The 115343-nt window shown below is 57.1% G+C and carries 99 protein-coding genes, 3 tRNA genes, 1 pseudogene and 1 riboswitch (2 of these 104 cut by a window edge); of the genes and pseudogenes, 37 read left to right on the forward strand and 66 right to left on the reverse strand.

Features of this window, described 5'->3' with window-relative positions:
- The 3 genes and pseudogenes from DUD43_RS11475 to rnr form a co-directional block, all read right to left on the reverse strand.
- A protein-coding gene (locus DUD43_RS11475; RefSeq protein ID WP_153231617.1) for a cystathionine gamma-synthase family protein crosses the window boundary here: on the reverse strand, positions 1-1010 show its 5' portion. Its footprint begins 226 nt before the window's first position; 1010 of the gene's 1236 nt are visible here — the first part of the coding sequence; it begins with the start codon at positions 1008-1010; the stop codon falls past the left edge of the window.
- 158 nt (positions 1011-1168) lie between these two features.
- Positions 1169-1915, reverse strand: a complete 747-nt coding sequence (gene rlmB / locus DUD43_RS11480) for a 23S rRNA (guanosine(2251)-2'-O)-methyltransferase RlmB (RefSeq protein WP_153230392.1) — start codon at positions 1913-1915, stop codon at positions 1169-1171.
- 303 nt (positions 1916-2218) lie between these two features.
- Positions 2219-4363: pseudogene (gene rnr / locus DUD43_RS11485) on the reverse strand (ribonuclease R); the annotation flags it as partial.
- A 207-nt stretch (positions 4364-4570) separates the two neighbouring features.
- On the opposite strand from rnr, the gene DUD43_RS11490 reads away from it, so the two are divergent.
- Positions 4571-4655 (forward strand) — tRNA-Leu (locus tag DUD43_RS11490).
- 352 nt (positions 4656-5007) lie between these two features.
- Here the strand turns inward: DUD43_RS11490 and DUD43_RS11495 are convergent.
- From DUD43_RS11495 to DUD43_RS11505, 3 genes are all read right to left on the reverse strand, one after another.
- Positions 5008-5262: a heavy-metal-associated domain-containing protein gene (locus tag DUD43_RS11495; protein ID WP_031231948.1), complete on the reverse strand. Its 255-nt coding sequence runs from the start codon at positions 5260-5262 to the stop codon at positions 5008-5010.
- Positions 5263-5438: 176 nt separating this feature from the next.
- Positions 5439-6716 carry an MFS transporter gene (locus tag DUD43_RS11500; protein ID WP_153230394.1) on the reverse strand — a complete coding sequence of 426 codons (1278 nt, stop codon included), beginning with the start codon at positions 6714-6716 and terminating at the stop codon, positions 5439-5441.
- Between the two features lie 63 nt (positions 6717-6779).
- Positions 6780-8162 (reverse strand): M20 family metallopeptidase, encoded by a 1383-nt coding sequence (locus tag DUD43_RS11505; RefSeq protein ID WP_153230395.1) that lies wholly within the window; start codon positions 8160-8162, stop codon positions 6780-6782.
- Positions 8163-8266: 104 nt separating this feature from the next.
- Between DUD43_RS11505 and DUD43_RS11510 the strand changes: the two genes are divergently transcribed.
- Positions 8267-9202: a LysR family transcriptional regulator gene (locus tag DUD43_RS11510; protein WP_228125777.1), complete on the forward strand. Its 936-nt coding sequence runs from the start codon at positions 8267-8269 to the stop codon at positions 9200-9202.
- A 122-nt stretch (positions 9203-9324) separates the two neighbouring features.
- Here the strand turns inward: DUD43_RS11510 and DUD43_RS11515 are convergent.
- Positions 9325-9409 (reverse strand) — tRNA-Leu (locus DUD43_RS11515).
- A 153-nt stretch (positions 9410-9562) separates the two neighbouring features.
- Positions 9563-9656: riboswitch (SAM-I-IV-variant riboswitch) on the forward strand.
- Positions 9657-9773: 117 nt separating this feature from the next.
- Here DUD43_RS11515 and DUD43_RS11520 point away from each other — a divergent pair.
- Positions 9774-10118 carry a hypothetical protein gene (locus tag DUD43_RS11520; RefSeq protein WP_153230396.1) on the forward strand — a complete coding sequence of 115 codons (345 nt, stop codon included), beginning with the start codon at positions 9774-9776 and terminating at the stop codon, positions 10116-10118.
- Here DUD43_RS11520 and DUD43_RS11525 read toward each other — a convergent pair.
- Positions 10115-10915 (reverse strand): siderophore-interacting protein, encoded by an 801-nt coding sequence (locus DUD43_RS11525; protein ID WP_153230397.1) that lies wholly within the window; start codon positions 10913-10915, stop codon positions 10115-10117. The two genes, DUD43_RS11520 and DUD43_RS11525, sit on opposite strands and share 4 nt — an antisense overlap.
- A gap of 2 nt (positions 10916-10917) precedes the next feature.
- Positions 10918-11490 (reverse strand): PadR family transcriptional regulator, encoded by a 573-nt coding sequence (locus DUD43_RS11530; RefSeq protein WP_153230398.1) that lies wholly within the window; start codon positions 11488-11490, stop codon positions 10918-10920.
- Positions 11491-11651: 161 nt separating this feature from the next.
- Here DUD43_RS11530 and DUD43_RS11535 point away from each other — a divergent pair.
- Positions 11652-11736: transfer RNA gene (locus DUD43_RS11535), tRNA-Leu, on the forward strand.
- 370 nt (positions 11737-12106) lie between these two features.
- Here the strand turns inward: DUD43_RS11535 and DUD43_RS11540 are convergent.
- The 3 genes from DUD43_RS11540 to DUD43_RS11550 all read right to left on the reverse strand — a co-directional run bounded on the left by DUD43_RS11540 (position 12107) and on the right by DUD43_RS11550 (position 16050).
- Positions 12107-13180 (reverse strand): NAD(P)/FAD-dependent oxidoreductase, encoded by a 1074-nt coding sequence (locus tag DUD43_RS11540; protein WP_153230399.1) that lies wholly within the window; start codon positions 13178-13180, stop codon positions 12107-12109.
- Positions 13181-13190: 10 nt separating this feature from the next.
- The gene (goxA, locus tag DUD43_RS11545; protein ID WP_153230400.1) at positions 13191-15170 is read right to left on the reverse strand and encodes a CTQ-dependent glycine oxidase GoxA; all 1980 of its coding nucleotides are present in this window, start codon (positions 15168-15170) and stop codon (positions 13191-13193) included.
- Between the two features lie 199 nt (positions 15171-15369).
- A complete protein-coding gene (locus tag DUD43_RS11550; protein ID WP_409049733.1) occupies positions 15370-16050 on the reverse strand; it encodes a prepilin peptidase in 681 nt (226 codons plus the stop codon).
- A 223-nt stretch (positions 16051-16273) separates the two neighbouring features.
- Here DUD43_RS11550 and DUD43_RS11555 point away from each other — a divergent pair, with 223 nt between their 5' ends.
- On the forward strand, positions 16274-18301 hold the full coding sequence (locus DUD43_RS11555) for a DUF4139 domain-containing protein (protein WP_153230401.1): 2028 nt from the start codon (positions 16274-16276) through the stop codon (positions 18299-18301).
- A 9-nt stretch (positions 18302-18310) separates the two neighbouring features.
- On the opposite strand, the gene DUD43_RS11560 is transcribed toward DUD43_RS11555, so the two are convergent.
- Complete coding sequence (locus DUD43_RS11560; RefSeq protein WP_109088396.1) at positions 18311-19186, reverse strand: LysR substrate-binding domain-containing protein; 876 nt, start codon at positions 19184-19186, stop codon at positions 18311-18313.
- A gap of 139 nt (positions 19187-19325) precedes the next feature.
- On the opposite strand from DUD43_RS11560, the gene DUD43_RS11565 reads away from it, so the two are divergent.
- The 5 genes from DUD43_RS11565 to DUD43_RS11585 are packed head-to-tail and all read left to right on the forward strand — an operon-like array spanning position 19326 to position 25263.
- A complete protein-coding gene (locus tag DUD43_RS11565; RefSeq protein ID WP_035272334.1) occupies positions 19326-20402 on the forward strand; it encodes a putative 2-aminoethylphosphonate ABC transporter ATP-binding protein in 1077 nt (358 codons plus the stop codon).
- Positions 20389-22200 (forward strand): putative 2-aminoethylphosphonate ABC transporter permease subunit, encoded by a 1812-nt coding sequence (locus DUD43_RS11570; protein WP_153230402.1) that lies wholly within the window; start codon positions 20389-20391, stop codon positions 22198-22200. The genes DUD43_RS11565 and DUD43_RS11570 overlap by 14 nt, the downstream gene beginning before the upstream one ends.
- A gap of 7 nt (positions 22201-22207) precedes the next feature.
- Positions 22208-23074, forward strand: a complete 867-nt coding sequence (phnX, locus tag DUD43_RS11575) for a phosphonoacetaldehyde hydrolase (RefSeq protein ID WP_153230403.1) — start codon at positions 22208-22210, stop codon at positions 23072-23074.
- A 39-nt stretch (positions 23075-23113) separates the two neighbouring features.
- Positions 23114-24133, forward strand: coding sequence for a putative 2-aminoethylphosphonate ABC transporter substrate-binding protein (locus tag DUD43_RS11580; RefSeq protein WP_153230404.1), 1020 nt, complete (start codon positions 23114-23116; stop codon positions 24131-24133).
- Positions 24133-25263 carry a TIGR03364 family FAD-dependent oxidoreductase gene (locus DUD43_RS11585; RefSeq protein WP_153230405.1) on the forward strand — a complete coding sequence of 377 codons (1131 nt, stop codon included), beginning with the start codon at positions 24133-24135 and terminating at the stop codon, positions 25261-25263. Before DUD43_RS11580 ends, DUD43_RS11585 begins: the two co-directional genes overlap by 1 nt.
- Positions 25264-25351: 88 nt before the next feature.
- Here DUD43_RS11585 and DUD43_RS11590 read toward each other — a convergent pair whose 3' ends face one another.
- Complete coding sequence (locus tag DUD43_RS11590; RefSeq protein ID WP_153230406.1) at positions 25352-26260, reverse strand: DMT family transporter; 909 nt, start codon at positions 26258-26260, stop codon at positions 25352-25354.
- A 27-nt stretch (positions 26261-26287) separates the two neighbouring features.
- Positions 26288-26857 carry a TetR/AcrR family transcriptional regulator gene (locus DUD43_RS11595; RefSeq protein WP_153230407.1) on the reverse strand — a complete coding sequence of 190 codons (570 nt, stop codon included), beginning with the start codon at positions 26855-26857 and terminating at the stop codon, positions 26288-26290.
- Between the two features lie 193 nt (positions 26858-27050).
- On the opposite strand from DUD43_RS11595, the gene DUD43_RS11600 reads away from it, so the two are divergent.
- Complete coding sequence (locus DUD43_RS11600; protein WP_153230408.1) at positions 27051-27656, forward strand: helix-turn-helix domain-containing protein; 606 nt, start codon at positions 27051-27053, stop codon at positions 27654-27656.
- Positions 27653-28195 (forward strand): GNAT family N-acetyltransferase, encoded by a 543-nt coding sequence (locus DUD43_RS11605; RefSeq protein ID WP_153230409.1) that lies wholly within the window; start codon positions 27653-27655, stop codon positions 28193-28195. The genes DUD43_RS11600 and DUD43_RS11605 overlap by 4 nt, the downstream gene beginning before the upstream one ends.
- A gap of 59 nt (positions 28196-28254) precedes the next feature.
- On the opposite strand, the gene DUD43_RS11610 is transcribed toward DUD43_RS11605, so the two are convergent.
- Entirely contained in the window at positions 28255-28497 is a 243-nt protein-coding gene (locus tag DUD43_RS11610) for a hypothetical protein (protein WP_228125778.1), read from the reverse strand.
- A gap of 146 nt (positions 28498-28643) precedes the next feature.
- On the opposite strand from DUD43_RS11610, the gene DUD43_RS11615 reads away from it, so the two are divergent.
- The 3 genes from DUD43_RS11615 to DUD43_RS11625 all read left to right on the forward strand — a co-directional run bounded on the left by DUD43_RS11615 (position 28644) and on the right by DUD43_RS11625 (position 30344).
- A complete protein-coding gene (locus tag DUD43_RS11615) occupies positions 28644-29306 on the forward strand; it encodes a dienelactone hydrolase family protein (RefSeq protein ID WP_153230410.1) in 663 nt (220 codons plus the stop codon).
- Positions 29307-29312: 6 nt separating this feature from the next.
- A complete protein-coding gene (locus tag DUD43_RS11620) occupies positions 29313-29537 on the forward strand; it encodes a DUF3820 family protein (RefSeq protein WP_094197028.1) in 225 nt (74 codons plus the stop codon).
- A 99-nt stretch (positions 29538-29636) separates the two neighbouring features.
- A complete protein-coding gene (locus DUD43_RS11625; RefSeq protein ID WP_153230411.1) occupies positions 29637-30344 on the forward strand; it encodes a glutathione binding-like protein in 708 nt (235 codons plus the stop codon).
- A 346-nt stretch (positions 30345-30690) separates the two neighbouring features.
- On the opposite strand, the gene DUD43_RS11630 is transcribed toward DUD43_RS11625, so the two are convergent.
- Positions 30691-31557 (reverse strand): pirin family protein, encoded by an 867-nt coding sequence (locus tag DUD43_RS11630; RefSeq protein ID WP_153230412.1) that lies wholly within the window; start codon positions 31555-31557, stop codon positions 30691-30693.
- Between the two features lie 79 nt (positions 31558-31636).
- On the opposite strand from DUD43_RS11630, the gene alkB reads away from it, so the two are divergent.
- Positions 31637-32284 carry a DNA oxidative demethylase AlkB gene (alkB, locus tag DUD43_RS11635; protein WP_153230413.1) on the forward strand — a complete coding sequence of 216 codons (648 nt, stop codon included), beginning with the start codon at positions 31637-31639 and terminating at the stop codon, positions 32282-32284.
- A gap of 11 nt (positions 32285-32295) precedes the next feature.
- Here alkB and DUD43_RS11640 read toward each other — a convergent pair whose 3' ends face one another.
- A complete protein-coding gene (locus DUD43_RS11640; protein WP_026483468.1) occupies positions 32296-33084 on the reverse strand; it encodes a deaminated glutathione amidase in 789 nt (262 codons plus the stop codon).
- Between the two features lie 1190 nt (positions 33085-34274).
- On the opposite strand from DUD43_RS11640, the gene DUD43_RS11645 reads away from it, so the two are divergent.
- Positions 34275-35447, forward strand: coding sequence for an MFS transporter (locus tag DUD43_RS11645; protein WP_153230414.1), 1173 nt, complete (start codon positions 34275-34277; stop codon positions 35445-35447).
- Between the two features lie 186 nt (positions 35448-35633).
- Here DUD43_RS11645 and DUD43_RS11650 read toward each other — a convergent pair whose 3' ends face one another.
- Positions 35634-36854 carry an MFS transporter gene (locus tag DUD43_RS11650; protein ID WP_153230415.1) on the reverse strand — a complete coding sequence of 407 codons (1221 nt, stop codon included), beginning with the start codon at positions 36852-36854 and terminating at the stop codon, positions 35634-35636.
- 96 nt (positions 36855-36950) lie between these two features.
- Here DUD43_RS11650 and DUD43_RS11655 point away from each other — a divergent pair, with 96 nt between their 5' ends.
- The 3 genes from DUD43_RS11655 to DUD43_RS11665 all read left to right on the forward strand — a co-directional run bounded on the left by DUD43_RS11655 (position 36951) and on the right by DUD43_RS11665 (position 39255).
- Positions 36951-37715, forward strand: coding sequence for an AraC family transcriptional regulator (locus DUD43_RS11655; protein ID WP_153230416.1), 765 nt, complete (start codon positions 36951-36953; stop codon positions 37713-37715).
- 28 nt (positions 37716-37743) lie between these two features.
- Positions 37744-38946, forward strand: coding sequence for a benzoate/H(+) symporter BenE family transporter (locus DUD43_RS11660; RefSeq protein ID WP_153230417.1), 1203 nt, complete (start codon positions 37744-37746; stop codon positions 38944-38946).
- A 120-nt stretch (positions 38947-39066) separates the two neighbouring features.
- A complete protein-coding gene (locus DUD43_RS11665) occupies positions 39067-39255 on the forward strand; it encodes a DUF3008 family protein (RefSeq protein ID WP_153230418.1) in 189 nt (62 codons plus the stop codon).
- Here DUD43_RS11665 and DUD43_RS11670 read toward each other — a convergent pair whose 3' ends face one another.
- Both DUD43_RS11670 and DUD43_RS11675 read right to left on the reverse strand, forming a co-directional pair.
- Positions 39256-40014: a LamB/YcsF family protein gene (locus DUD43_RS11670; protein WP_153230419.1), complete on the reverse strand. Its 759-nt coding sequence runs from the start codon at positions 40012-40014 to the stop codon at positions 39256-39258.
- On the reverse strand, positions 40011-40952 hold the full coding sequence (locus tag DUD43_RS11675; protein ID WP_153230420.1) for a LysR family transcriptional regulator: 942 nt from the start codon (positions 40950-40952) through the stop codon (positions 40011-40013). The genes DUD43_RS11670 and DUD43_RS11675 overlap by 4 nt, the downstream gene beginning before the upstream one ends.
- A 143-nt stretch (positions 40953-41095) precedes the next feature.
- On the opposite strand from DUD43_RS11675, the gene xdhA reads away from it, so the two are divergent.
- From xdhA to DUD43_RS11710, 7 genes are all read left to right on the forward strand, one after another.
- Positions 41096-42589, forward strand: coding sequence for a xanthine dehydrogenase small subunit (xdhA, locus tag DUD43_RS11680; protein ID WP_153230421.1), 1494 nt, complete (start codon positions 41096-41098; stop codon positions 42587-42589).
- A complete protein-coding gene (gene xdhB / locus DUD43_RS11685; RefSeq protein WP_153230422.1) occupies positions 42589-44916 on the forward strand; it encodes a xanthine dehydrogenase molybdopterin binding subunit in 2328 nt (775 codons plus the stop codon). The genes xdhA and xdhB overlap by 1 nt, the downstream gene beginning before the upstream one ends.
- A complete protein-coding gene (gene xdhC / locus DUD43_RS11690) occupies positions 44913-45881 on the forward strand; it encodes a xanthine dehydrogenase accessory protein XdhC (RefSeq protein ID WP_153230423.1) in 969 nt (322 codons plus the stop codon). The genes xdhB and xdhC overlap by 4 nt, the downstream gene beginning before the upstream one ends.
- Before the next feature lie 24 nt (positions 45882-45905).
- Entirely contained in the window at positions 45906-47231 is a 1326-nt protein-coding gene (gene guaD, locus DUD43_RS11695; protein ID WP_153230424.1) for a guanine deaminase, read from the forward strand.
- Positions 47232-47423: 192 nt separating this feature from the next.
- Positions 47424-48725 (forward strand): methyltransferase family protein, encoded by a 1302-nt coding sequence (locus DUD43_RS11700; RefSeq protein WP_153230425.1) that lies wholly within the window; start codon positions 47424-47426, stop codon positions 48723-48725.
- 59 nt (positions 48726-48784) lie between these two features.
- Positions 48785-49459, forward strand: a complete 675-nt coding sequence (locus DUD43_RS11705; RefSeq protein WP_153230426.1) for a response regulator transcription factor — start codon at positions 48785-48787, stop codon at positions 49457-49459.
- Positions 49460-49462: 3 nt separating this feature from the next.
- Positions 49463-50767, forward strand: a complete 1305-nt coding sequence (locus tag DUD43_RS11710; RefSeq protein WP_153230427.1) for a sensor histidine kinase — start codon at positions 49463-49465, stop codon at positions 50765-50767.
- Between the two features lie 223 nt (positions 50768-50990).
- Here DUD43_RS11710 and rpoD read toward each other — a convergent pair whose 3' ends face one another.
- The 19 genes from rpoD to ndk form a co-directional block, all read right to left on the reverse strand.
- Entirely contained in the window at positions 50991-53213 is a 2223-nt protein-coding gene (gene rpoD / locus DUD43_RS11715; RefSeq protein ID WP_153230428.1) for an RNA polymerase sigma factor RpoD, read from the reverse strand.
- A 259-nt stretch (positions 53214-53472) separates the two neighbouring features.
- The gene (dnaG, locus tag DUD43_RS11720) at positions 53473-55479 is read right to left on the reverse strand and encodes a DNA primase (protein ID WP_153230429.1); all 2007 of its coding nucleotides are present in this window, start codon (positions 55477-55479) and stop codon (positions 53473-53475) included.
- A complete protein-coding gene (gene rpsU, locus DUD43_RS11725) occupies positions 55476-55688 on the reverse strand; it encodes a 30S ribosomal protein S21 (RefSeq protein ID WP_003799344.1) in 213 nt (70 codons plus the stop codon). The genes dnaG and rpsU overlap by 4 nt, the downstream gene beginning before the upstream one ends.
- 122 nt (positions 55689-55810) lie before the next feature.
- Complete coding sequence (locus DUD43_RS11730; protein WP_021446480.1) at positions 55811-56356, reverse strand: phosphoribosyltransferase; 546 nt, start codon at positions 56354-56356, stop codon at positions 55811-55813.
- Between the two features lie 154 nt (positions 56357-56510).
- Positions 56511-57806: an adenylosuccinate synthase gene (locus DUD43_RS11735; protein WP_009455867.1), complete on the reverse strand. Its 1296-nt coding sequence runs from the start codon at positions 57804-57806 to the stop codon at positions 56511-56513.
- A gap of 74 nt (positions 57807-57880) precedes the next feature.
- A complete protein-coding gene (locus tag DUD43_RS11740; RefSeq protein WP_153230430.1) occupies positions 57881-59038 on the reverse strand; it encodes an ATP phosphoribosyltransferase regulatory subunit in 1158 nt (385 codons plus the stop codon).
- Positions 59039-59208: 170 nt separating this feature from the next.
- The gene (gene hflC, locus DUD43_RS11745; protein ID WP_021446479.1) at positions 59209-60096 is read right to left on the reverse strand and encodes a protease modulator HflC; all 888 of its coding nucleotides are present in this window, start codon (positions 60094-60096) and stop codon (positions 59209-59211) included.
- 9 nt (positions 60097-60105) lie between these two features.
- The gene (gene hflK, locus DUD43_RS11750; protein WP_045930084.1) at positions 60106-61422 is read right to left on the reverse strand and encodes an FtsH protease activity modulator HflK; all 1317 of its coding nucleotides are present in this window, start codon (positions 61420-61422) and stop codon (positions 60106-60108) included.
- Complete coding sequence (hflX, locus tag DUD43_RS11755; RefSeq protein ID WP_153230431.1) at positions 61406-62494, reverse strand: GTPase HflX; 1089 nt, start codon at positions 62492-62494, stop codon at positions 61406-61408. Before hflX ends, hflK begins: the two co-directional genes overlap by 17 nt.
- A 78-nt stretch (positions 62495-62572) precedes the next feature.
- Positions 62573-62809, reverse strand: a complete 237-nt coding sequence (gene hfq, locus DUD43_RS11760; protein WP_003799329.1) for an RNA chaperone Hfq — start codon at positions 62807-62809, stop codon at positions 62573-62575.
- A 116-nt stretch (positions 62810-62925) separates the two neighbouring features.
- Positions 62926-64008 (reverse strand): histidinol-phosphate transaminase, encoded by a 1083-nt coding sequence (hisC, locus tag DUD43_RS11765; protein ID WP_153230432.1) that lies wholly within the window; start codon positions 64006-64008, stop codon positions 62926-62928.
- A complete protein-coding gene (gene der / locus DUD43_RS11770) occupies positions 64008-65366 on the reverse strand; it encodes a ribosome biogenesis GTPase Der (protein WP_153230433.1) in 1359 nt (452 codons plus the stop codon). Before der ends, hisC begins: the two co-directional genes overlap by 1 nt.
- Positions 65363-66541 carry an outer membrane protein assembly factor BamB gene (gene bamB, locus DUD43_RS11775; RefSeq protein ID WP_153230434.1) on the reverse strand — a complete coding sequence of 393 codons (1179 nt, stop codon included), beginning with the start codon at positions 66539-66541 and terminating at the stop codon, positions 65363-65365. The genes der and bamB overlap by 4 nt, the downstream gene beginning before the upstream one ends.
- Positions 66542-66544: 3 nt before the next feature.
- Positions 66545-67180: a YfgM family protein gene (locus DUD43_RS11780; RefSeq protein WP_153230435.1), complete on the reverse strand. Its 636-nt coding sequence runs from the start codon at positions 67178-67180 to the stop codon at positions 66545-66547.
- 2 nt (positions 67181-67182) lie between these two features.
- Positions 67183-68466, reverse strand: a complete 1284-nt coding sequence (hisS, locus tag DUD43_RS11785; protein WP_153230436.1) for a histidine--tRNA ligase — start codon at positions 68464-68466, stop codon at positions 67183-67185.
- Between the two features lie 42 nt (positions 68467-68508).
- The gene (gene ispG / locus DUD43_RS11790) at positions 68509-69795 is read right to left on the reverse strand and encodes a flavodoxin-dependent (E)-4-hydroxy-3-methylbut-2-enyl-diphosphate synthase (protein ID WP_153230437.1); all 1287 of its coding nucleotides are present in this window, start codon (positions 69793-69795) and stop codon (positions 68509-68511) included.
- A complete protein-coding gene (locus DUD43_RS11795; RefSeq protein ID WP_153230438.1) occupies positions 69792-70286 on the reverse strand; it encodes a helix-turn-helix domain-containing protein in 495 nt (164 codons plus the stop codon). Before DUD43_RS11795 ends, ispG begins: the two co-directional genes overlap by 4 nt.
- Positions 70283-71431: a 23S rRNA (adenine(2503)-C(2))-methyltransferase RlmN gene (rlmN, locus tag DUD43_RS11800; protein ID WP_153230439.1), complete on the reverse strand. Its 1149-nt coding sequence runs from the start codon at positions 71429-71431 to the stop codon at positions 70283-70285. The genes DUD43_RS11795 and rlmN overlap by 4 nt, the downstream gene beginning before the upstream one ends.
- Before the next feature lie 148 nt (positions 71432-71579).
- On the reverse strand, positions 71580-72005 hold the full coding sequence (ndk, locus tag DUD43_RS11805; protein ID WP_009455885.1) for a nucleoside-diphosphate kinase: 426 nt from the start codon (positions 72003-72005) through the stop codon (positions 71580-71582).
- Between the two features lie 253 nt (positions 72006-72258).
- Between ndk and DUD43_RS11810 the strand changes: the two genes are divergently transcribed.
- The gene (locus tag DUD43_RS11810) at positions 72259-75111 is read left to right on the forward strand and encodes a valine--tRNA ligase (RefSeq protein ID WP_153230440.1); all 2853 of its coding nucleotides are present in this window, start codon (positions 72259-72261) and stop codon (positions 75109-75111) included.
- A gap of 258 nt (positions 75112-75369) precedes the next feature.
- Here the strand turns inward: DUD43_RS11810 and DUD43_RS11815 are convergent, their stop codons facing one another.
- The gene (locus tag DUD43_RS11815) at positions 75370-76242 is read right to left on the reverse strand and encodes a LysR family transcriptional regulator (protein WP_153230441.1); all 873 of its coding nucleotides are present in this window, start codon (positions 76240-76242) and stop codon (positions 75370-75372) included.
- Positions 76243-76318: 76 nt separating this feature from the next.
- On the opposite strand from DUD43_RS11815, the gene DUD43_RS11820 reads away from it, so the two are divergent.
- A complete protein-coding gene (locus tag DUD43_RS11820; RefSeq protein ID WP_228125780.1) occupies positions 76319-77287 on the forward strand; it encodes a DMT family transporter in 969 nt (322 codons plus the stop codon).
- Between the two features lie 73 nt (positions 77288-77360).
- Here DUD43_RS11820 and trmD read toward each other — a convergent pair whose 3' ends face one another.
- From trmD to DUD43_RS11855, 7 genes are all read right to left on the reverse strand, one after another.
- Positions 77361-78119 (reverse strand): tRNA (guanosine(37)-N1)-methyltransferase TrmD, encoded by a 759-nt coding sequence (gene trmD, locus DUD43_RS11825; protein WP_153230442.1) that lies wholly within the window; start codon positions 78117-78119, stop codon positions 77361-77363.
- Positions 78120-78207: 88 nt separating this feature from the next.
- A complete protein-coding gene (rimM, locus tag DUD43_RS11830; RefSeq protein ID WP_153230443.1) occupies positions 78208-78807 on the reverse strand; it encodes a ribosome maturation factor RimM in 600 nt (199 codons plus the stop codon).
- A 32-nt stretch (positions 78808-78839) separates the two neighbouring features.
- Positions 78840-79100, reverse strand: coding sequence for a 30S ribosomal protein S16 (gene rpsP / locus DUD43_RS11835; protein ID WP_009455906.1), 261 nt, complete (start codon positions 79098-79100; stop codon positions 78840-78842).
- 136 nt (positions 79101-79236) lie between these two features.
- Positions 79237-79491, reverse strand: coding sequence for a sulfurtransferase TusA family protein (locus DUD43_RS11840; protein WP_153230444.1), 255 nt, complete (start codon positions 79489-79491; stop codon positions 79237-79239).
- Entirely contained in the window at positions 79491-82118 is a 2628-nt protein-coding gene (gene alaS / locus DUD43_RS11845) for an alanine--tRNA ligase (RefSeq protein ID WP_153230445.1), read from the reverse strand. Before alaS ends, DUD43_RS11840 begins: the two co-directional genes overlap by 1 nt.
- Before the next feature lie 284 nt (positions 82119-82402).
- Complete coding sequence (puuE, locus tag DUD43_RS11850) at positions 82403-83335, reverse strand: allantoinase PuuE (RefSeq protein WP_153230446.1); 933 nt, start codon at positions 83333-83335, stop codon at positions 82403-82405.
- Between the two features lie 11 nt (positions 83336-83346).
- Entirely contained in the window at positions 83347-84024 is a 678-nt protein-coding gene (locus tag DUD43_RS11855; protein WP_228125781.1) for a GntR family transcriptional regulator, read from the reverse strand.
- A gap of 283 nt (positions 84025-84307) precedes the next feature.
- Between DUD43_RS11855 and uraH the strand changes: the two genes are divergently transcribed.
- Both uraH and DUD43_RS11865 read left to right on the forward strand, forming a co-directional pair.
- Positions 84308-84661, forward strand: a complete 354-nt coding sequence (uraH, locus tag DUD43_RS11860) for a hydroxyisourate hydrolase (protein WP_153230448.1) — start codon at positions 84308-84310, stop codon at positions 84659-84661.
- A gap of 58 nt (positions 84662-84719) precedes the next feature.
- Positions 84720-85952 carry a urate hydroxylase PuuD gene (locus tag DUD43_RS11865; protein WP_153230449.1) on the forward strand — a complete coding sequence of 411 codons (1233 nt, stop codon included), beginning with the start codon at positions 84720-84722 and terminating at the stop codon, positions 85950-85952.
- 135 nt (positions 85953-86087) lie between these two features.
- Here the strand turns inward: DUD43_RS11865 and DUD43_RS11870 are convergent, their stop codons facing one another.
- From DUD43_RS11870 to DUD43_RS11910, 9 genes are all read right to left on the reverse strand, one after another.
- Positions 86088-86453: a hypothetical protein gene (locus DUD43_RS11870; protein WP_153230450.1), complete on the reverse strand. Its 366-nt coding sequence runs from the start codon at positions 86451-86453 to the stop codon at positions 86088-86090.
- A gap of 25 nt (positions 86454-86478) precedes the next feature.
- Positions 86479-87570 carry a hypothetical protein gene (locus DUD43_RS11875; protein ID WP_153230451.1) on the reverse strand — a complete coding sequence of 364 codons (1092 nt, stop codon included), beginning with the start codon at positions 87568-87570 and terminating at the stop codon, positions 86479-86481.
- Between the two features lie 473 nt (positions 87571-88043).
- Positions 88044-88640, reverse strand: coding sequence for a hypothetical protein (locus tag DUD43_RS11880; RefSeq protein ID WP_153230452.1), 597 nt, complete (start codon positions 88638-88640; stop codon positions 88044-88046).
- On the reverse strand, positions 88637-89641 hold the full coding sequence (locus DUD43_RS11885) for a TcpQ domain-containing protein (RefSeq protein ID WP_153230453.1): 1005 nt from the start codon (positions 89639-89641) through the stop codon (positions 88637-88639). The genes DUD43_RS11880 and DUD43_RS11885 overlap by 4 nt, the downstream gene beginning before the upstream one ends.
- A 103-nt stretch (positions 89642-89744) precedes the next feature.
- Entirely contained in the window at positions 89745-91034 is a 1290-nt protein-coding gene (locus DUD43_RS11890) for an extracellular solute-binding protein (RefSeq protein ID WP_228125782.1), read from the reverse strand.
- 31 nt (positions 91035-91065) lie between these two features.
- Positions 91066-92319 (reverse strand): D-amino acid dehydrogenase, encoded by a 1254-nt coding sequence (locus DUD43_RS11895; RefSeq protein ID WP_153230455.1) that lies wholly within the window; start codon positions 92317-92319, stop codon positions 91066-91068.
- Between the two features lie 37 nt (positions 92320-92356).
- Entirely contained in the window at positions 92357-93391 is a 1035-nt protein-coding gene (locus DUD43_RS11900) for a CDP-6-deoxy-delta-3,4-glucoseen reductase (RefSeq protein WP_009455928.1), read from the reverse strand.
- Between the two features lie 61 nt (positions 93392-93452).
- On the reverse strand, positions 93453-95762 hold the full coding sequence (gene parC / locus DUD43_RS11905) for a DNA topoisomerase IV subunit A (RefSeq protein WP_153230456.1): 2310 nt from the start codon (positions 95760-95762) through the stop codon (positions 93453-93455).
- 20 nt (positions 95763-95782) lie between these two features.
- Complete coding sequence (locus tag DUD43_RS11910; RefSeq protein WP_416202949.1) at positions 95783-97750, reverse strand: DNA topoisomerase IV subunit B; 1968 nt, start codon at positions 97748-97750, stop codon at positions 95783-95785.
- A 228-nt stretch (positions 97751-97978) separates the two neighbouring features.
- Here DUD43_RS11910 and trxA point away from each other — a divergent pair, with 228 nt between their 5' ends.
- The 3 genes from trxA to gdhA all read left to right on the forward strand — a co-directional run bounded on the left by trxA (position 97979) and on the right by gdhA (position 101113).
- Positions 97979-98305 (forward strand): thioredoxin TrxA, encoded by a 327-nt coding sequence (trxA, locus tag DUD43_RS11915; RefSeq protein WP_153230458.1) that lies wholly within the window; start codon positions 97979-97981, stop codon positions 98303-98305.
- Positions 98306-98374: 69 nt separating this feature from the next.
- Positions 98375-99631 carry a transcription termination factor Rho gene (rho, locus tag DUD43_RS11920; protein WP_009455931.1) on the forward strand — a complete coding sequence of 419 codons (1257 nt, stop codon included), beginning with the start codon at positions 98375-98377 and terminating at the stop codon, positions 99629-99631.
- A gap of 141 nt (positions 99632-99772) precedes the next feature.
- Positions 99773-101113 carry an NADP-specific glutamate dehydrogenase gene (gene gdhA, locus DUD43_RS11925; protein WP_153230459.1) on the forward strand — a complete coding sequence of 447 codons (1341 nt, stop codon included), beginning with the start codon at positions 99773-99775 and terminating at the stop codon, positions 101111-101113.
- A gap of 212 nt (positions 101114-101325) precedes the next feature.
- Here the strand turns inward: gdhA and DUD43_RS11930 are convergent, their stop codons facing one another.
- From DUD43_RS11930 to DUD43_RS11960, 7 genes are all read right to left on the reverse strand, one after another.
- Positions 101326-101946, reverse strand: coding sequence for a flavin reductase family protein (locus DUD43_RS11930; RefSeq protein WP_194273385.1), 621 nt, complete (start codon positions 101944-101946; stop codon positions 101326-101328).
- Positions 101947-101953: 7 nt separating this feature from the next.
- Positions 101954-102547: an aromatic-ring-hydroxylating dioxygenase subunit beta gene (locus DUD43_RS11935; RefSeq protein ID WP_194273386.1), complete on the reverse strand. Its 594-nt coding sequence runs from the start codon at positions 102545-102547 to the stop codon at positions 101954-101956.
- A 5-nt stretch (positions 102548-102552) separates the two neighbouring features.
- Positions 102553-103866: an aromatic ring-hydroxylating dioxygenase subunit alpha gene (locus tag DUD43_RS11940; protein ID WP_153230462.1), complete on the reverse strand. Its 1314-nt coding sequence runs from the start codon at positions 103864-103866 to the stop codon at positions 102553-102555.
- A gap of 32 nt (positions 103867-103898) precedes the next feature.
- Positions 103899-105785 carry an ABC transporter ATP-binding protein gene (locus tag DUD43_RS11945; protein WP_153230463.1) on the reverse strand — a complete coding sequence of 629 codons (1887 nt, stop codon included), beginning with the start codon at positions 105783-105785 and terminating at the stop codon, positions 103899-103901.
- The gene (locus DUD43_RS11950; RefSeq protein WP_153230464.1) at positions 105785-106669 is read right to left on the reverse strand and encodes an ABC transporter permease; all 885 of its coding nucleotides are present in this window, start codon (positions 106667-106669) and stop codon (positions 105785-105787) included. The genes DUD43_RS11945 and DUD43_RS11950 overlap by 1 nt, the downstream gene beginning before the upstream one ends.
- Positions 106666-107679, reverse strand: a complete 1014-nt coding sequence (locus DUD43_RS11955; protein WP_153230465.1) for an ABC transporter permease — start codon at positions 107677-107679, stop codon at positions 106666-106668. The genes DUD43_RS11950 and DUD43_RS11955 overlap by 4 nt, the downstream gene beginning before the upstream one ends.
- Positions 107680-107761: 82 nt before the next feature.
- A complete protein-coding gene (locus tag DUD43_RS11960) occupies positions 107762-109282 on the reverse strand; it encodes an ABC transporter substrate-binding protein (RefSeq protein ID WP_228125968.1) in 1521 nt (506 codons plus the stop codon).
- A 238-nt stretch (positions 109283-109520) separates the two neighbouring features.
- Between DUD43_RS11960 and DUD43_RS11965 the strand changes: the two genes are divergently transcribed.
- Positions 109521-109955 carry a 4-vinyl reductase gene (locus DUD43_RS11965; protein ID WP_228125783.1) on the forward strand — a complete coding sequence of 145 codons (435 nt, stop codon included), beginning with the start codon at positions 109521-109523 and terminating at the stop codon, positions 109953-109955.
- Positions 109948-110628 (forward strand): GntR family transcriptional regulator, encoded by a 681-nt coding sequence (locus DUD43_RS11970; RefSeq protein WP_153230468.1) that lies wholly within the window; start codon positions 109948-109950, stop codon positions 110626-110628. Before DUD43_RS11965 ends, DUD43_RS11970 begins: the two co-directional genes overlap by 8 nt.
- A gap of 32 nt (positions 110629-110660) precedes the next feature.
- Here DUD43_RS11970 and bla read toward each other — a convergent pair whose 3' ends face one another.
- Both bla and DUD43_RS11980 read right to left on the reverse strand, forming a co-directional pair.
- Positions 110661-111536 (reverse strand): class A beta-lactamase, encoded by an 876-nt coding sequence (gene bla, locus DUD43_RS11975; RefSeq protein WP_153230469.1) that lies wholly within the window; start codon positions 111534-111536, stop codon positions 110661-110663.
- 96 nt (positions 111537-111632) lie between these two features.
- Positions 111633-115238: a YhdP family protein gene (locus DUD43_RS11980; RefSeq protein WP_153230470.1), complete on the reverse strand. Its 3606-nt coding sequence runs from the start codon at positions 115236-115238 to the stop codon at positions 111633-111635.
- Between the two features lie 102 nt (positions 115239-115340).
- Between DUD43_RS11980 and glnE the strand changes: the two genes are divergently transcribed.
- A protein-coding gene (gene glnE, locus DUD43_RS11985) for a bifunctional [glutamate--ammonia ligase]-adenylyl-L-tyrosine phosphorylase/[glutamate--ammonia-ligase] adenylyltransferase (protein WP_153230471.1) crosses the window boundary here: on the forward strand, positions 115341-115343 show its start. The gene runs 2754 nt beyond the window's last position; only the first 3 of its 2757 coding nucleotides appear in the window; its start codon is at positions 115341-115343; its stop codon lies off the right edge, out of view.

Consider the following 115343-nt stretch of genomic DNA (forward strand, 5'->3'; position numbering starts at 1 on the left):
ATGCCCTCTTCCAGCACCACGCTCATCAGGCCACCGAAGCGATTGCCGAACAACTGAGCCGTACGCTCGTGCTGCGGGTGATCCTCAAGACCGGGATACTGCACGTGCTTGACCTTGGGGTGCGCCTTCAAATGGCGTGCCAAAGCCAGCGCGTTGGAACAGATGCGCTCCATACGCAAAGGCAAGGTTTCCGAACCTACAGCCAGACGGTGAGCCACGTCGGACGACAAGGTGCCGCCCATATCGCGCAAGCCCTTTTTACGGATCTGCACCAGGCCCCAGTTCTGCGTATTGCCGTTGCGGTATACCTCGGCAATATTGGGGTACGTAGTCCAGTCAAACAGGCCGGTATCCGTCACCATGCCGCCCAGGGCGTTACCGTGACCACCAATGTGTTTGGACAAGGAGTTGACCACCAGAGAAGCCTTGAATTCACGGCCGGGCGACAGGTAGGGCGAGGACAAGGTGGCATCAACCACATACAGCAAACCTTCGTCCTGACACCATTGCCCCACGCCTTGCAGGTCGGCCACTTGCGTGCCCGGATTAGCGATGGTTTCAACAAAGACCATACGGGTATTGGGCTGACGTGCTGCTTGCACCTGAGCCAGATCGGTTGCATCCACCAGCGTGGTTTGCACGCCCAGATCACGCAAGGTACCCAAGAGGCTATTGGTGTTGCCGAACAGGTATTTGCTGGCAATCAGATGATCGCCCTGGCGCAGCAAGGTAAACAGGGTGGCGCTCAAAGCGGCCATGCCGGTTGCAAAGCTGACGCTGCCTACCCCTTTTTCCATGCGTGTGATCTTGGCTTCCAGCGCCGCCGTGGTGGGCGTGCCCTGACGGGAATAGGTAAAGCCGGACTTGCCCTGAAAGACCGCAGCCAGCTCACGCGCATCCTGAAAACCGAACTCGGTCGATGGGTGCAATGGCTGATGGATAGCGCCATGTTGCGTGCCCAAGCGACGGTCAGAGTGCAAGGTAGAGGTAATAAAGCCGTTTTCTTCCATGATCGCTTCAAAGCCCATAATGCGTGTACACACCGTCAGCGCCGATTGGGTTTTGCCCGGCTGACGGCCAATTACCTATTATCTGGTGAAGCGGCGGATGAAACCCGCCGTTTTTTATACAAATAAGTAATTAAGTCAGTAACAAGACTTAAAAGAAATTAAGGCTGGCTACGTTGGCGCAGGGTTTCGTACAGGCAAACCGCGCTGGCCACACTGACGTTCAGGCTTTCTACTGCACCCATCATGGGGATGGAAACCAGCTCGTCGCAGGTTTCGCGGGTCAGACGGCGCATGCCCTCGCCCTCGGCACCCATTACCCAGGCCATGGGGCGGCGGGCATCCACCTGGTGGAAAGTGTGGGTGGCCTGATCGCTGGTGCCGACCAGCCAGACATCACGCTCGCGCAGCATGCGCATGGTGCGGGCCAAGTTCGTCACCGTAATGTAAGGCGTCGATTCAGCACCGCCGCAAGCCACACGCGAGACGGTGGCATTCAGGCCCACTGCACGGTCGCGAGGCGCAATCACGGCATGAGCACCCGCAGCATTGGCGCTACGCAAGCAGGCACCCAGATTGTGGGGGTCTGTCACCCCGTCCAGAATCAAGAGGAAAGGCACCTGACCGGCCTCTTCCAGATCATCCAGCAATTCGTTGACATCGACAGCCAGCTCTTGTTCCAGAGCCAATGCCACGACGCCCTGGTGACGAGTGCCTTTGGCCAGGCCATCCAGACGCTCGACCGGTACGGCCATGACTTTCAAGCCAGCCTGTTCTACCTGTTCGATAAAGGCCAGCATCCGTTTATCGCGCCGGGTCTGATCCACATAGACCTCGCGCACCGAAGCGGCGCTAAAACGAACTCGGGCAATAACGGCATGGAAACCGGCCAAAACCTGCTGAGGCATAACAATCCTTGGGGGAAATAAGAGCAAATAAAGAAAGCCGGGCAAAAAGCCCGGCTTGGCATTGTACGCCTATCGGCGTCGCCCTCTAGGGCTGCGCGTGGATTTCGCGGACTTGGCCGCCTTCTCCGTACTGCGTTTTTCATCCCGCTCGGCCTGCTTTTGCGAAGCACGTCGTTGGGATGCCGTGGTGCCCTTCAAGGCCAGCGGTTTGGTAGACGCTGCTTTCTTGATAGGACGCTCGGACGGATCAGGCCCTTCTGCCGCTGCCTTCACCGCTTTGTAGCCCACGCCCTTGACCAGACGGAACTCGATACGACGCGCTTCCAGATCAACACGAGCGACCTGCACTTGCACCGCATCGGTCAGGCGATAACGCAGACCGGTGCGCTCGCCACGCAGCTCGTTAGACGTTTCGTTGTACTGGAAGTAATCCGCACCCAGCTCGGAGACGTGAACCAGACCTTCCACATACAAGGTATCCAGCGTCACGAACAAGCCGAAGCTGGTCACGCCGCTGATCTTGCCGGAGTATTCCTCGCCCACGTGCTCTTTAACAAACCAGCACTTGAGCCAGGCTTCCACGTCCTTGGAGGCTTCATCAGCACGACGCTCGCGCGCCGACAACAAGGCACCCAGTTTTTCCCAACGTGCAAAGTCGCGCTTGCTGGCGGGCAAGGCGGCATCGCCCGGATCTTCATCGATAGCCGGAATGTAGCGCTCGCCCTTCAAAATGCCCTTGATAACGCGGTGCACCAGCAAGTCCGGGTAACGGCGAATCGGGGAAGTGAAGTGAGCGTACTGCGAATAGGCCAAGCCAAAGTGACCCGTTTTTTCCGGGCTGTAAATGGCTTGCTGCATGGAACGCAAGCACATGGTCTGGATGACGGCGAAGTCGGAACGGCCACGGGCTGCGGCCACGACTTTGGCGTAATCAGCAGAAGTAGGCTCGTCGCCCCCTTCCAGTGTCAGACCCAAGCTACGCAAATATTCACGCAAGGCTTCCAGCTTGGGCGGCGTTGGGCCTTCGTGCACACGGTACAAACCGTTGCGACGGCTGCGAGCAATAAAGTCGGCAGCACATGTATTGGCGGCCAACATGCATTCTTCGATCAGCTTGTGGGCGTCGTTACGGATCAAGGGTTCAATACGCTCGATACGACCCAGGGGGTTGCACACAATCTTGGTTTCAACCGTATCGAAATCAATCGCGCCACGCGCGGTACGGCGCTCGGCCAGCAGGCGGTACAAGGAGTACAGGTTCTGCACAGGCTCCAGCACATGCTGGATCTGGGTGGCGGCCGGGCCAGTAGGCTGCTGCAAGGCGCTCCAGATATCGGAATACGTGGTGCGCGCGTGTGAATGGATTACCGCATCATAAAACTGATAGGCCGATACGGTGCCGGACTTGGGACCATCCGCCAAGACGACCATATCGCAAACCATGACCAGACGGTCTACCGACGGGTTCAGGGAACAGATCCCGTTAGACAGGCTTTCTGGCAACATGGGGATCACGCGGCGCGGGAAATACACACTGGTGCCACGCTCCAGAGCGTCTTCATCCAGGGCGTCACCGGAGCGCACGTAATGGCTGACGTCGGCAATCGCAACCAGCAAACGCCATGCCCAGCGCGAGCGTTTGCCCGTGCCGATATCAACGCGTTCGCAATACACCGCATCATCAAAGTCTCGTGCATCTTCACCGTCAATGGTGATGAACGGCACATCGCGCAAATCAACGCGGCCTTTGTATTCCGAGGGCTTGACCTTGGCGGGAATACGAGCGGCCTGCTTGAGCGCCTTCTCGGAGAAATCGACCGGCACTTCAAACTTGCGCACGGCAATTTCGATTTCCATGCCGGGATCGTCAATTTCCCCCAGCACTTCAATCACACGGCCCAAAGGCTGGCGATGACGCTCGGGTTGCTGAGTGATCTCTACCGTCACGACCTGGCCGGGCTCGGCCTCGCCCTGGTCCCCGTTTGGAATCAGGATGTCGTGCTTGATACGTTGATCTTCGGGCACGACGATAAACGTGCCACGCTCGCGCAGGAAACGGCCCACCAGCTTGCTGGTATGGCGCGCGGTAACTTCCACAATCGAGGCATCTGGCTTGCCGCGGTATTCACCGACGATGCGCACCATAACGTGGTCGCCGTGCAACACTTTGGCCATTTCTCGTGGCGACAAGAACAGATCAGACTGCCCGTCGTCGCGCTGCAAGAAACCGAAGCCGTCGCGATGGCCCAACACTTTGCCCGCGATAAAACCAGTTTGGCTGTTTTTGCGAATTTTGCCTTCGGGGGAAATCAGCAGCTGACCATCGCGCTCCATTGCGCGCACACGCCGCTCGAAACCCACCGTAATTTCTTTGCCCAGGCCCAGCTTTTTCGCCAGAGCCTGCATGGTCAGGCCGTCTGCATCTTCGCGCAGCCCCGCCAGGATCACTTCCCGCGTCGGGGTATCCGGGTCGAAGTCAGGCGGCAACTCATAACGGCCCGTTGATTGAATACGGTCCTCAGTACTGTCTTGATGTTTTTTATTCAAAAGGACACTTCCATTATTAATAAAGTATGCCTATAATCCTTTTTCTTTGCTGCTCACGCAGTAAAGAGGTTGGAAGCTTTTGGCACAGCCATAAGCATACAACGATATGCCCAGGTGGCGGAATTGGTAGACGCGCATGGTTCAGGTCCATGTGCCTTCGGGTGTGGAGGTTCGAGTCCTCTTCTGGGCACCAAAATTCCGAAAGGCCGATCATTTTTCAATGATCGGCCTTTTTTATTTTGTTGCTCCACAAATTTATTATCCTTCAGCGTCAATACGATTAAGTCTGACTGTGACAGAAAACGAGCAGCAATACGACGCCCTTCTTTTTTGAACACAGCCATTTCCACATAAAGAATCATCACCGCATGATCGGCTGCTTTCTTTACAGGCCTGTGAATGCGCCTTGAAACAGACGCCTGTGAAGCCAAGGCGACACGTTCAACGCACAACACCCGCGCCTGAACCCCTCCCCTGTTTTGTACAACCATAAAAAAACCGACTGTGTTTCGACAATCGGTTTTCAGTTTCTGAATGTAGTGGGTTTAACCGCCGCAGCCACCGCAACATGCACCGTCTTCACCATGCGCCGGTTTGGCGATTTGATAGCCGGCCCGCTCAACAGCAGCATGCAGATCTTCCAGCGAGACCTGGGTTTCATCAAAACGAACCGACGCTTTTGCGTTTTCGAACGAGGCATCTGCCGCTTGCACGCCTTCGATAGCCGCCAAGGCAATGGCCACTTTATCGGCACATTCAGGGTGTCGCAGACCCGCCAGTTTCAGCATTCCAACTTGCATTTTCTATCCCTTTAACTATGAGGTGAGGCAGTTGATGAAATCGCCACCGCCCATAAAGATATATATTAAATACATCTTATAAATACGGCAAGTGACGGGAAGCCACCATAGAAAAAAACCCGGCCTGCCCGCGCATGCGCAAACAAACCAGGCCGAAGGGAGATTGTGCTTTTTTCTTATTTCATGCCCAGCTTGCGACTGACTGCCAGCAAGGCCACGATGCTCAAGGCTGCCGCCATGATCAGGTAATAACTAGGTGCCACGGGCGAGCCGGTCCAGGAGATCAATCCTGTGGCAATCACCGGGGCAAAGCCGCCGAATACCGTCACGCCAATGTTGTAGCTCAGGGACATGCCGGTTACGCGGGTACGCACCGGGAATACATCAGCCATCAGGCCCGCCAAGGGGGCGAAGTAAATGGACTTGAGCAGCGCCATCAAGCCCACCACCAGAATCAAGGCCGTCTGTGTTGCTACGGTGTTCAGCCAGATGAAGGACGGGAAAATCACAATGGCATACACAATCGCCGCAAACAGCATGATCTTGATGCGGCTGATCTTGCCGGCCACATACCCCACCAGCGGCGTGGCAAAGGTCAGGATCAAGCCAGCTGTCAGTGTCGCCAGAAAACCGGCGGACTGCGGAATGTGCAAGGTGGTCGCGGCATAAGACGGCATGTACTTGATGATGAAGTTCGAGGCCGTAGACACAATCAGCGTCCCCATGGCGATCAGCAACAAGGTTTTCTGCGACGTCAGCACCTCGCGCAAAGGCTGGCTGCCCGGCTCGCTTTCCTTGAAGTCCGGCGACTCGTCCACTGTCTTGCGGATGTAGTAACCCACTGGCCCCAACAGCAAGCCGAAAATAAATGGGGTACGCCAGCCCCAATCCAGCATTTGCTGCTCGTTAAGATTGGAGGTCAGCACGTAACCAAACAAGGACGCCAGCACCACACCAAAACCCTGGCTGGCAAACTGCAAGCTGGCCACAAAAGTACGGGTGCTTTTAGGAGCGTGCTCCATCATGAAGGCCGTGGAGCTACCGAACTCGCCCCCGGCCGAGAAGCCTTGAATCAGACGCGCAATCAAGATCCCGATAGGCGCTATGACGCCGGCCGTGGCATAGCTGGGCATGCAGGCAATCATCAGGGTGCCGATCAGCATCAGGATGATGGACAGCGACAAGGCTTTTTTACGGCCATGCGTATCCGCATAAGAACCAATGACCGCCGCCCCGATAGGTCGGATCAAGAATGAAATGCCAAAGGTGGCAAAGGCCAGCACCAGCGAGACAGTGGGGTCCGTGGTCGGAAAGAACACATGGCTGATTGTCAGCGCAAAGTAGGCGTAAACGGAAAGGTCGAACCATTCCAACGTGTTGCCTACCAATGATGCCGCAACCGGCTTCCAGAAAGAGCGCGGCGTGGAGCCTGTCGCTGCCTGTGTATGTTCCATCGTGTGTATCCTCCTTTTTCCTGTTGTTTTGTGGGCAGCGCGCTGCCGCTTTTTTACGTGTTTTTACGTGTTTCTGGCCATCTCGCCCAGTTCCCAGAAAATGCTGGTCATGATGTCCAGACCTTCCTGAATGACGGGAGCCAGCATGTGTTCATTCGGAGCATGCTGAGAGCAGCCGGGATAGGAATGCGGCACCCAAATGGTGGGCAGACCCAGCACGTCCGCAAAAATATCGTTGGGGACAGTGCCGGCCAGATTCGGAATCAGGGCGATCTTTTGGGAGCTCACCTTGCTGATCGCATCTTTGACCACAGCAATCCAGGGGTTCCCCAGATCCAGGCGCGTGGCGGGTGTAATACGGTCCACATGAATACGTACCTGCTCAAACCCGTGCGCATCCAGATACTGACGCAAGGCAGTTTCCAGCCGCTCCCATTGGGTTCCCAGCACAAAGCGCAGATTGCAGAAGGCCTTGGCCCGTGGAGGGATGGCATTCACCGGCTTTTGAGGGTTACCTGAATCCAGTGCCAGCACTTCCAGCGTGTTCCAGCCAAACAAGCGCTCGCCATAACTCAAATCAGGTTCGCCCCAGTTTTCATTCAGAGCCAGCCCCAAGGTGCGTTGACTAATTTCAAGATCAGCGATGGCGGCGCGCACATCCTCCGGGATGCCCCCAGGCGTCAGGTCGCGACACAGCAGCTTGCCCTTGCCATCGACCAGACAAGCCAAGGCATTGGCCAGCACAATGGCCGGGTTCTCCATTACCCCGCCCCAATTGCCCGAGTGCAGGCCGCTTTCTCGGGATACCACTTCCAAAGAAAACAAGGCGGTGCCACGCGAGCCTAAAAACAAGGTGGGCTGAGCGGCATTCAAGCGGGGGCCATCCGAGGCCAGAAATACATCTGCCGACAGCAGATCCGCTTGCTCTTCGCAGAACTCGCGCAGGCCCACAGAGCCACGTTCTTCACCCGTTTCGAAAATGGCTTTCAGGTTGAAACCCAAGCGCCCTTCACGTGCCTGAATCACCTGCTCCAGCGCCACCAGATTGATGCTGTGCTGCCCCTTGTTATCCGCTGTTCCGCGGCCGTACCAGCGATCCCCTTCAATCTGCAAAGACCAGGGAGACAGGCCATCACGCCATTGCAGATCATGCCCCGGCACAACATCGCCATGCCCGTAAGTCAGGACCGTGGGCGAGTCATCCGACTCGTGACGATGAGCCACCAGAATCGGGCCCGCTCCTTTGGGGTTGGCCATGATGCGAACCGAGAAACCCAGCTTGATCAGGCTGGGGCTTAATTCCTGCTCCAGATACTGAAGCAGTTGATCGGCCTTTTCTGCTGTCTGGCTGTCGCTCTCAATGGCTACACGTCGGCGCAGCTCCGCTTCAAAGCGCCCGTCGGCCAGATAGGCGCGCACATTGGCTAATGCTTCACTTTTTCCCATTCGGTTGTCGTTCTGTCATTGATATAGAAAGTGGGACTATAAAATCTGGCTTTCCTTCTGTATATTTCTATCTTTCGAAGCTAATCAGCTAATTTTTAGAACTCTTGAAACAAGCTTTCATCAGCCCCGGCAACACCAAGGTGGACATGGACTACAAATATTTTCTGGCCGTTATGGAGACAGGCTCCCTGGCTGCCGCCAGCGCACGGCTGCACATCGCCCCCAGTGCCATCAGCCGGCAAATTGCCCTGATGGAAGAAGCGGTAGGAGTCAGCTTATTTGAACGCAGACGACGCGGCATGGTGCTGACCGCCGCCGGGCAAGCCCTGGCCGACCATGCCTTGCGGGTGCGTCTGGAAGAAGAAGCTATCTTGCAAAGCCTGCGCACCAAGGACTATGCGCAAGCCCATATGATCCGAGTGGCTGCTACGGAAGGTTTGTCGCGCTACTTTCTACCCGGTGTGATGGCGGATTTTTCGGCTCGTAGGCCGCAGGCCCAGTTTGTATTGAGGGTAGGCTCACCCACGGACTGCCTGGATCAAGTGAAAAATGGCGATGTGGATATTGCGGTGGTTTTCAGCACCGCACCCGTGCCGGATGTGGAGGTGAACCATAGCTGTCGCTCCCCTCTTTTTGCCATCATGCAGCCTGAACACCCATTGGCAAACGCTGACAGCCTATCGTTGAAGGAATTGCAGGCCTATCCCATCGTGATGCCGGGCCAAGAGTCGACTCAAAAGCAGCTTTTCAACCATGTGTGTCAGATGGAAAAGCTGCGCTTTCATGAGGTCTTTACCTGCAATTACTCGGGGGCGCTGCATGAGTATGTGCGCCAGACAGAAGCGATTGCCTTGGGCGCACTCATCAGCCATCGGAGCAGTCGGGACAATGGTCTGCAAGCTGTGCCGGTACACGACCCACGCCTGGAACGGGATATACAGGTGCTGAGCATGGCAAAGCGTGTGTTGCCTGAAAGCGTGCAGGAGTTCATGCAGATGCTGGTGCAGGAGCTGCAAGAAAGCCAGGCCGAACAAGCCTGAGCAGGCGTAGATAGCCATCAACAAAAAAGGCCGATCATTTTTCAATGACCGGCCTTTCAGCATTCCGAACGCACAAAACAAAAAGCCGAACATCTTTCGATGCTCGGCTTTTTGAGGAATTTTGGTGCCCAGAAGAGGACTCGAACCTCCACACCCGAAGGCACATGGACCTGAACCATGCGCGTCTACCAATTCCGCCACCTGGGCTCTGACTGCTGGATTTGTTTTTCAACTCGTCTCTGCAAGACAGAAGAGAACTATAGCATGATTTTGAAATAGTGCAAACTATTTCTGCTTTTTTTCATACCTGACAGAAATAAGGGCGGCCCTTGCACTTCATAAGAATCGCTTTTATGCTTATTGCTATATCAAGAGTTGGGGCAACCCATGCCAACCTGTGTACCCGCACAAGGTGGATTCAAGATATGGCCATCTGGCAATCAATGGGATCATCAAGATACGAACCCGCTGCCAGCGGGTTTTTTTATGTCTGACTGGCGTCAGGCAAAGGGTCTTTTAATCCAACTTGCTCACCCGGAACTCCCTTCCAAGAGCTAAACAGGAGTGTTTCATGTCTGTACCGTTTTGCTATCACCTGACTCTAGAACAGCACAGCTACCGCATTGTTCTGCGCCCCGGTTGTTCCCGGCTGGCCGTCGTATGCGAATTGCATGCTGATACGGTCGGAGATTACGAACCGCGCTGGCTGGGTTCCAGTTGTCGCGGTGGCTATTGGGCCCGCTTCCAGCACGATATTGACAGCACTTTGTTGCTGAACATGGATGCCATTGCCCGCCTGATTGACGAACACCGTCTGGCTCATCCCAATACGGTGCTGGATACGGATTTGCAGCCTGTTCTGAAAGTAGGCGGACGCTTGCGCGCCCAGCCCTACCCTCAGCAAAAAGCTGCTTAATCCAGGCCTGGGGCGTCGTCGCCCTGATCGCCTTGACGCCAGTAGCTGCTGGCCCGAATCGCGCTTTTATCCAGGCCGCGTTCTTGCACCCAGTATTCGCGCAAGCTTTGCGCGATGGAATATTCTGCTGCGACCCACACATAGCCGGTGCCGCTCAACTCGGGTGCGGCACGCAGGGAATCCAGAATGCCATCCAGACCGGCCAGCGAAGGAACCCAGTTCACGGTGACGTGATCCGGCGCTTCCATCGTACCCACCGTCAGCAAATTGCGCGCCAACACATACACCTGTACCTTCACGCTGGACGGCAGTTCATGCACACGGCGTGCCATGGCGGGCACAGCGGTTTCGTCACCAATCAGGATTTGCCAATCCAGATCCTTGCTGACCAGGAAGGAGCCGCGCGGACCGGCCACGCCCAGCTTGTCGCCTTCTTTGGCTTGCATGGCCCATTGGCATGCTGGGCCTTCACCGTGGACCACAAAATCAATATCCATCTCTTTTTCCTGCTCGCGGAACTCGCGAGGGGTGTAGTCGCGGATGGGTGGCTTTTCCTGACCGGCAGCAAAGACCATGCCGCGCTCGCCCATTTGAGGCAGGCGCAATTCTTTGGTGCTGGGGTCCGGGAAAATCAGTTTGACGTGATCATCAAAGCCGGGGGTGTAAAAGCCTTCCAGATCCGAGCCTGCCAAGGTGATACGCACCATATCAGGGCCCAGTTCGCGCCGCTTTTTAACGGTCAGCAAACGCAACTTCAGGGTATGGGCAACTTTTTGCGTTAATTGTTCAGACTGCATTCTTAAGACTCCTTGGGCAAGTTCCGAATTTCAGCGATGGCCTTCTCCAGAATGGCCACCACTTCAGCCTGTCGTTCCAGACTGGCTGTGGATTGTTCAAACATGGCCTGCTTCAGGCTGTGGCGTACCTGGACAAATTCCGGCAACCAGCCTGTTTGTTCCTGCGCGGCCTTCAAGTCCTCGTCGCTATTGTGTTCGGCCAGCATCTGCCGTATCCACACCAGCTTGCGCCCGCGGTAGGTCAGGGATTGCAGCAGGTAATCGCACTTTTCCTTTTGCTCCTCCAGATACTTCTGACCTTCCTTGGTCAGGCTGTACATCTTGCGACGGCCTTCTTCTTCGATCAGTACCCAACCTTGCGTGGCGCAATACGCCAGGGCCGGATAGACCGCGCCCGCGCTGGGTACATAACTGTTCTGGCTGATCTGCGCGAAACGGCGGATCAGTTGATAACCGTGAGTACTGCCCTCTTTGAGCAGAACCATCAGCATGAGCTGCATGGCGCGAGCCGAGTACTTTCGGCCTTGGCCCATGTCCAGCAACATACGCTCGACATCCATTGTGTTGAATTTCATGTTCACACTCTTATGCTATATCACACGACACATTCTAATGATAATGAGAATGCCAATCAACTAGAAATTCCAATTAAATTTATCCAGCGAAAAACGCTTGCTTTCCCAGGGGAACTCACTCTATAATTGAATGCTTGAGACGGGCAGCAGCCTTGATCAAAGCCCAGGTGGCGGAATTGGTAGACGCGCATGGTTCAGGTCCATGTGCCTTCGGGTGTGGAGGTTCGAGTCCTCTTCTGGGCACCAAAATTCCTCAAAAAGCCGATCATTGAAAAATGATCGGCTTTTTGTTTTGTTCGCCGGAAAAATAAAGAGCTTGAACGCCTTGTTTGGGGACGAGAAAATCAGGCATGCAGATCCAACCGGGGTCGTGTTGGTACGGCCTAGTCCTCTGTATGACCGAACCTCTCTTCCAGAGGCCGGACATTCCGAAAGATCAAACCTCTTTAGGTCTTTAGGGTTAAGGCCAGAAGTACTCGGAACACATCTCTGACTTGCCGAAGCAAAATCCGCCAAAAAAAACAAAAAAAAGCCGAAACAGCATGAACCCTATTTCGGCTTTTTTATCTCTGGCAGTTTTATCGCAAGCAGCTTGCTTGCCCCGCCCTCCTCATCATCACTCCAATGCGCGATGACGACGCTGCCAGAAAGGCTGCGCCGCGTAGCGTTGCTCCATGCCATACAGGGCATGTTGCGAATTCAGGTGACGTACCAAACCCAGCAAATAGTCTTTCTCGTAAGCGCGTGCTGGTTCCGGATTACCTTTAGTCAGAGCCACGGCAGCTTGTGCTGACTGTGATCCGCTCCACAAGGCGGTTGCCAAACCATTGGCAGCCAAGGGGTCCATGGCCGCGCCTGCATCACCGGCACGCAAGATACGGCCTTCGATGAAGTAAGACACCATGCAACTGGCAGCAGCGCTGACTTTAGGAGTGTGATCCGCCATCTGGCTATCCAGACCCAGACTCTCCATACGCACTCGTGCTGCATCGGCACAGCCCAGCAATCCAGCCCATACCGAACCATCCCGACTTAGACCCTCTGGCAAAAGGTCCGAGTCCGAGAACAAGGCCACCATCAAGCGATGGCCGGGCATGGGAGACAAGTACCACCAACCCAGTTCTACGGCTTCCACCAGGGAAGCAGCCAATGGCTCAGCCCCTTCAGGCAAATCAAAAACATGCCAGGCTGCGACCAATCTATCCAGACGATGGCGCTCGGCAGCCGCACCGGCGGACAAGGCGGCACGACCCGTACAGTCGATCAAGGCAGCAGCTTCCAGGCTAGTACCGTCTGCCAGCTTGGCAATGACACCTTCAGGTTGATGCTCCAGGCCCAGGACACGTGTCTGGCGAATACTGACTTTCTCTTCTTTTTGCACGCGCTCGAACAGCGCCTGCTCCAGGCGAGCCTTGTCCAGCAAGTAGCCCTGCCCGTCTTCATCCTGCACGGTGCGCAGCCCTGCACCGCCCCATACCGAGAACCGCCCTTGTGAACGCAAGGCCACCGTCTCATCCAGACAGCTTGCCCAGCCCAGACTGGTCAACACCACGGCCCCACGTTCGGACAAGGTCTCGCCAAACGAAGGCTGGGGCTCCTGAGGAGCCACCAGCATTACTTCCTGACCTTGCATACTCAGGCGACGCGCCGCCGCTAAACCCGCCACACCGGCGCCAACAACAATCATCATGCCTTCATCCTCAGGTTCCCGTGTGCTTTTTCAACGGAATAATGTCCATGGAACCGCGTTGCACTTCCACATACAGCTCGGGCGGAACTCCTGCCAGCCCGACTGGCCCCGGACGTTTTACCACGACTCCCATACGAGTCCAAAGCTCGATCATGCGACGCAGGCCATCGGTGTAACCCGCTTCCACGTGCAAGCCGATCCCCGCAGCACCCCGCGCCCACGGTACACGGCTGTGGTAGAAGCGCAGACGCTCTTCCAGGCTCAACTTCGGGTCCATCAATTGCTTGTAGAAAGCCTCAGGCAACACATCGACCGGCAAGAGAGCGGGCCACCAGATAGGCGTGGGGAAACTGTCGGCTGTCTGTACGGCCTGGCAACTGAAGGCGTCCCCTTGCCACGGCACGCCCATCCAGCGCGTCAAATCCCCCGGTGCCTGCGGGCCGATAGGCGCGCCCTTTTCATCCGGATCGCTGATGTTGGGATTACCTGCAAACACATTGACCGGATTCAGTTGATAGCCCATGTCCTGCGCCAGATTCTTGCGTGGCGACAAGGCCAGGCGGAACGGCAAGCGGGTTTTATCCTTGCCCTGGAACAGTTCAGGATGACGAATCGGCCAGGTAATTTCCACGCCGGGATGGAAGGCTCCGCCCGAGCAGGCATCCAGAGCGGCACGGGTCAAGGCTTCAGGTTGCAGCTCCAGCGGGATTTTATCCAGCGAGGTATAGGCATCCATCTTTGCGTCGTGGAAATCGTTGTCGAACTTGCCTTGTGCCCACAGACTCAGAATGTTGTATTGCGTCTTGGTCAGTGTCAGCCAGGAATGAGGGCTGTCGGGATAGTTCACACCATCGCCCAACATCAAGGGCAAGGCATTGGCGCGGATATCTTCACCACCGGGCCGCCGGAAAGCCTCAAACACACGCTGTCGTTGCGCGCGAGCCTGCTCGCCCGGCTCGGCCAAGGCCGCCAAGGTGTCCGGGTCCGACAAGTCGCCCACTTTCTGCCAGGCCGTGCCCAGGAAGGTGGCGCTGGCGACCCATTGCATCTGACCACTGCGACGCAAGATAGGCAGCACATCGCGCCGAAAAGAAACCTTGTCGCCGGGTTCGGATAGTTGGCCCAGGGAAATCATGGCTTCACGCGCCGCATCGTAGAGCGTGACAATGGGCTCCATTTGCGGGGCAAACTTGGGGCCGCAAGATACGACCCAGGCCGGTTCGCACTCCAGGGTTTTGCCATCGATCTGCACCGTGGCTTTCACCCAGCCGTCGCACCAGTCGTCATGCCAGCCGTCGTTATTGGTAAAGTCCCGCACCGGGTTTTGTTCAATCGCTGTGCGCGATACACCGTCAGCGGGGAACACCAGCAAACGCCCTGCTTCATCTGTACGCAAATGTCCCAAAGGCACATCCAGGCTTTGCCAGAAACGGCCTTGCATGCGGTAGGTCGTATCAGCTCCATCGGCATTAATGGACTTGCCTTCAATAGTGACCGGACCAGGATCAATCACCAGCATGTCACGGCGCTGCTCACCAGCAATAAAGGGATTGCGTTGGGCACCGGGGACTCCGGGGGCGGCATCACCCCGATCCATGGCATTCACGAAACCGTACCAGGCAGCTTTGGTATTGGCGACGTGCACCGTCCACTTGGGATTGGAACTGGCACCCAGCTCGCTCACGACCCGACCTTGCTCATCGTATCCATATAAACGAAAGCGTTGCGCCTGCTTCTTGATGCGCCCCTGGGCATCTTTGAAACCATGTTCAGGCTCGTCCATCAGGCCAGGAACCTCAGGGGCAGGAAACCATTCACTGGAATTGCCAACCCGTGCAAAACCAATGGCCGGAAAAATGGCCACCCGGACAATTTTGGACCCTTTGGGCGCCAGCTCCTGAGCCTGCAAAGGCGAGATGGCAGATTTAAACCAGATCGGTGAGCTCAGGCTGGCCGCAGCGGCGCTGAACAAGAAATCGCGACGTTTCATAATGGTCCCCTTTGATCATCGCTATAGAGTCGACGTATCGGTGCGCGTAAACGTGATGGCAAGAAACAGAATCAAGAAGGGCCGGAGGCGTCTGGACAGACTGTTCCTGAACCGGCTGCTCTGCTTCCCGCCACTATGACAGCAGAGGAAAAGTCGCAGTAATTTTTCTTTATAATTGTTGAAAATCTGAGACATATTTTTACAAAATGCGAGGCAGGGAAAACAGCATGACCCAGCCTCCCAGGACCAGATAAGGGCCAAAGTGAATGGCCTGCCCAGCTTCCAGACGCCCACCAAGCCGCAGAATCAGAGCGGCCAGCAAGCCCAATACCGAGGCTGCCAAAAGAATCCCCGGCAAGGCAGGCGCTCCCAGCCAGGCGCCTAAAGCAGCCAGTAATTTGAAATCTCCATAGCCCATGCCTGCACGCCCGGTCAGCAACAGGAACACATGATTCAACAGCCACAGCAGGCCGTAACCCAGTGCCGCGCCAATCACGGCCAAAGGCAAGCTGCTAAAGGTGTGATCCAGGTTGACCAGCAAACCCAGCCACAGCAATGGCAAAGTAAGACGATCCGGCAGATAGCCGGTTTCTGCATCAATCCAGGCCAGCAGAGCCGTACCGGCGATGAACACGCAAGCTGCCACCGCCGCAGGCGTCAGCTGCCAGCGCCAACCGGCCCAGAGCATCAGAGCCAGGGCCAGCCCCTGACAGACCCAGCCCCATTGACGATGGGCACGGGGTGAACGCCCGTCCAGCTCAGGCTCGAGCTCTATGGGCAGGTTCCAGGACAAGTGTCGGGCTGGCCAGAAAAAACAGGCTGCCAAGACCAGAGCAATTCCCATTCCCGCCCAGGCATTGCCCCACAACGTCCACATCATATTGATCCTTCACCGGGTTAATAAACGCGCGCCCCACAGGCCACACTGCCCAAATCCTAGCAGAGCCGTGCGTGCTTTTGATGACGTAAGCATTTTTTGCTCCAGGAGGAGAAAGTCGGACGGTGGCATTTTTTTGTTACCCGAATGACAGACAGAGCCCCACAAGGCTAGGCATAATGCGCTTCACCCCTTTGTTTCGCTTACGGATGAATAAGGAAGCGCTATGAACCACTTTGTGCCCCACGCTGCGCGTACTCCTCGCCTGCGCTCTTTGACCGGCGCCCTGCTCCTGGTCTGGATGGGCTCGGCAGCCAGCACCGTCTGGGCCCAGCAGATCGAGTCCATTACCTTATCCAGTGCCGGTATGGCCGAGATCGAGCGACAAATCCCCATTTCCGACACAGGCACCGCCCAGTTGCGTGTGCCTCTGACCCAGGTCGATGACATTCTGAAAACCCTGATGGCCGTCGATGGCAAGAACCGCATCGACTCCCTGACCCTGTCGGGTCTGGCCCCGCTGAAGGAAAGCTTTGACAGCCTGCCCTTCTCGGCCAAAGACCTGCGCTCGCCCGCCACCCTGGCACAAGCCCTGCGCGGTCAGCAAGTCAGTGCCAGCTCGCAAGGTCGTCTGGTGCGTGGTGCCGTCCTGGGGGTGCAAGCGACTGCGGCCACCAACGAGCGTCCCGCCCAGGCCATCTTGAGCGTGCTGACAGAGCAAGGCCAGATCCAGACGCTGGAACTGGGCCCGGATACCAGCCTGGAAGTGCTGGACAAGACTTTGCAGCAGCAATTGCAGCAGGCCACCGAAGTGCTGGCGGGTCAGAGCAATCAGCAATCGCGTGATATTCAGCTGGTCCTGAACAAGACCGACGCCAAGACAGCCCGCCTGTCGTACCTGATTCCTGCGCCGGTCTGGAAAAGCTCCTATCGCCTGATGATGCAGGACGGCAAAGCCCGCCTGCAAGCCTGGGCTATTTTTGAGAACACCAGCGGTGAAGACTGGAAAGATGTGAAAGTCACACTCAGTTCGGGTTCGCCCGTGATGCTGCGCCAGCGTCTGCTGGAGCGTTACTGGAACGAGCGCCCGGAACTGCCGGTTGCGGTGGGTAGCTCGATTGCCCCGCAAGCCGACACCCAAGCCACCTTGAGCGCCAATCAGGCCCGCAAGGCAACTGGCGAAGCCATGCGTGCGCGTATGGCCCCCGTCGCCCCCGCTCCCATGATGGAAGCGTCCTATATGGCAGACAGCGCCGTGTCCAAACAATGGGCGTCTGGCGGTGCCGGTGCCAGCACCCAGGCACAGGAAGGCCAGACCCAAGTGCGCTTCAGCCTGCCGCAAACGCTGAGCGTGCCTACTGGCCAAACAGTCTCGGTGCCCTTTATCGACACATCCTTGCAAGCAGAAGCCCTGTCGGTTTACCGCAGTGGCCAAGCTGGCAACCACCCCACCGCCGCTATCTGGGTGAACAACGAACAGGCCAACAGCCTGCCGCCCGGCATCATCACCGTCTTTAATCAGGCGGATGGTCATGTCGGTGATGCCGAGCTGGCCGGTTTGCCTGCTGGCGAGCAGCGCTTGATCTACTTTGCCCAGGACAGCAAAGTACAGATCCGCGAAGAGCAGACGGATGAATACCGCCTGAGCAAAACCCGTGTGACCGACGGCGTGGCCCGTTCGGAATGGACGCGCTTCCAGAACTTCCGTTACGAGATCAAGGCTCCGGCCGATGAAGATCGTACCGTGCTGATCCAACTGCCCCGTCAGGACGGCTGGACCTTCAAGTCCGACGCGCACGATAGCGATACCGCCCAGGAACACCGCCTGAAAGTGAAGGTTGCCAAAGGCAAGACAGTCACTGTCACCGCCCAGCTGAGCCTGCAAGATCAGGTGGAACTGCGTCTGGAAGAAATCGACGAGAACATGCTGCTGCAATGGCGTGGGAACGGCGAGGACAGCGCGCAACAAGCCAAGATGGACAAGCTGATTGAGCTGCGTCGCCAGCTGAGCCAGGCCCAGCAAGCGCAAAATCAGGCCGTCGAGAGCCTGAACGACACCGTGGCCGAACAGGAACGCATCCGCGCCAACCTGGCTGCCGTCAGCGCACAAAGCACCCTGGGTCAGCGCTTTAGCGAGCAACTGGCTCAGCAGGAAGACCAGATTGCCAGCCAGCGCAAAGCCGTTCAGGAACAGCGCGACGCCGTGCAAAAAGCCCGTCAGGCTTTTGAAAAGGGTCTGGCCGAACTGGCTTGATCCCGGTCCTTATGCCGGTGCAGGCAACTCGGCCTGCACCTGCTCCAGAAACGCGCGTATGGCATGGCCCTGCGCGCGTTCTTTCAGGCAGTACACAAACTCGCTCAAATGCGCCGAGACATCACTCAGCGGCAAGCTGATAATGTCCGGATGCGCAGGCACCTCGCGCAAGGGCAGCAGACTGGCCCCCATGCCGCACACCACCCCCCACCCTATCGCCTCCCGGCTACCGATTTCCAGAAGCTGCGTCGGCTCCTGCCCCGCCTGCCGGAACACCTGATGGCACAACTCCCGTGTCATGGACCCCGGTTCACGCATCAGAATGGGATGACGACACAGATCCACAATGCGCACACGCTGCCGATTCGCCAAAGGATGGTCCACTCGCAGCACGGCGACCAGGGGATCGGACGCCAGCAGCAGGCGCACCAAACGCGGATCATCCACCAGCGCCGAGGATGCAATCACATCCAGCTGATAATCATGCAAGGCACCCAAGACGCGTTGCGAGTTATCAATGCTCAAGCGCATCTTCACGCCGGGGTAGGCCTGATGGAAATTCCGTAATACAGCCATGATGTAATACGGCCCGGTCGCACCCACCCGCAACATGCCGCTTTTCAGATCGCGCAGATCGCGCAAACTGAAATCGATCTGCGCGGCCTGCTGCATCAACTGCTCGACCTGGGGCAGGAGCCGTTCCCCTTGCTGGCTCAAGTACACCCCCTTGCCCTGCCTATAGAACAGCTCCACGCCATAGCGGGTTTCCAGTTGTCGCAGATGCGAAGTCACGGTGGGCTGGCTGATCCCCAATTGCTGGGCAGCCTTGGTAATAGAGCCACAATGGGCCGTGGCGTGAAAGGACTTCAGTTCCAGAGCCAGCATGCTGCCGCTCTCCTTGCTAAGACTCAAAGCCCAAATTATCCGATTCTCGTATTACAGAAATTAGTTGTACTGTCATAGGGCCGCCATATACGCCTCCCATACTGACGTTCATGACATTCATGACAAGTCGGAACCCAGGATGAGCGCCAAGCCAGCATTTTTAACCATACAAGGACTGCACAAGCAGTTCGGCTCCTTTACTGCCCTGGACCAGGTCAGCCTGGATATACAAGCCGGTGAACTGGTGTGTTTGCTGGGCCCCTCGGGCTGCGGCAAAACCACCTTGCTGCGATGCATTGCCGGGCTGCAACAAGCCGATCAAGGCATCATCGTGATGGCAGGCCGGGACATTACCCACCTGCCTCCTCAACAGCGCGACTACGGCATTCTGTTTCAGTCCTACGCCCTGTTTCCCAACCTGACCGTGGCCCAGAACATTGCCTACGGTCTGTCACCCCGCAAGAACCTGGCCACCCAAGTGCGTCAGCGCGTCTCGGAGATGCTGGATCTGGTCGGCCTGTCCGGTTCGGAAAACAAATACCCGGCGCAACTGTCGGGCGGTCAGCAGCAACGTGTGGCCTTGGCCCGCGCGCTGGCTCCCTCGCCCTCCCTGCTCTTGCTGGACGAACCCATGTCGGCCCTGGATGCCCAGGTGCGCGAGCGCCTGCGTATCGAGCTGCGTGCCCTGCAAAAACAACTATCCATCACCACCCTGATGGTGACGCACGACCAGGAAGAAGCCATGGTCATGGCGGACCGTATCGCCGTGATGGAAAAGGGCCGTTTGGTCCAGTTTGATCGTCCCCAGGCTTTGTACCGTGCCCCCTCCGATCCTTTTGTGGCAGGTTTTATCGGTGAAGCCAACTGGCTGCCCTTTACGCCCCTGCACGATTGTTCGGTTCTGGTCGAGCGCGTTCGTCTGGATCTGGGCCAGGAGGCCCCTACCGCTGCCGGACGTCTTTTCATTCGTCCTGAGAACATTCGAGTACTGGATAACAGCAGCCCGGCCACCACGACCAATACTTTCCTGGCCGACATCGTGGACGGTGTGTTCTTGGGCCGTCACTACAAGCTGATTCTGCGCCCCGAAGGCATGGATGGGCTGACTGTCCAGGCCATCGTCAACCCCGAACAAGGCGACCGCTTGCTTGACCCTTTGGCCGCACGTCGCTGCCGCATTCAGCTTCCCAGCGAGGCGCTGCATGCCCACCACTGATTCCACGCCACAGCCTGACGCTGCGTCCCTGAGTTCTACCAGCCTGTATGGCCTGCCTGTTGCTGAAACTAGTGTGAAGAACCATCCCCTGACCCGTCCCGTTTTGCCTGTCTGGATAGGCTCGGCAGCGCGACGCGCTTTATTGATTGCCCTGTTTGCCCTGCTGGTCCTGTTCCTGGCCCTGCCCATGCTGTTTATCCTGCTGCGCGCCATTCAGGACGGCGACGGGCAACTGGTGGGTCTGGGTCAGTTCTGGTCGGTGATCAGCGCCCCCGGTTTCATGTCCATGGTGGGCCGCAGCATTCTGGTGGGTGTGACCACCTTGCTGATCGTAATCCCCGCCGCCTACGCATTCGCCTTTGCGCTGCAACGCTGCTGCATACGCGGTGCCGGACTGTTTCGTGCTCTGGGTCTTCTGCCCTTGCTGGCCCCTTCCCTGATGCCGGGCCTGTCCCTGATCTATTTGTTTGGCAATCAGGGTTTGCTGCGCCACTGGTTGGGCGGTGAAACGATTTATGGTTTCTGGGGCATTGTGCTGGGCGAAGCCTTCTACACCTTCCCCCACGCCCTGATGATTCTGAGCACCGGCCTGGCCCTGGCCGATGCCCGTCTGTATGACGCTGCCCGCGCCATGGGTGCGAGTTCCTGGCGTCGCTTCCTGACAGTCACCCTGCCCGCCAGCCGCTATGCCGTCTTTTCCGCCGCCTGCCTGGTCTTTACGCTGACAGTCACCGACTTTGGTGTGCCCAAGGTTGTGGGTGGCTCCTATAACGTGCTGGCCATGGAAGCGTATAAAGCTGTGGTCGGTCAGTTGCAGTTCTCCAAAGGCGCAGCCATTGGCGTGCTGCTGCTGATTCCCGCTGTGCTGACCTTCTTTCTGGACCGCCACCTGCGTGCTCGTGCCAGCGGTCAGGCTCAAGGCTCGCTCAGCGCGTACTCGCCCCTGCCCCACCGTCAGCGCGACCGTTACTTCACTATCGTTCTGCTGCTGGTATCCCTGGCGATTCTGACGATTGTGGGCATGGCCGTCTGGGCCTCCCTGATCAAGTTCTGGCCATACAACCTGAGCCTGTCCATGAAGTCCTACGACTTCAACAATATGGACGGTGGTGGCTGGCTGGCCTGGCGCAACAGCCTGACCATGGCCTTGTTTACCGCGATTCTGGGTTCGGCCCTGATCTTTATGGGTGCCTGGGTACTGGAAAAGCTGCCTGCCCGTGGTCAGTCCGAAAAAGGCTTGTACGGCGTGCTGCAAATGCTGGCGCTGGCTCCCATGGCCATTCCCGGTCTGGTGCTGGGCCTGGGCTACATCTTCTTTTTCAACCACCCCAACAACCCGCTGGCAGGCTTGTACGGCTCCATGACCTTGTTGGTGCTGTGTACCGTTATCCACCTGTACACCAGCGCTCACCTGAACTTTGTGACCGCCCTGAAAGCCATTCCCGCCGAACTGGAAGCCGCTGCCGCCTCCTTAAAGGCCCCACGTCTGGCGACCTTGATGGGCGTGACCGTCCCGCTGTGCCTGCCCGCCCTGCTGTCGGTGGCGCGCTACCTGTTTGTATCGGCCATGACCACCGTGTCTGCCGTGGTGTTTCTGTACAGCCCGCAGACCGTGCTGGCCTCGGTGGCGGTCATGAATATGGATGACGCCGGCTTTATTGGTCCGGCCGCCGCCATGTGCACCGTCATCATGCTCAGCTCCGGTTTTGTCTGCCTGCTGGTTCATCTTCTGAGCCGGGCTGCCTTGCGTCGCAGCCAAGCCTGGCGCTCCTCTACTTCCCTTTCTCCAACCCGATAGGACCGCAATGCCATCCCCAACTTGCGCGAATACGTCGCTTGATACGCCCTCCTCCCAGGCTCCTCGCCTTGAAGCCCTGATTTTTGACTGGGCCGGCACCCTGGTGGACTTTGGATCCTTTGCCCCCACCCAGATTCTGGTTGAAGCCTTCAAGTGCTTTGACCTGAACCTGAATCTGGACCAGGCCCGCAGCGCGATGGGCATCGGCAAATGGGATCACATCAAGGCCATGCTGGAACTGCCCGAAGTGCATGCCCAGTTCATGGCCCTGCACAACCGTGAGCCCGATGACAGCGATGTAGACCGTATCTACAACACCTTCCTGCCCATGCAAAACGAGCGCGTGGGCGAGTTCTCCGCTGCCATTCCCGGCGCCCGCGAAACCCTGTCCTGGGCACGCCGTCAGGGCCTGAAAATCGGCTCCTGCTCGGGCTACCCACGCTTGGTGCTGGACAACCTGCTGCAACACGCCCACCGCCAGCAAGTGTTTGTGGACTACCACGTTGCGTTTGACGAAGTCCCGCAAGCGCGCCCTTGGCCTGCCATGGCCCTGGAAAACGTCATTCGTCTGGAAATCAAGAATGTCGGTGCCTGCGTGAAGATTGACGACACCCCGGTCGGCATTGAAGAAGGCCGCAATGCCGGTATGTGGACGGTCGGTTTGCTGCTGTCGGGCAATGCCGCCGGTCTGACCGAACTGGAGTTTCTGGCTCTGGACGAAGAAAGCCGCCAAACCCTGCGCGATCGCGCCGCGGCCACCTTTGACCATGCCCTGCCGCATTACCTGATCGACACCGTTGCCCAACTGCCTGCCGTGATTGAACAAATCACCGAGCGGATGGCCCAGGGCGAATGCCCTAGCGATTCCCTCTAACCCCCCACCCCCCTTTTGCTGTCACAAGGACACTTCTCCATGAAAACCATTGTTCTGAGCTCCTTGGCTGCCGCTTTGATGGGCGCCGCTTCCCTGGCACAAGCCGCTACGACCCTGACCGTCTACACGGCGCTGGAAGCCGATCAGCTCAAAGCTTACCAGGCTGCTTTCGAGAAAAAAAATCCCGATATCAAGATCCAGTGGGTGCGTGACTCCACCGGCATCATTACCGCCAAGCTGCTGGCTGAAAAGAACAACCCCAAGGCTGACGCTGTCTGGGGTCTGGCCGGTTCCTCGCTGGGCCTGATGGCCAGCCAGAACATGCTGCAACCCTACGCCCCCCAGGGCCTGGACAAGATCGATGCCAAGATGCGCGATCAAAACAACCCACCTAGCTGGGTTGGCATGGACGGTTTTGCCGCTGCCCTGTGCGTGAACACCGTTGAGCTGGAAAAGAACAAGCTGCCCATGCCCACTTCCTGGGAAGATCTGACCAAGCCCGAGTACGCTGGCAAGATCGTCATGCCCAACCCCGCTTCTTCGGGTACCGGCTTTCTGGACGTGAGCGCTTGGCTGCAACTGTTTGGTGAAGACAAGGGCTGGGCCTTCATGGACGGTCTGCACAAGAACATTGGTGCCTACACCCACTCCGGTTCCAAGCCTTGCAATATGGCTGCTGCTGGCGAATACACGATTGGCGTGTCCTTTGACTACCGTGGCGCTCGCCTGAAAGAAGAAGGTGCTCCGCTGGAACTGGTGTTCCCCAAAGAAGGCCTGGGCTGGGAAATTGAAGCCGCTGCCATCATGAAGGGCACCAAGAACCTGGAAGCTGCACAGAAACTGGCTGACTTCTCCGCCAGCGAAGAAGCCAACCACCTGTACAAGACCAACTTTGCCGTGCTGGCCATTCCTTCCATCGCCACGGCCAACCCACACCTGCCCGCAGACCTGAACCAGCGTCTGATCGACAACAACTTCGTGTGGGCCGCTGAAAACCGCGAGCGCATCATCGAAGAGTGGACCAAGCGTTACGACGGCAAATCGGAAGCCAAGAAGTAATGAGCACACAACACTACGATGTCATCGTGGTGGGGGGCGGCATCCTGGGCATGGCACATGCCTGGGCGGCTGCCCGCCGCAAGCTCAGCGTGGCTGTGCTGGAACGCAGCCACCAGGCCCAAGGCGCCACCATACGTAATTTTGGTCAGGTACTGGTGACCGGTCAGGCGCCGGGCATCATGATGGATCTGGCTCGCCAAAGCCGTGACCTGTGGTTGGATCTGGCCGCCCAGGCGGGCTTTCATGTGCGCAGCAATGGTTCGCTGGTGCTGGCACGCAATTATCTGGAACTGGAGCTGCTGGAAGACTTTGCGCAAGGTCGTGCCAAGGATGAAGGCGTAGCCTGCCAGATGTTGAGCGGCAAGGAACTGGCGACGCTGTTTGAAGGCCGTTTGGGACATCACCACGGCGCGCTGCAAGGTCTGGATGATTTGCAGATTTACTCGCGCGACGCCCTGCCCGCCATTACCAGCAGCCTGCAAGCCATGGGCGTGGATGTGTACACCCAAGCGCATGTGCACTATGCACAGGAAGGCCAGGTACAAAGCAGCGTGGGCAATTTCACGGCCAACAGCATTTTTGTGTGCCCCGGTCATGACTACAGCAGCCTGCATCGCGAACTGCTGGATACCGTCAAACCGTCGGTGACACGTCTGCAAATGCTGAAAGTACGTGCGCAGGACTCGGGCTGGGCCTTGGATCGACCTTTGCTGACGGGCTTGTCCTGCCTGCACTACGGTGCCTTCAGCGATCTGCCTCTGGCAGACACGCTGCGCGAGCAAGTACAGCAACGTCACGGAGCCCTGCTGGATCAAGGCATTCATTTGCTGATCAGCCCTACCCCGGACGGCGATCTGATTATTGGGGACTCGCACGACTACGGTCAGCAAGCCAGCCCTTTCAATCAGGAAGAAACAGACCAGTACTTGCTGGCTCTGGCAGAAACGGTGCTGGGTTGCCCAGTGGACGTTCTGCAACGCTGGCAAGGGGTATACGGTGCGAAAGGACCGGCTCCATTTTCTGTCTTGCAGGCAGATGGCAGTACGCAAGTGATAGTCATGCACACCGGCCTGGGGATGACTACTGGTCTGGCCATTGGTGAACGCAATATCGCCGCTCGCTACGACTGATTGCTGGGCCCTGATGGCCAGGCAAACGGATCCGTTTTTGCCAAGGCAGTAAGGACGAAAAAACGCGCAGCCCGTGCTGCGCGTTTTTCTATTCCTGGGGCTTGCGTCTGGACGTCAGAATCACCACGGCAATCCCGCCCAGAACCAGCAAGGCCGCCAGCGCACTTTTCAAACTGATCTGCTCATCCAGAATCAGCAGGCCAAGAACGGCACTCAAGACTGGCACGGACAGTTGCACCGACGCAGCCGTAATTGCTGACATGCGCAGCCGCACCCAATACCAGATGGCATAGCCTATGCCCGAAGCCAGACTACCCGACAAAGCGGCGTACAGCACACCCAAGGGATCCACTTGCAGCTCCCCTTGATGCAGCCAAAGCGTCAGCAAAGACAGGGGCACCGCCAGCAAGAAGCTGCTGGCCGTTCCAGCTACCGGGGATTCACTGGCTTTGCCCAATAAGGAAAACCCGCCCCAGGCCAAACCGGAAATCGCCATCAACAAGGCAGCGCCCCAAGGCGGGGCCGAGGCCCCCGGAGCCAGAAAGAAAACCAGCCCGCCCAAGGCCATCAGCAAGCCCAGCACACTGGTTCGCTCGCCACGAAACAGGCCATAGGAAATCATCAATAGTTGTGCAGCGGCAAACAGGATCAAGGCGCCTGTGCCGGTACTGATGCTGCGATAGGCAAAGGAAAATGCCAGGGCATAGATAAACAGCAAAATGGCGGACACACCACCCAAAGCTGAAAACCGCAGTTTTTGAGATTGCAGCAGACTGATCAGAAACAGCGCGATCGCCCCGGTGGATATTCGGATCGCGGTAAAAGAGGCCGCATCAATCTGCGTTGTCTGGAACGCCATGCGCGTCAGCAAGGAGTTCGCCGCAAAGGCCAGCAAGGTCAGGCTGGTCAGCAGAAACAGCGCTACATAAGAGACCTGATCCGTTTGATGTGCAGCTTGGTGTTTTGCAGCTTGTTCTATTTTTTGGGTGTCTGGCATGTTTGTCTCTTCCGGCCCTGCGTTTTTCTATGGGCGTATACCGGCAATCCTCAGCAAGACAGCCACATCCACCTGCCTGCTCTTGTCCAAAGTCCAGTTCACAAAACCCGCCCCTTCCATCTGACAAAGCAGATGGTGAGCCGTAGCTTCGGTATCCAGATCGGCCAGGACCTCCCCTGCCTGCACACCATCGTCCAGAACCTGCTTTAACCAGCGGCGCTGCAACTCAAGAAAATGCTGCGCCAGCAGTTGCAAGCTGGCCGGCAAAGAAGCCAGTTCGGCGGCCAATGCACCACACAAAGGCAAGAACCCCTCCTCCTGGCCCTGGCTGAACAGGACAACAAAAGCCTGCAGCCGCTGAGCCGTGCTGCCCGATATCTGGCTGATCTCTTGCAGGCTGGCCTGCACCTGCGCCATATACGCTTCCACCACCGCCAAACCCAAATCCTCTTTGGTCGCGAAATGATGGTGAATACTGGCCTTGCGTATACCCACCACCCGCTCCAGATCGGCATAGCTGAACGCCGCATAGCCTTTGGAGCGCAGCAAGGACTGCGCCGCTTGCAGCAAGGTTTCACGGGTGGGCAATGAAGACATTTCTTGTTCCTCGGCTAGCAAGAGGGCCATTGGTTTTACGAAATCTCTTTTTACCCTACCTAGTAGTAGGTAGATAATTAAGAAAAACCCAAAGACAAAGGGAAATGCCGCCTTTTTATTACTGGAAATTTTCCACAAAAAATCCAATATAGTGGAATAAAATACGCCACAAGATAGACCAGAGCTGCCACCCATGAGCACCGACGATATCAATACCCGCATTGCCAAACGCGTACGCGAGCTGCGTCAGCTACGCCCGGAAACCATTGATTCCCTGGCCAGCAAAAGTGGCGTCAGCCGCTCCATGATTTCCTTGATTGAACGCGCCGAGGCCAACCCCACGGCCGTTATTCTGGAAAAGCTGGCGGCCGGTTTGGGTGTATCAATGGCCGCCCTGTTCGAGTCCGAAGAAACGGCAGACAAGCAAAACCCGCTGATACGTCGTGCCGATCAGGCCCTGTGGAGAGACCCGGAATCCGGCTATATCCGGCGCACCCTGTCCCCTCCCAATTGGCCCAGCAGTCTGCATCTGGCCGAAATCCATTTTCCAGCGGGCAGCAGCGTCACCTATGAAGCCAATGGCCGCAAACATCCGCTGGAGCAGCAGATCTGGGTTCTGCAAGGGCAAATAGAAATCACCCACGGCTCGCAGCAATACTCGCTGAAAAGCGGGGATTGTCTGGCCCTGCGTTTTTATCTGCCCATGAGCTTTAGCAATCCACACAGCCAGGCCGCCAAATACCTCGTCGCGATTGGCGATGAGACCCTGGCCTACCCCATGACAGGAAGGGATCAATGAAAGACAGTGACAGCGGGTTGCGTTTTATAGACTGCAATGAAGAACAACATGCAGCCGCTATTTTGGCGATCCTGAACGACGCCATCGTGAATTCCACCGCGCTTTACGACTATGTGCCACGCCCGCCCGAAGCCATGGTGAGCTGGTTTGCCACCAAACGCGCCAACGGCTTTCCGGTGGTCGGCGTCATTGATGACTCAGGCACACTGATGGGTTTTGCCAGTTGGGGCAGCTTCCGCGCCTTTCCCGCCTACAAATACACCGTAGAGCACAGCGTGTATGTGCACCCGGAACATCGCGGCAAAGGGTTGGGCAAGATTCTGATGCAGGAGCTGATCACCCGCGCCCGTCTGGCCAATGTGCATACCCTGGTGGGCTGTATTGATGCCAGCAATGCAGGCAGTATCCACTTGCATAAAAGCCTGGGCTTTACGCATTCGGGCACTTTCAAGGAAGTAGGCTTCAAATTTGGCCGCTGGCTGGATGCAGCCTTTTACCTGCTGACGCTGGATACGCCTGCCGAGCCGGTAGACGGCTGAAACCCATAAAAAAACCATCGCGGCCTGCGATGGTTTTTGTCCAGGCGTTTGCCCCGGATTCAGGCGCTGGCTTTCTGCTTTTCGTAGCACACGGCAAAGGCAATCAAGCCCAGCACAATACTGAAAATACCCACACCCACTGCCACAGCCGCCACCAGCCCCAGGCCTACCGCAATGAACACGCCAGGAAAGGCGTAGCTTCGCAACCAAGAGGGTCGCTTGGGAACAAGAAACAGCCCTAAAAACAAGAACCAGGGCATCACAATCGTCCAGAACAGACTGTCCATTAGCACGTCACGCATCATTATTCCATTGAAGTAGGAGGGGCTTGGGCAAGTGGTCAAGATACTCGCCATTCTGGGTGGATTGTAAACGTCCCGAGGCTGGCCTCCCAGCATTGGCGACTGTTATAAGAGAGAATTATTGTTTTGCAGCTAAAGGACCCGCCATGAGCACGATGAGCTTGACCAGCGCAGACCAGCACCATTTCGAGGCCTATGCCGCAGGCGATGAACAGGCCGAACGCGGCTTGATCGTGTTGCAGGAAATTTTTGGTGTGAATCAACATATACGCAACACCTGCGAGCGCTTTGCCGAGCAAGGCTACCGAGTGCTGTCCCCCGCCCTGTTCGACCGCCAAGAGAGAAATGTCCAGCTGGGCTACACCGCCGAGGACGTGCAAGCGGGTCTGGCGCTGCGCAATGGCATTGCGCTCGACAAGACCCTGCTGGACATTCAAGCCTGCGTGGATGCCCTGGGTTCGCGCAAGATTGGCATTGTGGGCTATTGCTGGGGTGGCTCCTTGAGCTGGCTGGCCGCCTGCCGTTTGCAGGGCCTGAAAGCCGCCAGCTGCTGGTATGGTTCGCAGATTGCCCAGAACGCCCAGGAACAGCCCAGGATTCCGGTGCAGATGCACTTTGGTGCCCAGGACCACTCTATCCCCGCCAGCGCCATTCAGACCATTAAAGACGCACAGAAGGACGTAGCCATTTACGTGTACGAACCTGCCGGTCATGGTTTCGGCTGCGATCATCGCCCCGATTTTCACGAAGCGTCCTACAAGCTGGCTCAGGAACGTACACTAGCGTTCTTTGCCGACCATCTACGTTAAGCCCCCATGCTTGAATCCAGCGACGACCTGCTTGCCCTGTTGAACACCACCATGCCTTACGGGAAGTACAAAGGTCGCTTGCTGGCCGACCTGCCAGGGCATTATCTGAACTGGTTTGCCCGCGAAGGCTTTCCTTCCGGGCGGCTGGGGCAGCTACTGGCCCTGATGCACGAGCTGGATCACAACGGCCTGAAATCCTTGCTGGACCCCTTGCGCCCGCGCGGTCGCTAACCGGAACAAATACCTTACTGGGGAGCGGGCTGCGACAGTATGTCACCGTACGGCTTGCTACTATCAAGACTTCCTCTACACCCCATTGTGAAGGACGTCATGACAATCGATCTCTCCGCATTCCCCATCACCAGCAAATGGCCGGCTCAACACCCCGAGCGCCTGCAACTGTATTCCTTGCCCACCCCCAACGGCGTCAAGGTTTCCATCATGCTGGAAGAAATTGGCCTGCCTTACGAGCCGCACCTGGTCAGCTTTGAGCGCAACGACCAGCTCAGCCCGGAATTTATTTCGCTCAGCAGCAATAACAAGATCCCGGCGATTCTGGACCCCAATGGCCCTGGCAACAAGCCACTGGCCCTGTTCGAGTCCGGTGCCATCCTGATCTATCTGGCAGAAAAAACCGGCCAACTGCTCTCCGCGGATCCAGCTCAACGCTACGAAACCCTGCAATGGCTGATGTTCCAGATGGGTGGCGTAGGCCCCATGTTTGGTCAGTTGGGTTTCTTCCATAAATTTGCTGGCAAGGACTTTGAAGACAAGCGGCCTCGCGACCGCTATGTCAACGAATCCAAGCGCCTGCTGGGTGTGATCGACAAACATCTGGACGGCAAGGACTGGATGGTCGGCAACAGCTACTCCATCGCTGATATTGCCCTGTTCCCCTGGATTGCCAACCTGATCGGTTTTTACGGCGCAGGCGAGCTGGTGGAGTACGAGCAATTCAAGAGCGTGGCCCGTGTTCTGGCCCAATTCCAGGCCCGCCCGGCGGTACAACGCGGCCTGAACATTCCTGCCCGTGATTGATAGATAAGCAGCGCCAATCAATGCTTATAAGCCAATTTGCAATAGCCCTGCTATCAAACTGGTCTTGTTTGTTTCGCTAGGCGCCAGTCCGTACAATTGGCCTCCTAAACATCCTGCGCAAGCGGTATTATTCCGTTTGCCTGGCTTGCTCATCAATCAAAAAACCAGTCTGCTCATAGAGCGGATACAGGCAAATCCACCAGCCTGATGAGCAAGCCTTCAAAGCCCTGGATTCTTTCCAGGGCTTTTTTTTGTGTGTACGATTTGGCGCCCCTGCTGCTACTCTTTTGGCTTCTTGCCACTTTCCAGGTGCAAGGCCAAACACCTCTACAGTCGTAGGCAGGAATTACACCGCAGGCAAAGGGATGAACTGATCATCATCCAGCGGTGGCAAGCTGATACGACCGTTGACCCAATCATCCTTGGCCTGTTCGATGCGGTCCTTGCGCGAGGACACGAAATTCCACCAGATATGACGTGGTCCCAAAGGCTCGCCACCCAGCAGCATCAAGTGGCTGTTTTGTTCGGCAAGGATACGGGGGCTGTCGCCTTTCGCGAAGACCAGCATCTGACCGGCTGGATAGCGTTGACCGCCTACTTCCAGCCCGCCCGTACAGACATAAATGGCGCGTTCTTCATGGCCGGTTGGCAAGGGGACAGACTGACCCGCTTGCACGCGCAGTTCCATATAAAACAAGGGGGAATCCACGCTGACGGGACTGCATAAACCCAGCGCCGAGCCGGCAATCAGGCGACCTTCCAGGCCCGTGTCCTGAATCAAGGGCAGTTGCTCGGCCTCGTAATGCACAAAGTCCGGGTTCTGCTCTTCCTTGTGTTCCGGCAAGGCCACCCAGGCCTGAATGCCATCCATGCGGCCACCTTGGGTACGCATAGGCTCAAAGCGCTCGGAGTGGCTGATCCCTGAACCGGCAGTCATCCAGTTCAGCGCGCCAGGCGTAATCTCCTGCTCTACGCCCAGGCTGTCGCGGTGCGTCATGGCGCCTTCAAACAAATAGGTCACGGTAGACAGGCCGATATGCGGGTGTGGCAGCACATCGTTCTCTGTCCCTACGGGTGCCGTCAGCTCTTGCGGCCCCATGCGATCAAAGAAGATAAAAGGCCCCACCATACGCCGTTGGCGAAAGGGCAAAACGCGCCCTACTTCAAATGCACCAATGCTGTGCTGACGTTGTGGAATAAGCAGCTCGACCATAGACACCTCTTCTGGAAAGTCGCAAAAATACAATCCCGATTACTATACTCTGGTCCCTGATTTGTTCGCCCTACCGCGCATGTCCACGCTCTCCCTCTTTGATCCCGTTCCCGGCCATGTCCTGACTCTGGATACCGGCCTGATTGCCCTGCCGGGTCTGGCCCTGCCTTACGCCGCTGCCTTGGCACAGGCGGTCCAGGAACTGGTGCACAGCGCACCTTGGCGACATATGCAGGTTCCCTCAGGACATCGCATGTCGGCCGCACAAAGCAGTTGTGGCGACCTGGGGTGGATATCGGACGAGCAAGGCTACCGTTACAGCCCCACAGACCCGCAAAGCGGTTTGGCCTGGCCGGCCATACCTGCTGTATTCAAGGACTTGCTGACGCACATTGCCCAGGAGTCAGGCCAAGGCCCTTTTCAGCCCGATACCTGCCTGATCAATTACTACGACGAGCAGGCGCATATGTCCTTGCATCAGGACAGAAACGAGCGCGACTTGCAGCACCCGATTGTCTCGGTATCTCTGGGACGTGAGGCCCTGTTTCTATGGGGTGGCGCAAAGCGCAATGACCCGGTGCGTACCCTGCGACTGCGCGATGGCGATGTGCTGGTCTGGTGGGGCACCTCCAGACTGAACTTCCATGGGGTGCGCAGACTGGAGGGCCCGGCCCATCCGCGATGGGGCACAGGCCGGGTCAATCTGACCTTCAGAAAAGCAGGCTAAAGCCCCTGTGATCAGCCCAGTTCGGGCGGCGCAAAGCGGCGGTTTTCCAGTACGGGCAGAATGCGGCGGGCATAGGCCAAACGCTCCCGATCCAGATCGACCAAAAGCAAAGTGGGTGTCTCTGCCGCCTGCGCCACAATCACGCCCAAGGGATCGACCACCAGACTTTGGCCGATATTGCGTTCGCCACATTCACCAACAGCCACCATATAAGCCGTGTTTTCCAAAGCGCGAGCCGTCGTCAGCACACGCCAATGGTGCTCTTTCAAGGGGCCTTTCAGCCAGGCCGAAGGTGCCAGCAGGACTTGAGCCCCATCCACGCACAAGCGTCGAGCCAGCTCCGGGAAGCGCAGATCGTAGCAAGTCATCAAGCCCACTTTGAAACCGGCCACATCGATCAAGGCCGGGATTTCTGTACCCGGCTGAACATAGCGGGATTCTTGTACCGAGAAGGCATCGTACAAATGGAGTTTGTTGTAATGCGCCAGAACCTGGCCATCACGCAGCACCACCAAGGTATTCCAGACCTTGCCTTCCCCTGCCGGGGTATGAATGCAGAACACCACGGTTAAATCGGTATCGCGGGTGGCAGCGCTCAGGCGGCTGACAAACTCCCCGTCCAGGGCTTGCGCGGACTTCAGGACCACTTCCGGGTCGGCCACGTTTCTGGCCAGCACACCTTCAGGCAAAACCAGTAACTGCGCGCCGGAGCGTAGGGCTTGTTCGATCAAACCCAGGCAAGCGCTCAGGTTTTCCTGCGAATCTTTGGATACGGCCATCTGGCCCAGTGCAACTTTCATGACCACCTCCTTTGCGATGCTGCCTAAGCGATTCTAACGCAGCCGCCTGCCGTGGCCAGCCAGGAAATAGAGCAGAAAACTGATCGCCAGGCGGTCAGATGTAAAACCGCCGTCGTCGTGTAGCCCCAACAGATGAGCTTCTGATTTCCCCGCTTCCCATCATGTAAAAATTCGGACACAAACTGCAATTAAAAAATAAATTTTAATCAGGTCAATACCTTGAATGCGTTTAACCACACTAAACATCTGAATCAAATCAAAGGATATTTCCACCCCAACAGACCGGCAATTAAGCGATCAATCTTTGAAACAAAGCGCCATCTGCATAGCGGCAAACCCAAGCATCAACACAATCAATTTGAGCTGTCTATTTTGTCTGGGCAGTTCAATTCTATTTATCCCCATTAGCTCGAAACTCAATTGAATTCGGGTTTTAAGATCAGCCTTAATCAGCAGATATATGATAATGAGATATAAATAACTTTTATATTTGCAATATCACAAACAATATACAAATCGGCAAAAATGATTCTTTTATTAAGCCGGACAAAATTACATGAAACTTGCAAAGCAACTTCCTTACCCTGCCAAACTGCTCTGCACTGAGCCAGTATTTATAAGGGTAGAATTCCACCTTAAATATGACCGGACATAATTGAATAATCAGAATCAGGATTAAATAAAAAGCGAATCAAAACAGGATAAAAGCGAGCCAAAAATAATGGGCCAGGTGCTAAGCAGCACTGACCCATTCAAGAATTACTTCTGCAACTGCACGTCGCCCGACAGGGCCGCCCATCAAGCTGGCAAGCCGCTTTGGCATTGGACTTTCAATGCACTAATGATTGAAATCCAAAATAATCAGAATAAAAAAAACCCCCGATTTCTTGCAAAATCAGGGGAAAGCTACCACAGGAAAATGATTGGATACAAAACACCCAACACCGTGATTCTATATAAAAAACTAAAAAAAATCTGCATACGTTGTTTAGGGCTGACGCTATAGATGAATAAATTAATTTGTGCTAGGACGTAATAAGAAATAAAAACTTAAAAAAGATCTTCAATTCCCTACAGTTACATGACCTTATTCCGTCCTTAGAAATCTTGAGCCTTGCCCCATGACTGCGCGACAATAAGGCCTCTTACGGGTTGGACACACCGCCCTTCTTGTTTCTCAGGCTTTTATCTTGGCTTCCTCACACTCTTCCTTATCCCCCCGCCAGGTTTTGCTGGCCATTCTGGCCTTGGCTGTGGGTGGTTTTTCCATCGGCACCGGCGAATTTGTCATCATGGGTTTGCTGCCCGATGTCGCCCAGGATCTGGGTATCGACATTCCCACTGCAGGCCACTTGATCAGTGCCTACGCTTTAGGCGTGGTGATCGGCGCTCCGGTACTGGCCGTGCTGGGTGCACGCTGGCCCTGGCGCCGCCTGTTGATTGCCTTGATGGGCGCATATGCCGTGGGCAATTTCCTGACTGTCATCGCCCCCAGCTATGAAACGGTATTGATCACCCGCTTTCTGGCCGGTTTCCCTCATGGCACCTACTTTGGTGTGGCCGCCCTGGTAGCCGCCCGTCTGGTACCGCCGCATCGTCGCGCACAGGCCGTGGCCTACGTCATGCTGGGTCTGACCGTCGCCACCTTGCTGGGTGTACCGATCGCCACCACCTTGGGGCAATGGCTGAACTGGCAAGCCGCCTTTACCTTCGTCAGCCTGATCGCCTTGTTGACCATGGGGCTGGTACTGCGCTTTGTGCCTTTCATTCCCGCCAATACCCTGGCCAGCCCTTTGCGCGAACTGAGCGCCCTGAAACGCAAGCAAGTCTGGTTGACGCTGGGCATAGGCGCGATTGGTTTTGGTGGCATGTTCTCGGTGTTCAGCTATGTGAAATCCACCTTGATGGAACTGGCTGGCCTGTCGGTCAGCGCCATCCCTGTGGTGCTGGCCTTGTTTGGCGTCGGTATGGTGCTGGGCAATTTGCTGGGCGCCCGGTATGCCGACCGCTATCTGGATCGCAGCATCCGTCTGGTCCTGATCTGGGCTACGGGCGTGCTCTTGCTGTTCATGATCACGGCTCATCACCCCATTCTTGGTCCCTTGAACATCATGCTGATCGGCACCTTGGTAGCCTTGGGCCCCGCTTTGCAGATTCGCCTGATGGACGTGGCCGGTGATGCCCAGACGCTGGCTGCGGCGCTGAATCACTCGGCTTTCAATATGGCCAATGCGCTAGGTGCATGGCTGGGTGGTTTGACGATTGCCGCTGGCTGGGGCTGGACCTCGACCGCCTGGGTGGGGGCCTTGCTGGCTCTGGGTGGCTTGGCCTTGCACACCATTTCGCTGCGCATCAAAGAGTAAACAGCTCTCAAGGCGGGTGACTCAGAAACGGCAATTTCACGATGGGCGACAAAACCCGAATACAGGAATCGCCTTTGCCACACTGAAACCTGCCAGTCGCCCCAAAAACAAAGCGGCCTGTGATTGGATACCCCTAAAGGTATTTCAATCACAGGCCGCTTTTTTTGCCCTCTCCCGGAGGTCCGACTAGCTGGCTTTCACCAGTTCAGCTGAAGCTTTACTTGCCACTGCAGGACAAGCGGCCAACCAACCGGCGTAGCCCATTCCAAAGCTGACCAGGATGCACAAGCCCAAGGCCCAGCCCCAGCTATTGAACAGGTCATGCAAACCACCCATAGCGGGAGGCCCAAAAGCGGCCAACAAATAGCCCATACACTGCGCCATACCCGACAGGGATGCGGCCTGCGAGGTGGACGTAGAACGCACGCCAATCAAGGCCAAGGCAATCAGGAAAACGCTACCGCTCCCAAAACCAAACAGCACCGCCCACAACAAGGACCAGGACGGCAGGACCAGGAAGCCCACAAAGGTCAGGGTCTGCAACAAGGCACCGGCCAAAGCCACGGCACGTTGGTCATGCACACGGCTCAGCACAGGCATCAGCAGCAAGGCCGGTACGGCGGTGGCCAACTGCATCAAACCGTGAATCTGACCTGCATGATCCGGTTCAAAACCATAGTTCACCAACATCACGGGCAACCAGCTGGCAATCATGTAGTACGCCACCGAGTTCAGGCCCATGTACAGGGTGATATACCAGGCCAGGGGCAAACGCCACACCGAGGAGCTGTTTGCCGCCCCAGCGGGTGTATTTTGCGCCGCACGTCGATCTGCACCCAGCTGTGTCGCCCACACCACTACACTGGCCAATGCCATCACACCCACCACAATCAGGGACGACCAGCGCCAGCTTTGACCTGTCCACTCCGCCATAGGAACCGCCAGCGCCGAGTTGAACGCCGCGACCAGGCCCATGAACAAGACATACAGCGATGTCACAAAGCTGATGCGCATGGGGAAATGGCGTTTCACCAAGGACGGCAAGAGCACATTACCCAGCGCAATCCCGATGGCCAGCAAACCGATACCGGCAAACAGCTCCGTCGTGCCGCCCAGGATACGTACCACCACCCCCACCGCGATCAGCACGGAAGCAATAAACAAGGAACGGGACAGCCCCACCACCCGCGCCATTGAGGAAGCCAGCAAGGAGATCACCGCAAAAATGAACAAGGGCATGGCAGTCAGCAAACCAGCCTGTGTAGACGACAGAGACAGGTCTGCCTGGATCAATTCCAGCAAGGGAGCGATACCCGTGATCGGGGCTCGCAGATTGCCAGCGATCAGCAAGACGCCAATCAACACCAGCAAGGGGTGGGAGAGCCAGGAGAGTCGAGAGAGGGACATGAAATGTAGCCAGTAGGTGAAAACCCTACTCTATCCTGTTTCGACCCCGACGCAAACAGGATATTATGACAACTTATACCTCAAACCAGACAAAGCATGAGTTTTAGCTCCAATCCCCAAGGCGGGCCTATTTTCAGCATCAAGATGGCGATGGGCAGCAATACCGAAAATCCATTGCACACCCATCCCAATGGACAGCTGATCATGACGCAATATGGCTCCGTCACTCTGCAAACCGACCAGGGCTACTGGATGGTGCCGCCGCTGTGCGCCGTCTGGGTGCCGGTGGGTATCCGCCACCGTGCCCGCGCTGACGATCAGGCCCTGATTCATTTCCTGTACATACAGCCCGGTCTTGATGAACTGCCCGATCATTGCAGCACCCTGGACCTGAGCCCCATGGTGCGCGAGATGATCATTCATTTAAGCGATCTGAACCCCCATTACGAGCCGAACAGCCAAACTCACCGCCTGGCCCTGGTGCTGCTGGAAACCCTGAATCAGATGCCCACACGCCAGCTACATGTGCCCGTGCCCGAGGACAAAGTTTTGCAAACGATTGCGCAACATATGCTGCAGCAACCCGACTCGCGTCCCACTATGGCCGACTGGGCAAAAGAACTGGCCATGAGTGAGCGCACCCTGGCCCGACATATGCTAAAACACACAGGGATGAGCTTCGGGCGCTGGCGGCAACAATTCATGATTATGCTGGCCCTGCAAAAACTGGGTTCGGGAATGTCCGTAAAGAGCACGGCCAGGGAATTGGGTTACACCTCTATCAGTGCCTTTATTACCGTTTTCAAATCTATTTTGGGCGAAACCCCTAGCCGTTACTTAAGCCAGACCCATTCTTCTTAAGTTTCCACTACCCTCACCACACGCATCCATGTCTTCCACACACCTGTCCCGCCCCGGATATCTGCAGCGCTTATTGAGTTGGTTCCAGATTTCTCACATGTCGGCGGGGCTTATTGCCGTGCTGGTGGGCTATACCAGTTCTGCTGCCATTGTTTTTCAAGCCGCTCAAGCAGCCGGTGCCAACACCGCCGAGCTGGGCTCCTGGATGTGGTCTTTGGGTATTGGTCTGGGTCTGCTGTCCGCAGGCCTGTCGCTGCGCTACAAGATTCCGATTCTGACCGCCTGGTCCACACCCGGCGCGGCGCTGCTGGCCACGGGTCTGGTGGGCCTGCCCATGTCCCAGGCCGTGGGCATTTTCCTGTTTTCATCCCTGCTGACCACTATCTGTGGCCTTAGCGGCAGCTTTCAGAAGCTGATGCAGTACATGCCGCGCAGCATTGCCGGTGCCATGCTGGGCGGCATCTTGCTGCGCTTTGGCCTGGACCTGTTTGGTGCCATGCAGACCCAATGGCTGCTATGCCTGAGCATGTTCATTGTGTTCCTGGTGGTGCGTCAATGGTCGCCCCGCTACGCCGTGCCTCTGGCGCTGGTCGCCGGTGTCACGATTGCCGCCACGCAAGGCTTGCTGAAAATGGAAATTCTGAGCTGGACGCCCGCCACGCCGGTGCTGGTCTGGCCCGAGTTCTCCTGGACAGCGCTGATTGGTGTGGGCATTCCCTTTTTCATCGTCACCATGAGCTCGCAGAACATTCCGGGCGTGGCAGTGTTGAAGGCGCATAACTACGATGCGCCCAACTCCACCGTCATCAGCTGGACCGGGATTGTCGGCCTGATCTTTGGCCCCTTCGGTGGCTATGCCTACAATCTGGCCGCCATTAGCGCCGCCCTGTGCATGACCCCGGAAGTGGACGCAGACCCACGTCAGCGTTACCGCGCCAGTGTCTGGGCCGGAATTTTCTACTTTGCCGCCGGTATTTTTGGTGCCACCGTGGTCAGCCTGTTCGCGGCCTTCCCCACCGAGCTGATCGCCGCCATTGCCGGTCTGGCCTTGCTGGGCACCATAGGCAACAGCATTCACATGGCGCTGGAAGCGCCTGATACCCGTGACGCCGCTCTGGTCACCTTCCTGACCACCGCTTCGGGCATGAGCCTGCTCAATATCGGCAGCGCTTTCTGGGGTCTGGTTTTCGGTATGGCTATGTATCTGATTCAGAAACGAAAAGTGTCCTGATCCCGCCATTCCCCCGACGTCTGTTCAAGACGGCAAACAAGCCTCACATTTGCTTGCTTTGCCGTCTTTTTCATTTGGCACACTAAAGGCGTGACCACTTTTCTTTCACGGAGGTGCTTCATGCCTGCTTTATCTCAAGCCCAACAAAAAGCTGCCGGAGCGGCACTGGCAGCGAAACGGGGCGAAACGCCCCCATCCAGCCTGAAAGGGGCGTCCATAGAAATGTATAAAACCCTGAGTGAAGGGGAACTGGAAGAGCTGGCCAGTACCGACAGGCCGCGCCGCAACCTGCCTGAACGCAAGACCTGATCAGACAGCCAGCACGCGCACGCCGCTTTGCTCAAAGGCTTGATGCAAACGCTGCGCAAATTCGGCCGCGCCCGCCTGATCCCCATGCAGGCACAAGGTATCAGCCGACAAAGGCACCGTTTTACCCGACAGACTGGTAACGGTGCCCTGCTCTATCATCTGCATTACTTGCTTCACGGACTGATCGGCATCAGTAATCATGGCCCCGGCCTGCTGACGCGGAGTCAGACTGCCATCGTCCTGATAGCTGCGGTCGGCAAACACCTCTTGGGCCACCGTCAGACCTGCATCACGACCGGCCTGCACCTGAACACTGCCTGCCAGCGCATACAGAATCAGACTGCGATCAATATCGGCCACCGCCTGGGCAATGGCTTTTGCCAGTGTCGCATCGCGGGCGGCCATATTGTAGAGAGCACCATGTGCCTTGACGTGATGCAGGGCGGCACCCTGCGTGCGGGCAACGGCAGCCAAGGCCCCCACCTGCACCACCACCATGTCATAGACCTGCTCGGGGGTCACCGCCATCACCCGACGGCCAAAACCAGCCAGATCGGGCAAACCGGGGTGGGCACCCAGCTTCACGCCATGTTTCAGTGCCAAAGCCACCGTCTGGCGCATGGTGCCCGGATCTCCGGCATGAAAACCACAGGCGATATTCACCGACGTCACCCACGGAATCACCTGCTCGTCATGGCCCATGACCCAGGGGCCAAAACTCTCGCCCATGTCGCAGTTCAAATCAATACTCAAGCTCATGGAGTTCCCTCTGATAATCCATCCAACCTGCCAGCGGCCTGGGCAATACAACGCCGGAACCACAGCAGCTCTGCCGCATTATGCGTGCGCGGATGCCACAGCTGGTAAAAACGCATCAGTGGAAAATGAACCGGGCAAGGCAGAACCGTAATCGGCAGAATGCGGGCATAGTACTCGGCAAACTGGCGGTTAGTGGTAAACACCATGTCCGTGCGACTCAAAATACCCGGCACCAGGCCGAAATACGGCACCACCATCTGTACCTGACGGCTGATGCCCTGCTCGGCCAGACAACCGTCAATAAAGCCGCGTTTGTCCGTCACGTGGGCTGAAGGGGCCAGATGCGGCATTTCCAGATAATGCTGCAAGGACAGCCCGCGCTGTGCCAGCGGATGATGACGGCCCAGCATACAGACCACCTCGTCATCAAACAGGCGCGCCAGATGCAGCTTTTCCGGGGGCTCCAGCCAGTTGCCGATCACCACGTCCAGTTCGCCCTCTTCCAGGGCCTGCACATAGTCCAGGTCCGGGTTGATGGTATGGACCACCAGCCGGGCCTGCGGCGCCTGACGACGCACCCGCTCCGCAATATCCGGGATGAAGGCTCCATCCAGATAATCCGGTGCGCCCAGATTGAAAACCCGGGTAGACTGACTGGGATCCATGGGCTCTGCCGCGGCAGAAATTCGCTCGATAGCTTGCAGGGCTTCCGTGGCATGTGCCAGCAAAAAAGGGCCACGCTCGGTAGGCACCATTCCCTTTTTACCGCGCAACAAAATCGGATCGCCCGTGATTTCGCGCAAGCGCCGCAAGGCATTGCTGACGGCTGGCTGGGACATGCCCAAGCGGATAGCCGTACGCGAGACGCTGTGCTCCTTGAGCAGCGACTGCAACACCCGCAGCAAATGTAGGTCTAGTTGTTCTCGTAATTTTGGCATGGTCTAAATAATACAAGCGCTGGCCCGCGCCGTTGATCCGTGTAGACACTCATACGCCTATATAGTGAACATCATTCCAAGCGAATGTTCGCGTCCTAAGCAAATGCTATCTTCGATCCGTAAAAAACCAGTCGAGTGAGATCATGGAGACAAGACCAATTCGTTTTATTTATCGCGGCGAAGTACAGGAAGTGGCTCAGGCCCCCACCACGCGAACCGTTTTACAGTATATACGTGAGGATCTGCACTGCACCGGCACCAAAGAAGGCTGTGCCGAGGGTGACTGCGGCGCCTGCACGGTCATGATTGGCGAACTGGACCAGAACAATCAACTGCAATTGCGTGCCGTGAACGCCTGTATCCAGCTGCTGCCTACGCTGGACGGCAAGGTGCTCTACACCATTGAGGATCTGCGTCAGGACGATGGCACCCTGCACCCCGTGCAACAGGCCATGGTGGACTGGCACGGTGCCCAATGTGGCTTTTGTACGCCCGGCTTCATCATGTCGCTGTGGGGCCTGTACATGAAGCATTCGCCCGAAGACGGCCCGGTTTCCCGAGAACAGATCGACGATGTGCTCTCGGGCAATCTGTGCCGCTGTACCGGCTACCGCCCCATTATTGATGCCGCCAAGGCCATGCACAGCTATCCGGCTGTCAGCATGGATCGCCAATCCATTGAAGACAAGCTGCGTGCCATTCGTCAGGACGGCATGCTGGCCTACGAATACCAGGGCCAGACCTTTCACGCCCCCCGCACACTGGACCAATTGGCCCAGTTGCGCGAGCAATATCCGCAAGCCCGCATTCTGGCTGGCAGCACCGATATTGGCCTGTGGGTGACCAAGCAATTCCGCGATTTGCCGCATCTGATTTATATCGGTCAGGTGGCCGAGCTGCGCGAGCTGAAAACCACCGAGGACGATCTTTACATCGGCGCAGGCGTACTGCTGAACGACGCGTTCGATGCCCTGATCAAAGACCACCCCGAATTGACGGAACTGCGCCAGCGCTTTGCCTCCTTCCCTATCCGCAACGCCGGGACCTTGGGTGGCAACGTGGCCAACGGCTCACCTATTGGCGACTCCATGCCCGGCCTGATTGCCATGCGTACCCGTGTGGTGCTGCGCAAAGGCGCCGTCGAGCGCGTCATGCCGTTGGAAGACCTGTATCTGGCCTATCAGAAGACCGCCATGGAACCAGGCGAATTCGTGCAAGGCCTGCTGGTCCCGCGCAACAAGGGCCAATGGCAATTCCGCACTTACAAGCTGTCCAAGCGTTTTGACCAGGACATTTCTGCCTTGTGCGCCGCCTTTGCGGTGGAACTGGATGGCAAAATCGTCAAACAGGCCCGCATCGCCTTTGGCGGCATGGCTGCCACCCCAAAACGGGCCAGCCACGCCGAGCAAGTGCTGCAAGGCCAGGAATGGAACGAGGAAAACGTACAAGCGGCCATGCAGGCGCTGCAACAGGACTACCAGGCCCTGAGCGACATGCGTGCCAGTAGCGAATACCGCAATCAGAGTGCGGCCAATTTGCTGTACCGCTTCTTCCTGGAAACCAACCCTGAACACGCTTTGAGTCCCGCCCAGTTGAATGTCTTTCACCGAGCTCAAGCCAGCCTGGAGACTTTGTGATGAAAATTGACAATATCGACCACCTGAACACCGCTACGGCTCAACGAGTCGGCGTGTCCTTTCTGCACGAGTCCGCAGACCTGCACGTTAGCGGCACCGCCACGTATACCGATGATTTGCCCGAATTGCAGGGCACAGCCCATATTGCGCTGGGCATGTCGGAAAAAGCCCATGCCCGTTTGCTGGAAGTAGATCTGGAAGCCGTCCGTCAGGCACCCGGCGTCATTGCGGTCCTGACCGTTGCCGACATTCCCGCCGCGAATAATTGCGGCCCAATTCTGCATGACGACCCGATTCTGGCCGATGGCGTGGTGCATTACTTTGGTCAGCCCATTTTTGCGGTGATCGCCAAATCCCACGACCAGGCACGCCGTGCCGCGCGTCTGGGCAAGATCACCTATGAAGAGTTGCCTGCCATCCTGACTCCGCAAGAGGCCAAGGCGGCCAACGCCGGTGTTCTGCCCTTGATGAGCCTGAAACAAGGTGACGCCAAGAAAGCACTGGAATCCGCTCCCCACCGCCTGCAAGGCACTTTCCAGTGCAATGGCCAGGAACAGTTTTACCTGGAAGGCCAGATTTCCTACGCCGTGCCCAAGGAATATGGTGCCGTGCATATCTGGTGCTCCACGCAGCACCCTTCGGAAATGCAGCAGCTGGTTGCCCACTGTCTGGGCGTTGGCGCGCACAAGGTACACGTAGAGTGCCGTCGCATGGGCGGCGGTTTCGGTGGCAAGGAGTCCCAATCGGCTCTGTACGCCTGCGTGGCCAGTGTGGCTGCCGTCAAGCTGCAACGCCCGATCAAGCTGCGCCTGGACCGCGACGACGACTTCATGATTACCGGCAAGCGTCACGGTTTCTACTACGAATACGATATTGGCTATGACGACGAAGGCCGCCTGCTGGGTGCCCGTCTGGACATGACAGCCAACTCGGGTTTTTCCGCCGATTTGTCCGGCCCCGTGGCAACCCGCGCCATCTGTCACTTTGACAATGCCTACTACCTGTCTGATGTAGACATGAGCGCGCTGTGCGGCCGTACCAATACCCAATCCAACACTGCCTTCCGAGGCTTTGGTGGCCCGCAAGGGGCCTTGGTGATGGAAGTGGCGCTGGACACGATTGCCCGCCGTCTGGGCAAAGATCCGCTGGATGTACGCCGCATCAACTTCTACGGTAAAGAAGACCGCAATGTGACGCCTTACGACCAGACCGTGGTCGATAACGTCATTCACGAACTGGTGGCCGAGCTGGAAGAAACCAGCGAATACCGTCAGCGTCGTGAGCAGATCCGTAAATTCAATGCCAGCAGCCCGGTTCTGAAAAAGGGCCTGGCGCTGACTCCGGTGAAATTCGGTATTTCCTTTAACGTGCCCGCCTTTAACCAGGCCGGTGCGCTGGTCCATGTGTATCGCGACGGTACCGTCCTGGTGAACCACGGTGGCACAGAAATGGGCCAGGGTCTGAACACCAAGGTTGCCCAGGTGGTTGCTCATGAACTGGGCCTGAATCTGGAGCACATCCGGGTCACGGCAACCGATACCACCAAAGTGGCCAACACCTCGGCCACAGCAGCGTCCACAGGTACGGACTTGAACGGTAAAGCCGCCCAGGATGCGGCCTACCAGATTCGCCAGCGCCTGACGACGGTGGCGGCCCAGTTATTCTCGGTTGAAGAATCCAGCGTGAAGTTCGAGCGTGGCCAGGTCGAGATCGGTGACCAGACCATGCCCTTCTTCCAACTGGTGGAACACGCCTACCAGGCCCGCGTCCAGCTGTGGTCCGATGGCTTTTACGCTACCCCCGGCCTGCACTGGGACTCCAAAGTCATGAAGGGCAACCCCTTCTACTACTTCTCCTACGGGGCTGCCGTGGCTGAAGTGCTGATCGACACGCTGACCGGGGAATCCCGCCTTCTGCGTGCCGACGTGCTGCACGATGTGGGCAAATCCATCAATCCGGCCCTGGATATTGGTCAGGTTGAGGGTGCCTTTATTCAAGGCATGGGCTGGCTGACGACCGAAGAGCTGGTGTGGAATGCCCAAGGCAAGCTCACCACGCATGCGCCGTCAACCTACAAGATCCCGGCCATCAGCGACTGCCCCATGGACTTCCGCGTCAATCTGTTCGATGGCCGCAACGCCATGGATTCGATTCATCGCTCCAAGGCGGTGGGCGAGCCTCCCTTGCTGCTGCCGTTCTGCGTCTTTAACGCGATACGTGATGCAGTGGCCAGTGTCGGCAACTATCAGATCGAACCCGTGCTGAACGCGCCTGCCACCGCAGAAGCCGTCATGCGGGCTGTTGCCACTATTCGCAAAGCGAAATGAGCAGCTGGCCCTCTCTTGCCCTCGCCCGCATAAAAGCGGGCGAGCGGCTGGTTTTGTGCTCGGTGGCCTTGGCCAAAGGCTCCACTCCGCGCACCGCGGGCACGGCCATGCTGTTCAGTCAAACTGAGCAGTGGCTGACCATTGGTGGCGGGCACCTGGAGTGGGTGGCAGCGGAACAGGCACGTGTCATGCTCAGCCAGTCCTCCGGCCCCGGCTGGAGCATGAGCCGTCTGCCGCTGGGCCCCAGTCTGGGCCAGTGTTGCGGCGGGGTCGTTACCTTGCTGTACGAAACCCTGGGTGAGGAAGATCTGAGCTGGCTGGAAGAACTGGACAGCGCTGTGCGGGCCGGCCAGGCAACCAGCCGCCGTTCGCAACTGCTGTCGGACGGCAGCAAGCAGGTGGACATCCAAAGCCCTTCGATTGTGGACGAATCCCGGCTGGACTACGACGGTTCACAAGGCATCTGGATGGAAGACCTGCCGCCTCCACCGCTAACCATTCTGCTGTTTGGGGCTGGTCACGTGGGCGAGGCACTGGTGCAGATTCTGGGCACCCTGCCATGCCGGGTTCTGTGGATTGACGAGCGCCCCGAGCTGTTTCCCGCTCAGGTGCCCAGCAATGTCAGCCTGGAAATTACCGACATCCCCGATGCCCTGATTGAACAAGCTCCAACCAATAGCTATTTTCTGGTGATGACGCATAATCACGGCCTCGATCTGGCGCTGTGCCAAAAGATCTTGCGCCGCCCCGATACGGCCTATGTGGGCCTGATCGGTTCCATGACCAAACGCCGTCAATTCGAGCGCCGTCTGCAACAACGCGGCATGCCCGAATCCCGCATTCAGGAACTGGTCTGCCCCATTGGCGTGCCAGGTATCAAGGGCAAGGCCCCTTCGATTATTGCCGTGGCTGTCGCCGCCGAATTGCTGGCCCACGCCTATGAAATGGGCCAGCTCAGTCGCTGATGCGACCTCGACTTCAAGGACACTATGACTACCTCTTTACACTCCGCCTGCGCCTACCGTGCCCAACTGCTGTACTTTGTGGCGGACCCAGCCACGCTGGAAGATCCTTCCGAAGCCGTGCGCTATCACAGTGACGGTCTGTTGCTGGTGAACGAACAGGGCCAGATTCAGGCCTGTGGCGACTGGTCCGAACTGTCGTGCAAGCTGCCTGCCGGCACAAAGACCGTGGATCTGAGCGGGAAAATCATCATGCCGGGCATGATCGACACCCACCTGCACTTTCCACAAACCGACATTATTGCCTCCCCCTCCAGCGGCCTGCTGCCCTGGCTGGAAACCTATACCTTCCCGACTGAAGGCCGTTTTGGCGATAGCGAACATGCCCGCGAAGTGGCTGGCGTGTTTCTGGACGAACTGCTGCGCAACGGCACCACCACCGCCCTGGTCTACGGCAGTGTGCACCGTCAATCCGTGGATGCCTTCTTTGAAGAAAGCCACGAGCGCAATCTGCGCATGATTGCGGGCAAGGTGATGATGGATCGCAACTGTCCGGACTATCTGCAAGATACCGCCGAGTCGGGTGCTCGTGATTCAGAAGACCTGATCAAGCGCTGGCACGGCAAGGGTCGCCAACTGTACGCACTGACACCCCGTTTTGCACCCACCTCCACCCCGGAGCAATTGGCCGCCTGTGGTGAACTGGCCCGCGCCTACCCCGATGTGTTTCTGCAAACCCACGTGGCAGAAAACAAGGACGAGATCAAATGGGTAAGCGAACTGTTCCCCAAGAACCGCAGCTATCTGGACGTATACGACAGCTTTGGTCTGCTGCGCCCCCGCGCCATCTACGGCCACAGTATCTGGCTGGATGAGCAGGACCGCGCCCGCATGCACGAGACCGGCAGTATCGCGGCCCACTGCCCTACCTCCAACCTGTTCCTGGCCTCCGGCCTGTTCGACTTCCAGTCCATCCGCCAAAGCAAGGTGCTTCATACCCTGGCCACCGATGTGGGCGGCGGTACATCTTTCTCCATGCTGCGCACCATGAACGAAGCGCACAAGGTTGCCCGTCTGAACAACTACCATCTGACCGCCGCCTCCATGTTCTACATGGCTACCGAAGGGGCGGCCCGTGCACTGGACATGCAAGGTCAAATCGGCACGCTGGCCCCCGGTGCCGAGGCAGACTTTATCGTGATGGACCCCAAGGCCACCCCTTTGATGGCCCGCCGCAGCACCATGCTGAACTCGCTGGAAGAGCAATTGTTCATGCTGGCCCTGCTGGGTGACGATCGCTGCATTCAAGCCAGCTACAGCGCAGGCCGCTGCGTGCATCAGCGCGATCACTAAGCACAACTAATGCCGGTTCCTGGCGGTAATTTCAATCATTAAAACCACCGCCAGGGACTCTTTTCTGCCTGCCCCAAAAAGCATCTGCACGCGTTTTTCGATTTCACGCGGATTTTACGGTGCCAGCGATACATTGATCCCGTCAGTAGGGAGCCAGCCCCGGCCCCCTCCTCTTCTTGGCGAGATTTGATTATGTCCGGCACATCAACACTGGTGCAACGCAACTCCCTGTTCTACCTGCTGACGCAGGTGGTGGGCGTGACTTTTTTGTTTCTCTGGCTGGCCAGCCTGACTCAAGACTGGTCCCCGCTCAATCCCTTGTTGGCATCCAGCCAGCAACCTGGCCATATGGCCCATGAAATGAAAGAGGCTCAAGGTCTGCTGACCGGCCTGATTGCCGCCGCTGGTTTATTCCTGGCTGCCTGGAAACTGCGTCAGCTGCGTGGACAGGAGGCCTTGCCTGGCAAACGCATTCTGCTGCTGGGCACCAGCCTGTTCCTGGCCGTGCCTTTGCTGCTGCTGCTGTTGCAACACTCCATTGCCTCCCCTGGCCTGGAATCGCTGTATCGCCAGATGCCCGAGATCAAACCCTTGCTGGAAGTAGGTGCCGTCGTCGCCGTAGGCGCTGGTTTGCTGCATCTGTACTTTGCCGGTTGGGCCCTGAATCAGGCCCGTCTGCGCTGGGGCGGCCTGCTGGCCGGTTTGCTCTGCGCCTTTTTGCTGGGCCTGCTGGAAGCGGATCAGGAGCGTATCAATCTGACTCAGGTGTTTGCCTCACTGGCAATTGTCTGGCTCTTGGGCAGCATCGCCTTCTACCCCTTGATCGTGAACCCCAAACGCTGGTCGGCCTCGCATAGCGAACGCGCCACCGTTGCCGAGGCCTGGGAACATCTGGCCAGCATCCAGGTACAACGTCGCCGTACCCTAGGTGTGTTTGGTGGCCTGATGGTCGTGATTCTGCCTTTCTTCGCCTCCACCTGGGCTGCCGACTCGCTGGTCTTTCAATTCACCCGCATGGCCGGTCTGGGTCTGGTCCTGATTGCCGTCCTGGGCCGCTGCTGGTGCATGTTGTACCTGGGCGGTCATAAAGGCTCCAGCCTGATCAGCCAAGGCCCCTACTCCATCAGTCGCAACCCGCTGTACCTGTTTTCCCTCTGTGCTGTCACCGGCATGGGCGCACTGTCCGGCAGCCTGCTGCTTGGCCCCGTACTGGCCCTGTTTGTCTACGCCGTCTTCAATAATGTGATCGACGAAGAGCAGGTTCTGCTGCAAAAAGTCTTTGGCCAGGACTATCAGGACTACTGTCAGCGCGTACCCCGTCTGGCCCCACGCCTGAGCCTGTGGAACAGCCCGAACGAGCTGCAAGTGTCCCTGACTGGATTGGCCCGCACCTTGCGCGATGCCTTGCCCTATTTCCTGATCTGGCCCGTCTTTGCCCTGGCACAGTGGTTGCAGATTAATGGCTGGGTACCCGTACTTCTGCGTCTACCCTGATTGCCCCCAAGTGCAGTAAGCTGAACAAGAACTGTCCCAACCCTGTGGAACAAGCTGTCATGCGTGTCCTGATTGTTGAAAACGATACAACCATTGCCGAAAACCTTTATACCTATCTGGAGCTGAAAGGCTTTGCGGTCGATGCCGCCTACGACGGCAATGGTGCGCTGACACTGCTGCAAGAACAGGATTTTGATGCGCTGGTGCTGGATCTGGGCCTGCCCGGTCTGGATGGCTTTGGTGTCCTCCAGGCCCTGCGCCAGTCCAATCAGACGCCCATCCCCACGTTGGTGCTGACGGCCCGCAGCCAGCTGGAAAGCAAGCTCACCGCCTTTGACCTGGGGGCGGACGACTATCTGATCAAACCCTTTGCCCTGGCCGAAGTCGAGGCCCGGCTACGCGCCCTGATGCGTCGTGGCCCGCCGCAAGTGCAACACGGTTCGCTGCATTGGGGCAGCCTGGAATACAACCTGGATACGGCGCTGGTCAGCGTAAGCGGTCAGGAGCTGCACCTGAGCTTCAAAGCCCGTCAGTTGCTGGAAGCCCTGTTACGCGACCCGCAAGCCATTCTGACGCGCCGCTCACTGGAAAAAACACTGTGGCCTCAAGGTGCACCGTCGCCAGAAGCCTTGCGCAGTCAAATCCATATCTTGCGCCGCGCCTTGTCCGAGGCCGGTGCGGGCACCATTGAAACCCTGCCCGGCATGGGCTGGCGTTTGCAACAGGAGAGCTAAGGGATGGCCAAAGCCCTGCGCCGCAGCCGCTTCATGAGTACCCTCACCCAGCGTGTATCCTGGGCCCTGACCCTGATTGCCGCCTTGCTGGTCATCATTATGGGCGGGCTGGCCTACGTAGCCTTTGCGCGCATGGAAGACGAGATGGTCAATGCCATGCTGGTCTCCTACGCCCGCAATCCCACTCTTTTGCCCGACAGCGCCTACGACCGCAGCGAAGCCCTGGGTGCAGAACTGGACAGCTATTGGTTCCTGCCAGGCCAAGCCCTGGACAACCTACCTGAATTTGCCCGTGTTCCCAAACCGGGCATTTACGAATTCCATATAGGCAGTGACACCTGGCACGTGCTGCGGCAGGACAAGGAGCAAGGCCAGCTGTATCTGGTGTATCGCGCTACCCCTCACGAAGACCGGGTACGCGAGTTTGGCCTGATTCTGCTCCTGATCGGTTCTGCCACAATTTTGCTGGTGTTTTTGCTCGGACGCCGGGTCGCTCGCCACGCCGTGGCCCCCATGCTGACCCTGTCCCGTCACCTGGAAAACTGGGCACCGGGCCGCTCCGGCCTGCCAGAACATCAAGACGATGAAGCAGGACGCCTGATCCGGGCTTTTAATCGCATGCAGGAGCAAGTGGAAGAACTGCTGACCCATGAACGCGAGTTCGCCGCTAATCTAGGCCATGAACTACGTACAGGGCTGACCGCCATACGCAGCGATTGCGAGCTTTTACTGCTGCAACTGCCCGAGGGCCCACAACAACAGCGCCTGCAACGCATGATGGTCCACGCCGATGCCGTCACCGCCAGTCTGGATGCCGCAGAAAGTCTGGCCTATACCGCAGAGCGCCATGTGCGCGAGGTGGAAGTTCACGAGCTGGCCCAACAAACCTGGCAGGCCGTCGCCCTGCTGGATGCAGATAGCCACAAAGTCCGCTGGAGCAACCAGGTGCCCGACACCTTGCTCTACCCCCTGGACCCCTATGCCCTGTCCATGTTGCTGCGCATCCTGATGCGCAACGCCATCGACCACGCCGCACCCTGCAAGCTGCAACTAAGCTGGATTGCCCCCTCGGTCCTGGCTTTGCAAGACGACGGCCCCGGCATCGCCAAGCAAGATCAAATCCTGATTTTTGAGCGTCACTTCAGCCAGGGCAAACAACTGGCAACGGGGCTGCGTGAAGAAGGCCATAGAGGTATAGGTCTGGCACTGGCACGCCAACTGGCGCTGGCTCAAGGCTGGAGTTTGAGCGTGCAAAGTGGGCCGAATGGCAAAGGCTGTGTGTTCAAGCTGGATCTGGATCCGTCCTGATATCCCCATCCTGATCTCCTGAAGCAGCAAGGTCATCTGCACTAACAGCAGCGCCCAGAGTCACAAAAACTCAGACAGGCAAGCCCAAAGAACCAGTCAGCTTTTATCGACAGAAGCGTCCAAGCTCTGAAAAAACATTTCAAAAGGCTGGGCAATGGGTACAAAAAAACCCGGTCTTTTCAGACCGGGTTTTTTATCTTGCCCAAGCAGACCAGCTAAAGACTTACTGGCTTTCCAGGAAGCTCTTCAGTTTGTCGGCACGGCTAGGATGACGCAGTTTGCGCAAAGCCTTGGCTTCTATTTGACGAATACGCTCACGCGTTACGTCAAACTGCTTGCCCACCTCTTCCAGAGTCTGGTCGGTGCTCATCTCGATACCGAAACGCATGCGCAGCACTTTGGCTTCGCGTGGCGTCAGGGAATCCAGGACATCCTTGACCACGTCGCGCATGGAACCGTGCAAAGCGGAATCCGATGGCGAAACAGTGTTGTTGTCCTCGATGAAATCGCCCAAGTGGGAATCGTCATCGTCACCGATAGGCGTTTCCATGGAGATAGGCTCTTTGGCGATCTTCAGGATCTTGCGAACCTTGTCCTCGGGCATGTCCATCTTCTGGGCCAGGGTTGCGGGATCGGGCTCGACGCCGGTTTCCTGCAGGATCTGACGATTGATACGGTTCATCTTGTTGATCGTCTCGATCATGTGAACCGGAATACGAATCGTGCGGGCCTGGTCAGCGATCGAACGCGTAATAGCCTGACGAATCCACCACGTTGCGTACGTGGAGAATTTGTAGCCGCGACGGTATTCGAACTTGTCCACTGCCTTCATCAAGCCGATATTGCCTTCCTGAATCAGATCCAGGAACTGCAAGCCACGGTTGGTGTACTTCTTGGCAATGGAGATCACCAGACGCAAGTTGGCCTCGGTCATTTCGCGCTTGGCTTTACGTGCCTTGGCTTCGCCCGTGGTCATGCGTTTGTTGACTTCCTTCAGGTCCTTCAAAGGCAGCACAACGCTGGTTTGCAGGTCGATCAGTTTCTGCTGAACTTCCTGAATTGCCGGAATATGACGTTCCAGAATGGAGCTGTAAGCGTGGCCAGCAGCCACTTCCTGCACCACCCACTCCAGATTGGTTTCGTTGCCTGGGAAAGCCTTGATGAAGTGTGCACGTGGCATATCAGCACGATCCACACAGATGGTCAGGATTTCGCGCTCGTGCTGACGCACGATGGCAACCTGCTCACGCATGGTGTCGGCCAGCTTTTCCACCATCTTGGCGGTAAAGCGAATGCCCATGAATTCGTTCAGGATGGTTTCCTGAGCTTGGACATAGCCTGCGCTCTTGTAGCCTTCGGACTCGAAGGACACGCGCATCTTGTCAAACCACTCGCCAATAATGTCGAATTTCTTGAGCGACTTGTTGCGCAGGTATTCAATCTGCTTGCTGCTCATGCCGCCGGCTGGACCTTCGTCCTCGTCGTCAGCGGTGACACCGGAACCGGCGTACTCTTCGCCATCATCGTCGACCAGACCGTCAACCACTTCGTCGATCTGCATGACGCCTTCGCGTACACGCTGAACGTAGGCCAGGATCTCGTTAACGGTGGTTGGGCACGCGGCAATCGCCATCACCATGTGCTTCAGACCGTCTTCGATACGCTTGGCGATTTCAATTTCGCCTTCGCGGGTCAGCAGTTCCACCGAACCCATTTCGCGCATGTACATACGCACAGGGTCAGTCGTGCGACCGAAGTCGGAATCCACGGTAGTCAGAGCGGCTTCAGCTTCGTCCTCGACGTCGTCGTCGCTGGATGCCATGGGCGCGTTATCGCTCATGAGCAAGGTATCAGCGTCGGGAGCCTGGTCGTAAACCGAAATACCCATGTCACTGAAGGTGCCGATAATGCCATCAATGGCTTCGACATCCACCAGATCATCAGGCAGGTGGTCGTTGATTTCACTGTAGGTCAGGTAACCGCGATCCTTGCCCAGCTTGATCAGCGCCTTGAGGCGATTGCGGCGGGCTTCCTGCTCTTCGGGGCTCAGTTGACCACGTACACCGAATACGTCTTTTTCGGCTTTGGCGCGCTTGGCACCACGCTTGGCCACCGGCTTGAGATCAGGAATGACCTCTTCTTCGCCCATTTCGTCGTCATCGACAAAGTCAATACCGTCGTTATTGGCATTTTTTGCGGGACGTCCACGGCGACCGCCGGTAGCGGCTTTAGCGGCCGTTTTCTTGGCAGCCGCTTTTTTGGCTACCGTTTTTTTCGCAGCAGCCTTTTTAGCGGCTTTCTTGGCAGGCGCTGCGCCTGGCTCTCCACTTTCGTGAAGTTCATCGAGCTCTACCGAGCTTGATGCCCCTGATTTTGCTGTCGCGGCCAAGGTTTTCTTAGCAGACCGAGAGACCGTCGTCGAGGTTTTACCAGTCGTTTGAGTCATATTTTCTTCCATAGACGCCATTTACCCCTGTGGCACTAAATATGTAGCCACCGAGTCGTACAGGCAAGAGCCTGATGATGAGCGTGTCCATAACCGGCTTGCTCCTGGGCGTGTTGCGCGAGCGAACCCTAAGTCATTTAATCCCTGGCTCATGGGCTCAAGGCATAAGGTGGTTCACAATCCGCTAACCCGCCGCATTTGCTCGCGTACCAGTTTTAACCCCCTGGCCGGCCACAAACACAACACATAACCCAATATTTTACTTCACTTGCCGAGTATAAGCAGCATTCAACAAAGCAATACGGCGTGTCAATTCTTGATAACGCTGTCGTTGTTCGGGCTCTTGCAAGCCCGTGGCCACCAATGCCGACTGCTCTGCCTTGATCGCATCCAGCTCGATGCGATGCAGCGCATCCCGCCATTCGCCTTGGGGATCGGGCAATTCTTCTTCGCCTAGGAGCTCCGTGGCCAGCGCTTCAAGCACGGGGGCCAGGTCGGACTCGGGGTCCACGGCCTCCAGCAAAGCGCCTGCGTGACGCGCCGAGCTGATATTGCTTAAGGCAATCAGCTCTTGCACTAAACGTAAGTGGGGACTTTGCGCCAAAATTTCAAGTTGTTGATCGCCCAGCCCGCCCACCAAGGTGGGATGCCCAATGAGCAAGCGCAGCAAACGCTTGGCCATCGGGGTCACGGCACGGCTGCCACCTACAACAGCGCGCTCGGTCCGTTGGCGATTATTCTTGCCTTTGCCACGAGCGGCGGCAGGCCGCTCCTGGTATTGTTCGGGCTGCGAATGCCAGTCCGGTTCGTCCTGCCAGCCTTCCATCGGCAGACTGTCGGCAAACGAGCCGTCAAAGCCGTCCTCAAACGGCTCCATGCCCTCCGAAGATGGCGCAGGCTGCACCGGCACGGGTGGCCGGGCAACCAAACCATCCTGGGCCGGAGGCGTGTCGACAACGGGCCGACGCGCGGGCTCGACCGTGCTTAGACGTTGTGCCAGCTCGTCCGGCGTCAGCAGCACCATGCGGGCAAATTCATGCTGAATCTGCACTTTCAAGGTGCTGTCGGCCAGTTCCAGCAGCAAAGGCAAAGCCTCGTGCACGCAGGCCGCGCGGCCTTCGGCCTCGTCCATGCGATGGCGGGCCGCCAGTTCGTCCAGGAAGAAGCGCGATAAAGCAGCGGCTTCCTGAGCCTGCTCGCGAAACGCGGCAGCACCGTGTTCACGAACAAAAGAATCGGGGTCGTGGTTATCCGCCAGGAACATGAAGCGGATGGATACATCGTCACGAACCAGAGGCAAGCAAGTATTCAAGGCACGCCAGGCGGCCTTGCGCCCTGCCCCGTCACCATCAAAGCAGAACACCAGCCTGTCGCTGGCGCGCATCAATTTGGTGATGTGGTATTCGGTTGTCGCGGTGCCCAAAGTCGCCACGGCATTGTGCAAGCCATGTTGCGACAGCGCCACCACGTCCATATAACCTTCAACAATCAGGACAAAGCCTTCTTTGCGTATGCCCTGACGTCCTTCCCACAAGCCGTACAGCTCGTGTCCCTTGGAAAACAGCGTGGTTTCCGGCGAGTTCAGGTACTTGGGTTCGCCTTTTTCGATCAGACGGCCACCAAAGCCAATAATATGGCCCTTAGTACTGCGGATCGGAAACATGACGCGCGAACGGAAACGGTCGTAGCGACGACCATCTTCGGACTCAATCACCAGGCCGGACTCAACCAGTTGCTTGTCTTCGTACTGCGGAAATACAGCCGATAGCCCACGTCGCTCCGTGCCTGTCCAGCCTAGGCCGAAACGGGCAGCCGTCTCCCCATCCAGGCCACGACGTTTTAAATAGTCGATAGCAATGGGAGATTGTTTTAGCTGACGTAAGTAATGCCCCTGTGCCGTCTCAAGAATATGATGCTGGCGCGACAGTTCGTCTTTACGACGGGCATCGGCAGCACGTTGGCGTGGGGTGCGATCTGCTTCGGGCACAGTCATTCCGACGGAACCAGCTAAGCTGCGTACCGCCTCGGGGAATGAAGCCCCTGTGTGTTCCATCAGGAACGAGATAGCCGATCCGTGAGCGCCACAACCGAAGCAATGGTAAAACTGCTTGGTGGGACTGACTGTAAATGAAGGGGATTTTTCGTTGTGAAAAGGGCACAGGCCAAGCAAGTTGGCCCCGCCTTTACGCAACTGCACATATCGCCCGACGACATCTACGACGTCGACACGGGCGAGCAGTTCCTGAACAAAAGATTCAGGGATCAATACAAGCGTGGAGGCAGTTGCTGGCTGCGGATGCGTTTGTAGTGACGCTTCACGGCGGCAGCGTGCTTGCGCTTGCGCTCAGCCGTTGGCTTTTCGTAGAATTCGCGCGAACGCAGCTCGGTCAACAGACCGGTTTTTTCAATAGTGCGTTTGAAGCGGCGCAGAGCAACTTCAAAGGGTTCGTTTTCTTTCAGGCGAACAATGGACATGTAATCCCTGACCTTTGTAAAAAGAGTTAGCGTAACAGATAGCCCAATATGGTAGCACGATTGCAGGCATACACCAAGCAAGGCGCAATTAGGCTATCCACCAATTATCTGAATGCCAGCGATCAAGCCTGGCCAGTACCCTTACGGATCCAGGCGTCCAGCTGATGAGGGCGAATGCTATCGTAGTCCTCAAAAGGCTGATGAATCCAGGGATTTGTGGGCAACTTGGACACGTAGTAGTCTGGGTCGACCTGGGCGTGGCCTTTCCACCACAAAACGGCGGTTTTCAGCTCGGTGATCGCGGGAAACTGCGCACGCAAGTGATCGCGTACACGCATAAAAGTCTTGCCCGTATCGACCATATCATCGACCAGCAGCACATTGCCATCCAGGGTGCCACGGGTAATGGTGATGTATTGCGCAATATCCAGATCGCCCTGTTCGGTACCGGCGGCTTCGCGATAGCTGCTGGTGGCCAAAATACCCAGGGGTACATCATAGATGCGCGAAATAACGTCTCCCACTCTCATGCCGCCTCGGGCCAGGCAAACAATTTTGTCGAATTTCCAGCCTGATTCGTGAATGCTCAGGGCCAATTGCTCAATCAGGCGATTGTATTGTTCCCAGGAAACCCATTCATCAGTATCGCTATTTGGGGGCAGACTCATATGTATTCCAGATATAAATGCACTAGCTGCGCTTTGGTACCTGCAAAACAAGAGTCTGGTAGGCCAACGCAGCGTCCAGAACGACAAAGCGGCCCTTCAGGCCGCTCTGTACGCACCGTACAACGGTGCAAGGCATTATACCGCGATAAATCGCTTATTTGGTAAACGGATCGCGCAATACGATGGTTTCGTTGCGATCTGGCCCTGTGGAAACCATGTCGATAGGCACATCGCACAGTTCAGCAATGCGTTCCAGGTAACGACGAGCGTTGATTGGCAGCTTGTCGTAGTCGGTCACGCCTACGGTGGACTCGGTCCAGCCGGGCATCTCTTCCAGAACAGGCTCGGCTTCGGCAACCGCGTGTGCGCCGTAGGGAAGCACGTCCAGGAACTCGCCCTTGTAGCGGTAACCCACACCAATCTTGATCTGCTCAACGCCGTCCAGCACGTCCAGCTTGGTGATGCACAGACCGGAAATACCGTTGATCATGACCGAGCGCTTCATGGCAGCCGCATCAAACCAGCCACAACGACGGGGACGGCCAGTTACGGAACCGAATTCCTTGCCCACGGTAGCCAGACGCATGCCGGTATCATCCAGCAATTCGGTCGGGAATGGACCCGAACCCACGCGAGTGGTGTAGGACTTGGCGATACCCAGCACGTAGCTCAGTTCCTGAGGACCAACACCCGAACCTGCGGAAGCAGCACCGGACAAGCAGTTGCTGCTGGTGACGAAGGGGTATGTACCGTGGTCAATATCCAACAGTGCGCCTTGGGCGCCTTCAAACAGGAGCTTTTGCCCTGCTTTCTTGGCCTGGTACAGGTTGTTGGACACGTCAGCCACCATAGGAGCCAGCTGTTCAGCGTGCTTCATGGCCAGATCACGAACCTGCTCGGCGGAGACGGCTTCGGCGCCCAGGTACTGGGTCAGCACGAAGTTGTGGTAATCCAGTGCTTCGGACAGTTTTTCGTCGAAGATTTCGGGATCGTACAGGTCCTGAACACGCAGGGCACGGCGTGCCACTTTGTCTTCGTAGGCTGGGCCAATACCGCGGCCGGTCGTACCAATCTTGCCGTCGCCTTTACGCTTTTCACGAGCCTGGTCCACAGCAATGTGGTAAGGCAGGATCAGCGGGCAAGCAGGCGAGATCTGCAGGCGCGAACGCACGTCCAGACCAGCGGCTTCCAGCTCTGCAATTTCAGTCAACAGGGCTTCAGGCGACAGCACCACGCCATTGCCAATGTAGCAAGTGACGTGCTCGTGCATGATGCCCGACGGAATCAGACGCAGAATTGTCTTCTTGCCATTAATCCACAATGTATGGCCAGCGTTATGCCCACCCTGGAAACGAACCACGCCATGCGCGGACTCGGCCAGCCAGTCGACGATCTTGCCTTTGCCTTCGTCACCCCACTGGGTGCCAATCACCACAAGGTTTTTGCTCATGTCTAGTATCAGAATAAAGGAGGCCGGCACGGTGCCGGACCGATAACAATCACCAACGCTACAAGCCGTCTGGCTTACAGCGCCCTAACTTGCCACTGACCGTCCGACGAGACCAACTCGCGGTCGATCACGAATTCATCCAGATTCAGCTCCTGACCGGGCAGCATCTGAATCACAATTTCACCGTTTTGACGCAGCCGCTTGACCGCTGCAATCAGGGCCGCATCGCTGCCCCAGGGAGCACGTACGGCACGGGCTGCCTGGGCCGGAGCCAAGCCAGCCGAGAGTTTGCGCAAATCCAGGCTGAAGCCGGTTGCAGGCCGGGCACGGCCATACATGCGGCCAATGCCATCAAAGCGTCCGCCCTTGACCAGGGCATCGTGCCAGCCTTCGGCGTAGACCGAAAAGATCAGGCCCGAATGGTAGGCATAACCGCTACCGATGTCGGCCAGGTCCACCGTAATCTCGTGGCCGGGCAAGGCATCAATAAAGCTGCGCAGGCTGCCCAGGGCTTCGCGCACTTCGGGCTCGTCCGGCAGAACACTGCGGGCACGCTCCAGCACGCTGCCATCGCCGTACAGCGAGGTCAAAGCCAGCAGATAACGGGTGGTTTCAGGCAAACAGCCCGATTCACGCCCCAGGGCGCGCAGGCCCGACACATCCTTGGCGTTCAGAAGCTCACACACTTCTGCTACGCGGGTTTTCAAAATAGGATCGCGCTCGATCAGGAAGCGCCCCAGATCGGGGTAGTTCAAGTCCAGGCGAGGATGATGCACCCCTGCCCGACCCACGCTTTCCAGCGCCAGTTGCACGACTTCCAGATCGGATTCGATACCGGCATGGCCGAAAATTTCCGCGCCGATCTGCAGCAATTCACGATCCGACAGCAAACCAGCCGGACGGGCATGCAGGACCGAACCACAGTAGCAAAGCCGAGTCACGCCTTCGCGGTTAAGCAAGTGAGCATCAATACGTGCTACCTGGGGGGTCATGTCGGCGCGTACGCCCATGGTACGACCCGAGATTTGATCGACGACTTTGCTGGTACGCAGATTCAGATCTGTGCCAGAAACCGCTTGCAGGGATTCCAGATACTCCACCAGGGGCGGAGCTACCAGTTCGAACCCGTAAGTACGATACAAGTCTAGCAAATCGCGGCGCAGCTCTTCGATGCGGCGCGCCTCTGCAGGCAAGATATCAGCCAGGCTCTCTGGCAACAACCAATTGGACATACTCGTGCCTCGGACTACTTATAAACGAAAGTTCCAGCCAAACAAAAAGCGACTTGGGGCCTGTAAGCCGCCTAAGTCGCATGCGAAGTGGTGTTAGTAACTTACACGCTAGTATAAACGATCAGGGCCGCGGGTGGAACACCCAACGGCCCTAAGTTCTCTAGCGGGGATCAGTTCGCAGGTGCTGCGGGTGATCCTTGCTTGCCCCAATACTTGAAGAAATCAGAGTCAGGGCTGATGACCAGTGTATCGGTCTGTTTGCTGAAAGCACTGCGGTAGGCTTCCAGGCTGCGGTAGAAACGGTAGAACTCGGGGTTCTTGCCATAGCTATCGGAGTAAATGGCGGCGGCTTCACCATCACCCTGACCACGAATGGCCTGGGCCTGAGCGTAAGCGTCGGCCAGCAACTCTTCACGCTGACGTTCGGCTTCGGCACGGATACGCTCACTTTCAGCAGCACCGGTTGCACGCAAACGGTTGGCTTCTTGTGTACGTTCGGCTTCCATACGACGGTAAACCGATTCCGAAATCTCGGGAGCGAAGTCGATACGACGCAAACGCACGTCAATCACTTCCACACCCAAAGGACGGGCACGCGCTTCAACAGCGGTCAGCACTTCGCGCATGATGGCATCACGCTCGGTAGAAACCACTTCTTTCACCGTGCGTACGTTCACCGAGGCGTTCAGGGCGTCACGAATCTGGGCCTGCAATCGTTCCACAGCACCACGGTCCGTTGCGCCAAACGTCACGTAAAACAGGCGCGGATCGGAAATACGCCATTTGACGTAGGAGTCGATCAGCAGGTTTTTCTTTTCAGCCGTCTGAATACGCTCGGGATCCTTGGTTTCAATCGTCTGCAGACGCTTGTCCAGGAACACCACATTTTCAAAGGGTGGCGGCAGTTTGAAGTACAGGCCGGGGGTAGTAATGGTACCGCGCACTTCACCCAGGGCAAAAACCAGAGCCGCATCGCGCTCACGCACGATAAATACGGAAGACAGCAGCAAACCGACAATTACCGCCAGGGCCACCAGAGCAGGAAATAAACGTTGCATCAAGCTCTCCTAGCGTGCGTATGGGGAATAAGGACTGACCAAAGAGCCCAGCGAGGTATCCAGACCGGCTGGATTGGCTGGCGCAGGCGCTTTAGGTGCCGCAGCCGGAGCTGGACGGCTGATCTGTCCTTGCGAAGCGGCCGAGGCGACAGGAGCGGATGGCTCCATATCGGTACGGCTGCCCACCTGACGCACGATCTTGTCCAAAGGCAGATAGATCATGTTGTTATCGCTACGGGTATCAACCAGTACCTTGCTGGTGCTCTCCAGGATTTCCTGAATCGTGGACAGGTACAGACGATCCCGCGTTACACCCGGAGCCTTCACGTACTCGGCCTCGACGCTGCCGAAACGTGCAGTGTCACCCTTGGCATCACCGATCACACGAGCCTTGTAACCTTCGGACTCCTGCATCATGCGTGCCACTTGACCAGCGGCTTCGGGCAATACCTTGTTGGCATAAGCCTGACCTTCGTTGATCTGACGTTCACGGTCCTGGCCGGCCTTGACGGCATCGTCAAAAGCCGCTTGAACCTGCTCGGGCGGCTGCACGTTCTGGATCGCCACGGTACTGATCTGAATACCAGTACGGTAACGATCCAGAATGGACTGAGCCAGTTGCTGCACGTCCGAGGCAATCTGTGTACGGCCGGAATACAGTACGGAGTCCATAGGCTGTTTGCCCACAACTTCACGCATGGCGGTTTCTGCCGCCTGACGTACGGATTCGTCCGGATTATTGGTGTTGAACAGGTAGTCCGGCGCACCAGTAGGCAACAAGCGATACTGAACCACGTACTGCATATCAACGATGTTTTCGTCGGTTGTCAGCATCAGGGACTCAGGCAGGACTTTATTGCGCGCACTTCCGCGGTAGCCCACCTCGAAGGTACGCAACTGGGAAATATTGACGGTTTGGTGATCTTCGATGGGAGCGGGCCAACGCCATTGCAGACCGGGATTCAGGGTTTTAGTGTACTCGCCAAAACGAGTCACCACGGCAACCTGACCTTCCTGCACGATGGTAAAGCCACTGGCCATCCACAGGCCGACTGCCACCACGCCACCGATAATCAGCAGCTTGGGCGAGCCCTTAGGGATGGAGGGCCCATTACCGCTACCTGGAGGCATGCCACCAGGAGGGGAACGACGTCCCTTTTTGCCAAATAAAGATCCCAAGCGACTGTTGAAGTCACGCCATACCTCGTCGAGGTCAGGCGGGCCATCTTGTTTCTCGGGGCGGCGAGGTGGCTCGGAACCGTTTTTGCCACTGTCTCGTCCCCAACCGGGATCATTGAGATTGAATATTTTATTGTTCAGACGCATTGTTTTCCGCGAAATGACCTGATTCGACGATTGCTGTACGCAAGCCATCCAATCCGATGCGCTCTAAAGCGCTAACAAAGACTCGGGCAATAGTACCATGTTCGTCCCGCTCTACCCGTGGCTCGTAGCCAGCTTGGTCAATTTTGTTATAGACCAAAATGCGAGGTATTTCATGGGCCCCGATGTCCTCCAGAACCTTATGAACTTCAGCGATTTGTTCATCGCGTTGAGGGTTGGCCGCATCGACCACATGCAGCAATAAATCTGCATGGACGGTCTCTTCCAAAGTGGCCCGGAAAGCAGCAATCAAGGTCGGTGGCAATTCACGAATGAAACCCACCGTATCCGAAATCACGACCTGCCCTGCCCCTTCAATCCAGATACGACGCGTGGTGGTATCCAAGGTAGCAAATAACTGGTCAGCTGCGTAGGCATCCGCACGGGTCAAGGCGTTGAACAAGGTGGATTTACCCGTGTTGGTATAGCCCACCAGTGACACCGACAAGGTACCGCTACGAGAACGGGCACGACGCTGGGTGCTGCGCTGACGCTGCACCTTGGCCAGGCGCTCACGCAAGGTACGGACCTTGTCGCCAATCATCCGGCGGTCCATTTCCAGCTGTGATTCACCTGGACCACGCATGCCGATACCACCCTTCTGGCGCTCCAGGTGAGTCCACATACGGGTCAATCGGGAAGTCAGGTGCTGCAACTGAGCCAGCTCGACCTGCAATTTACCTTCGTGACTTTGCGCACGCAGGGCAAAAATATCCAGAATCAGGGCAACCCGGTCAACCACGCGCAGTTCCAGCTTGCGCTCCAGGTTACGCTGCTGAGCCGGGCTCAAGGCATGGTCAAACAGCACCACTTCAGCGCCGGTTGCCTTGGCCAGGGCGACGGCCTCTTCCAGCTTGCCTGTACCGATGTAGTAGGCAGAATCCGGGCGGGAACGACGCACGACCATCAGTTCCATAATCTGGGCGCCTGCCCCTTCGGCCAGCATGACGAACTCTTCGGCATGGGCCTTGTAGTCCAGCTCGCCCATATCCACACTAATTACCAGTGCCTTCAACGCTTGCTCCAGAAACAAAGACCCGCCCGCGGGCACCGCGAGACGGGTCTTTCAGAGTACAAAGAACTGGGTGAGGATTTATTCAGCCTGCTCATCCGCAGCCAAAGTAACGGGGCGTGCAGGAACGACGGTAGAGATCGCGTGCTTATACACCATTTGAGTGACTGTATTGCGCAGCAGTACGACATACTGATCGAAGGACTCGATCTGACCTTGCAGCTTGATGCCGTTGACCAGGTAGATCGACACAGGGATATGCTCCTTGCGCAGCGCGTTCAAAAACGGGTCTTGTAGAATTTGCCCTTTATTGCTCATTGGTGAGGCTCCGGTTATGTTGTTTTTCCAGAAATGGAAGCGAATCCCACTACTTTACCGGGTTTTCCCTGAATCCGCACGTTCCAAACTGGAGATTTTTATCTAATAGGTGTATATCAGGCGCCTTGCCCTAAAATCTGCCGCAAACTGTTGCACAGTCGGGCACATTGCTCGGGCGATCCTACCGTAATACGTAAGTACTGCTCAATGCGTGGCTGGCGGAAGTGGCGAACCAGAATCCCCTGTTCACGCAAGGCTTGCTGAATACCAGCTGCCGAATGTTTAGGGTGAGTTGCCATCAAAAAGTTCGCTTTCGAGGGCAAAATCTCGAAACCCAGCTGTTCCAGATCGGCACGCAATTGCTCGCGCGCATCAATCACCGCCTGGCATTGACGATCAAAATACTCCGTATCCTTCAAGGAAGCCACGGCACCCACCTGGGCGATGGTGTCCATGGGATAGGAGTTGAAGCTGTCTTTCACGCGCTCCAGGGCCTGAATGATATCGGCGCTGGCCAAGGCATAACCCACACGCAAACCGGCCAGAGCACGCGACTTGGACATGGTTTGGATGACCACCAGGTTGTCGTACTTTTCCAGCAGGCTGACCGAGGACGTGCCGCCGAAATCGACGTAAGCCTCGTCCACCACCACAGTGGTGTCAGGGTTGGCGGCCAGGATGGTTTCAATGTCAGCCAAGGACAAGGGAATCCCGGTAGGCGCATTGGGGTTGGCGAAAATAATGCCGGCAGGTGGCAGGCTGCGCTTGCGCACATAGTCCTGCACATTCAGCGTGAAGTCTTCGCGCAGCGGCACGATATCAGCGGGCACACCGAAGTACGAACAGTAGGTGGTGTAGAAGCTGTAGGTGATATCGGGCAGCAGGACCGGACGCACGCCACGCAGGAACAAGGCGCTGAACACATGGGCCAGCACTTCGTCCGAGCCATTGCCCAAAAAGACATTATTGGCTTTCACGCCGTGGTTGTGCGCCACCGCGTCACGCAGTTCCTGCGCGCTGTAGGAAGGGTAAAGACGCAAATCATCGGTCGCCGCCTGGCGGATCGCTTCCAGCGCTTTGGGCGACGGACCGAAAGGATGTTCGTTTGTGTTCAGCTTCAAGAGGTTATCCAGCTTGACCTGCTCACCCGGTACATAGGGTGAAAGCCCCGCTACATGATCACTCCACAAACGGCTCATTACGCGTCCTTCAGATAAGGGTTTTTAGATGATTTGAATTCGATGCGCAAAGGCGTGCCTTCCAGCTTGAAGGCCTCGCGAAAACGCGTCTCCAGATAACGGCGATAACTGTCCGAAATGGCATCCAGGGCATTGCCGTGAATCACCACGATCGGCGGGTTCATGCCACCTTGGTGAGCATACCGCAACTTGGGACGGAAAATGCCCTTGCGCGGCGGCTGTTGCTGTTCCACCGCTTCTTGCATGACGCGAGTGAGCTTGGGGGTAGACAGCTTGGAGAAGGCAGCGGCATGCGCGGCATTGACCGACTTGAGCAAAGGATTGATCCCCTGCCCTTTCAGCGCCGACAAGGTATGCATCTTGGCGAAGTTAAGGAAGCGCAATTTGCGATCGAACTCGCGCTTGATCCACTCGCGCTGGTACTCGTCCAGACCATCCCACTTGTTGATGCCCACCACCAGCGCACGGCCGGTTTCAACCACGAAGCCCGCAATGCTGGCGTCCTGGTCAGAAATCTCCGTGTGCGCGTCAATCATCAGCAAGACCACGTTACACGCTTCAATCGCCTGCAGGGTCTTGATAACGGAGAATTTTTCAACCGCTTCAAACACCTTGCCGCGCTTGCGCAAACCGGCGGTGTCGATCAGGGTGTATTCCACCCCATTGCGTTCGAACTCGATTTCAATGGCATCACGCGTCGTACCGGGCTGGTCAAACGCAATCACGCGATCTTCACCCACCAGGGTATTGATCAGGGTGGATTTGCCCACGTTGGGGCGGCCCACAATCGCCAGCTTGATGCGGTGCTGAAATTCATCATCGTCCTGGCCTTCATCTTCAGGCTCAGGGTTTGGCACTTGCTCCAGCGCCAGATTGATCAGCTCTTCCACGCCGTCGCCGTGGGAAGCGGAGATCAGGTAAGGCTGGCCCAGGCCCAGTTCGTGGAATTCCACGCCACCGGCCTCGTAACGCATGCCTTCGGCCTTGTTGACGGCCAGCAGCACTTTCTGACCCAGCTTGCGCAGCAGCTGCGCAATTTCCAGATCCAGTGCATTGACGCCTTCACGGGCATCGACCAGAAACACGACCACATCGGCTTCGGCAATCGCTTGCTGGGTCTGGCGAGCCATCTCCAGCAACATGCCGGTTTTGGCCACGGGCTCGAAACCGCCCGTATCGACCACGATATAGGGACGGCTGCCAACCCGGCCTTCGCCGTAATGACGGTCGCGGGTCAGACCAGGGAAGTTCGCCACCAGAGCCGCGCGCGAGCGCGTCAGGCGGTTGAACAAAGTGGACTTGCCAACGTTGGCCCGACCGACCAAAGCCACTACGGGCTTAAAAGAAACGCTTTTCAATTGATTCCAACCAAGACCAAATTACCATTGCCGGTCTGGACCAGGACCCCGCGCGGGGTTCCGATCAAAGGCGACACAATGGCACCACCGCCGACACTGACCCGGCCCAACAAGGTGCCGTCCAGTCGCGATAGAAAGTGAACATAGCCTTCCATGTCACCGGCGGCAAGCGCCTGGGGCATGACGGCCAAAGGAGCCAGACCACGGTTACGCAAAGCATTCTGCGTCCAGATGGTTTGCCCGTCTGTCATGGCAAACGCTTCAATCTGGTCGCGGCTATTGGCGGCATACAACATATGGTTGTCCGCTGCGATACCGGTACCGGCCGAAAATTCCCTATCCCACACCAGACGCCCACCTTGGGAGACGTCAAAGCAGGCAACGCGACCTTGGTAGGTTGCACCGCACAGCAGGGGATCGACGACCTGGGGAGCACCCACGACGTCATTAATGCGCTCCAGGTCGGTCGCGCCGCGGGAGACAGAAATACTGCCTTCCCACACCAGATGACCTTGAGCCGCATCAATCGCCATCAAACGGCCATTGGGCATGCCTGCCAGCAACAAGCCGTCGATGATGCGCATTTGCATGCTGGTTTTCAGCGACAAGGCTGGACCGGGGCGCTGCAGGCTCCAGCGCAGATCGCCTGTGCTGGCGTCGAAAGCTTGCAGGCGGTAGTCGCTGGTACGCGCCACAACCACACCGGCACCGACAGCAGGAGGCACGTTCACGGCGCTGCTGCTACGGCTGCGCCACAATTCCTTGCCCGAGTCGTCAAACGCAATCACGTTGCCGTCCACCGACGCCACGGCAGTGACTACGCCGTCCGAACCTGCACCAGCCGTCAACTTCGTGCCGGCGTTGGTCGACCACTGCACGCGGCCGGTATCCAGATCCACCTTGCTGACCTGACCCGAGACCGATGCGGCGTAAACCGAAGAGCCGCTGACTTGCGGTGCAAAGCCCGAATCTGCACCGCTACCAATAGAGGTGCTCCAGCTGATCTTGGCGGCCACACCGGGGGTGTATTCCGTCAAGGGCGTGGGTTCAAAACGCGGATCCTTGCTGGAAAACATGGAGCAACCGGCCAAAGCAGTCAGGCTCAGAGCCAGAGCGCTCAAGCGCAGGACACGCATGGCAGAGGATGGGGATTTGCGAATAGTAGGAAGAGACATGAATTAAGCTCCTGCCAGGGCATCAAGTTTGATCTGTACCAACTGCGAAATGGGGTCTTGCTTGAGCAGCTCCACGGCCTGTTTCCAGGCATCGCGCGCTGCATCGTTCTGTCCTTGAGCGGCTAGAATATCGCCTTTGCGATCTGCAAACAGACCGGCAAAGCTGGCAGGAGGGTTAGTCAGCTGAGCCAAGGCATCATCGTAATTCTTTTGTTCCAGCAAGATACCGGCCAGACGCAGACGTGCCAGCGGAGTCAGGGCTGGGTCGTGGTTGGTTTTGACCATCCACTCCAGTTGCTCACGAGCAGGCGTCAGATTGCCGCGTTGCTGCAAAGCCTGGGCAGCCAGCAGGACACCACGAGAGGTGTAGCCGGATTTGGGGAAATCGTTACGCAAGGTTGTGCTGGCTGCCAGCACGCGGGCATCGGCCTCTTCGCCGGTCTGGGCAGCCGCGCTTTCCAGCGCCTCAAAGTAACCCATGGCCTGACCTGCCTGATGGCCCTGGTACCACTGCCAACCGCGCCAGCCTGCTACCGCCGCCAAAGCGGCAAACGCCAGCACGATGCACAAGGTGCCCCAGCGGTCCCACCATGCCCGCATGGCATCTAGTTTTTCCTGTTCTTCAAGATCGTAGGCCATGCTCAAATCCTTGCTGACAAAACACTGGCGAGTTCAGAAAAATCAACAGACTGTTGCTGCTCGGCGCCATCCGCAGCACGCAACCATTTCACACTGGCCTGTTCTTTTTGGAGTTCGTCGTCACCCAAAATAACGGCGGCCTGCGCGCCACTGGCATCAGCCCGTTTGAACTGGGACTTGAAGCCGCTGGAGCCTGCATGGACAATCACCTGCAAACCGGCATCACGCAATTGCTCGGCCAACAGCGACGCCTTGCGCTGGGCTGCCTCGCCCTGGTGAACCATATAAACCTGGCATTCGGGGATGGCCGCCTGCTCGCCATCTTGAGAGCACAGGTCCAGCAAGCGCTCCATACCAATGGCAAAGCCCACGGCGGGTGAAGGCTTGCCACCCATCAATTCGATCAGGCCGTCGTAACGGCCACCGCCGCACACCGTACCTTGCGCACCCAGGCGATCCGTTACCCACTCGAACACGGTCAAGTTGTAGTAATCCAGACCACGCACCAGACGCGGGTTCAATGTGTAGGCAATACCGGCATCATCCAGACGATCGCACACGCCCTGGAAGTGAGCACGAGACTCTTCACCCAGGAAGTCGAACAGGCGTGGAGCGGCATTGGCCATTTCCTGCATGGCCGGATTCTTGGTATCCAGCACGCGCAAGGGGTTGGTGTACATGCGACGCTGGGCTTCTTCGTCCAGCACGTCCTTGTGAGCTTCCAGGTGTTCGATCAAGGCCGCACGGTGAGCGGCACGTTCTTCAGCCTGACCCAGGGAGTTCAGTTCCAGACGGATGTCCGTCAGGCCCAGCTTCTTCCACAAACGGGCCAGCATGACGATCAGCTCGGCATCCACGTCCGGGCCAGGCAGACCCAGCGCTTCCACGTCGATCTGGTGGAACTGACGGTAGCGGCCACGCTGCGGGCGCTCGTGACGGAACACCGGACCCAAGGCGTAAACGCGATGAGGACGATCGTACAAAAGATTATGTTCGATAGTGGCGCGCACCATGCCCGCCGTAAATTCGGGGCGCATGGTGAGCTTGTCGCCGTTCAGCGAATCGGTAAAGGAATACATTTCCTTTTCGACAATGTCGGTGACTTCGCCAATACCACGGGCAAACAGCTGGGTATGTTCCAGCACGGGTGTACGCATATTGCGATAGCCATAACTGGCCAACCATTCCCGCACCAGAGCCTCCAGGGCTTCCCACTGTGCGCTTTCACCCGGTAAGGTGTCTTTCATGCCCGTCAGGGCGCGGAGCTTTTGAAACTGCTGCGTCATAATTCTAATGGTTTGCTCGCCATAGACTGACAAGCGTGTTGATCAAACCGTTGATGTTTTGCCGTAGCGGCGCTCAACGTAATTCTGGACAATGGTCTGAAATTCCTGAGCGATAGTATCACCCTTCAGGGTCACCACCCGCTCGCCATCCACATAGACGGGTGCCGAAGGGATTTCCCCGGTTCCCGGCAAACTGATGCCGATATCGGCGTGGCGGCTTTCCCCCGGACCATTGACCACACAGCCCATCACCGCGACGTTCATGGTTTCCACGCCGGGATACAGATCTTTCCAGACAGGCATCTGGTCACGCAAATAGCTTTGAATATCGTTGGCCAGTTCCTGGAATACCGTACTGCTGGTGCGACCACAACCCGGACACGCCACCACCATAGGGGTGAAAGCGCGCAAACCCATGGTCTGCAGGATTTCCTGAGCCACGACCACCTCACGGGCGCGATCGCCACCGGGTTCGGGCGTCAGGGAAATACGAATGGTGTCACCAATGCCTTGCTGTAACAAGACGGACAAGGCGGCTGTGGAGGCCACAATACCCTTGCTGCCCATCCCCGCTTCGGTCAAACCCAGATGCAGGGCGTAATCGCAGCGCGAGGACAAATCCTGATAAACCGTAATCAAATCCTGCACATGGCTGACTTTACAGGACAGCACAATACGTTTGCCGTCCAGACCCAGCTCTTCGGCCCGCTGGGCATTGCTGATGGCTGAAAACACCAGGGCATCGCGCATGACAGCCTGAGCCGTCCAGGGGTGTGCCCGTTGATTGTTCTCGTCCATCATGCGGGCCATCAGCTCGTGATCCAGACTGCCCCAATTCACACCGATACGCACGGCCTTGTCGTAACGGCAGGCGATTTCAATCATCTTGGCAAAGTTGTCGTCCCGACGCTTGCCCCCGCCCATATTGCCCGGATTGATCCGGTACTTGGACAAGGCTTGCGCACATTCCGGGAAGTCTGCCAGCAGCTTGTGGCCGTTGTAATGAAAGTCCCCTACCAAGGGAACATTCACGCCCATGCGGTCCAGCTGTTCACGGATAGCCGGGACTTCACGCGCGGCTTCCGGGGTGTTGACGGTAATACGTACCAGTTCGGAACCGGCACGCGCCAACTCCTTGACCTGAATAGCCGTTGCGATGGCATCGACCGTATCCGTATTGGTCATGGACTGCACCACGACCGGCGCCGAGCCCCCCAGTTTCACAACATGATCGCCCCAGCGCACATCAACCGTGCGCGTTACCCGCTTGGGTTGAGCGCCCACCGGCAAGGGTTGGCAAGCAGAGGGAGTTTCGGGACCCTGCGTCATTTCTTCAAGTCCTTGAGCCAATCGAACACCAGCCACTCTTCGGGAACCCAGCCCCGATCAATGGCGTAAAAACCGGCTACCAACAGCAAAACAATAATGATAAGAATCCAGATCCAGCCAAAACCGCCACGCGATTCGGAATACAGGCTCAGGTCCGCACTGGACAAGCCTGCACCGGAATGATTGCGTGGCACGGGCTTGGGCGCTGCCGTATCACTGACCTGAGCTTCCAGCATGACCAGCACAGCCGATACGTCGGCCTCCAGAAAGCGCGCGTAATTGCGCACCATGCCACGCAAAGGCTGCCCACCAGGCAACTGGTCCCACTCCTGGGCCTCCAGGGCCTCTAGCTGGCGAACTGAAAACTTCAGGCGGGTGGAGACTTCGTTCAGCGTACAGGATCGCGCCAGACGCAGCTCACGCAATGTCGGGCCTACACCTGAGCCCGTTTCTGGAGCCGATTGGTTGGAGGGGACCAGAGTCTCGCTCATGCACGTTCCTGTTTGATTTGAATAACAGCACGATCAGGCAAACGCTGTTCGATACGGGTGCGATCACGAATATCGCCCGCCAACTGTCCGCAAGCGGCAGCAATATCATCGCCGCGCGTCTTGCGCACTGTGGTTACCACCCCACCATCCATCAGCCGTTGGGCAAACTGCTTGACCCGTACAGCTGAGGAGCGTTTCAGACCGGACTGCGGAAAAGGATTGAAAGGAATCAAATTAAATTTACAGCGCACAATGCGTGCGATGTCCAACAGTTCCTGCGCATGCTGGTCGGTATCGTTGATGCCGTCCAGCATGATGTATTCAAACGTGATGAAGTCACGCGGGGCGTGCTCCAGATAGCGATTACAGGCATCCAGAAGCTCGGCCAGCGGATACTTCTTGTTCAGCGGCACCAGACGGTCGCGCAGCGCATCATTGGGCGCGTGCAGCGATACAGCCAGAGCCACCGGGCAATCTTTGGCCAGACGATCCATCATGGGCACCACCCCGGAGGTGGAGACCGTCACGCGGCGGCGCGACAGACCGTAGGCATTGTCATCGAGCATCAGGCGCAAGGCACCGAGCACCTGGTCATAATTGAGCAGGGGCTCGCCCATGCCCATCATGACCACATTGCTGATGACACGTGTGCTGGTTTGCTCGGCATCGCCAATACGGGCAGTTTCCGGCGCATTCAACAAGGCTCGGCGGGCAAACCACAGCTGGCCAATGATTTCAGAGGTCGTGAGGTTGCGGTTGAAACCCTGGTAGCCCGTGGAGCAGAATGGACAGGCCACGGTACAACCCGCCTGGCTGGAAATACACAGGGTGCCCCGATCGTCCTCGGGAATGAAAACCGCTTCGACGGCGTTATTGCTGCCTACATCAAACAGCCATTTACGGGTGCCGTCGGTAGAAATATGTTCGTGCGACATGCTGGGCGCAGTGACAACGCAATTGGCTGTCAGTTGTTCGCGGAACTCGCGCGCCAGGTCCGTCATCTGCCCAAAATCGTCCTGTTGACGCTGGTGTATCCAGCGCTGCAATTGGCGCGCGCGGAAAGGCTTGCCACCCCATTGGGCGACCAGTTCAACAAGTTGCTCCGGGCCCAGGCCCAGAAGATTGGTAGGTTCGAGCGATGACATAAAAAAATAATACCTTCACGCGGTCTGGCTATTACTTTCTTGCGTAAATGCAAAAAAGCCCCTTTTTGCGGATTTGCCCGGCACACCGATTCCAGTGAGCCGGGCAAGTCTTGCTCAGAGTGCCGCCAGTACTGCGCGGTTTAACGAATTAACGGCTGTAAACGTTGCACTCTGGGAAGAAGAAAGCGATTTCGACAGCAGCGGTTTCAGGAGCGTCGGAACCGTGAACGGCGTTAGCGTCGATGCTTTCAGCGAAGTCAGCACGGATGGTGCCGGCGTCAGCTTTCTTGGGGTCGGTAGCGCCCATCAGTTCGCGGTTCTTGGCAATGGCGCCTTCGCCTTCCAGAACTTGAACGAATACAGGACCGGAAACCATGAAGTCGACCAGATCCTTGAAGAAAGGACGCTCGGCGTGCACACCGTAGAAGCGCTCGGCTTCGCCACGGGACAGGTGAACCAGGCGACCAGCGATCACTTTCAGGCCAGCGCCTTCAAAGCGGGAAATAATCTGACCGATCACGTTTTTAGCAACAGCGTCGGGCTTGATAATGGACAGAGTGCGTTCAATAGCCATGTGAAAATCCAAATAAGAACAATATAGTGTAGTCTTTGCTGCGTAAAGCAAAATGCAGATCCGACGGTTCGCGCTAAATTTTTTAATGAAAACAAGCACTTTCATCAGATTTACGGCAACCCGGCATTTTACCACGCCAAAGACGCACGGCCACATCTTAAAATAGTGCATCTTACATTCGTTTTTTACCCAGGATTAGTCCCGCCCTATTTGGCACCGAACGTGCAATAAGGGGCAGGCAGACCGCATCACCATGACCAACTCATCCGCAACGACCTCCGACGAGCAATTATCCAAGAGCTTTGAACCCCAGGAAATCGAAACGCGCTGGTACGCGCGCTGGGAGCAAGCCGACCTTTTCAAGGGTGGCCAACATGTCCAGCCCTTGGGTGATCACCAGTCCGAACCCTTTGTGATCCAGTCCCCGCCTCCTAACGTCACCGGGACTTTGCACATGGGCCACGCCTTTAATCAGACCATCATGGATGGCCTGACGCGCTACCACCGCATGAAAGGCGACGATACGGTCTACATTCCCGGCACCGACCACGCCGGGATTGCCACCCAGATCATTGTGGAACGCCAGCTTGATGCCCAGAACATCAGCCGCCACGACCTGGGTCGCGAAAAATTCCTGGAAAAAGTCTGGGAGTGGAAAGAGAAGTCGGGCAATACCATTACCGGCCAGTTCCGCCGCCTGGGCGCGTCCTGTGACTGGAGCCGCGAATACTTCACCATGGACGACAATCTGTCCCGTGGCGTGCTGGAAACCTTTGTCCGCCTGTACGAGCAAGGCCTGATTTACCGTGGCAAGCGCCTGGTGAACTGGGACCCCGTGCTGGGCACCGCCGTGTCTGACCTGGAAGTGGTCAGCGAGGAAGAGGACGGCCATCTGTGGGAAATCAGCTACCCGCTGACCACACCCCAGGGCGGCCTGACCCACCTGACGGTGGCCACCACCCGTCCGGAAACCATGCTGGGCGACGTTGCCCTGATGGTGCACCCGGAGGACGAACGCTATATCAGCCTGATCGGCCAGACCGTGACCCTGCCCCTGGTTGGCCGCTCCATCCCGATCATTGCAGACGACTACGTAGACCCGGCCTTTGGCACGGGCGTGGTGAAGGTTACTCCTGCCCACGACTTCAATGACTACGCTGTTGGCCAGCGCCACGGCCTGGAAATGATCAGCATCCTGACACTGGATGCCCATATTGCCGACACCGCTCCCGAAGCCTACCAAGGCCTGGAGCGCTTTGCCGCACGCAAGCAAATCGTGGCCGACCTGGAAGCCCAGGGCCTGCTGAAAGCGGTCAAACCTCACAAGCTGATGGTGCCACGTGGCGACCGTACCAATACGGTCATCGAGCCCATGCTGACCGACCAGTGGTTTGTGGCCATGAGCAAGCCCGCTCCGGAAAATTCGCTGCACCCCGGCAAGAGCATCACCCAGGTTGCCCTGGACGTGGTGGCCGATGGCCGTGTGCGCTTCTACCCCGACAACTGGTCCAACACCTACAACCAGTGGCTGAACAATATCCAGGATTGGTGCATTTCCCGCCAACTGTGGTGGGGCCACCAGATTCCTGCCTGGTACGCCGAAGACGGCAGCCTGTTTGTCGCCCGTTCCGAAGAAGATGCTCTGGAGCAAGCCCGTGCCGCTGGCGTGACCGGCCCACTACGCCGCGACGAAGACGTGCTGGACACCTGGTTCTCCTCCGCCCTGGTGCCCTTTACCGATCTGGGCTGGCCTGAAGAAACCCCGGATCTGGCCCGTTACCTGCCCTCCAGCGTGCTGGTCACAGGCTTCGACATTATTTTCTTCTGGGTGGCCCGCATGGTCATGATGAGCATGCACCTGACCGGCCGCGTTCCATTCAACACCGTCTATGTTCACGGACTGGTGTGCGATATGGAAGGCAAGAAGATGAGCAAGTCCAAGGGCAATACCATTGACCCGGTGGATTTGATCGACGGTATCGACCTGGAAAGCCTGGTACACAAGCGCACCTTTGGCCTGATGAACCCCAAACAGGCTCAAAGCATCACCAAACGCACCAAGAAAGACTACCCCGATGGCATCCCTGCCTTCGGTACGGACGCGCTGCGCTTTACCATGGCCGCCTACGCCACGCTGGGCCGCAACATCAACTTCGACATGAAGCGTTGCGAGGGCTACCGCAACTTCTGCAACAAGCTGTGGAACGCCACCCGCTTTGTGCTGATGAACACCGAAGGCCATGAGCTGCACACCGACGCCCCTGCCGAACTGAGCTTTGCAGACCGCTGGATCATCAGCCTGCTGCAAGGTCTGGAACAGGATGCCGAGCGCGGTTTTGCCGACTACCGTTTCGACAACGTTGCCAACGCCATCTACCACTTTGTGTGGGATGAGTACTGCGACTGGTATCTGGAACTAGCCAAGACCCAGATTCAGAGCGGCACGCCCGAGCAGCAGCTGGGCACACGCCGTACCCTGATCCGTGTGCTGGAAGTGGTGCTGCGCGTGGCGCACCCCATCATCCCGTTCATCACGGAAGAGCTGTGGCAGAAAGTCTCGGTGGTGGCTGGCAAACGTGCCGCCAATGAAAGCACCAGCATTTCGGTCCAGCCCTACCCAATTGCGAACCCTGCCGCGATTGACGAGCAGGCCGTAGCCCAGGTTGCCGAGCTGAAAGCCCAGGTAGACGCAATTCGCGCCCTACGTGGCGAAATGAACCTGTCGCCCGCCCAGCGCGTGCCACTGGTTGCCCAAGGTGACGCCGCCATCCTGAGCGCCAACAGCCCTTACCTGGCCAGCTTGTGCAAGCTGGAAAGCGTGGACATCGTGGAGCAACTGCCTACCGATGCCGGCGCTCCCGTGCAAGTGGTCGACAAAACCCAGCTGATGCTGCACGTAGAGATTGACGTGGAAGCAGAGCGTATCCGTCTGTCCAAGGAAATCGAACGTCTGCAAGGCGAAATCAGCAAGGCCGAAGGCAAATTGGGCAACGCCAGCTTTGTGGAGCGCGCTCCTGCCGCCGTGGTCGAACAGGAGCGCCTGCGCGTGGCTCAGTTCGGTGAAACGCTGGCCAAGGTGAAACAGCAGTTTAATCGTCTGGGCTAATCGCTTGAACTAAGCCCCGAAGACAAGAAAAGGCCCTGCACTAGTGCAGGGCCTTTTTGCATCTATTTACCTTCAATGCCACCGAACTACTCTGATCACGCGTGACGCCTCCTCCTTGCCCATACAGCACAAAAGGACAAAGAAGCACCACACAAACCAGTCACACCCAAAAAAACAGAATGCCCTTGCACTGACACTTACACTGGCACTGGCACTGGCACTGGCACAGCATCAAGAAGCACAACTGCCCTTGCCACCTCACTTCTTGCGGTGCATTTTCCGGGCAATCTGCAAGAAAGCCTGCGCAGCCGGAGAAAGCCGCTCGAAGTTCAGGGCGGCCAGCGCTATTTCACGTGGCCTACACGGCTCCAGGCTGCGATAAATCACCCCTTCTGGTGGCTCCGGCAAGGCCAGCCTGCCCGCGATGGTTACCGCCACTCCTTGCGCGACAAAGCCCAGCATGGAGGACAACTGCTCGAAACGGAACAAGGTCCTGGGAACCGCTCCTGCTGTCGCCAGAAACTGATCCACATGCGGACCAGAACCTGCCGCCGTCCGGATAAAAGGCAGATCATGGAAGTCACTGGCGGAAACGCGGGCACACACAGCCAAACGATGCTCGGCAGGCAACACCGCCACCAGCTCATCCTCAGCCAGGGGCAAGGAATCAAAACGATCATCCGGCAAGATCACAAAGCCCAGCTCCACACGCCGTTCCAGCAGCCACTGCGCCACTTCACTATCCACGCCCTCATCAATCTGCACCTCCACTTCGGGATGCGTCTGCCTGTAGCAAGCCAATAAATGCGGTAGCAAATGCAAGGACGAGGAGGCCCCAAAAGAAGCAATCCGCAAGGTGCCACGGGCAATACCCTGCTCGTAGCAAGCCTCCTGATGCAAGGCCTCTTTCTGCTGCAGGATATCGTTGGCACGCAGCAGCAATCTGGCCCCTACTTCCGTCAGCTCCACGGCCGCCGGGCCACGAGCAAACAGGCAGACACCCAGATCAGCTTCCAATTGCTTGAGCGCATGGCTGACCGCACTTTGCGTAACTCCCAAAGCACTGGCTGCCCGAGAAAAGCTGCCGATTCTGGCCAGCACGGAAAAGATTTCAAGTTGGGTGAAGGTCATGAGTGTTTACTCATTCGACTATGAAGCAATAAAAGTAAATAGTACCTCTGCTGAAATCTTCCCCATAGTGGATTTAATGAAATCTCCCAACTACTCCGTACACCTAAGCATGATTGGCATGTCCGCCCTGTGGGGCGCTTCCTGGCCCTGGGGCCGAGTTGTAGCTCAGGCCATGCCACCTCTGGCAGCAGCCAGCCTACGCTTTCTGATAGCCAGCGTGGTGCTACTACTTTGGATGGGCTGGAGCGGTCGCCTGAAAACCCTGCGCACGCTTGACTCCAGAGAGTGGCTGGGCCTGCTCAATGCCTCTGCCTTTGGGGTGTTTGGCTATTCGATCTTCTTTCTTCTGGCGCTGAAACTGGTGCCCGCAGGCAAGGCAGCCATGGTTGTTGCACTGAATCCAGTCCTGATCCTGATTCTGGCCTCTTTGCTGTTTCGCGAGTCGGTCAATAAAAAGATGGGACTGGGTGTGGTGATGGCCGTCTCGGGCGCTTTATACGCACTAAGCGCAGGCTCCATCAGCAGTTTGATGCCCGACCAGAACGGAATAGGCGAATGGCTGCTGCTGGGCTGTACCCTCTGTTGGGTCAGCTATACCTTGATAGGCCGTACTGTACTGACCACCATGGACTCCCTGACCGCTACCAGCATGACAACCCTGATAGGTGCAGTTTTATTGTCCATCAGCAGCCTGAGCATTGAAGGGATCTCTGCCTGGAGTGGCCTGACTCAGGTTCCCGCCCAAGCCTGGTACAGCATATTTGCCCTGGCACTAGGCTCCACAGCCCTGGCCTTTGCCTGGTATATGCACGGCGTGAAGATCCTGGGCGCAACATCCGCAGGCGCTTATCTGGCGCTGGTGCCTTTGTTTGGTGTTCTGTTTTCCAACCTGTGGCTTAAAGAAGCCCTGAGCCCATCCTTGATAGGCGGCGGTTTGCTGGCGATTAGCGGGATGGCCCTGATGAGCCGGGGACGGCAAACACTAAATGCCAAAGACGACACCCCCGCGAAGCATTCGAGGCTACAACTGGGCCAGTGCGACTAAGCAAAGCCGCCTGGATACAAAACGGCCCGCTTGAAAACGGGCCGTTAAGGTTTAGTGAATTATTCAAGCAAGGCTATTCGCCCAAGGCCGCCAGAGACGCCAAAAAGCGCTCGTCTGCCTTGCTAAGCTCACCACGCTGACGGGCCTGCTCGATCAGCTCGGGCCGACGCAAGGCAGTCAAGCGCAGGGATTGCTCACGCCGCCATGCCTGGATACGACCATGATGGCCGGACATCAAAACCTCAGGCACAGCCTGATCTCGGTATACCTCGGGGCGCGTGTAATGAGGACTATCCAGCAAGCCGCTATTGTCAGCATGGAAAGAATCCTGGCGAGCCGAGTCGGCGTCATTCAACACGCCGGGCAAAAGCCGAATCACGCTATCAATAATCGCCAGTGATGCAATTTCACCGCCAGACAGCACAAAGTCACCCAAAGAGAGCTCCTGGGTAATGCGCGCATCAATAAAGCGTTGATCGATACCCTCATAGCGACCACAAACCAGAACCGCGCCGGGACCTTGAGCCAGTTCCTGAGCCACAGTCTGATCAAAGCGTCGCCCTGTAGGACTCAGCAAGATCACTTCCGGGCTATCACCACGATCAGCCAGAGCCTGATCCAGGGCGTCATTCAAGGGATCAGCCAGCATGACCATACCCGGACCGCCGCCATAGGGGCGATCGTCCACAGTACGGTGCACATCGGTGGTGTAGTCGCGCGGATTCCAGGTCCGCATTTGCCAAATGCCCTGTTTGTGCGCACGGCCGGTAACACCAGCCTCGCTGACCACATCAAACATGTCCGGGAACAGGGTCAGGGCATCAAATCGCATGAGGACTCGGCAAGAGAAAAAGGCAGATACGCTTCACAAGACCTGACCAATCAGGCCAGAGCCCTGCAAGTGCGCAGGATTGAAACGATCAAATCGCCCAGTGGCTGTGCAGTTCGCGGGTGGACATATCCACCGTATGCACAATGGCTTGCACAAAGGGAACCAGCTCTTCCAGCGGCTTGCCCTGTTCGTCCTTTGCAGGTGTAAAGACACCCTCGGCATCCCAGGAGCCACGATGCACGACCAAAATGGAGTGCGCGCCGTTATCCAGCACTTCCACCACTTCGCCCAGGCTTTCAGCCTGGCCGTCCTGCTCGCCAAAGAAACGGCAGCCGATCAGATCGACCCAATAAAATTCGTCTTCGTCCGCTTTGGGGAAAGCGGCACGGGATACCCAAACGGTATGCCCCTTGAGAGCTTGAGCCAGCTCTCGATTATCCAGACCCTCAAACTGCGCCACGATGGTTGCACCATGCTGCTTTGCGGTTTGTATTTGTCTGGGTGACGCAGACGCAAAAACGCCCGCCTGAGATTCAGGCCGGGGCGTTTTTAACCACCACGTTTTTGCATTCAGTAGCGCCTTGGTCTGCATAGAGTGCGGCTGGATCTTGACCCAACCACGCACACCATAAGCGGAAACAATACGACCGAGCTCAACAAGGTCAGCAGGAATCGCAGATTGCTTCACACTAAACGCTACTAAAAAACAGGTGAATCAACTTAGGCAGCCGAAGCAACCTTAGCCGAGTATTCTTTCAACAGGCGAGCCACAGCAGGCGAAACCTGAGCACCGTTGTCGGTGAAGTGCTTAACGCGGTCCATTTGCAGACGCAGGTTTTCATGACCTTCGCCAGCTACGGGGTTGTAGAAACCCAGACGTTCGATGAAGCGACCATCACGGCGTTGGCTCGCCTCGGCGGCTACTACGTTGTAAAAAGGACGCTTTTTGGAGCCACCACGGGCCAAGCGAATTACCACCATTGATAATCCCTTTATTGTGTAAGGTAAACAAAAAATTCTAGCACTATTCTGGCAAGCATGCCAAAAGTAACACGCTAAGATAGCAGATTCAGTGCTAGATACGCAACAGACAAAGCAGTATTCTACCGCCGTCGGCTTAACGACGGCGTAAAAAATGCAGAGTTTTTTCGGCTTGCTGGTCTTGAGCCAACAGTTCGTTGCCAGTTTGGCGACAAAAAGCCTGAAAATCTTGAATGGCGTGCTGATCGGTCGTGATGACCTGCAACACTTGCCCGGATTCCAGCTGTGCCAAGGCTTTCTTGGCACGCAAGATGGGCAAGGGGCATTTCAGCCCGCTTGCATCCACCTGCAGATCGCTGTTGGGCAAAGCGCCGGTCTCGGATATCGTCATTACGCACCCAACTTGCTTTCGACCCAGGCCTGCACCGAGGCATTGGCCTGTGGCAAGACGCTGGCATCGGTACCGCCGCCCATGGCCATGTCAGGACGACCACCGCCCTTCCCGCCCATTTGCGAGGCCACAAAGCCCACCAGATCGCCCGCCTTGACCTTGGAGGTCAGGTCTGGCGTCACGCCTGCCACCAGGCTGACTTTGCCGTCGGCCACAATGGACAGCAGAATCACGGCAGACTGCAGCTTGTTCTTCAACTGATCAGCCATTTCGCGCAAGGCTTTGGCTTCCACACCTTGCAGCGTGGCCACCAACAGACGGCTGCTGTCATTCAAGGGTACGGCTTGAGCCAGCAGATCCTGGCCTGCCGAAGCAGCCAGCTTGGATTGCATTTGTTCGCGCTCACGCTCCAGATCCTTGATCTGACCTTGCAAGGCGCTGATACGAGCAACCAGACCTTCTGGCTGGGTACGCAGGCTGGCGGAAGCGTCGTTCAACAAACGCTCCTGCGCTTGCACCCAGTGCAGGCTGTTGGTGCCGGTAATGGCTTCAACACGGCGCACGCCAGCGGCTACACCGCCTTCCGAGACAATCTTGAACAAGCCGATATCGCCCGTGCGCTGAACGTGAGTACCACCGCACAGCTCGCGCGAGAAACCAATATCCAGTACGCGCACTTCGTCGCCGTACTTTTCACCAAACAAAGCCATGGCACCGCCACTGACGGCGTCGTCAAACGACATCAGTTGGGCTTGCACGGCCTGGTTAGCCAGAACCTGATCGTTCACAATGGCTTCGACCTGAGCGATTTGCTCGGCTGTCATGGCGGCATCGTGCGCAAAGTCAAAACGGGTTTTTTCAGCGTCTACCAGGGAACCACGTTGTTGCACGTGACCGCCCAGTACCTGACGCAAGGCCTTGTGCATCAAGTGCGTGGCCGAGTGGTTACGGATCACACGCGCACGACGCTCGGTATCTACCTGGGCGTTAACAGTCTGACCCACAGTCAGCGTGCCAGCGTTCAGCACACCTTGGTGACCGAAAACCTGATTGGAAATCTTTTGGGTATCCTGCACTTCAAAGGACAGGCCCTTGGCATCGCTCAGGATACCGGCATCACCCACCTGACCACCGGATTCGGCGTAGAAAGGGGTGGCATCCAAAACCACTACCGCTTGCTGGCCTTGGGCCACGGACTGCACAGAGGTGCCATCCACATACAAGGCGGTAACCGTGCCGCTGCCTTCCAGGGTGGTGTAACCATCAAAGCGGGTTTGCACGCCGGAGTAGCTCAGGCCTTCGGATGTTTTGAACTTGCCCGAAGCGCGTGCCATCTGACGCTGGTTTTCCATGGCAACTTCAAAACCGTCCAGATCGACCTCAATGCCACGCTCGCGGCAGATGTCGGCGGTCAAGTCCACGGGGAAACCGTAGGTGTCGTACAAGGTGAACAGCGTCTGGCCGTCCAGCTTGGCATTCTCTGGCAGGTTGGCCAAAGCGCCTTCCAGAATGCGCATGCCGTTTTCCAGCGTTTCGCTGAAACGCTCTTCTTCCTGACGCAGTACTTGTTCAATACGTTCGCGTTGAGCAATCAGCTCAGGGTAGGCTTCGCCCATGGCCAGGCCCAGGTCCTGTACCAAGCGGTAGAAGAACAAACCCTTCTGACCCAGCTTGTGACCATGACGCAAGGCACGACGAATAATGCGGCGCAGCACATAGCCACGGCCTTCATTGCTGGGGATGACCCCGTCAATGATCAGGAAGCTGCAAGCACGGATGTGGTCAGCAATCACCTTGAGCGAGTTATTGCTCAGGTCGCTGGTCTTGGTTTCGCGTGCGGCGGCCTGAATCAGGGATTGGAACAGGTCGATTTCGTAGTTGGAGTGCACGTGCTGCAGCACAGCCGAAATACGCTCCAGTCCCATACCAGTGTCCACACAAGGCTTGGGCAGCGGTGTCATGGAGCCGTCGGCGGAACGCTCGAACTGCATGAACACCAGGTTCCATACTTCGATGTAGCGGTCGCCGTCTTCTTCAGGCGATCCGGGAGGGCCACCCCAGACATCAGCACCGTGGTCGTAGAAGATTTCCGAGCAAGGGCCACAGGGACCGGTATCGGCCATCTGCCAGAAGTTGTCCGAGTTGTAGCGTACGCCGCCCTTGTCACCGATACGAATGATGCGCTCTTTGGGCACCCCAATTTCCGAGGCCCAGATATCGTAGGCTTCATCATCTTCCTGGTAGACGGTGACCCAGAGTTTTTCTGCAGGCAGCTTGTAAACCGTCGTCAGCAGTTCCCAGGCATAGCGAATGGCGTCTTGCTTGAAGTAGTCGCCAAAGCTGAAGTTGCCCAGCATTTCAAAAAAGGTGTGGTGACGGGCGGTGTAGCCCACGTTTTCCAGGTCATTGTGTTTGCCACCGGCACGAACACAGCGCTGAGAGCTGGTCGCACGGTTGTAGGGGCGGGTTTCCTTGCCCGTGAACACATCTTTGAACTGCACCATCCCTGCGTTCGTGAACAGCAAGGTAGGGTCATTGCCTGGCACCAGCGAAGCCGAGGAAACGATGTGATGTCCCTTGGATTCAAAAAAAGAAAGAAACTTCTGACGAATTTCTGAGGTTTTCATTACTTGCAACGCGATGGAAAATTTAACTGCCTATTATAAGACGATCAGCCTTGCAGCCCATGCGCGCGCTGCGCTGGCACAACACCTGCCGCCCCGGCAAAGCAGTGAGAAGCCAGGACGCCACACTCCCTGTACGAGCGGCTGCGTAAGCGTCAAATAGTACTGTTTTCAGCGAGCAGAAACAACAATTCCGACCCCGGAGAGTCGGAACGTAAGACTACCCTGCCCGTAATCTGGAGGCCGTCATGACAGGCCAGAGAGCGCTAACCCTGGCCTGGGGCCGATCAGGCCTTGGGCTGGTAGGGATGATGCTCGGCCCAGTGGCGAGCAATATCCACACGACGACATACCCAGACGCGCTCATGCGATTGCACGTAATCCAGGAAGCGTTGCAAGGCACGGAAGCGGCCAGGACGGCCGATCAGGCGGCAATGCAAACCGATGGACAGCATCTTGGGCGCTTCTTCACCTTCCTCGTACAACACGTCAAACGCGTCTTTCAGGTAAGAGAAGAAATGATCGCCTGTGTTGAAGCCCTGAGGAGCGGCAAAGCGCATGTCGTTACTGTCCAGGGTGTAGGGCACGATCAACTGAGGTTTGACGCTGTTGTCGCTCATCGGGACTTCGGCCCAGAAAGGCAGGTCGTCACCGTAGTAGTCGGAGCTGTACAGGAACTGGCCTTCTTCAGCCACCAGACGCAAGGTGTTCGGGCTGTCACGGCCGGTGTACCAGCCTTCGGGGTGGTGGCCCAGCAAGTCCGTCAGCACTTTCACGCACTGGCGCATGTGTTCGCGCTCAACTTCTTCGGACACGTTCTGGTAGTGAATCCAGCGGTAACCGTGGCAGGCAATCTCGTGACCCAAACGCACAAATTCTTGTGCCAGCTCGGGGTGACGCTCCAGCGCCATGCCCACACCAAACACGGTCATGGGCAGGCCGCGCTTTTCAAACTCTTTCAGAATCCGCCAGACACCGGCACGCGAACCGTATTCGTAAATGGATTCCATGGACAGGTGACGGTCCGGGTAAGCCGCTGCACCAATGATTTCGGACAGGAACTGTTCAGAGCCCGGATCACCGTGCAGAACGCAGTTCTCGCCGCCTTCTTCATAGTTCAAGACAAACTGCACCGCAATGCGCGCCCGATCAGGCCATTGTGCATGGGGCACGTTTTTACCGTAACCGATCAGGTCACGAGGGTACTTACTCAAGGACATACCGTCTCCGTTTAGCGTTTTACGCTGAGGGCCAGCCAAGGATCAGCAGCACTGCCATCACCCGCTTCGCTCATGCGATGTTCACAATCACTTAAGTGATGATGCATAGCCAGATGCGCGCCGTCGGCGTCGCCCTGACTAAGCTTGTCCAAAATCTCTTTGTGCTCGTAAAACGAGCAAGCCTGTTCGCCCGGTGTGTCGTGATACGCAATGATGAGCGTGGTGCGGGCGCACAAGGTGTGCATCAGCTCGGTCAGTTCATCATTGCCAGCGCAGCGCGCCAGCATCACGTGAAACGCATTGGACAGGCGCAACCAGCTGATGCGGTCACCATGCTCAAAGGCGTGCTGTTCACGCTCCACCATTTCATACAGGCCAGCCAGACGCTCCGGCAGATCCGGGTAGCTGATCAGTTTTTGCAGAATCAAGGCTTCCAGATCACGCCGCAGTTCAAACACGTCCCGTGTCTGCTTGGCCGTCGGCTTCCAGATAAAAGCACCCCGATTGGGTTCAATGACCACAATCTTGTCGTGTTCGAGGGCAGCCAGCGCCGCACGAACGGTCGCACGCGAGCACTCGAAAATCGTGCATAACGTGGCTTCCGTCAGTTTGGTTCCAGGCAAAAGACGGCGGTCAACGACCGCATCAAAGATCTGGCTATAAACACGCCCGACCTCGCTATCTGCCATGCCTCCCTCTAGCAGCGAGGAGGCGCTTGGCGCTTGGGATTCACTGCTCATCCCCTCTTGCCGCCGTATCTGAAGCATAGAATTTCTCGTTATTGACTATTGACAATTATTCGGTACCCCGACAAAATCGTCAACATAAATTGTCGACAATCTGATTCCTCAAACAGAGCGACAGTTTCGGGGCCTCAACCCAGCGCACTGATCCTTGCACCGTTGGCCCCCGGCCGGTTCTCAAAACTGGGCTCGCTGGACCTTTTTTGATCACCATAAACCGGAGACATTTATGGGAAAGCTATCAACCCATGTCCTTGACACGACTCAAGGACGCCCAGCCAGCGGCGTGCGCGTCGATCTTTATTCCATCGAAAACGATCAACGTACTCTGATCAAAACCACTCACACCAATAGCGACGGTCGCTGTGATGAGCCCCTGCTGCAAGGCGAGGCCATGCACACGGGCGTTTTTGAACTGGTTTTCCACGCAGGCGCTTACTTTGCCGCCAGCGGTGTGGCTGTACCCGAGCCACGTTTTGTGGATCAAGTAGGCATTCGTTTCGGTATCGCCGATGCCAACGCCAACTACCACGTCCCCCTGGTCGTGACCCCCTGGTCCTGGTCCACCTATCGCGGCAGCTGATCGCGTATCCAAGTCGACTTTTCGCTTCTATACGAAACCACTCTGATACGAGATCTTTATGTACGCTTACCTACTTGAGTACGGCAACCTGCTGTTGCGCTGGTTGCACGTGATTGCGGCCGTCGCCTGGATCGGCGAGTCCATCTACTTTGTGATGCTGGACAACGGCCTGAAACCGCCTAAAGGCGAAGAAAGCAAGAAACGCGGTGTGTTTGGCGAGATGTGGGCTGTCCACGGCGGCGGCTTCTATCACAACCAGAAATACCTGACCAACCCGGCCGAACTGCCTGATGACCTGCACTGGTCGTTCTGGAAGTCCTACACCACCTGGTTGTCCGGTTTCTTCCTGTTCGCCCTGCTCTACCTGACCAAGCCCGAGTTCTATCTGGTCAACCCCAACAGTCCCTGGGAGTGGGCGGCTCAAATGACCGGCACGCAAGCCAACATCATGGCCATTGCCTTCCTGGTGCTGGGCTGGGTGGTCTATAACGGCCTGTGCCGCCTGATCAGCCCCAACATGAACCGCGACGGTCTGCTGAGCGTGGCTGTAGCCATCATGATGGTGGCAGTGGCTTACCTGAGCGCCCACATCTTCTCGGGTCGTGCTGCTTTCTTGCTGACTGGCGCTGTGATGGCCACCAGCATGTCGGCCAACGTGTTCTTCTGGATCATTCCCGGCCAGCGCCGCATGGTCAAGGCACTGAAAGCCGGTCAAGCGCCCAACCCTCTGGATGGCAAACGCGGCAAACAGCGTTCGGTACACAATACCTACTTCACGCTGCCTGTTCTGCTGCTGATGCTGAGCAACCACTACTCGTTCACGTATAACAATCCCAATGCGTGGATCATCATGGTGCTGTTCATCTTTGCCGGCGCCCTGATCCGTCAATACTTCGTGCTGATGCACGCTGGCATCAAAAAGCCTGCCTACCCGGCCGCCGGTGTTGTCCTGCTGCTGATCGTGGGTTACCTGGCAGCTCCTGCCAGCCTGAAAGGTGAAGTAGCCAGCGCGCCAGAAGCCGCAAACGGTGCTGAAACCGTCAGCGTTGCCCGTATCCAGGAAATCATGGATGCACGATGTGTTCAGTGTCACGCGGTCAAGCCTAATGCCGACTTCGGCTTTACAGCGGCCCCTGCTGGCATGTTGCTCGACACCATCGACAACACCGTGCTGCACGCCGACCAGGTAAAAACCGTGGTGCACTCCAAGTACATGCCTCTGGGCAATATGACGCAAATGACCGACGAAGAGCGCGCAGCCATTGCCGCCTGGAGCGGTACCCGCGACTAATGCAGAACAAGGCTAAAGCCTGACGAGCGACAAGCTCCGTAGTAACTTCCAACCCCGATATGATGAAAGTCATGTCGGGGGTTTTTCTTGCTCCCGGCCTGCAGGCTTCCTGCCTGCATAGGCGTGCCCCTCCCCCTATAAAGGCAAACAGAGTTTGATCGCTTGGGCCTGTTGAGGCGACGAGTCCATTTCAAGCTCAACACAGCGACTATTCAGTGACAACAAACGGATGTTTTGATCCCGCTCTCGTCCAATAGGCCATCGTTGCCCTTGCTGAAAGACAAGCAGACGCTGTTCATGCTGAACTTCGGCTAGCAACTGCGTATCTCGTCCATAGATAGCTTTCAACTTCAAGGCAGGGCTGGGGGTGCTGGATTTGATCCTGGCCACATCAGGCTGCCCCGCCCCCTCCTGCCCCTCTTGGGACCGCAAGCAGGACGACATATTCTGACGAGCCTGCTCGGCTTCCAGCAGCAACATCTCCCTGACTATCGTCGCCATTCCCTCCGTCGCCAGAGCCGGTGCGCTAAACGTCAGCGTCAGACCAAACAGAATGTTCAAAGGTCTGCATATAATCCGCCAAATCCTGATCGCCCAAAACCCGCTCCGCTGATTCATAAACATAGCCTTCCAGCTCCACGATAAAAGTGCTGCCCAGCAGCGAGGGATAGGACTGCGGATTCAAGGACAAGCCCAAGCGCTCCCATTGCAGATCAGGGAGCTGTGCCGCCAGCAAGTACACCGAACGCAAGGGGGATTGACTGAGCCAGGAACGGCGCCACACACCTGCCCCTGTTTGCTCACTGTCATCAGCAGATTCGACCCACTGGGCAGGAGACAATGACAAACGCATAAAAGCAGGCCTCAGGGCTGCCAGCCCGGCATGCAAACGTGAGGATGCCGCAGTTGGCATTTGCTCCTGATCCTGTGTTTCCAGGGAATGAGGAATCAAAGCCTGATACCCCCGCCGGATATGCAAATCACCCTGCCCCAGTCCGGTGAGCTCCAGCACATTCGGGTCGCGATTCTGGCTATGCATGGCCGCACTAAAACTATGCACATCCTCAAACCCATAATGCGCCTGACACTCCCATAAAACAGCCTGACGGCGACAATCCACCTGCTGCAACTGCCAGTCCGGTCCCTGAGCAGGGAGCTCCTCAATCAAGCCCAACACAGACTGGATACTGGTCAAACCAGACTCTTCCTGGGCTGCACCTTGCTCCCAATCAGACGCGTTAGCGGCCAAGCGTCCCGGCAGCAAATCAACGGACTGCACGCCCCCAAGCGTAGCCATCACCAGCACAGCCAAAATCACCGGACGCAGCGGGATCTTTTCATGCCACCCAACACGCCTGACAGGCTGACGCTGCATACGGCACTGCGGTCTTTTACCCTGCTCCAGGCAGACCCATAAATCATCAGGTTGTCGTAGTTCGCGTATGGAGGGATAGCGCGCCTGCATAGCCTGCCGCAAGGTCTGCACCTGTCCAACCTGAGCCAGTAGGCAGTCACTCCCCTCCATCACCAGGCCATGCTCAAGCACCAGAAACCACAAACGGCCGGGGGCCACCGTCCATAAAAGAAAAACCGCCTCTTGAGGGTGATGGGCAGCCATACAAGCAGCCGCAGAATAGGCGTGGGCTCGCGTCAGTCTTGCCCTTGAAGGCCCTTTCTGAGCCAAACGCAGGACTGATCGAGTCCGCCGGGTAGTGAGCCAAGTGCTTGGCACCCAACCCATTGTCTGCCCTGCTTTTTGCCCTGCTCTTTGCCCTACGGTTTGTTCTGCTGCTTGTCCTACTGCTCGTCCTGCTATTCGTTCTGCTGTTTGTCTTGCGACCTCCCCCTCAGCCTCTCCCCGCACTGGTTCTTCTGCCTGCCTCTCCATTCGCGTTTCTATTAGCCTTGCTGTTTGCCTTTCTGTTTGCCTTTCGGTTGGCTTGCCTGCCTGCTCTTGCAGATCCCCGCCCGCTCCCATCAAGCAAGCCCAATACGATTGCCTCATCCGAGGGGTTTGAGCCTGCCGCATCGCTCCCCCGGCATTGACCCACTGCAATCCGAACCAGTACTCCTGTTGAACCAAGGCAGAGCTCATTTCACACCCCGATCGCTTAAACTCCCTGCCCCCACTCCGTCCACAGGCTGTAGTCCAGACTTTTGCTCCAAAGCCAGGCGATGTGTTTCATTGCGGTACAGCTCAATACGGCCCGCCTGATAACGCCACCCCAGGCTATATACCGCTGCAATCTGATCAAACAGCTCTGGCAAACGCAGTTGTTCAAAAACCAGGCCTCGTTGCTGAGACGATTCCAACCCCTTCCCCACACTTGTTCCTGGCGGGGAGTAAGTCGAAGGCAAGCGAGCCTCCGGGCTGATGAACACGGTCAGATCCGACAGCAAGGACAAACGACGTGCCAGCTCATCCAGATCGGGCAAAGGCGTTTCCAAAGAAAAGCTGAAGGTTTGTCTGGAGCGTAATGCCGCTGGCAAGACAGTCTGCTTTCGTAAAGGTACGGCCGCTCCCAGCAACCAGGGTTTGTCGACAGACTGGGCATGGAGCACGGAAGATGGGCTGTTGCCATTCTGTACTACGGCATCATCCAGCCACGGCTGATCGACATGCTGTCCTGCTGTTTGCAAGGTACAAGCCGCCATCAAAAGCAAAGGCAAGAGACAGAGGTAATTCATGACTGCCCCTCGGGTGGCACGCTAGGATCACAGGCTTGCGGCCAAGCCAGAACCCTAAGCACCTGGTTCGAGTAAAAACAGGCCTGCAAAGGATGTGCATTCAGTTGGGCAGCCGCGAACAATTGAGCCACGGCAGACTCGAAACTGCCCTCAAAGCGAGCTGCTGCCTTGATAGGGAAATCGACCTCCAAGGTCCAATGCTCTGGCGCAAAAACCCATTTCGCCTGTTTAGCCCATCGGACCAAGGCCTGCCTTAAAGTTCTATCCTTTATTCGCAGCTCAAAAACAGGCTGCTCAGTGGACTCTGTCCCCACAACAGGGACGGATACCGACAACACCTCTGAACGAGCTTGAAAAGCCTGTGTCTGCAATGGTTTTGCTGGGGCAGGCTCGCCCTCCTTCAGATGGGCCGACACCAGACCTGGCACACGCTGTGCAGGAAGCAAATGACTTTCCTCGGGAGAACGGGGCTCGGAAGAACGAGTCTCGGAACCACTTAATGGAAAGTAGCTTGGCGGAGAGCCACCAAGCGGAGGGCGACTCGCTTGGGCTTGCTGCGGATTGCTCTGCTGGCTGCGATCCTGTGAAAAAGCATCCGATACCTCCATGCCAAGCAATGCAGAACCTTCGCTATGGACACGCTTGCGCCCTAAACTGGCCTGCGCCTGTGCTCGCCCGGCTCGAAATATCAGCTCCGTCCACAAGCCTTCAATCACTTGAAACTGCCCCAAGGGCTTCAAAGGCAGCAGTACTTCCTGCCCATTCCTGTGTCCCAACACTGCGGGCAGTATCTGCTCCGGCGCAAAATGCAGCCAGATACGCGCCCCGTTATCAAAGACCTGCATAGGGCCCACTTGCGGGTCGCCAGACAAGCGCCAATCAAAATTAAAGACGCGGGTTCCCGGATCGGCCAGCAGACCATCCGGCCCCTGGCTGGTCTGACAGGCAGACAGCCCCAGGCCACACATCACCAACACGCAGAAACGGGCAAGAAAACGCATCACGAGCACCCAAAGAAAAAACCCCATGTCCCGTCAAGGGCATGGGGTTTATCTTCAAGGATGCTTGCCCAAGCCGCTAGATCGGCTTGTACGCACAGATAAATCAGCGTCCTTTCTGAGCCACCAAACGGTTGGCTTCCGTAGCGGCCGTACGCAATGCCGTCATGGCAGGTTGCTGACCGTCCAGCGCGCTTTCCAGGCTCTGGTTGAACACGGCGCGAATCTGACGGTAGTTACGGAAATTGCCCTTGGCTGTACCCGAAGCACCGCTGCTGTACGCACCAACCAGGTGCATCCAGTCGCCCTTGTCCTTGTAGTAGTCGCTACCCGTCGCATTGAAGGCTTCGCGGCTGACAGGCAAGAAGCCTGTTTTCTGATACCAGCGCGATGCGTTCTCTGGCTGAGCCAACCAGCTGATGAAGCGGGCCGAAGCCTGATTCTGTTCAGCGTTATGACCCTTCACCGCCCACAGTGCCGAACCCGTCACAAAGGGTTTGCCGGGGGTCTGGGTGACTTCAGGATAGTAAGGCAGACCGGTCACAGCGTATTTCAGGCCGCGCGTGTCACTGTATTCACCAATATGGCCGGAGTTGGAGAACATGACGGCACATTCGCCCTTGGCAAAACGCTGGGGCGACTCAGGCAAGGTGCCAGGCTTGACCAGCAGCTCGGATTTCACCCAGCTGATCATCATGGACAGGTGACGGATGTACATCACGTCAAAGTCAAAGCCCACTTTGCCTTTGACCTTGGCGCCAGGTGCCAGACCGTAAATCTGGTTATTGACCGCGGCCAGGTTCTCCAGGTTGATGGAGACAGACTGATCCGAGGTCAACGGACAACGGCGCGAGCCTTTATTGGCCAGATCGACCAGTTGGGCCTGCAGATCCAGCCAGACACGGCTGGGCACCGCAGGTTCGATCTTGGCTTTATCAAAGGCGTCCAGGTTGTAATACATGACCGGAATTTCGGCCATGTAAGGAAAGCCCTGCAATTGGCCACGGCCATTGCGCACAAAGGAGTTCGAGGCCAGGAACCAGGACACATTGTCCATTTTTTCCCGAGCCAGCAAGGTGTACATAGGCAAGATATAGGAGCGATCAGCGACCTCGTCCAGACCGGACATCTCGCCTAACTGCACCAGATTGGGCAAGTCTTTGCCCGCTTGCATGGCCTGATCCAAAGAGGCTTCCGTATCATGCGCCTTGACCGTCACTTTGACGTCTTTCTGGCTACGATTGAAATCCCGAACCAAGCTTTCAAACTCGTCCTGATTGTGCGAGTTCAAAGCGGTCCAGACCTGAATATCAACGGCTGCCAGGGCGGTGGACCCGAACAGCAAAGCGGCTGAGCCACCCGCTGCCATCGCCAAAGCCATAACACCACGTTTCAACAGTAATCCGCGTAGATTTTTCATACATCCTTCAAGATAAAAAAGGAAATTCAGGTTCGGGTTGTCGTCCCATGACCAGGTCCGCCAAGGCTCGGCCAGAGCCTATACCCATGGTCCACCCCAGGGTGCCATGTCCGGTATTCAGGTACAGGTTAGGAATGGAAGATCGGCCTATCAGTGGGACATTAGATGCTGTGGCAGGACGCAGTCCTGACCAGAAATGAACATTATCAAAATCCAATGCGCTTGGGAACAGATCTGCGACCTGGGTTAACAAAGCCTGACAGCGGGCGGGATTCAAACTGCGGGAATAGCCCGACAATTCAGCGGTTCCAGCCACCCGCAGGCTATCGCCCAGACGGGAAAAAACAAGCTTTTTATCTTTATCGGTCAGACTGACAGTGGGCGCCCCCTCGGGCACCAGTACAGGGAAGGTGGCCGAATAGCCTTTGGCCGGGTAAACGGGGCAAGAAATCCCCAGCGGCTGTAAGACCGTGGGGCTGAAACTGCCCATGGCGACAACAAAAGCATCCGCCTGGATAGACTCGTACGCGCCATCAGCACCAATCACCTCGACTCCCACGACTCGGCCCTTGGTCGTTAGCAAACGGGTGATCTGTGTGGAAAAGCGAAACTCCACCCCGGCGCGCTTGGCCATCGCGGCCAAACCACAAGTGAACTGATTGGCATCACCGGACTCATCGTCCTTGGTGTAATCACCACCCACAATCTGATCGCGGGCTGACGCCAGAGCAGGCTCAAGCTGCACCAGTTCGTCCACGCTCATGATGCGCCGGTCCACCCCCATATCGCGCATGACATCCGCCATTTGCTGTGAATCATCCAGACTTTGCGCATCACGGTAAAAGGTGATGATGCCCTTTTCCTGATGTCGGTAATCAAAGTCCAGGCTAGGCCGCAATTGCTTGAGCGTGCTGCGGCTGTATTCAGCCATCGCCACCAGGGCACGCACATTAGGCGCAACCCGGCCGGGCAGGCACTCTCGCAGAAAAGACAGGCACCAGCGCCACTGACGCAGATCCAGACGCGGACGGAACAGCAAAGGAGCATCGTCCTGCAGCAACCATTTCAGCAGTTTGAGCGGCATTTTCGGGTTGGCCCAGGGCTCGGCATACGACACCGAGATTTGCCCGCCATTGGCACGTGAGGTTTCCTGCGCAGGACCGGTTCCCCGATCCACGACCACCACCTCACAACCTTGCTGGCTGAGCCACCAGGCAGTTGATACCCCAATAATGCCGCTGCCCAGAACTGCTACTTTCATGTGTACTGTCCGCTTGTTGAGCTATTGATCAAGACGCTTACTTTACGTCTGCCAGGGACGTAAAGGCATCTGCAAAATAATTGTCCGGATTCAGCTGAGCTTGCTCCACAAAATCCTTGCGGGCCGCTTCAACCATACCCGGTGCGCCACAGGCGTACACCTGCCAGGCCGACAGATCCGGCAAATCAGCCAATACCGCCTGATGCACAAAGCCCGTGCGGCCTGTCCAGCCATCTTCAGGCTGAGCATCGGAAATCACCGGAATGAAACGCAAGTTGGGCAGTTCGCTGGCCCACTTCTCGGCCAGTTCCGACTGGTACAGATCCTTGGGTCGACGGCCACCCCAGTACAAGGCCACTTCGCGCTGGCTGCCGGTTTGAATCAGACGCTCGATCAAGGCCTTGATCGGCGCAAAGCCCGTGCCGCTGGCCAGGAACACCATAGGAGCAGCGCTGTCTTCACGCAGAAAGAAAGAACCCAAAGGCGCTTCCACACGCAGAATTTCGCGCTCTTTCATGGCGGTAGCACCGGCACCAAACACGTGATCGGTAAACACGCCGCCGGGCATGTGACGAATATGCAATTCCACCTGATTGTCTTCCCGTGGCGGTGTAGCCATGGAGTAGCTGCGACGGCTGCCATCTTTCAGGATGAATTCCAGATACTGACCGGGGTAGTAACGGAAAGGCTCGGACGATGGCATTTGCAGACGCACCACCATCACATCATCACGTACCTTTTCCAGACCCACCACGCGCGACGGCATCTTGCGAATCTGAATATCGGTCGCCATGCGAATTTCGTGGGACTCGATCAGCATGTCGCTGCTGGGCTTGGCCTGACAGAACAGAGTGTAGCCTGCAGCGCGATCCTCTTCACTCAGCAATTGCTCGGGCGCACGGCCTGCATCGTATTCACCTTCAATGACCTTGCCACGGCAAGACGAACAGGTGCCATTGCGGCAGCTATAGGGCAAGACGATGCCTGCATTCAGCGCGCCATCCAGCACAGACTGTCCTGGCTGTACGTCAAAACTGTGCCCGCTGGGCTGAACCGTGACTTTGAAACTCATATCCAACACTCAAAAAAGAAATCTATCAGGCGGAGGGCCAGCCTCCGGCGGCTATACAAATTCAGGACTCTTCAGGCCGATGCAGCACAGGGTCGTTCAATTTGAGCGACAGGGCCTTGCCCTTGCCTGCCCGCTTGCCCAGATAATTGGCCAGCATGTCCAGATCCATGACGATGGTGGACGGACGCTTGCGATTCACTCCGCTGACGGCCAGACCGGCTTCGCCAAAGGCCACCCATTGACTGAGGTTGTCGCCGTCGTTCAACTTGATCAGCACCGTGCCACGGCCGCCTTTGGACAGCACCTTCAGTTCCTTGATGTCCACCACCAGGAAACGCCCCTGCTCGCTGAGCAGGCCCACATACTGGTCGTCCGGACGCAAGGCCAAAGGCTTGAGCAGCTTTTTGCCATCCTCGATGGTGACAAACTGCTTGCCTGCTTTCTGACGGGTGTTCATGTCGCCCTGAGAGGCCACAAAACCGTAGCCGTCGCAGGCAGCCAGCAAGTAGTTCTGGTCCAAAGGCGCACCCAGAATGTGCTCGATAGGCGCACTGGGGCTGACTTCAATCATGGAGGTAATGGGCTGTCCGTCACCACGTGCCGAAGGCAAACTGGAGACCGGCACAGTATAGACCCGGCCATCGGTGCCGATGGCGACCAGGTCCGTGGTACTGCGGCACTCCAGCGCATCGCGCAAGCCATCGCCCGTCTTGAAGCTGAATTGCGAAGCGTCGTGACCGTGGCCCTGACGCGAACGCAGCCAGCCCTTGCGCGACACAATCACGGTAACGGGTTCATCGACCACCTTGGTTTCCAGCACGGCGCGCTCGGCCGCTTCAATCAAGGTACGACGGTCATCACCATAGGTTTTAACGTCTGCTTCGATCTCACGAATCATCAGACGTTTCAAGGCCTTGGGATCGTCCAGCAGCTTTTGCAGAGACTCCTGCTCGTCCAGACGTTCTTTCAGCTCTTTCTCGATCTTGAAGCCTTCCAGACGCGCCAACTGACGCAAGCGCATTTCCAGAATATCGTCGGCCTGACGCTCGCTAAGATCAAAGCGCTCCATCAAGGCGGCACGCGGCTCGTCGGATTCACGAATGGTTTGAATGACTTCATCCACATTCAGGTACACCACCATGCGCCCTTGCAGCACATGAATACGGTCGGTGACCTTGTCCAGACGGTAGCGAGTACGACGCTCCATTGTGTGACGACGGAATTCCAGCCAGTTCAGCAAGACCTGACGCAGGGAACGCTGACCAGGACGGCCATCCGTATCAATACACACCAGGTTGATGGAAACGTTGCGCTCCAGGCTGGTCTGCGCCAGCAAGGTGGTCACGAACTCGTCCCGATCAATGGCACGTGATTTGGGCTCAAACACCAAGCGCACCGCCGCCTGCTTGCCGGACTCGTCGCGCACGGCGTCGAGCATGTTCAGCATCAAGGCTTTGGTTTGCTGTTGCTCGGTGCTCAGGGATTTCTTGCCGGCCTTCACCTTGGGATTGGTGCGCTCTTCAATCTCTTCCAGAATCTGCTGGGAGGAGCTGCCGGGCGGCAATTCAGTCACGACCAGTTGCCATTGGCCACGCGCCATTTCCTCGAAGACCCAACGGGCACGGGCCTTGATGGAGCCTCGTCCCTGGGCGTACACCGCGGCGATATCGTCAGCGGCGGAAATGATCTGACCACCACCGGCAAAGTCCGGGCCGGGAACGATCTCGTGTATTTCCTGATCGCTCAAATTCGGGTTGCGCAGCAGGCTGACGCAAGCCTGGGCAACTTCGCGCAGATTGTGCGAGGGAATCTCGGTCGCCATCCCGACGGCAATCCCCGATGCGCCGTTAAGCAGCATGATGGGCAGGCGGGCAGGCAAAGTCACCGGCTCTTTCTGGCTGCCATCGTAGTTGGGAATGAAATCCACCGTGCCTTCGTCCAGCTCGTCCAGCAGCAGACGGGAAAACGGCGTCAAGCGTGCTTCCGTGTAACGCATGGCGGCGGCATTATCGCCGTCGCGTGAGCCAAAGTTACCCTGCCCGTCCACCAGCGGATAACGCAGCACAAAATCCTGCGCCATACGCACCATGGCGTCATAGGCGGCCTGGTCACCGTGGGGGTGATACTTACCCAGCACATCCCCCACCACACGAGCCGATTTCACGGGCTTGGCCGTTGGGCCCAGGCCCATGGCATCCATCGCGTACAAAATGCGGCGTTGTACCGGCTTCTGGCCATCGGTCAGGTCGGGCAAGGCACGTCCGCGTACCACTGAAACGGCGTAATCCAGATAAGCCTGTTCCGCGTAAGTCGCCAGCGTGATGCTGTCGTCCGATCCCGCCGGTTCAAAATCCAATTGATTGCTGTCCATAAATAACTCTTAAGTCGCGCTCAGACGTCCAGATCGGCCAAATTGCCTTTTTCTTCCAACCAGGCACGGCGGGCAGAGGCCTCGCCCTTGCCCATCAGCATGGTGAACATGGCTTGCGTGCCGCTCAACCCATCCTCGCCCCAATGCACGGGCAATAAGCGACGGGTATCGGGGTTCATGGTGGTGTCCCACAACTGTTCCGCACTCATTTCACCCAGACCTTTAAAGCGGCTGATGCTCCAGGACTCGTTGCGTATGCCTTCGTTGCGCAGTTTTTCCAGAATCGCATCCAGCTCACCCTGATCCAGACAATAAATCTTGCGAGCCGGGCGTTTGCCGACGGCAGGTACGTCTACGCGGAACAAGGGAGGACGCGCCACATACACGTGGCCAGCCTCGATCAGCTTGGGGAAATGGCGGAAGAACAAGGTCAGCAAGAGCACCTGAATGTGCGAGCCGTCCACGTCCGCATCAGACAGGATACAGATGCGGCCATAGCGCAAACCGGATAAATCCGGCTCGGACTGGGCATCGTGCGGGTCCACGCCAATAGCTACGGAAATATCGTGAATTTCCTGGTTGGCGAACAGACGATCGCGGTCCACTTCCCAGGCATTGAGCACCTTGCCGCGCAGAGGCAGAATGGCTTGAAACTCCTTGTCGCGGCCCATCTTTGCGGAACCACCGGCCGAGTCACCCTCGACCAGGAACAGTTCAGAGCTTTCCAAATCGTGCGATTCGCAGTCCGTAAGCTTGCCCGGCAACACGGCCACACCCGAGCTTTTACGTTTTTCCACTTTCTGCGCTGAACGGGTGCGGGCCTGGGCCTGACGCACCGCCACTTCAGCCAATTTTCGGCCCTGATCCACATTCGCGTGCAGATGCAGTTCCAGCGCATTGCGCACATAACCACTGACCAGACGCACGGCATCGCGGCTATTGAGCTTTTCCTTGATTTGCCCCTGGAATTGCGGGTCCAGCACTTTGGCGGACAGCACAAAGCTGGCACGGGCAAACACGTCTTCGGCCTGCAGTTTGACGCCCTTGGGGATCAGGCTGTGCAGCTCGGCAAAGCTGCGCACGGCCTGATACAAGCCATCGCGCAAGCCCGATTCGTGCGTACCACCGGCACTGGTGGGAATCAGGTTGACGTAGGACTCGCGCACAATCTGCGAATCCAGCGTCCAGGCCACCACCCAGTGTGCCCCTTCGCCGGGGGAGAAATTATCGTCATCTTGCGGGGCGTACTGGCGGCCTTCAAACAGGGGCACCAGCAGCTCCACGCCGTCCATCTCTTCCTGCAGATAGCCGCGCAAACCGTCTTCATAGCACCATTGCTGGCGCTGGCCGGTTTTCTGCTGCACCAGCTCAACCGTCACGCCTTCCAGCAAGACGGCCTTGCTATGCAGGATATGAGTCAGTTGAGCCAGAGGAATCTGGGCAGAGTCGAAATATTTGGGATCGGGCCAGACCCGTACGCGGGTTCCCGTCTTGCGCTTGCCCACTGTGCCCGTCTGGGTCAGGGGCTGTTCCAGCTCGCCATCGGCAAACACAATTTCATTGGCTTGCCCATCACGCCAGACCAGCACTTCCAGGCGCCGCGACAAGGCGTTGGTCACCGAGACACCCACCCCGTGCAAACCGCCGGAGAAGGCATAGGCACCGCCATTGAGCTTGTCGAACTTGCCCCCGGCATGCAGTCGGGTGAACACCAGTTCCACCACCGGCGCATTTTCTTCAGGGTGCAAGCCAACGGGAATACCGCGCCCATCGTCTTCAACCTGTATGCCGCCGTCCTCCAGCAAGGTGACAGTCAGGGTGCGGGCAAAACCAGCCAGGGCTTCGTCGGCCGCGTTATCGATGACCTCCTGCACAATGTGCAGGGGATTATCCGTGCGGGTATACATGGCCGGGCGCTGACGGACCGGTTCCAGCCCTTTGAGCACCCGTATAGAAGATTCGTCGTAACGTGTAGTAGACAACTTGATTCCCGGTAGATCGTACAGAAAAACGCTATTTTACGAGTGGTTAGGCGCCAGTGGGGAAACGCTTTATTGGCGCGCGTTGCGCAGTGAATGCACATTATCAACCAGACGCAATGGTATCCTGTCAAAAATTGGCAACAAGACCGTCGCAATTGGCCGTAGAATACATTGTGCTCAGGTCACGCCACACGTATAGTTTTTCGTTATCTTTTATTTTTTTTGCATCTTGCCATGAGCGACTCCATCATTCACGTTACAGACGCCTCCTTCGAGAGCGACGTCCTCAAAGCCGAACTTCCTGTTCTGGTTGATTACTGGGCTGCCTGGTGCGGTCCCTGTAAAATGATTGCACCTTTGCTTGATGAGGCAGCCGAACTGTACAAAGGTCGTGTTATCATCGCTAAGCTCAACGTCGATGAAAATCCCGACACTCCTGCTCAATTCGGTGTTCGCGGTATTCCAACGCTCATGCTGTTTAAAGACGGCAAAGTGGCCCAGACTAAAGTCGGCGCACTTTCCAAGTCCCAACTTAGCGCGTTTCTCGACAGCTCCCTGTAATCTCTGATTAACCGCACGCAGGCCCTTTGCTGGCCTGCGGTCTGCTGCTGAAAGCCCTTCCCCACACCCATGCACCTGAACGAATTAAAAGCTCTGCACGTCTCGCAGCTGCTAGAAATGGCTGCCACTCTGGAAATCGACAACGCGAACCGCTTGCGCAAGCAAGAGCTTATGTTCGCCATCATGAAAAAGCACGCCAAGAAAGGCGAGCAGATTTTCGGTGATGGGGTGCTTGAAGTCCTGCCTGATGGTTTTGGTTTCCTGCGTTCGCCCGAAACCTCATACCTGGCCAGCACAGACGATATTTACATCTCCCCCTCGCAGATTCGTCGTTTCAATCTGCACACGGGTGACTCCATTGAAGGCGAAGTGCGCACCCCTAAAGACGGCGAGCGCTACTTTGCCCTGGTCAAGGTGGACAAGGTCAACGGCATGCAGCCCGAAGCCATCAAACATCGCATCATGTTTGAAAACCTGACCCCGCTGCACCCCGATCAGCCCATGCGCCTGGAGCGCGACATCAAAAGCGAAGAGAACATCACAGGTCGTATCCTGGATATCTTCTCGCCTATCGGTAAAGGCCAGCGCGCCCTGATCGTGGCCAGCCCCAAATCCGGTAAAACCGTGATGATGCAGCACATGGCTCACGCCATCACGACCAATTACCCCGAGGCCATCATGATCGTCCTGCTAGTAGACGAGCGCCCCGAGGAAGTGACTGAAATGCAGCGCACCGTGCGCGGCGAAGTGGTGGCCTCCACCTTTGATGAACCCGCTACGCGTCACGTGCAAGTGGCCGAAATGGTCATTGAAAAGGCCAAACGCCTGGTTGAATTGAAAAAAGACGTGGTGATCCTGCTGGACTCCATTACCCGTCTGGCTCGCGCCTACAACACCGTGGTCCCTGCTTCGGGCAAGGTTTTGACCGGTGGTGTGGACGCCAACGCCCTGCAGCGCCCCAAACGCTTTTTTGGCGCTGCCCGTAATCTGGAAGAAGGTGGCTCCCTGACCATCATCGGTACTGCCCTGATTGAAACCGGCAGCCGCATGGACGAAGTCATCTATGAAGAATTTAAAGGTACCGGCAACTCCGAAATCCACCTGGAGCGCCGTCTGGCCGAGAAACGCATTTACCCTGCCATCAACCTGAACAAATCAGGTACACGTCGTGAAGAGTTGCTGATCAAGCCCGACCTTCTACAAAAGGTCTGGGTTCTGCGCAAGTTCATCCATGGGATGGATGAAATTGAAGCTATGGAGTTTATCCTGGACAAAATCCGGGCTACCAAGACCAACTCCGAATTCTTCGACATGATGAAGAAGTAAATCGAACATCCCGCGCAAGCCTCTCTATACGAGAGGCTTGCTTGCGATGGGCGTATGATCGGGTGCATTCCCGTGCATCCATTCTTTCAATCTGCTGAGTTCTACTCGAAATCTCAGTATTGCAAACAGAGTTCGCTTGCAATGAAATCTATCTCTCTAGAACAGTTCCTAGCCAGAGTGCAGTCCCGCGACCCTAATCAGCCTGAATTCATGCAGGCCGTACGGGAAGTCATGACCAGCTTGTGGCCCTTCATCGAGAAAAACCCCCAGTACGCCGATCATGGTCTGCTCGAGCGTCTGGTCGAACCCGAACGTGCTATCCAGTTTCGTATTTCCTGGGTAGATGATCGCGGTCAGGTTCAGGTCAATCGCGGTTTCCGTATTCAGCACAGCAATGCCATTGGTCCTTTCAAGGGCGGCATGCGCTTTCACCCTTCGGTGAATCTGTCCATTCTGAAATTCCTGGCCTTTGAACAAACGTTCAAAAACGCCCTGACTACCCTGCCTATGGGCGGCGGCAAAGGCGGCTCGGACTTTGATCCCAAGGGCAAATCGGATGGCGAAGTGATGCGCTTTTGCCAGGCCCTGATGATTGAGCTGTACCGTCACCTGGGTCCAGATACCGACGTTCCTGCTGGTGATATCGGCGTGGGCGCACGTGAAGTGGGCTTTATGGCCGGCATGATGAAAAAACTCTCCAACAGCGCAGCCAGTGTGTTCACCGGCAAGGATTTGTGCTTTGGCGGCAGCTTGATTCGTCCTGAGGCCACGGGGTATGGCACCGTATATTTCGCACAAGAAATGTTGGCTCGCAAAGGCCTGTCCTTTGACGGCATGACAGTCTCGGTTTCCGGTTCGGGCAATGTGGCTCAATACGCCATTGAAAAATGTCTGGATCTGGGCGCGAAAGTAGTTACCGTTTCCGACTCGCAAGGTTGCGTGGTGGACATGGACGGCTTTACCCGCGAAAAACTGGCTGCCCTGATGCACGTTAAAAATGTGCAACGTGGTCGTCTGGTGGATTACGCCAAAGAACACAACTTGCTGTTTGAAGAAGGCAAACGTCCTTGGCACGTCCCTGTGGACATCGCTCTGCCTTGCGCAACCCAGAATGAACTGGATGGCAAAGACGCCGAAATCCTGATCAAGAACGGTGTGCGTTGCGTTGCCGAAGGCGCCAATATGCCCAGCACGCTGGACGCAGTCGATGCCTTTATCCATGCCAAGATTCTGTATGCCCCAGGCAAAGCCAGCAATGCAGGTGGTGTTGCCGTATCCGGTCTGGAAATGAGCCAAAACGCCCAGCGCCTGAGCTGGACACGCGAACAAGTTGACGCAAAGCTGCACTCCATCATGCGTGACATCCACGAAAATTGTGTGAACTATGGTCAAGAAAGCGACTTCATCCACTACGTTAACGGCGCCAATATTGCCGGCTTTGTCAAAGTCGCCAATGCCATGCGTCATCAAGGTGTTTATTAAGTTTTGCGCCTTGCTCAGTAGTCAAAAAAACCGCCCACAAGGCGGTTTTTTTGTTTCTGTCCAAGCTGGAAGTGTCTGTCGCAGGTTTGACCCTATCCGCTCTTGAAAGCCATGGTCTGGCCACCCACTTGAAGCAACAAAACATGGTCCTGATAAAGCTCTGCCTATCTACAAACAGAGCCAAGGAGAAGCCCCTGAACCAAGCCAGGACATCAAGGCAGAAAAATATCCCCACGCTGTGCATAATACGGCCCAGCCCACCGAGCCAAAGGCCGATACACCTCCAGATCTACTTTCCCCTTCTCGTCCATCAAGGACGAATCAACATGAAAAGCCAGCACTTCCAGAATATGCAGCTGGTTCACGCCATGCCCCAAATCCACTACCTGATCCAGCTTGCATTCCATCTGCACCGCTGCCCCACCCAGGCGAGGCACGCGCACATACTGGCTGGGCACGAGATTCATGCCCAACTCCTTTACCTCGCTCTGACCAGGTGGCAAGGCAGCCGCACTGGCGTGAACCGCCGCCAGATCAGACTGGCGGCATAACTGCACCACACATTCTTTGTTGGCCTGCAAATTACGGGCCGTATCCTTCAAGCTACCGTCATCATTACGGTTGATATTGATCGCCAGCATGGGCGGGCTGTGTGCCACGTAATTGAAGGAGCTGAAGGGTGCCAGATTCACACTGCCCGACTCCTCCAAGGTACATACCCAGGCAATGGGACGTGGCACGATCAGGGACGTCAGCAGGCGGTAGGCCATGCTGTCGTCCATGCCCTCGCAAGACAGACTGCGATAGCTGGATGATGTGTCAGTCGTGTGCATAGGCGGCCTAAATGAAGAGCTGAATGGTGGGTAAATAACCATCCACACTCAACAGGTCCACCCGCTTCTCCACGATCTCCCAAGCCTGATCGACGGCGCGCAAACGGTAGGAGGCAGTAGCGGGCAGAACCTCGGTTTTTTGCTTCTGATACTCTGAATAAATCAGATTGGTGCGCACGGTATAGCAGCCGTCCTCGTCAGGGTGTTCGGACTGAACGCGCGGGTTTTGAATCACACGCAGACCGCGCACGCCGGGTTGCAAGGAAAAGGCACGATGGTGCGACAAGCGGTCAATACGCAAGCGCATCAACATGCGGTTTTCCAAGGCAATGCACATGCGCCCTTCCGGGCTTTCCTGGCCGGATTCACCGGGAATCCAGTACAGGCCATCCTGCGCGAATAGCTCGTACCATTCGTCAAAACGACCCTCGTCCAGCAAGGCGTTCTCTTGCCATACAAAGCTCTGCAGGCTTTGTTGCAGGCTCGTCGTTTGCTCCAGATGCTGGCCTTGTTCCTGGCTTTGCTGCGAATTCAATTGTTGCTGCCCCTCTTGCAACTCATGCTGTACTTGACCATTCCGCTGGCCCTGTTCTTGCTCCATCCCCATCATTCCTGCTCCTGCTGCTTCATGCCTTGCTTCCAGGCACGGTATTGGTTGCGTATGACCCATTCATTATTCGCGTCATCAAAGGTGCCCTTGCCCTGCTCACCTTCCTGCGCATCGTATTGACGCAGCAGATTCACCCACGGATTACCCTGGGCTTTCAGGCTGGCTTGCTGGCTCTCGAACAAATGCACATCGTCATGGGCAACAACGCTCATGGGCGAATAAACCAGACGGCTATAAGTCAGCCCGCGATCCAGCATTTCACGCGGTGCCCCTTTGGGTTGAAACACCCACACTTCCAGCAAGGTTCGGTCTACAGCCAAAGGTCGCAACACACGAATAATCTGCGGCGAACCCTTGGCCGCCATGCTGGGGTAAAACACCACGTTTTGTGGATTGAAACCCAGCACCCGAGCCGCTTTCTCCTCGCCCCAGGCTTCGTTCATCATGGCTTCGTAGCCCGGAATCCCGGAGTAATCGGTATGAATGCTGAACTTGGTGCCCAGAATGCTGTGCCCGTTCGGGTAGGTTTCCACGCCCATACGTGAATAGAAGTCGTAGCCCGAACCGAAGGGCAGCAATTGCTCCAGCGCGGTGGGGTCCTCTTCCTTGAACACTTCACCCACTTTGGCTGCCGAGCTGGAGGCCGATTCATGCGTGGAGATGGGATGCACGGTGTCGTTGATGTTCTCCATGTACATCTTCCAGTTGCAGTTGATGACGGTACGAATCGAACCGCCTGCCACCTGCAACTCCCCTTCCGGAGAGCGATCCGCCATATTGTCCAAGGCCTGCAGCACATCACCGAAATACTCTTGCAGGCTGAACCCTTCCTTGCTGAGGCGGGCAAACACAAAGCCGCGATAGCTTTCTACCGCCCCCGGTGTAGACAGGCCGCCCGCAGCCGGGCATTGCGAAAACTCCGTGTTTTCGTAGGCGTTTTTCAGCGGCACCGCCAGCAGCGAGCCATCCAGCTTGTAGGTCCAGGCGTGGTACGGACAACGCAGCATCTTGCCCACATTGCCGCTGGGTTCGCTGACCAGCCTGGCCCCCTTGTGGGCGCAACGGTTCATCACCACCCGCACCGAGCCATCGCTATGGCGCAGCATGATGACGGGGCTTTGCGCCAAGGTCACCGATACATAATCGCCCGTCTTGGGCACCTGACTTTCATGGCCCACGTAGAGCCAGGCACGGCTGAACAGCCGTTCCATTTCCAGTTGAAAGACGTCCTCGTCCAGATAGGCATCCCGATGGACCTGATGGTCCTGGGTCAGGCCCGACAAGGCGGCCTCGTTATTGGCATAACTCATAGTGCTTCCTGTAAATACGAGTAAAACGGGATTCAGACCGCCATAGCGGGTACTAAAGCGGGTGCAGCCTCACCCACGGTTTGGGATGGACAATCCAGAGGCGCAGGCCAGATCTGGCTGGAATCATCCGGCGGCACACTGCCCAGCAAAAGACGGGTATAGGGATGCTGCGGGTCGGCAAACACCTCGGCAGTATTTCCTTGCTCTACAACTTCACCGTTTTTCATCACCAGTACTCGTGTGCACAAATAGCGAATCACGGACAAGTCGTGCGAGATGAACACCACTGCGACGCCCAATTCCTTATTCAGTCGCAGCAAGAGATTCAAAATCAGCGCCTGCACCGATACATCCAGACCGGACACAATCTCGTCCGCCACCAGCAGACGCGGCTGCACACACAAGGCGCGAGCAATGTTCACGCGTTGCTTTTGCCCGCCAGACAGTTCCGAGGGGAAACGCAAACCCGCATCCTGGGCAATGCCCACCTGCGCCATCAACTCGTCGGCTTTCTGACGACGCTGCTCAGGTGTCATCCCCGGCTGCAACTCCAGTACCTGCGTTACCAACTGCTGTACGCTGCGGCGTGGATTCAAGGCCGAATCCGGGTCCTGAAACACCATCTGAATCGTCTGCGACAAGGACTCGCCCTGCCCTTTGGCAAACTGCTCGCGGGACTGGCCTTGCACCAGCACTTGCCCACCGCTGGGCTGCAACAGGCCCACCATCAAACGGGCGACGGTGCTTTTGCCACTACCGCTTTCCCCCACTACGCCGACCATCTCGCCAGGGCGCACGCTCAAGGACAGGGGCCGCAAGGCATACATCAGGCTGCGACGGCCATTACGTGTCACTCGGTAGCTGCGCTCCACATTCTGAAATTCCACCAGCGGGGCGGACTCTTCAGAAGGCCCTTGCGGCAGGACATGCAGCTGGGCTTGCGCCGCCACATCACGCGTCATGCAGGGACCGGCGCAGCTTACCCAATGACCGGGCTTCACCGCCTCCAACTCTGGCGCACGCTGCTCACAGGCTGCATTACGCGTAGGACAACGGCGAGCAAACCGGCAGCCCGGCAGATCCCGCATGTCTTTCAGGCCCGGCATGATGTCGGCCAGTGACGGCAAGGCATACAAAGGGCCATTCAATGCTGGCGTCGCATTCTTCAAGGCCCAGGAATAAGGATGCAAAGGAGTATCCAAGACATCCGCGGCGGGACCTTGTTCGACCACATCCCCGGCATACAGCACGGCAACCTCATCACAGACGTGGGCAGCCATACGCAGATCGTGGGTGATCAGAATCACGGCGGTTTGATGGCGCTGCTGCACATCACGCAAAATGCGGATAATTTGCGCTTGGGTAATCACATCCAAAGCCGTTGTAGGCTCGTCAGCCACGATCAGTTCCGGGTCGCCGGAAAAGGCCATGGCAATCAGGATACGCTGGCACTGCCCGCCCGAAAGCTCATGGGCATAGCGCCCCAGCATGGACGGCGGATCAGGCAGACCCACTTCATGCAGACGCTCCAGGCAATATTGCTCGCGCGATGCACGAGGAATACCCAGTCGAGCCAAGTGCTCGAACATCTGCTGGCGTATGGTCAGCACCGGATTCAACGAGGACAAGGGCTCCTGCGGCACAAAGGCCACTTTGCGACCCAGCAGACGGCGCATTTGTGCACCCGTGACCACTGAGCCCTGAAAACAGACCTGGCCCGAGGACAAGCGCAGATTGCTGGGCAACATGCCCGAGATCACCCGCCCTATCATGCTCTTGCCTGCGCCGGACTCCCCGACCAGCCCCAAGGTGCGGCCTGCTTGCACCGCAAACGAGACCTTGCGCAGCAGCTCTACCGATTGCCCTTGTACCGGCACCGAGACACTGACTTGCTTGAATTCAATAATCGGCACGCTCATCAGTGCGCTCCTCGTTGCTTGAGCCGAGGATCCAGCGTGGTGCGCAAACCATCACTCAGCAAATTGAAACCCAGCACTGCAAACACAATGCCAATGACCGGCGCCATCAGGCCCCAGCCTGCCTGGTAAATCTGGTCACGACCGTCGGCCAGCATCACGCCCCAGGCCACCACATCCGAAGGAACGGAAAGCCCCACGAAACTGAGGATGGCTTCAACCACAATGGCCACCCCCATTTGCAGACTGAACAAGGTGACGATCAGTGGCGCCACGCTAGGCAGCACTTCACGCAACATGATGCGCAGGTGGGAAAAGCCCAGCAAATGCGCGGCATAAACATAATCACGCTGGCGCGCCACCAGAACTTCGGCCCGAACCACGCGATAAAAACGGGTCCAGTCCACCAGCACCACGGCCAGAATCACGTTGAACAGCCCCGTGCCCAAGCCCACCATCAACATCATGGAAAACACCACGGGCGGGAATGCCATCCACAGCACCACTAGAGAGCTGACTCCCCGGTCGAACCAGCCACCGATATAACCAGCCAAGATAGCCAGCACCGTGCCCAGCACCATGGTCCCTGCGGCAGCGGTCACAGCCACCTGAAAGGCCACACGGCTGCCATAAATCAGGCGCGACAAAATACATCGCCCCAGGCCATCCGTTCCCAAGGGATACTGCGCCAGACCACCCTCCTGCCACGCGGGTGGCAAGAGCGTGGCCAGCAAGTCCTGAGCATTAGGATCGTTGGGAGCCAGCAAAGGGGCAAACAAGGCCACCAAAGCAAAGATCAAGACCAGAGTGCCGCCAACCAGCACTTTGGGATGGGCCAGCACAGGCCGCAGCCGCGCTTGCCAGAAAGAATGTGGATGCGCGCTCATGTGGACCTCAGACGTGGATTCATAACGCTGTACAAGCCATCGACACAGAAGTTGACGGCCAGCACCATCAAACAGAACACCAGAGCCACGCCCTGAATCAGGGGAAGGTCATGGTTCTTGATGGCTTGCACCATCAGATTGCCGATACCGGGGAAGGAGAAAATGACTTCGATCAGCAAGGTGCCGCCAAACAAGAAGCCAAATTGCACGCCGATCAGGGTCAAGGTAGGCAGGGCCGCGTTTTTCAGCATATGCACCAGCAGCACTCGCCATTCCGGCACACCGCGCAGACGGGCTACGTTCACGTACTGGCTATTGGCTGTCTCAATCAGGCTGGAGCGCAGCACGCGAATCACGATGGGACTGAAAGCCAGAGCCAAGGCCAGAGCGGGCAGGAGCAAATGCGAGAAGGCATCCCACCAGGCTTGCCATTGACCGCGTACCAAGAGGTCAAACAGCAGAAAGCCCGTGCCGCCATCTACGGCTGGTGTGCCTTCCATTCGTCCCATAAAGGGCAGGACCGGAAACAGCACACCGAACACCACGATCAAAATAATGCCCCACAGAAAGGACGGCACCGACAGAAGCAGCACCAGCACGAAGTCGGCCACAAATTCGATCTTTTTCTTGTCCAGCAAATACAGAACAATGCCGCCAGGAATAGAGATCAGCAAAGCCATCAGCAAGCTGATACAGGCCAGCTCCAGCGTGGGTGGTAAAGCCTGGGCCAGCAAACCCGTCACCGGCTGATGAAAGAAGATGGAGTTGCCCAGATTGCCGCGAAACACACCGCTCAACCAAACCTGGTACTGATGCAAGGCCGAGCCATCCATGCCCAGCTCAACACGCAGCGCCTGCGCATCGGCTTCGGTGGCCGAAGGAGGCAGCATCATGCCCAGAGAGTCAGCGGGAATGACGCGCAGCATGAAGAACACGATCATGGACAGCAAGAACGCCGTCACCAGCACGAAGACGAGCTTGCGCGCCATCAGGAAGCAAACGTTTTTCATGAAGAGAACCGCAGGAGAAAATACGCCGGGTCAAACCCGGTAGACCACCCCGCAGCGCGATGCTGCGGGGCGCATGAAAGGCTTACTGCCAGGAATATTCCTGCGGCAGGATGTAGCCCGTCTGATAGGTATTGAGCTTCAGGCCCTTTTTGTAGGCAATGGTGGAGATGGACTGCAACACCGGCAGACTCCAGGCCTGTTCCGCGGCTTCACGATTCAGCGCCTGATAACCGGCTACTCGCTTGTCCTCGTCCATCTGACGGTTCAGCTCATCCAGCGTGCCCGCCAGACGCTCTTCTTTCCAGGTGGAAAAACGCAGGCGCGGATCCAGAATGCGGCCCGTGAAAATCTCCGGATCGCCCGTTGCATTGGCCCAGCTGTACAGCATCACACCCGTCAATTTGGACGAATGGCTCAGCTCCAGATACTTGGCCACGGTAATTTCCTCAACCGTGGTTTGCACACCAATCTGGCTCCACATTTGAGCCACCGCACGGGCCACGTCGTAGTCCGATGGGAAGGTGTTATTGGTGGAGTACAAGGTAATGGTCAGCGGCTTTTCCGTGCTGTAACCCGCTTTGGCCAATTCCTCTACGGCGGCTTTCTTGTCGAAAGGAATATTCAGATCAGGCACATCGCCGGGTGAGCCTTTGGTAGCCAGAACCGACAAGGGCTGGGCGACATTTTTGTAAAAGGCGCGGGACAGACCGGCCTTGTCGATGGCCATGTTCATGGCACGACGCACGTGCACATCCTTGAAGCTGTCCACATAGCTGGGCATTTGCAGAATGTAGATCTCGCTATACGGGTAGACCTTGGCTTCCAGCTTGGGATTCTTTTCCAGACGGGTAATTTCGCGCACCGGAATCTGCACAGAGACATCGGCCCGACCGGACTCAACCGCAGCAACGCGTGCCGAGGAATCCGGCACGATTTCAAACACGACCTGCTTCAGGTCTGGCGCACCTTGCCAGTAGTCCTCAAAAGCTTCCAGGGTGATGCGGGAACCACGTTGATAATCGCTCAGCTTGTAAGGGCCTGCGCCAATCGGACGCTTCAGGAATTCCTCTTCCCCTACCTTCTCGAAATAAGCTTTGGGCAGGATATAGGCCGACAAGAAGGCCAGGCCTTTGGGAGCCGTTGGCGTGGGCGAACTGAAATGAATAATGGCTTCCAGCGGGCCGGTCACTTCCACTGACTTCAGGGTGGGCAACATGCCGTTCAGAGCCAGAGTTTTCTTGTTGATTGCACGATCGAAGGTGAACTTCAAATCCTCGGCCGTCATGTCGCTGCCGTCATGGAATTTCACCTTGTCGCGCAGCTTCACCTTCAGGGCCTGGCCTTGTTCGTCCGCCCATTCCCAGGACTCGATCAGGCGTGGTGCCACCTTCAGATCGTCACCCACGAACAGGGGTGAATCAAACACGGCCTTGTAAATCGACTGACCCGCCGGAAAGGTGACCGAGGTCGGGTCCCAGGACGGAATATCAACCGGGAAAGCAATTTTCAATTCGCTCCCGGCTGCCTGGCTGGCCGTCCCCCAGCCCATCATCAAGGCAGCCCCCAAGGCCAGCCCCATTACGCTTTTTCGCAACGCTTTCACCATTTGTCCCCTTTTGTTATGCACTTCATTCCAGCGCTAGTCCGCCTTGCGAAAAAGTATATAGTTTATTCTTAAATTAAATAGATAATGGTTTTCCCTATAATTTATTTGCTTTAATATCAATCTATTATCTAAAAACAAAACAATATACTTTTCCTTAAAAATGACTGAATTCAGAGACAGATTAAGCTGGGATACGGCACAGGGCCAGATTTTGGACGCCGATCGGCGCTACTTGATGATGCGTACCGACGTGTTGATGGGGCTGTTTCGCCGGCTGGATGAACCCGCCCGAACGCAGGCGCTGGATGCATTGGGGCAGGCCGTGATGGAGCAAGGTGGCTTGTCCGCCAAGGCGTATTGGGAAGCCATCAATCACGACCCGCAGGCCTTGCTGGACAGCATTGCCGATATCTCGGCACAGCTGGGTTGGGGGAACTGGGACATTCAAACAGAGGCCACAGGAGCTTTGCAGGTTCGCGTGCAAAACAGCCCCTTTGCCTGGGGATTTGGCCCCCATGATCAGCCCCTGTGCCGGCCTATCGTTGGTATGCTTACAGCCGTCGGACAATTGATCTACGATCAGCCCGTCCAGGTGCAGGAAACACACTGCTGCGCACAGGGACGCCATGCCGACTGCCTGTTCACCGTCTTGCCCAAAACCAATGAATAAAAACCAGCCTGCCGCCCCCAAACTGAACATACGCCAGCAGGTCTACAAGCACCTGCGCAGCCGCATGCGCAGTGGCGACATCAGCTATGACAACCGTCTGGTTGACCATGAAATTGCTGCTGAACTGCAAGTCTCGCGCATGCCTGTGCGCGAAGCCTTGCTGCAACTGACCAACGAAGGATTGCTGGAGGGCACATCACGCGGCTTCATGCTGCGGCGCTTCACCCCGGCCGATATTGCACAGATTTTTGAAATACGAATGCTGCTGGAGCCTGAAGCGGCTGCCGCCGCTTGCCTGCAAGCCAGTCTGGAGGGGCTGGCCTTGATGAACAAGGCCGCCAATGCAGCCGAAAAGGCCCACGCCGCCGCAGACCCCATGCAATACATGATTGCCAACGATGCGTTTCGGGAAAGCTGGATCACGCTCTGCCCCAACCCGCACTTGAGCACCATGATTCTGCGTCTAAGCGATCACGTGGAAGCCGTGCGTCTGGCCACTTTGCGCGATACGCGCTATCGGGAGCTGTCCATGCAGGCCACCCGTGGCATTCTGCAATCCTTTCTGGACAAAGACCCGGAACAGGCGCGCGAGCATGTACGCACGAACCTGCGCCATGCGTCCATGAGCTATTACGCGACACTGGATGAAATGCTGGAGCGTCAGACCGGCTAGGCATCCTGCCGCCGCCGGTGTCTGCCCGGTGATCAGGGCTGTGTTTTCTGATCCACCGCCGCTGCAATGGCCTTGCCAATCGTGGCGATGGCCGCGTTGCGCTCTTCCATAGAAGCCTTGGTTTCCGTGATGTAGACGGCGGCCACCAGCGGCGCACGTTCAGGGGGCCACATCACCGCCACGACCCCGCGTGTGCCATAAGCGGCTGCCCCGGTTCGGTCTGCCACCGCCCAGCTTTCCGGAACACCAGCCCGCAGCAAAGGCCCACCCACTTCGTTATGGCGCAACCAGTCAATCAAACGATCACGATCTGGTGCTTTAAGCGCATCGCCCAGAACCAGATTCTGCAAGGTGCGCACCATGGCTTGCGGGGTTGTTGTATCCCGCGGATCACCAGGTGTAGCTTCATTCAGGCTGGGCTCGTTGCGATCCAGACGCGTCACCGTGTCACCCACGCTGCGTAGAAAGGACGTGATCGCCTCGGGCCCGCCCAGCATCTCCAGAACCCCATTGGCGGCGGTATTGTCGCTGTTGCGCATCGTGATCGCACACAAGTGCGACGCTGGCACGTACTGCCCTATCAGGTCTTCTGCCGTGGGTGCATACGACTGAATGGCCTCTTCCCTGACCAGCCAAGCCGTCTTCATGGCGCCCGGTCCTCGGGCCAATAATGCCGAACAGATCAAGGCCTTGCTGGTACTGGCCATGGGGAAACGCTCATCGGCACGGTATTGCCACCACTGCCCGTCTGCCGTGTCCAGTACAGCCAGACCAACACGGGCCTGCAAGGACTGCTCAAGCTCTTGTGCAGCCTGAGCCACAGGATGGGTTTCCGCCCCAATAGCATGGAAAGACAGACCCGCCACGATCAAGGTCGCTGCCAGTCGTTTCAGTCTATGTGCGCTCATCGGCCCATCCTTTGCATAAGGGTTAAAACACGGAAAAATCTTGCTGAGAACCTGACGCAGCCCCACGCAAAACCGCTTTGGATCAGGCGCCTAGGATCAAGGCTCAATCCGCGGTGGCTTCTCTTTTTTCGCGGTGCTGACCGCAGGGGCATCCAGATCTTTCAACTGCGGATCATCAATCTTGCCCGTCACCGCATAGGTGACAGACAAATGGCTGCTCATCGGAATCTGCATCAGCCACTGCGTCAGCAAGGCCCCGACTCCCACCATCGGATTGACGGTGAAGTAGGCGGCAATGGCCGCGCCGCTCATATCCAGATTCGGGTCCACCACCGCAATCAAATCCAGCGTCTCGTCCCAGATATCAATCCAGCCCTTCAGGCTGATCGCCCCCGCCGGGCCCTTGATCTGATAGTTATCCAGCTCCAGCTTGCCCTGCGACAGGTTCATGCGTCCGGTCAGGCTATCGAAGGCAAAGCCTTCCTTCACCGCGCCAAACAAGTCCAGATCCAGGCGGCTCAAGCGCGAGATAGACTGCAAACTCAACAACTCCAGCAGTTTGGCCGAGCGCGATTTCAGGCTGATAAAGCGCCCTTTGCGCAAATCCACATTGAACTGACCGCGGATATTGCGCTTGTCAGAAGACCAGGGGAAGTCACTCCAGAACAAGGCCGCCTGCACCGTGCCGTCACCATCCTTGATGGACTCGGTCAGCAAGCCGCTGACATCCACAAACTGCCCCAAATTGCTTACCTGGCTATTGGCCACCAGCTCCAGCCCACGCTGTGGCCCACTCAAGGCCAAAGAGCCGTAACCATGCAGCTGCATACCCTGGGCATTCAAGGAAAAGTTTTCCAGCGTCCACTTTTTCCCTGTTGCGGCCGGCTTGCCCTTGGCTTCCAGCTTGCCAAAGCGCACGCCATGAATCTGCAAATCATCCACCTTGAAGGAGATCGCAGGCAAATGCAGCTCATCATTCATGGGCAAATCGGCGTCGGCCCAAGCCCAGTCGGGCCTGCCACCGTCAATGTACAAGCGGGAGAAATTGGCATTGAACATGCCGGTGTAACGACCACCTTGATGCTGCGCTTGCAAGCGCCCTTCAGCCTGCTTGGCCTTCATGCTCAGAAACAGTCTGCCAGCAGCATCTTCCGTGCTTTCCATTTCCAGACGGTCCAACAGTTGCCCTCTGAAAAATGCCTGATCCGCATTCAGACGCACCCGCTCCAGCAAAGGCAGCAAGGGACGAGCCGAGGGAGTCAAAGGACTGCCATCCAGATTCTGGCCGAACTCCTCTACCACCCTCTCCCAGGCATCCAGATCCATACGGTCATAGCGGCTATGCAGTTGCAGGCCGCGTTGAGGCCAATTCACCAATCCCGGCGTTCCCATGCTGCCACTTTGAAAGTAACTACCCTGACGGGAACCTTGAGCATGCAGCAGGTTCAGCAAAAAGGTCTGTCTATCTTCCAAGCTGATCTGCAAACGATCCATCTTGGCGGCGGAGTCACTACTCCAGTCCGCCTTCAATTTGGCTGCGCGCTCGGCAGGCTTGTGGAAAGGTTCAGGCAAGTTCAGTGCCAAACCCGTCAGATCGGACTCGGCACCCAAAGAAAAAGAACCCTTGGCGTCCAGCTTCATCAACACGCTATAGGGAGTCTGACCCTGCAAACGCTGCAGGCCCTTCAACTCCAGATACTGTTCCAGACCTTTGGCTGTCAGCACACCACTCAGGCGCAAACCGGGCTTGCCGGGCTCCAGCACACCGCTGATCTGGGTGTCGCCGCCCAGCATCTTGCCCGTCAAGCTTTGGGCACTGACGCCTTTTTCATTAAAAGCCAGCTCGCCCTTCAACGCCGTAAACGAAGGAGCTTCAGGCATGTACTGAAACTCGCCATTGTTCATCTGGATTTGGCCCTGTACCTGGGCATCGTCGGCATTATCCAAAGGAATCTGCAATTTGACGGGTACGGTCCAATCCCCTTTGACGCGGCTGTCGGCCAGCAAGCCATCGAGCAAAGCATTCAGGGGAGACTGATGCACCAGGGCCAGGTAACTGGTCGCCGGTGCCTGGGACACGCCTTCCAGCTTCAGAAAGCTGTTTTGCTCCAGGGACGTGATATGGGTCTGAATATCGCGCAGCACAATATCCTGCTGCTTGGCGATAGGCATACGTGCCTGCTGGGCCACAATATCCAGATTGTCGTTATGCATGCGTATGCTGCCCTGCACGCCTTCCAGACGCGGCCAGGCCAAACGCTTGGGGCGGGCGGGCTGATAATCCACAATCCCCTGATCCAAAGCCCCGGCCACTTCAAAGCTGCCATCCTCCGGGCTCAAGCCATATGGGAAAGTATCCAGGCCACCTTGCAGCCGGATTGTCCCGTCTCGTACCGCCCCCTGCACCAGTCCAGCCTGCATCCATTCACGCGCCAGAGGGTTGACCGTCAAAGGCAGGTAATTCACCAAGGCCGCCAGATTCAGGTGCTTGAATTGCCCCTGCCAGTCCGCTACACCGGCCTCGAACTTGGCATCCTCGCGCCAGCTGCCCGTTAATTGCGCATCCAGATCAGGATTACGCAAAGCCAGATTCATTTTGCTGACGCTGAGTCTGGCCTGCTCGTCACGATGGGCTGTCCCTTGGGCATTGAGCTGATCCACCGCCAGATATTGGGCAAACAAATCCGGCACACGCAGACCAAAACCCTTCATCGACAGCGCCCACTGCACATCACCGCTTTGCTTGCCTTGAGCCAGCGCCTGCAAGTCATTCAGCCCCCCCTCCAGTTCCAGACTGGCTTGCTGCAGTTGCAAACGGTCTTCGCTTTCAGTAAGCACGGCCACATCGCGCAATTGGGCGGCCAGCTGCATCTGTATGGTCTGGGCCGCCTTGGGCTGACTGGCTTGGGCACGCACATCGACCCAGCCCTTATCCAGCGCCACAGGCACATCCAGCCAGGGGCGCAGCCCGGGAGTATCCACCCCTTTAGCCTGCACGGTCATTTCCCAGGGCAGGTCCATCACATCCACATTTTCTGGCAGACGACGTTTGCCCTGCACACGCAAGGCCAAAGCCAGGGACTCGCCCAGATCAGCGGGCAAGGCCGTGGCCAGATTCACCTCGTGCCAGCCCTGTCTGTAGCCAATCTGCAATTCAATCGAAGGCAGATTCAAGGCAGGCGCGCCACGCAGATCATCCTGCCATTGCAAGGACGTCCCCTGAATACGAATGCCACGCTGCTCCAGCAGCCAGCGAACCGGCCCTTGCCAGGCTTCGGGTTCTGACGGGGCACTGTCATCATTCAGATCCAGTACTTGGCCCATCACCAGAATCTGGCCCTGGGGGTCACGCCGCACAGGAATCGTCAAACCTTGTACATCCAGCTGACGCAATTGCAGCGAACCGCTGAACAAGGACTTCCAGCTGATATCGGCTTGCAGCTTGGGCAACTGCAACATGGGCTCCTGCCCTGGCTCTGCCAGCGACAGGTTCGTCACGGAAAGATGGGGATTCCAACCCTGCCAGTCGCCTTTTAATTCTTGAATCTGGACTTGCAGGCCGGTTTGTTCACTGATTTTCTGCACCAGATAGGGACGCAGATTATCCAATTGGGGCACGAGCAAATAACGTAGCCCGACAAGGCTTAGCATCAGCGCAAAATAGAGCACCAGCGCCAGTCGCACAAGCCCTCGAACTACCATGCAATCAATTCCCGAGTATAGTTAGATGCGGTCATTTCCGGCCTAGTCAGACAAGTCATTTCACTTGTCGTTCCCCCCCGTATCCGAAAAGCCTCTTATCGTATG

This window comes from Alcaligenes faecalis, from assembly GCF_009497775.1.
Taxonomy (GTDB): Bacteria; Pseudomonadota; Gammaproteobacteria; order Burkholderiales; family Burkholderiaceae_B; genus Alcaligenes; species Alcaligenes faecalis_D.

What these genes read in the sequence shown, in the direction of transcription:
- rlmB (WP_153230392.1), bottom strand. Translation starts at nt 1,915, where the DNA reads ATGCCTCAGCAGGTTTTGGCCGGTTTCCATGCCGTTATTGCCCGAGTT.
- DUD43_RS11495 (WP_031231948.1), bottom strand. Translation starts at nt 5,262, where the DNA reads ATGCAAGTTGGAATGCTGAAACTGGCGGGTCTGCGACACCCTGAATGT.
- DUD43_RS11500 (WP_153230394.1), bottom strand. Translation starts at nt 6,716, where the DNA reads ATGGAACATACACAGGCAGCGACAGGCTCCACGCCGCGCTCTTTCTGG.
- DUD43_RS11505 (WP_153230395.1), bottom strand. Translation starts at nt 8,162, where the DNA reads ATGGGAAAAAGTGAAGCATTAGCCAATGTGCGCGCCTATCTGGCCGAC.
- DUD43_RS11520 (WP_153230396.1), top strand. Translation starts at nt 9,774, where the DNA reads ATGTCTGTACCGTTTTGCTATCACCTGACTCTAGAACAGCACAGCTAC.
- DUD43_RS11525 (WP_153230397.1), bottom strand. Translation starts at nt 10,915, where the DNA reads ATGCAGTCTGAACAATTAACGCAAAAAGTTGCCCATACCCTGAAGTTG.
- DUD43_RS11530 (WP_153230398.1), bottom strand. Translation starts at nt 11,490, where the DNA reads ATGAAATTCAACACAATGGATGTCGAGCGTATGTTGCTGGACATGGGC.
- DUD43_RS11540 (WP_153230399.1), bottom strand. Translation starts at nt 13,180, where the DNA reads ATGATGATTGTTGTTGGCGCCGGTGTGGCGGGTTTAGCGGCGGCGCGT.
- goxA (WP_153230400.1), bottom strand. Translation starts at nt 15,170, where the DNA reads ATGAAACGTCGCGATTTCTTGTTCAGCGCCGCTGCGGCCAGCCTGAGC.
- DUD43_RS11550 (WP_409049733.1), bottom strand. Translation starts at nt 16,050, where the DNA reads ATGATGTGGACGTTGTGGGGCAATGCCTGGGCGGGAATGGGAATTGCT.
- DUD43_RS11555 (WP_153230401.1), top strand. Translation starts at nt 16,274, where the DNA reads ATGAACCACTTTGTGCCCCACGCTGCGCGTACTCCTCGCCTGCGCTCT.
- DUD43_RS11560 (WP_109088396.1), bottom strand. Translation starts at nt 19,186, where the DNA reads ATGCTGGCTCTGGAACTGAAGTCCTTTCACGCCACGGCCCATTGTGGC.
- DUD43_RS11565 (WP_035272334.1), top strand. Translation starts at nt 19,326, where the DNA reads ATGAGCGCCAAGCCAGCATTTTTAACCATACAAGGACTGCACAAGCAG.
- DUD43_RS11570 (WP_153230402.1), top strand. Translation starts at nt 20,389, where the DNA reads ATGCCCACCACTGATTCCACGCCACAGCCTGACGCTGCGTCCCTGAGT.
- phnX (WP_153230403.1), top strand. Translation starts at nt 22,208, where the DNA reads ATGCCATCCCCAACTTGCGCGAATACGTCGCTTGATACGCCCTCCTCC.
- DUD43_RS11580 (WP_153230404.1), top strand. Translation starts at nt 23,114, where the DNA reads ATGAAAACCATTGTTCTGAGCTCCTTGGCTGCCGCTTTGATGGGCGCC.
- DUD43_RS11585 (WP_153230405.1), top strand. Translation starts at nt 24,133, where the DNA reads ATGAGCACACAACACTACGATGTCATCGTGGTGGGGGGCGGCATCCTG.
- DUD43_RS11590 (WP_153230406.1), bottom strand. Translation starts at nt 26,260, where the DNA reads ATGCCAGACACCCAAAAAATAGAACAAGCTGCAAAACACCAAGCTGCA.
- DUD43_RS11595 (WP_153230407.1), bottom strand. Translation starts at nt 26,857, where the DNA reads ATGTCTTCATTGCCCACCCGTGAAACCTTGCTGCAAGCGGCGCAGTCC.
- DUD43_RS11600 (WP_153230408.1), top strand. Translation starts at nt 27,051, where the DNA reads ATGAGCACCGACGATATCAATACCCGCATTGCCAAACGCGTACGCGAG.
- DUD43_RS11605 (WP_153230409.1), top strand. Translation starts at nt 27,653, where the DNA reads ATGAAAGACAGTGACAGCGGGTTGCGTTTTATAGACTGCAATGAAGAA.
- DUD43_RS11610 (WP_228125778.1), bottom strand. Translation starts at nt 28,497, where the DNA reads ATGCGTGACGTGCTAATGGACAGTCTGTTCTGGACGATTGTGATGCCC.
- DUD43_RS11615 (WP_153230410.1), top strand. Translation starts at nt 28,644, where the DNA reads ATGAGCACGATGAGCTTGACCAGCGCAGACCAGCACCATTTCGAGGCC.
- DUD43_RS11620 (WP_094197028.1), top strand. Translation starts at nt 29,313, where the DNA reads ATGCTTGAATCCAGCGACGACCTGCTTGCCCTGTTGAACACCACCATG.
- DUD43_RS11625 (WP_153230411.1), top strand. Translation starts at nt 29,637, where the DNA reads ATGACAATCGATCTCTCCGCATTCCCCATCACCAGCAAATGGCCGGCT.
- DUD43_RS11630 (WP_153230412.1), bottom strand. Translation starts at nt 31,557, where the DNA reads ATGGTCGAGCTGCTTATTCCACAACGTCAGCACAGCATTGGTGCATTT.
- alkB (WP_153230413.1), top strand. Translation starts at nt 31,637, where the DNA reads ATGTCCACGCTCTCCCTCTTTGATCCCGTTCCCGGCCATGTCCTGACT.
- DUD43_RS11640 (WP_026483468.1), bottom strand. Translation starts at nt 33,084, where the DNA reads ATGAAAGTTGCACTGGGCCAGATGGCCGTATCCAAAGATTCGCAGGAA.
- DUD43_RS11650 (WP_153230415.1), bottom strand. Translation starts at nt 36,854, where the DNA reads ATGTCCCTCTCTCGACTCTCCTGGCTCTCCCACCCCTTGCTGGTGTTG.
- DUD43_RS11655 (WP_153230416.1), top strand. Translation starts at nt 36,951, where the DNA reads ATGAGTTTTAGCTCCAATCCCCAAGGCGGGCCTATTTTCAGCATCAAG.
- DUD43_RS11660 (WP_153230417.1), top strand. Translation starts at nt 37,744, where the DNA reads ATGTCTTCCACACACCTGTCCCGCCCCGGATATCTGCAGCGCTTATTG.
- DUD43_RS11665 (WP_153230418.1), top strand. Translation starts at nt 39,067, where the DNA reads ATGCCTGCTTTATCTCAAGCCCAACAAAAAGCTGCCGGAGCGGCACTG.
- DUD43_RS11670 (WP_153230419.1), bottom strand. Translation starts at nt 40,014, where the DNA reads ATGAGCTTGAGTATTGATTTGAACTGCGACATGGGCGAGAGTTTTGGC.
- DUD43_RS11675 (WP_153230420.1), bottom strand. Translation starts at nt 40,952, where the DNA reads ATGCCAAAATTACGAGAACAACTAGACCTACATTTGCTGCGGGTGTTG.
- xdhA (WP_153230421.1), top strand. Translation starts at nt 41,096, where the DNA reads ATGGAGACAAGACCAATTCGTTTTATTTATCGCGGCGAAGTACAGGAA.
- xdhB (WP_153230422.1), top strand. Translation starts at nt 42,589, where the DNA reads ATGAAAATTGACAATATCGACCACCTGAACACCGCTACGGCTCAACGA.
- xdhC (WP_153230423.1), top strand. Translation starts at nt 44,913, where the DNA reads ATGAGCAGCTGGCCCTCTCTTGCCCTCGCCCGCATAAAAGCGGGCGAG.
- guaD (WP_153230424.1), top strand. Translation starts at nt 45,906, where the DNA reads ATGACTACCTCTTTACACTCCGCCTGCGCCTACCGTGCCCAACTGCTG.
- DUD43_RS11700 (WP_153230425.1), top strand. Translation starts at nt 47,424, where the DNA reads ATGTCCGGCACATCAACACTGGTGCAACGCAACTCCCTGTTCTACCTG.
- DUD43_RS11705 (WP_153230426.1), top strand. Translation starts at nt 48,785, where the DNA reads ATGCGTGTCCTGATTGTTGAAAACGATACAACCATTGCCGAAAACCTT.
- DUD43_RS11710 (WP_153230427.1), top strand. Translation starts at nt 49,463, where the DNA reads ATGGCCAAAGCCCTGCGCCGCAGCCGCTTCATGAGTACCCTCACCCAG.
- rpoD (WP_153230428.1), bottom strand. Translation starts at nt 53,213, where the DNA reads ATGACTCAAACGACTGGTAAAACCTCGACGACGGTCTCTCGGTCTGCT.
- rpsU (WP_003799344.1), bottom strand. Translation starts at nt 55,688, where the DNA reads ATGTCCATTGTTCGCCTGAAAGAAAACGAACCCTTTGAAGTTGCTCTG.
- DUD43_RS11730 (WP_021446480.1), bottom strand. Translation starts at nt 56,356, where the DNA reads ATGAGTCTGCCCCCAAATAGCGATACTGATGAATGGGTTTCCTGGGAA.
- DUD43_RS11735 (WP_009455867.1), bottom strand. Translation starts at nt 57,806, where the DNA reads ATGAGCAAAAACCTTGTGGTGATTGGCACCCAGTGGGGTGACGAAGGC.
- DUD43_RS11740 (WP_153230430.1), bottom strand. Translation starts at nt 59,038, where the DNA reads ATGTCCAATTGGTTGTTGCCAGAGAGCCTGGCTGATATCTTGCCTGCA.
- hflC (WP_021446479.1), bottom strand. Translation starts at nt 60,096, where the DNA reads ATGCAACGTTTATTTCCTGCTCTGGTGGCCCTGGCGGTAATTGTCGGT.
- hflK (WP_045930084.1), bottom strand. Translation starts at nt 61,422, where the DNA reads ATGCGTCTGAACAATAAAATATTCAATCTCAATGATCCCGGTTGGGGA.
- hfq (WP_003799329.1), bottom strand. Translation starts at nt 62,809, where the DNA reads ATGAGCAATAAAGGGCAAATTCTACAAGACCCGTTTTTGAACGCGCTG.
- hisC (WP_153230432.1), bottom strand. Translation starts at nt 64,008, where the DNA reads ATGAGCCGTTTGTGGAGTGATCATGTAGCGGGGCTTTCACCCTATGTA.
- bamB (WP_153230434.1), bottom strand. Translation starts at nt 66,541, where the DNA reads ATGTCTCTTCCTACTATTCGCAAATCCCCATCCTCTGCCATGCGTGTC.
- DUD43_RS11780 (WP_153230435.1), bottom strand. Translation starts at nt 67,180, where the DNA reads ATGGCCTACGATCTTGAAGAACAGGAAAAACTAGATGCCATGCGGGCA.
- hisS (WP_153230436.1), bottom strand. Translation starts at nt 68,466, where the DNA reads ATGACGCAGCAGTTTCAAAAGCTCCGCGCCCTGACGGGCATGAAAGAC.
- ispG (WP_153230437.1), bottom strand. Translation starts at nt 69,795, where the DNA reads ATGACGCAGGGTCCCGAAACTCCCTCTGCTTGCCAACCCTTGCCGGTG.
- DUD43_RS11795 (WP_153230438.1), bottom strand. Translation starts at nt 70,286, where the DNA reads ATGAGCGAGACTCTGGTCCCCTCCAACCAATCGGCTCCAGAAACGGGC.
- rlmN (WP_153230439.1), bottom strand. Translation starts at nt 71,431, where the DNA reads ATGTCATCGCTCGAACCTACCAATCTTCTGGGCCTGGGCCCGGAGCAA.
- ndk (WP_009455885.1), bottom strand. Translation starts at nt 72,005, where the DNA reads ATGGCTATTGAACGCACTCTGTCCATTATCAAGCCCGACGCTGTTGCT.
- DUD43_RS11810 (WP_153230440.1), top strand. Translation starts at nt 72,259, where the DNA reads ATGACCAACTCATCCGCAACGACCTCCGACGAGCAATTATCCAAGAGC.
- DUD43_RS11815 (WP_153230441.1), bottom strand. Translation starts at nt 76,242, where the DNA reads ATGACCTTCACCCAACTTGAAATCTTTTCCGTGCTGGCCAGAATCGGC.
- DUD43_RS11820 (WP_228125780.1), top strand. Translation starts at nt 76,319, where the DNA reads ATGAAATCTCCCAACTACTCCGTACACCTAAGCATGATTGGCATGTCC.
- trmD (WP_153230442.1), bottom strand. Translation starts at nt 78,119, where the DNA reads ATGCGATTTGATGCCCTGACCCTGTTCCCGGACATGTTTGATGTGGTC.
- rpsP (WP_009455906.1), bottom strand. Translation starts at nt 79,100, where the DNA reads ATGGTGGTAATTCGCTTGGCCCGTGGTGGCTCCAAAAAGCGTCCTTTT.
- DUD43_RS11840 (WP_153230444.1), bottom strand. Translation starts at nt 79,491, where the DNA reads ATGACGATATCCGAGACCGGCGCTTTGCCCAACAGCGATCTGCAGGTG.
- alaS (WP_153230445.1), bottom strand. Translation starts at nt 82,118, where the DNA reads ATGAAAACCTCAGAAATTCGTCAGAAGTTTCTTTCTTTTTTTGAATCC.
- puuE (WP_153230446.1), bottom strand. Translation starts at nt 83,335, where the DNA reads ATGTCCTTGAGTAAGTACCCTCGTGACCTGATCGGTTACGGTAAAAAC.
- DUD43_RS11855 (WP_228125781.1), bottom strand. Translation starts at nt 84,024, where the DNA reads ATGGCAGATAGCGAGGTCGGGCGTGTTTATAGCCAGATCTTTGATGCG.
- uraH (WP_153230448.1), top strand. Translation starts at nt 84,308, where the DNA reads ATGGGAAAGCTATCAACCCATGTCCTTGACACGACTCAAGGACGCCCA.
- DUD43_RS11865 (WP_153230449.1), top strand. Translation starts at nt 84,720, where the DNA reads ATGTACGCTTACCTACTTGAGTACGGCAACCTGCTGTTGCGCTGGTTG.
- DUD43_RS11870 (WP_153230450.1), bottom strand. Translation starts at nt 86,453, where the DNA reads ATGGCGACGATAGTCAGGGAGATGTTGCTGCTGGAAGCCGAGCAGGCT.
- DUD43_RS11875 (WP_153230451.1), bottom strand. Translation starts at nt 87,570, where the DNA reads ATGGCTGCCCATCACCCTCAAGAGGCGGTTTTTCTTTTATGGACGGTG.
- DUD43_RS11880 (WP_153230452.1), bottom strand. Translation starts at nt 88,640, where the DNA reads ATGAATTACCTCTGTCTCTTGCCTTTGCTTTTGATGGCGGCTTGTACC.
- DUD43_RS11885 (WP_153230453.1), bottom strand. Translation starts at nt 89,641, where the DNA reads ATGCGTTTTCTTGCCCGTTTCTGCGTGTTGGTGATGTGTGGCCTGGGG.
- DUD43_RS11895 (WP_153230455.1), bottom strand. Translation starts at nt 92,319, where the DNA reads ATGAAAGTAGCAGTTCTGGGCAGCGGCATTATTGGGGTATCAACTGCC.
- DUD43_RS11900 (WP_009455928.1), bottom strand. Translation starts at nt 93,391, where the DNA reads ATGAGTTTCAAAGTCACGGTTCAGCCCAGCGGGCACAGTTTTGACGTA.
- parC (WP_153230456.1), bottom strand. Translation starts at nt 95,762, where the DNA reads ATGGACAGCAATCAATTGGATTTTGAACCGGCGGGATCGGACGACAGC.
- trxA (WP_153230458.1), top strand. Translation starts at nt 97,979, where the DNA reads ATGAGCGACTCCATCATTCACGTTACAGACGCCTCCTTCGAGAGCGAC.
- rho (WP_009455931.1), top strand. Translation starts at nt 98,375, where the DNA reads ATGCACCTGAACGAATTAAAAGCTCTGCACGTCTCGCAGCTGCTAGAA.
- gdhA (WP_153230459.1), top strand. Translation starts at nt 99,773, where the DNA reads ATGAAATCTATCTCTCTAGAACAGTTCCTAGCCAGAGTGCAGTCCCGC.
- DUD43_RS11930 (WP_194273385.1), bottom strand. Translation starts at nt 101,946, where the DNA reads ATGCACACGACTGACACATCATCCAGCTATCGCAGTCTGTCTTGCGAG.
- DUD43_RS11935 (WP_194273386.1), bottom strand. Translation starts at nt 102,547, where the DNA reads ATGGAGCAAGAACAGGGCCAGCGGAATGGTCAAGTACAGCATGAGTTG.
- DUD43_RS11940 (WP_153230462.1), bottom strand. Translation starts at nt 103,866, where the DNA reads ATGAGTTATGCCAATAACGAGGCCGCCTTGTCGGGCCTGACCCAGGAC.
- DUD43_RS11945 (WP_153230463.1), bottom strand. Translation starts at nt 105,785, where the DNA reads ATGAGCGTGCCGATTATTGAATTCAAGCAAGTCAGTGTCTCGGTGCCG.
- DUD43_RS11950 (WP_153230464.1), bottom strand. Translation starts at nt 106,669, where the DNA reads ATGAGCGCGCATCCACATTCTTTCTGGCAAGCGCGGCTGCGGCCTGTG.
- DUD43_RS11955 (WP_153230465.1), bottom strand. Translation starts at nt 107,679, where the DNA reads ATGAAAAACGTTTGCTTCCTGATGGCGCGCAAGCTCGTCTTCGTGCTG.
- DUD43_RS11965 (WP_228125783.1), top strand. Translation starts at nt 109,521, where the DNA reads ATGATGCGTACCGACGTGTTGATGGGGCTGTTTCGCCGGCTGGATGAA.
- DUD43_RS11970 (WP_153230468.1), top strand. Translation starts at nt 109,948, where the DNA reads ATGAATAAAAACCAGCCTGCCGCCCCCAAACTGAACATACGCCAGCAG.
- bla (WP_153230469.1), bottom strand. Translation starts at nt 111,536, where the DNA reads ATGAGCGCACATAGACTGAAACGACTGGCAGCGACCTTGATCGTGGCG.
- DUD43_RS11980 (WP_153230470.1), bottom strand. Translation starts at nt 115,238, where the DNA reads ATGGTAGTTCGAGGGCTTGTGCGACTGGCGCTGGTGCTCTATTTTGCG.